Annotated in this window: 106 protein-coding genes and 4 pseudogenes (1 of these 110 only partly in view); 56 read left to right on the top strand and 54 right to left on the bottom strand. The window is 69.9% G+C overall.

Annotated features, from left to right (window positions below; genetic code table 11):
- On the bottom strand, window positions 1–224 hold the start of the coding sequence (locus BLW84_RS17275; RefSeq protein ID WP_093266536.1) for an acetyl-CoA C-acetyltransferase. 928 nt of this gene lie to the left of the window's left edge; only the first 224 of its 1,152 coding nucleotides appear in the window; its start codon is at window positions 222–224; the stop codon falls past the left edge of the window.
- Window positions 225–510: 286 nt separating this feature from the next.
- Window positions 511–1,314: an SDR family oxidoreductase gene (locus BLW84_RS17270; protein ID WP_093266534.1), complete on the bottom strand. Its 804-nt coding sequence runs from the start codon at window positions 1,312–1,314 to the stop codon at window positions 511–513.
- 114 nt (window positions 1,315–1,428) lie between these two features.
- Between BLW84_RS17270 and BLW84_RS17265 the strand changes: the two genes are divergently transcribed.
- From BLW84_RS17265 to BLW84_RS17255, 3 genes are read left to right on the top strand one after another with little or no spacing between them, the layout of a single operon-like run.
- Window positions 1,429–2,298, top strand: a complete 870-nt coding sequence (locus BLW84_RS17265) for an enoyl-CoA hydratase (protein ID WP_093266532.1) — start codon at window positions 1,429–1,431, stop codon at window positions 2,296–2,298.
- The gene (locus BLW84_RS17260) at window positions 2,295–3,464 is read left to right on the top strand and encodes an acyl-CoA dehydrogenase family protein (protein ID WP_093266531.1); all 1,170 of its coding nucleotides are present in this window, start codon (window positions 2,295–2,297) and stop codon (window positions 3,462–3,464) included. The genes BLW84_RS17265 and BLW84_RS17260 overlap by 4 nt, the downstream gene beginning before the upstream one ends.
- Window positions 3,461–4,432 carry an acyl-CoA dehydrogenase family protein gene (locus BLW84_RS17255; protein ID WP_093266529.1) on the top strand — a complete coding sequence of 324 codons (972 nt, stop codon included), beginning with the start codon at window positions 3,461–3,463 and terminating at the stop codon, window positions 4,430–4,432. Before BLW84_RS17260 ends, BLW84_RS17255 begins: the two co-directional genes overlap by 4 nt.
- 436 nt (window positions 4,433–4,868) lie before the next feature.
- Here the strand turns inward: BLW84_RS17255 and BLW84_RS17250 are convergent, their stop codons facing one another.
- The 5 genes from BLW84_RS17250 to BLW84_RS17235 form a co-directional block, all read right to left on the bottom strand.
- The gene (locus tag BLW84_RS17250; RefSeq protein ID WP_245761208.1) at window positions 4,869–6,482 is read right to left on the bottom strand and encodes a flavin-containing monooxygenase; all 1,614 of its coding nucleotides are present in this window, start codon (window positions 6,480–6,482) and stop codon (window positions 4,869–4,871) included.
- Complete coding sequence (locus BLW84_RS17245; RefSeq protein ID WP_245761207.1) at window positions 6,479–7,423, bottom strand: alpha/beta hydrolase; 945 nt, start codon at window positions 7,421–7,423, stop codon at window positions 6,479–6,481. Before BLW84_RS17245 ends, BLW84_RS17250 begins: the two co-directional genes overlap by 4 nt.
- Before the next feature lie 10 nt (window positions 7,424–7,433).
- Window positions 7,434–8,174 (bottom strand): SDR family NAD(P)-dependent oxidoreductase, encoded by a 741-nt coding sequence (locus tag BLW84_RS17240; protein WP_093266639.1) that lies wholly within the window; start codon window positions 8,172–8,174, stop codon window positions 7,434–7,436.
- Between the two features lie 177 nt (window positions 8,175–8,351).
- Window positions 8,352–8,537, bottom strand: coding sequence for a hypothetical protein (locus BLW84_RS46250; RefSeq protein ID WP_143060982.1), 186 nt, complete (start codon window positions 8,535–8,537; stop codon window positions 8,352–8,354).
- 232 nt (window positions 8,538–8,769) lie between these two features.
- A complete protein-coding gene (locus BLW84_RS17235) occupies window positions 8,770–9,408 on the bottom strand; it encodes a TetR/AcrR family transcriptional regulator (RefSeq protein ID WP_093266527.1) in 639 nt (212 codons plus the stop codon).
- 189 nt (window positions 9,409–9,597) lie between these two features.
- On the opposite strand from BLW84_RS17235, the gene BLW84_RS17230 reads away from it, so the two are divergent.
- The 9 genes from BLW84_RS17230 (at window position 9,598) to BLW84_RS17190 (ending at window position 17,970) form a co-directional block, all read left to right on the top strand.
- Entirely contained in the window at window positions 9,598–11,205 is a 1,608-nt protein-coding gene (locus BLW84_RS17230; protein WP_245761206.1) for an AMP-binding protein, read from the top strand.
- 321 nt (window positions 11,206–11,526) lie between these two features.
- Window positions 11,527–12,414: an LLM class F420-dependent oxidoreductase gene (locus tag BLW84_RS17225; RefSeq protein ID WP_093266525.1), complete on the top strand. Its 888-nt coding sequence runs from the start codon at window positions 11,527–11,529 to the stop codon at window positions 12,412–12,414.
- Window positions 12,381–12,887: a nuclear transport factor 2 family protein gene (locus tag BLW84_RS17220; protein WP_218157352.1), complete on the top strand. Its 507-nt coding sequence runs from the start codon at window positions 12,381–12,383 to the stop codon at window positions 12,885–12,887. Before BLW84_RS17225 ends, BLW84_RS17220 begins: the two co-directional genes overlap by 34 nt.
- Window positions 12,880–13,698: an SDR family NAD(P)-dependent oxidoreductase gene (locus tag BLW84_RS17215; protein ID WP_093266523.1), complete on the top strand. Its 819-nt coding sequence runs from the start codon at window positions 12,880–12,882 to the stop codon at window positions 13,696–13,698. Before BLW84_RS17220 ends, BLW84_RS17215 begins: the two co-directional genes overlap by 8 nt.
- 212 nt (window positions 13,699–13,910) lie before the next feature.
- A complete protein-coding gene (locus BLW84_RS17210) occupies window positions 13,911–14,681 on the top strand; it encodes an SDR family NAD(P)-dependent oxidoreductase (protein WP_093266521.1) in 771 nt (256 codons plus the stop codon).
- Window positions 14,682–14,709: 28 nt separating this feature from the next.
- On the top strand, window positions 14,710–15,465 hold the full coding sequence (locus tag BLW84_RS17205) for an SDR family NAD(P)-dependent oxidoreductase (RefSeq protein ID WP_093266519.1): 756 nt from the start codon (window positions 14,710–14,712) through the stop codon (window positions 15,463–15,465).
- Window positions 15,462–15,977 carry a nuclear transport factor 2 family protein gene (locus tag BLW84_RS17200; RefSeq protein ID WP_093266517.1) on the top strand — a complete coding sequence of 172 codons (516 nt, stop codon included), beginning with the start codon at window positions 15,462–15,464 and terminating at the stop codon, window positions 15,975–15,977. Before BLW84_RS17205 ends, BLW84_RS17200 begins: the two co-directional genes overlap by 4 nt.
- Window positions 15,978–16,143: 166 nt before the next feature.
- Window positions 16,144–17,277: a PucR family transcriptional regulator gene (locus tag BLW84_RS17195; protein ID WP_177226516.1), complete on the top strand. Its 1,134-nt coding sequence runs from the start codon at window positions 16,144–16,146 to the stop codon at window positions 17,275–17,277.
- A 123-nt stretch (window positions 17,278–17,400) separates the two neighbouring features.
- The gene (locus tag BLW84_RS17190) at window positions 17,401–17,970 is read left to right on the top strand and encodes a nuclear transport factor 2 family protein (protein ID WP_093266513.1); all 570 of its coding nucleotides are present in this window, start codon (window positions 17,401–17,403) and stop codon (window positions 17,968–17,970) included.
- A gap of 73 nt (window positions 17,971–18,043) precedes the next feature.
- On the opposite strand, the gene rocD is transcribed toward BLW84_RS17190, so the two are convergent.
- From rocD to BLW84_RS17165, 5 genes are all read right to left on the bottom strand, one after another.
- On the bottom strand, window positions 18,044–19,252 hold the full coding sequence (gene rocD, locus BLW84_RS17185; protein ID WP_093266511.1) for an ornithine--oxo-acid transaminase: 1,209 nt from the start codon (window positions 19,250–19,252) through the stop codon (window positions 18,044–18,046).
- Between the two features lie 29 nt (window positions 19,253–19,281).
- Window positions 19,282–20,439 (bottom strand): M20 metallopeptidase family protein, encoded by a 1,158-nt coding sequence (locus BLW84_RS17180; RefSeq protein WP_093266509.1) that lies wholly within the window; start codon window positions 20,437–20,439, stop codon window positions 19,282–19,284.
- Complete coding sequence (locus BLW84_RS17175; RefSeq protein WP_093266507.1) at window positions 20,432–20,764, bottom strand: hypothetical protein; 333 nt, start codon at window positions 20,762–20,764, stop codon at window positions 20,432–20,434. The genes BLW84_RS17180 and BLW84_RS17175 overlap by 8 nt, the downstream gene beginning before the upstream one ends.
- Window positions 20,754–22,046, bottom strand: a complete 1,293-nt coding sequence (locus BLW84_RS17170; protein WP_093266505.1) for a glutamine synthetase family protein — start codon at window positions 22,044–22,046, stop codon at window positions 20,754–20,756. The genes BLW84_RS17175 and BLW84_RS17170 overlap by 11 nt, the downstream gene beginning before the upstream one ends.
- A gap of 100 nt (window positions 22,047–22,146) precedes the next feature.
- Window positions 22,147–23,049 (bottom strand): MurR/RpiR family transcriptional regulator, encoded by a 903-nt coding sequence (locus tag BLW84_RS17165; protein WP_093266503.1) that lies wholly within the window; start codon window positions 23,047–23,049, stop codon window positions 22,147–22,149.
- A 380-nt stretch (window positions 23,050–23,429) separates the two neighbouring features.
- Between BLW84_RS17165 and BLW84_RS17160 the strand changes: the two genes are divergently transcribed.
- Entirely contained in the window at window positions 23,430–24,758 is a 1,329-nt protein-coding gene (locus BLW84_RS17160) for an ArgE/DapE family deacylase (RefSeq protein ID WP_093266501.1), read from the top strand.
- Window positions 24,759–24,930: 172 nt separating this feature from the next.
- Window positions 24,931–26,397: a purine-cytosine permease family protein gene (locus BLW84_RS17155; protein WP_177226515.1), complete on the top strand. Its 1,467-nt coding sequence runs from the start codon at window positions 24,931–24,933 to the stop codon at window positions 26,395–26,397.
- On the opposite strand, the gene BLW84_RS17150 is transcribed toward BLW84_RS17155, so the two are convergent.
- Both BLW84_RS17150 and BLW84_RS17145 read right to left on the bottom strand, forming a co-directional pair.
- The gene (locus tag BLW84_RS17150) at window positions 26,365–29,244 is read right to left on the bottom strand and encodes a molybdopterin-dependent oxidoreductase (protein WP_093266497.1); all 2,880 of its coding nucleotides are present in this window, start codon (window positions 29,242–29,244) and stop codon (window positions 26,365–26,367) included. The two genes, BLW84_RS17155 and BLW84_RS17150, sit on opposite strands and share 33 nt — an antisense overlap.
- The gene (locus tag BLW84_RS17145) at window positions 29,235–30,044 is read right to left on the bottom strand and encodes an FAD binding domain-containing protein (RefSeq protein WP_093266495.1); all 810 of its coding nucleotides are present in this window, start codon (window positions 30,042–30,044) and stop codon (window positions 29,235–29,237) included. Before BLW84_RS17145 ends, BLW84_RS17150 begins: the two co-directional genes overlap by 10 nt.
- A gap of 196 nt (window positions 30,045–30,240) precedes the next feature.
- Between BLW84_RS17145 and BLW84_RS17140 the strand changes: the two genes are divergently transcribed.
- The 3 genes from BLW84_RS17140 to BLW84_RS17130 all read left to right on the top strand — a co-directional run bounded on the left by BLW84_RS17140 (window position 30,241) and on the right by BLW84_RS17130 (window position 33,501).
- Window positions 30,241–31,749 carry a PucR family transcriptional regulator gene (locus BLW84_RS17140; protein WP_143060981.1) on the top strand — a complete coding sequence of 503 codons (1,509 nt, stop codon included), beginning with the start codon at window positions 30,241–30,243 and terminating at the stop codon, window positions 31,747–31,749.
- Window positions 31,750–31,891: 142 nt separating this feature from the next.
- Window positions 31,892–32,389, top strand: coding sequence for a molybdopterin-binding protein (locus BLW84_RS17135; protein WP_245761205.1), 498 nt, complete (start codon window positions 31,892–31,894; stop codon window positions 32,387–32,389).
- A 128-nt stretch (window positions 32,390–32,517) separates the two neighbouring features.
- Window positions 32,518–33,501: a hypothetical protein gene (locus BLW84_RS17130; RefSeq protein WP_093266491.1), complete on the top strand. Its 984-nt coding sequence runs from the start codon at window positions 32,518–32,520 to the stop codon at window positions 33,499–33,501.
- On the opposite strand, the gene BLW84_RS17125 is transcribed toward BLW84_RS17130, so the two are convergent.
- Window positions 33,456–34,025 (bottom strand): PadR family transcriptional regulator, encoded by a 570-nt coding sequence (locus BLW84_RS17125; protein WP_093266490.1) that lies wholly within the window; start codon window positions 34,023–34,025, stop codon window positions 33,456–33,458. The genes BLW84_RS17130 and BLW84_RS17125 overlap by 46 nt on opposite strands.
- 363 nt (window positions 34,026–34,388) lie before the next feature.
- Complete coding sequence (locus tag BLW84_RS17115; RefSeq protein WP_093266486.1) at window positions 34,389–35,615, bottom strand: PucR family transcriptional regulator; 1,227 nt, start codon at window positions 35,613–35,615, stop codon at window positions 34,389–34,391.
- A gap of 143 nt (window positions 35,616–35,758) precedes the next feature.
- Here BLW84_RS17115 and BLW84_RS17110 point away from each other — a divergent pair, with 143 nt between their 5' ends.
- The 7 genes from BLW84_RS17110 (at window position 35,759) to BLW84_RS17080 (ending at window position 45,253) form a co-directional block, all read left to right on the top strand.
- Window positions 35,759–37,552 (top strand): FAD-binding dehydrogenase, encoded by a 1,794-nt coding sequence (locus BLW84_RS17110; RefSeq protein WP_093266485.1) that lies wholly within the window; start codon window positions 35,759–35,761, stop codon window positions 37,550–37,552.
- Window positions 37,553–37,792: 240 nt separating this feature from the next.
- Window positions 37,793–39,043 carry a sensor histidine kinase gene (locus tag BLW84_RS17105; protein ID WP_093266484.1) on the top strand — a complete coding sequence of 417 codons (1,251 nt, stop codon included), beginning with the start codon at window positions 37,793–37,795 and terminating at the stop codon, window positions 39,041–39,043.
- A complete protein-coding gene (locus tag BLW84_RS17100; RefSeq protein ID WP_093266483.1) occupies window positions 39,040–39,714 on the top strand; it encodes a response regulator in 675 nt (224 codons plus the stop codon). The genes BLW84_RS17105 and BLW84_RS17100 overlap by 4 nt, the downstream gene beginning before the upstream one ends.
- Before the next feature lie 153 nt (window positions 39,715–39,867).
- Entirely contained in the window at window positions 39,868–41,157 is a 1,290-nt protein-coding gene (locus BLW84_RS17095) for an acyltransferase family protein (protein WP_281247413.1), read from the top strand.
- Window positions 41,158–41,450: 293 nt separating this feature from the next.
- On the top strand, window positions 41,451–43,823 hold the full coding sequence (locus BLW84_RS17090) for a heavy metal translocating P-type ATPase (RefSeq protein WP_245761204.1): 2,373 nt from the start codon (window positions 41,451–41,453) through the stop codon (window positions 43,821–43,823).
- A gap of 102 nt (window positions 43,824–43,925) precedes the next feature.
- On the top strand, window positions 43,926–44,285 hold the full coding sequence (locus BLW84_RS17085; protein WP_093266480.1) for a BlaI/MecI/CopY family transcriptional regulator: 360 nt from the start codon (window positions 43,926–43,928) through the stop codon (window positions 44,283–44,285).
- Window positions 44,282–45,253, top strand: a complete 972-nt coding sequence (locus BLW84_RS17080) for a M56 family metallopeptidase (protein ID WP_093266478.1) — start codon at window positions 44,282–44,284, stop codon at window positions 45,251–45,253. Before BLW84_RS17085 ends, BLW84_RS17080 begins: the two co-directional genes overlap by 4 nt.
- 26 nt (window positions 45,254–45,279) lie before the next feature.
- Here BLW84_RS17080 and BLW84_RS17075 read toward each other — a convergent pair whose 3' ends face one another.
- Entirely contained in the window at window positions 45,280–46,833 is a 1,554-nt protein-coding gene (locus BLW84_RS17075) for a multicopper oxidase family protein (protein WP_093266477.1), read from the bottom strand.
- Between the two features lie 182 nt (window positions 46,834–47,015).
- Here BLW84_RS17075 and BLW84_RS17070 point away from each other — a divergent pair, with 182 nt between their 5' ends.
- The 4 genes from BLW84_RS17070 to BLW84_RS17055 all read left to right on the top strand — a co-directional run bounded on the left by BLW84_RS17070 (window position 47,016) and on the right by BLW84_RS17055 (window position 50,172).
- Window positions 47,016–47,285 carry a metal-sensitive transcriptional regulator gene (locus BLW84_RS17070; protein ID WP_093266475.1) on the top strand — a complete coding sequence of 90 codons (270 nt, stop codon included), beginning with the start codon at window positions 47,016–47,018 and terminating at the stop codon, window positions 47,283–47,285.
- Between the two features lie 73 nt (window positions 47,286–47,358).
- The gene (locus BLW84_RS17065) at window positions 47,359–48,768 is read left to right on the top strand and encodes an MBL fold metallo-hydrolase (RefSeq protein WP_245761203.1); all 1,410 of its coding nucleotides are present in this window, start codon (window positions 47,359–47,361) and stop codon (window positions 48,766–48,768) included.
- Window positions 48,769–48,794: 26 nt separating this feature from the next.
- Window positions 48,795–49,385: a rhodanese-like domain-containing protein gene (locus BLW84_RS17060; protein WP_218157351.1), complete on the top strand. Its 591-nt coding sequence runs from the start codon at window positions 48,795–48,797 to the stop codon at window positions 49,383–49,385.
- Window positions 49,386–49,389: 4 nt separating this feature from the next.
- Complete coding sequence (locus BLW84_RS17055; protein WP_093266470.1) at window positions 49,390–50,172, top strand: sulfite exporter TauE/SafE family protein; 783 nt, start codon at window positions 49,390–49,392, stop codon at window positions 50,170–50,172.
- 336 nt (window positions 50,173–50,508) lie between these two features.
- Here the strand turns inward: BLW84_RS17055 and BLW84_RS17050 are convergent, their stop codons facing one another.
- Window positions 50,509–51,138 carry a class I SAM-dependent methyltransferase gene (locus BLW84_RS17050; protein WP_093266469.1) on the bottom strand — a complete coding sequence of 210 codons (630 nt, stop codon included), beginning with the start codon at window positions 51,136–51,138 and terminating at the stop codon, window positions 50,509–50,511.
- 268 nt (window positions 51,139–51,406) lie between these two features.
- Here BLW84_RS17050 and BLW84_RS17045 point away from each other — a divergent pair, with 268 nt between their 5' ends.
- The 3 genes from BLW84_RS17045 to BLW84_RS17035 all read left to right on the top strand — a co-directional run bounded on the left by BLW84_RS17045 (window position 51,407) and on the right by BLW84_RS17035 (window position 54,992).
- On the top strand, window positions 51,407–51,616 hold the full coding sequence (locus BLW84_RS17045; RefSeq protein WP_093266467.1) for a heavy-metal-associated domain-containing protein: 210 nt from the start codon (window positions 51,407–51,409) through the stop codon (window positions 51,614–51,616).
- A gap of 71 nt (window positions 51,617–51,687) precedes the next feature.
- Complete coding sequence (locus tag BLW84_RS17040; RefSeq protein WP_093266466.1) at window positions 51,688–52,638, top strand: hypothetical protein; 951 nt, start codon at window positions 51,688–51,690, stop codon at window positions 52,636–52,638.
- Window positions 52,639–52,670: 32 nt separating this feature from the next.
- A complete protein-coding gene (locus BLW84_RS17035; RefSeq protein ID WP_093266464.1) occupies window positions 52,671–54,992 on the top strand; it encodes a heavy metal translocating P-type ATPase in 2,322 nt (773 codons plus the stop codon).
- Between the two features lie 84 nt (window positions 54,993–55,076).
- On the opposite strand, the gene BLW84_RS17030 is transcribed toward BLW84_RS17035, so the two are convergent.
- Entirely contained in the window at window positions 55,077–56,264 is a 1,188-nt protein-coding gene (locus BLW84_RS17030; RefSeq protein ID WP_342743155.1) for an MFS transporter, read from the bottom strand.
- 384 nt (window positions 56,265–56,648) lie between these two features.
- On the opposite strand from BLW84_RS17030, the gene BLW84_RS17025 reads away from it, so the two are divergent.
- Window positions 56,649–58,115: a dihydrolipoyl dehydrogenase family protein gene (locus BLW84_RS17025; protein ID WP_093266462.1), complete on the top strand. Its 1,467-nt coding sequence runs from the start codon at window positions 56,649–56,651 to the stop codon at window positions 58,113–58,115.
- A 158-nt stretch (window positions 58,116–58,273) separates the two neighbouring features.
- On the opposite strand, the gene BLW84_RS17020 is transcribed toward BLW84_RS17025, so the two are convergent.
- The gene (locus BLW84_RS17020; RefSeq protein ID WP_093266461.1) at window positions 58,274–58,951 is read right to left on the bottom strand and encodes a DsbA family protein; all 678 of its coding nucleotides are present in this window, start codon (window positions 58,949–58,951) and stop codon (window positions 58,274–58,276) included.
- Window positions 58,952–59,118: 167 nt separating this feature from the next.
- On the opposite strand from BLW84_RS17020, the gene BLW84_RS17015 reads away from it, so the two are divergent.
- Entirely contained in the window at window positions 59,119–59,484 is a 366-nt protein-coding gene (locus BLW84_RS17015) for a BlaI/MecI/CopY family transcriptional regulator (protein ID WP_093266459.1), read from the top strand.
- Window positions 59,485–59,541: 57 nt separating this feature from the next.
- Here BLW84_RS17015 and BLW84_RS17010 read toward each other — a convergent pair whose 3' ends face one another.
- From BLW84_RS17010 to BLW84_RS17000, 3 genes are all read right to left on the bottom strand, one after another.
- Window positions 59,542–60,210, bottom strand: a complete 669-nt coding sequence (locus tag BLW84_RS17010) for a DUF305 domain-containing protein (RefSeq protein WP_093266630.1) — start codon at window positions 60,208–60,210, stop codon at window positions 59,542–59,544.
- 5 nt (window positions 60,211–60,215) lie between these two features.
- Window positions 60,216–60,983 (bottom strand): thioredoxin-like domain-containing protein, encoded by a 768-nt coding sequence (locus BLW84_RS17005; RefSeq protein WP_093266458.1) that lies wholly within the window; start codon window positions 60,981–60,983, stop codon window positions 60,216–60,218.
- Between the two features lie 73 nt (window positions 60,984–61,056).
- Window positions 61,057–61,986 (bottom strand): C40 family peptidase, encoded by a 930-nt coding sequence (locus tag BLW84_RS17000; RefSeq protein WP_245761202.1) that lies wholly within the window; start codon window positions 61,984–61,986, stop codon window positions 61,057–61,059.
- A gap of 531 nt (window positions 61,987–62,517) precedes the next feature.
- Between BLW84_RS17000 and BLW84_RS16995 the strand changes: the two are divergent.
- From BLW84_RS16995 to BLW84_RS16985, 4 genes and pseudogenes are all read left to right on the top strand, one after another.
- A pseudogene (locus tag BLW84_RS16995) lies at window positions 62,518–62,839 on the top strand (cytochrome ubiquinol oxidase subunit I); the annotation flags it as partial.
- Between the two features lie 284 nt (window positions 62,840–63,123).
- Window positions 63,124–63,534: a hypothetical protein gene (locus tag BLW84_RS47500; protein ID WP_177226510.1), complete on the top strand. Its 411-nt coding sequence runs from the start codon at window positions 63,124–63,126 to the stop codon at window positions 63,532–63,534.
- Window positions 63,535–63,665: 131 nt separating this feature from the next.
- A complete protein-coding gene (locus tag BLW84_RS16990; RefSeq protein WP_093266454.1) occupies window positions 63,666–64,802 on the top strand; it encodes a PLP-dependent cysteine synthase family protein in 1,137 nt (378 codons plus the stop codon).
- Complete coding sequence (locus BLW84_RS16985) at window positions 64,799–66,091, top strand: MDR family MFS transporter (RefSeq protein ID WP_245761201.1); 1,293 nt, start codon at window positions 64,799–64,801, stop codon at window positions 66,089–66,091. Before BLW84_RS16990 ends, BLW84_RS16985 begins: the two co-directional genes overlap by 4 nt.
- Before the next feature lie 95 nt (window positions 66,092–66,186).
- On the opposite strand, the gene lnt is transcribed toward BLW84_RS16985, so the two are convergent.
- Window positions 66,187–67,650 carry an apolipoprotein N-acyltransferase gene (gene lnt, locus BLW84_RS16980; RefSeq protein ID WP_245761200.1) on the bottom strand — a complete coding sequence of 488 codons (1,464 nt, stop codon included), beginning with the start codon at window positions 67,648–67,650 and terminating at the stop codon, window positions 66,187–66,189.
- A 346-nt stretch (window positions 67,651–67,996) separates the two neighbouring features.
- Here lnt and BLW84_RS16975 point away from each other — a divergent pair, with 346 nt between their 5' ends.
- The gene (locus tag BLW84_RS16975) at window positions 67,997–68,902 is read left to right on the top strand and encodes a M56 family metallopeptidase (RefSeq protein ID WP_177226512.1); all 906 of its coding nucleotides are present in this window, start codon (window positions 67,997–67,999) and stop codon (window positions 68,900–68,902) included.
- 371 nt (window positions 68,903–69,273) lie between these two features.
- On the top strand, window positions 69,274–69,897 hold the full coding sequence (locus tag BLW84_RS16970) for a methyltransferase family protein (RefSeq protein WP_093266450.1): 624 nt from the start codon (window positions 69,274–69,276) through the stop codon (window positions 69,895–69,897).
- A gap of 26 nt (window positions 69,898–69,923) precedes the next feature.
- On the opposite strand, the gene BLW84_RS16965 is transcribed toward BLW84_RS16970, so the two are convergent.
- Both BLW84_RS16965 and BLW84_RS16960 read right to left on the bottom strand, forming a co-directional pair.
- On the bottom strand, window positions 69,924–70,625 hold the full coding sequence (locus tag BLW84_RS16965) for a M23 family metallopeptidase (RefSeq protein WP_093266448.1): 702 nt from the start codon (window positions 70,623–70,625) through the stop codon (window positions 69,924–69,926).
- Between the two features lie 813 nt (window positions 70,626–71,438).
- Window positions 71,439–72,062 (bottom strand): TetR-like C-terminal domain-containing protein, encoded by a 624-nt coding sequence (locus tag BLW84_RS16960; RefSeq protein WP_093266447.1) that lies wholly within the window; start codon window positions 72,060–72,062, stop codon window positions 71,439–71,441.
- A gap of 70 nt (window positions 72,063–72,132) precedes the next feature.
- Here BLW84_RS16960 and BLW84_RS16955 point away from each other — a divergent pair, with 70 nt between their 5' ends.
- Window positions 72,133–73,467, top strand: a complete 1,335-nt coding sequence (locus BLW84_RS16955; protein WP_093266445.1) for an alpha/beta hydrolase — start codon at window positions 72,133–72,135, stop codon at window positions 73,465–73,467.
- Window positions 73,468–73,883: 416 nt separating this feature from the next.
- Here BLW84_RS16955 and BLW84_RS16950 read toward each other — a convergent pair whose 3' ends face one another.
- Entirely contained in the window at window positions 73,884–75,218 is a 1,335-nt protein-coding gene (locus tag BLW84_RS16950) for an MFS transporter (RefSeq protein ID WP_093266443.1), read from the bottom strand.
- Between the two features lie 27 nt (window positions 75,219–75,245).
- Window positions 75,246–76,565: a histidinol dehydrogenase gene (gene hisD, locus BLW84_RS16945; protein ID WP_093266442.1), complete on the bottom strand. Its 1,320-nt coding sequence runs from the start codon at window positions 76,563–76,565 to the stop codon at window positions 75,246–75,248.
- A gap of 110 nt (window positions 76,566–76,675) precedes the next feature.
- Here hisD and BLW84_RS16940 point away from each other — a divergent pair, with 110 nt between their 5' ends.
- Both BLW84_RS16940 and BLW84_RS16935 read left to right on the top strand, forming a co-directional pair.
- Complete coding sequence (locus BLW84_RS16940; protein ID WP_093266440.1) at window positions 76,676–77,677, top strand: LacI family DNA-binding transcriptional regulator; 1,002 nt, start codon at window positions 76,676–76,678, stop codon at window positions 77,675–77,677.
- A gap of 144 nt (window positions 77,678–77,821) precedes the next feature.
- Window positions 77,822–78,319, top strand: a complete 498-nt coding sequence (locus BLW84_RS16935; RefSeq protein WP_093266439.1) for a GNAT family N-acetyltransferase — start codon at window positions 77,822–77,824, stop codon at window positions 78,317–78,319.
- A gap of 379 nt (window positions 78,320–78,698) precedes the next feature.
- On the opposite strand, the pseudogene BLW84_RS16930 reads toward BLW84_RS16935, so the two are convergent.
- Window positions 78,699–79,465 (bottom strand): annotated as a pseudogene (locus BLW84_RS16930) (transposase).
- Between the two features lie 273 nt (window positions 79,466–79,738).
- Window positions 79,739–80,014, bottom strand: a complete 276-nt coding sequence (locus BLW84_RS46245) for a hypothetical protein (protein WP_143060979.1) — start codon at window positions 80,012–80,014, stop codon at window positions 79,739–79,741.
- 30 nt (window positions 80,015–80,044) lie between these two features.
- Here BLW84_RS46245 and BLW84_RS16925 point away from each other — a divergent pair, with 30 nt between their 5' ends.
- Together BLW84_RS16925 and BLW84_RS16920 are read left to right on the top strand one after the other, a co-directional pair.
- Complete coding sequence (locus tag BLW84_RS16925; RefSeq protein WP_425441723.1) at window positions 80,045–80,176, top strand: hypothetical protein; 132 nt, start codon at window positions 80,045–80,047, stop codon at window positions 80,174–80,176.
- A gap of 31 nt (window positions 80,177–80,207) precedes the next feature.
- Window positions 80,208–81,236 (top strand): alpha/beta fold hydrolase, encoded by a 1,029-nt coding sequence (locus tag BLW84_RS16920; RefSeq protein ID WP_093266437.1) that lies wholly within the window; start codon window positions 80,208–80,210, stop codon window positions 81,234–81,236.
- Between the two features lie 58 nt (window positions 81,237–81,294).
- Here BLW84_RS16920 and BLW84_RS16915 read toward each other — a convergent pair.
- Window positions 81,295–81,687: pseudogene (locus tag BLW84_RS16915) on the bottom strand (FAD-dependent monooxygenase); the annotation flags it as partial.
- An 80-nt stretch (window positions 81,688–81,767) separates the two neighbouring features.
- On the opposite strand from BLW84_RS16915, the gene hypF reads away from it, so the two are divergent.
- Window positions 81,768–84,035, top strand: a complete 2,268-nt coding sequence (hypF, locus tag BLW84_RS16910; RefSeq protein WP_093266434.1) for a carbamoyltransferase HypF — start codon at window positions 81,768–81,770, stop codon at window positions 84,033–84,035.
- On the opposite strand, the gene hypB is transcribed toward hypF, so the two are convergent.
- The 16 genes from hypB to BLW84_RS16830 form a co-directional block, all read right to left on the bottom strand.
- Entirely contained in the window at window positions 84,032–84,712 is a 681-nt protein-coding gene (gene hypB, locus BLW84_RS16905) for a hydrogenase nickel incorporation protein HypB (RefSeq protein ID WP_093266433.1), read from the bottom strand. The two genes, hypF and hypB, sit on opposite strands and share 4 nt — an antisense overlap.
- Entirely contained in the window at window positions 84,713–85,012 is a 300-nt protein-coding gene (locus tag BLW84_RS16900; protein ID WP_425441722.1) for a hydrogenase maturation nickel metallochaperone HypA/HybF, read from the bottom strand.
- Window positions 85,013–85,045: 33 nt separating this feature from the next.
- Entirely contained in the window at window positions 85,046–86,137 is a 1,092-nt protein-coding gene (gene hypE, locus BLW84_RS16895; RefSeq protein WP_281247412.1) for a hydrogenase expression/formation protein HypE, read from the bottom strand.
- On the bottom strand, window positions 86,134–87,261 hold the full coding sequence (hypD, locus tag BLW84_RS16890) for a hydrogenase formation protein HypD (RefSeq protein WP_093266430.1): 1,128 nt from the start codon (window positions 87,259–87,261) through the stop codon (window positions 86,134–86,136). The genes hypE and hypD overlap by 4 nt, the downstream gene beginning before the upstream one ends.
- An 11-nt stretch (window positions 87,262–87,272) precedes the next feature.
- Window positions 87,273–87,542, bottom strand: coding sequence for a HypC/HybG/HupF family hydrogenase formation chaperone (locus BLW84_RS16885; protein ID WP_093266428.1), 270 nt, complete (start codon window positions 87,540–87,542; stop codon window positions 87,273–87,275).
- The gene (locus tag BLW84_RS16880) at window positions 87,520–88,212 is read right to left on the bottom strand and encodes a D-sedoheptulose-7-phosphate isomerase (protein WP_093266427.1); all 693 of its coding nucleotides are present in this window, start codon (window positions 88,210–88,212) and stop codon (window positions 87,520–87,522) included. Before BLW84_RS16880 ends, BLW84_RS16885 begins: the two co-directional genes overlap by 23 nt.
- A gap of 6 nt (window positions 88,213–88,218) precedes the next feature.
- A complete protein-coding gene (locus BLW84_RS16875) occupies window positions 88,219–88,440 on the bottom strand; it encodes a hydrogenase assembly protein HupF (RefSeq protein WP_093266425.1) in 222 nt (73 codons plus the stop codon).
- Window positions 88,437–89,057, bottom strand: a complete 621-nt coding sequence (locus BLW84_RS16870; protein ID WP_093266423.1) for a D-sedoheptulose-7-phosphate isomerase — start codon at window positions 89,055–89,057, stop codon at window positions 88,437–88,439. The genes BLW84_RS16875 and BLW84_RS16870 overlap by 4 nt, the downstream gene beginning before the upstream one ends.
- Window positions 89,058–89,299: 242 nt before the next feature.
- Window positions 89,300–89,935: a hypothetical protein gene (locus BLW84_RS16865; RefSeq protein ID WP_093266421.1), complete on the bottom strand. Its 636-nt coding sequence runs from the start codon at window positions 89,933–89,935 to the stop codon at window positions 89,300–89,302.
- Between the two features lie 32 nt (window positions 89,936–89,967).
- Window positions 89,968–90,459: a hydrogenase maturation protease gene (locus BLW84_RS16860; RefSeq protein WP_093266625.1), complete on the bottom strand. Its 492-nt coding sequence runs from the start codon at window positions 90,457–90,459 to the stop codon at window positions 89,968–89,970.
- Window positions 90,460–90,760: 301 nt separating this feature from the next.
- Complete coding sequence (locus BLW84_RS16855) at window positions 90,761–90,967, bottom strand: hypothetical protein (RefSeq protein ID WP_093266420.1); 207 nt, start codon at window positions 90,965–90,967, stop codon at window positions 90,761–90,763.
- Window positions 90,960–91,559, bottom strand: a complete 600-nt coding sequence (locus BLW84_RS16850) for a DUF5947 family protein (protein ID WP_218157350.1) — start codon at window positions 91,557–91,559, stop codon at window positions 90,960–90,962. Before BLW84_RS16850 ends, BLW84_RS16855 begins: the two co-directional genes overlap by 8 nt.
- Entirely contained in the window at window positions 91,556–92,104 is a 549-nt protein-coding gene (locus BLW84_RS16845) for a NifU family protein (protein WP_093266418.1), read from the bottom strand. Before BLW84_RS16845 ends, BLW84_RS16850 begins: the two co-directional genes overlap by 4 nt.
- Window positions 92,097–93,899 (bottom strand): nickel-dependent hydrogenase large subunit, encoded by a 1,803-nt coding sequence (locus tag BLW84_RS16840; RefSeq protein WP_093266416.1) that lies wholly within the window; start codon window positions 93,897–93,899, stop codon window positions 92,097–92,099. The genes BLW84_RS16845 and BLW84_RS16840 overlap by 8 nt, the downstream gene beginning before the upstream one ends.
- Before the next feature lie 35 nt (window positions 93,900–93,934).
- Window positions 93,935–95,014, bottom strand: a complete 1,080-nt coding sequence (locus tag BLW84_RS16835; RefSeq protein ID WP_093266414.1) for an NADH-quinone oxidoreductase subunit B family protein — start codon at window positions 95,012–95,014, stop codon at window positions 93,935–93,937.
- Window positions 95,015–95,081: 67 nt separating this feature from the next.
- Entirely contained in the window at window positions 95,082–96,179 is a 1,098-nt protein-coding gene (locus BLW84_RS16830; RefSeq protein WP_143060978.1) for a hypothetical protein, read from the bottom strand.
- 915 nt (window positions 96,180–97,094) lie between these two features.
- On the opposite strand from BLW84_RS16830, the gene BLW84_RS16825 reads away from it, so the two are divergent.
- Window positions 97,095–97,436 (top strand): hypothetical protein, encoded by a 342-nt coding sequence (locus BLW84_RS16825; protein WP_143060977.1) that lies wholly within the window; start codon window positions 97,095–97,097, stop codon window positions 97,434–97,436.
- A gap of 33 nt (window positions 97,437–97,469) precedes the next feature.
- Here the strand turns inward: BLW84_RS16825 and BLW84_RS16820 are convergent, their stop codons facing one another.
- The 3 genes from BLW84_RS16820 to BLW84_RS16810 all read right to left on the bottom strand — a co-directional run bounded on the left by BLW84_RS16820 (window position 97,470) and on the right by BLW84_RS16810 (window position 100,030).
- Window positions 97,470–97,949, bottom strand: a complete 480-nt coding sequence (locus BLW84_RS16820; protein WP_093266410.1) for a hypothetical protein — start codon at window positions 97,947–97,949, stop codon at window positions 97,470–97,472.
- Window positions 97,950–98,168: 219 nt separating this feature from the next.
- Window positions 98,169–98,717, bottom strand: a complete 549-nt coding sequence (locus BLW84_RS16815; RefSeq protein WP_093266408.1) for a TetR/AcrR family transcriptional regulator — start codon at window positions 98,715–98,717, stop codon at window positions 98,169–98,171.
- Window positions 98,718–98,827: 110 nt separating this feature from the next.
- Window positions 98,828–100,030, bottom strand: coding sequence for an RNA-guided endonuclease InsQ/TnpB family protein (locus BLW84_RS16810; RefSeq protein WP_093266406.1), 1,203 nt, complete (start codon window positions 100,028–100,030; stop codon window positions 98,828–98,830).
- Window positions 100,031–100,089: 59 nt separating this feature from the next.
- Here BLW84_RS16810 and BLW84_RS50330 point away from each other — a divergent pair.
- A pseudogene (locus BLW84_RS50330) lies at window positions 100,090–100,179 on the top strand (transposase); the annotation flags it as partial.
- 192 nt (window positions 100,180–100,371) lie between these two features.
- The gene (locus BLW84_RS16800) at window positions 100,372–100,872 is read left to right on the top strand and encodes a hypothetical protein (protein ID WP_093266405.1); all 501 of its coding nucleotides are present in this window, start codon (window positions 100,372–100,374) and stop codon (window positions 100,870–100,872) included.
- Between the two features lie 29 nt (window positions 100,873–100,901).
- Here the strand turns inward: BLW84_RS16800 and BLW84_RS16795 are convergent, their stop codons facing one another.
- Both BLW84_RS16795 and BLW84_RS16790 read right to left on the bottom strand, forming a co-directional pair.
- Complete coding sequence (locus BLW84_RS16795) at window positions 100,902–101,924, bottom strand: YncE family protein (RefSeq protein ID WP_093266403.1); 1,023 nt, start codon at window positions 101,922–101,924, stop codon at window positions 100,902–100,904.
- Window positions 101,925–102,021: 97 nt separating this feature from the next.
- Window positions 102,022–102,933 (bottom strand): BMP family protein, encoded by a 912-nt coding sequence (locus BLW84_RS16790; protein WP_218157349.1) that lies wholly within the window; start codon window positions 102,931–102,933, stop codon window positions 102,022–102,024.
- Between the two features lie 323 nt (window positions 102,934–103,256).
- Here BLW84_RS16790 and BLW84_RS16785 point away from each other — a divergent pair, with 323 nt between their 5' ends.
- From BLW84_RS16785 to kynU, 6 genes are all read left to right on the top strand, one after another.
- Window positions 103,257–103,760, top strand: coding sequence for a nucleoside deaminase (locus BLW84_RS16785; RefSeq protein WP_093266401.1), 504 nt, complete (start codon window positions 103,257–103,259; stop codon window positions 103,758–103,760).
- A 37-nt stretch (window positions 103,761–103,797) separates the two neighbouring features.
- Entirely contained in the window at window positions 103,798–104,805 is a 1,008-nt protein-coding gene (locus tag BLW84_RS16780; RefSeq protein WP_093266400.1) for a helix-turn-helix transcriptional regulator, read from the top strand.
- Window positions 104,806–104,946: 141 nt separating this feature from the next.
- Window positions 104,947–106,200 carry a multidrug effflux MFS transporter gene (locus BLW84_RS16775; protein WP_093266398.1) on the top strand — a complete coding sequence of 418 codons (1,254 nt, stop codon included), beginning with the start codon at window positions 104,947–104,949 and terminating at the stop codon, window positions 106,198–106,200.
- A gap of 89 nt (window positions 106,201–106,289) precedes the next feature.
- Window positions 106,290–107,144, top strand: a complete 855-nt coding sequence (locus tag BLW84_RS16770; protein WP_093266397.1) for a tryptophan 2,3-dioxygenase — start codon at window positions 106,290–106,292, stop codon at window positions 107,142–107,144.
- 68 nt (window positions 107,145–107,212) lie between these two features.
- A complete protein-coding gene (locus BLW84_RS16765) occupies window positions 107,213–108,160 on the top strand; it encodes an amidohydrolase family protein (RefSeq protein WP_245761199.1) in 948 nt (315 codons plus the stop codon).
- Between the two features lie 27 nt (window positions 108,161–108,187).
- Complete coding sequence (gene kynU, locus BLW84_RS16760; RefSeq protein ID WP_093266395.1) at window positions 108,188–109,417, top strand: kynureninase; 1,230 nt, start codon at window positions 108,188–108,190, stop codon at window positions 109,415–109,417.
- A 15-nt stretch (window positions 109,418–109,432) separates the two neighbouring features.
- Here kynU and BLW84_RS16755 read toward each other — a convergent pair whose 3' ends face one another.
- On the bottom strand, window positions 109,433–111,058 hold the full coding sequence (locus tag BLW84_RS16755) for an AMP-binding protein (RefSeq protein ID WP_093266394.1): 1,626 nt from the start codon (window positions 111,056–111,058) through the stop codon (window positions 109,433–109,435).
- A gap of 174 nt (window positions 111,059–111,232) precedes the next feature.
- On the opposite strand from BLW84_RS16755, the gene BLW84_RS16750 reads away from it, so the two are divergent.
- Window positions 111,233–112,060 (top strand): enoyl-CoA hydratase family protein, encoded by an 828-nt coding sequence (locus BLW84_RS16750; protein WP_093266392.1) that lies wholly within the window; start codon window positions 111,233–111,235, stop codon window positions 112,058–112,060.
- Between the two features lie 292 nt (window positions 112,061–112,352).
- Here the strand turns inward: BLW84_RS16750 and BLW84_RS16745 are convergent, their stop codons facing one another.
- Window positions 112,353–112,901, bottom strand: coding sequence for a dihydrofolate reductase family protein (locus BLW84_RS16745; protein WP_093266391.1), 549 nt, complete (start codon window positions 112,899–112,901; stop codon window positions 112,353–112,355).
- A gap of 94 nt (window positions 112,902–112,995) precedes the next feature.
- Here BLW84_RS16745 and BLW84_RS16740 point away from each other — a divergent pair.
- A partial coding sequence (locus BLW84_RS16740) for a helix-turn-helix domain-containing protein (protein WP_177226511.1) occupies window positions 112,996–113,292 on the top strand: 297 nt, incomplete at its 3' end.

The following is a 113,292-nucleotide window of genomic DNA, read 5'->3' as shown; positions in this document are numbered from 1 at the left end:
CCCGCCACCAGCCACGCGGTCCGCGCGAGGTCCCCGGCCTGGGAACCGATCGTGTCGCAGCAGCCGAAGATGACGTCGTCGACCGCGCCGGGATCCACCCCGGTGCGATCCACGAGCGCGCGGATGGCGTGCGCGCCGAGGTCCGCCGAGTGCATCCCGGCGAGCGCTCCCCCGCGCCGCCCGACGGGAGTGCGGACGGCGTCGACGATGTAGGCCTCGGTCACGGAGTTCTCCTCGGATCGAAGTGTCTTGACGCCGGGTTTCGAACCCGGCCTGGTCTTGGCGGTCGCTTCAGGCTCGCCCCGAAGGGCCCGGACGGCGGTTTCGCGCGAAACCGCCACGCGCCCTCACGTGAAATGCCGGTTTCGCGCGAAACCGGCGCCCCGCGTTCCTGGCGGCCAGGCCGCGCACGTGCCCATGTCCCCCGCCGAAACGACCCCTTGGTCCTCGACGCGGCGATGCCGCTCAACGCCCGCTACCGATGCCGGAAGGGCGTTCCGCGGCGGGCGCTCACGCGTGCTGGCTGCTGGCGGACAGGACCTCGCCGGTGAGGTACGAGGCGTAGTCGCTGGCGAGGAAGACCATCACGTTGGCGATCTCCCACGGCTCGGCCGCACGGCCGAACGCCTCCCGGCCCTTGAGCTCGGCGAGCAGCTCGTCGCTGGTGACCTTCGCCAGGAACGGGTGCATCGCCAGGCTGGGCGAGACCGCGTTGACCCGGATGCCGTGCGGCGCCAGATCCATCGCGGCGCATCGGGTCAGCGCCATCACGCCGGCCTTCGCCGCCGCGTAGTGGGCCTGGCCCTCCTGCGCGCGCCAGCCCACCACCGAGGCGTTGTTGACGATGACGCCCTTCTTGCCCGCTTCGACCATGCGCTTGCCGGCCGCCCGCACGCAGCGGAAGGTACCGGTCAGCGTCACGTCGAGGACCTTGTGCCACTGCTCGTCGGTCATCTCCAGCACGGACGCCGTGCCGCCGAGGCCGGCATTGTTGATCACCACGTCCGCGCCGCCGAACGCCTCGGTCGCGTCGAACAGCGCGTCGATCTGCGCCTCGGCGGTCACGTCGCACACGACCGAGGCGACCCGGTCACCACCGAACTCCTCGCCCAGCGCCTTCTCCGCCTCGGCGAGGCGCCGCTCGTGCGTGTCGCCGATGACGACGGCCTTGGCGCCCTCTTCGAGGCACCGGTGGGCGGCGGCGGCCCCGATCCCGGCCCCCGCGGCGGCGGTGACCACGACGGTCCTGCCTTCGAGGAGGCGGTGGGCCGGCGGGCAGTCCGGCGTGGGCTGTTCCTTCTTCGACGACGTCACTGCGGCTCCCAAACCGATCGCTGTGAGCGGATGACCACGGGTCCTGGCCAAGGACCGGCGATTTCCCGTAGGGTAGCAAACCAAGCACTTGTTTGGGAAAGGACGTGAAGGAGCATGCCCAGTACCAGCGACGACTCGGTGGTCACCTACGAACGCCGAGGCGCGGTCGCCCTCGTGACCCTGAACCGGCCCGAGTACCGCAACGCGCAGAACTCGAAGATGACCTACGCGCTCGACGCCGCGTTCAGCCGTGCCGTGGACGACGACGAGGTCAAGGTGATCGTGCTGGCTGGCAACGGCAAGCACTTCTGCGCAGGGCACGACATCGGCACGCCGGAGCGCGACGCCGACCAGAGCTTCGACCGCAAGGCCGTGATCTGGTGGGACCACACCGGCCGGGAAGGCGTGGACCGCCGCTTCGCACGCGAGTCGGAGGTCTACCTCGGCATGTGCCGCCGGTGGCGGGAGATCCCGAAGCCGATGATCGCGATGGTGCACGGCGCGTGCGTGGCCGGCGGGCTGATGCTCGCCTGGTCGTGCGACTTCATCGTCGCCTCCGACGACGCGTTCTTCGCCGACCCGGTGGTGAAGATGGGCATCCCGGGCGTCGAGTACTTCGCCCACCCGTGGGTCATGAACCCGCGTGCCGCCAAGGAGTTCCTCTACACCGGCGACCGCATGCCCGCGCAGCGCGCGCACGAGCTGGGCATGGTCAACCACGTCGTGGAGCGGGCCGAGCTGGAATCCTTCACCCTCGACCTCGCCGGGCGCATCGGCGCGATGCCGGGCTTCGGGCTCGCCCTGACCAAGAAGGCGATCAACCAGGCGGAGGACCTGCAGGGCATGCGGGCCGGCATGGACTCGGTGTTCGGCCTGCACCACGCCGCGCACGCACATAACGCGGAGGTCGGCGGCGACTCCCTGGCCGGGATGGACGCGCGCAAGATGCGCGACGCGGCCGAGCGGAAAGACAAGGACGCATGAACATCGACTTCACCGAGCAGGAGCTGGCCTTCCGCGACGAAGCCCGGGCCTGGCTGCACGACAACGTCCCGGCGAAGCCGCTGCCGCCACTGGATTCCGCCGAGGGGTTCGCGGCCCGGCGCGAATGGGAGGCCACCCTCGCCGAGGCCCGCTGGTCGGTCGTCTCGTGGCCGGCGGAGTACTTCGGCCGGGATGCCTCGATGATCGAGTGGGTCCTGTTCGAGGAGGAGTACTACCGCAGCGGCGCGCCGGTGCGCGTCGCGCAGAACGGGATCTCGCTGCTCGCCCCGATCATCTTCGGGCACGGCACGCAGGAACAGCGGGACCGGTACCTGCCGTCGATGGCCAACGGCACCGAGATCTGGGCCCAGGCATGGTCGGAGCCCGAGGCCGGCAGCGACCTAGCGTCGATCCGCAGCACGGCCGCGCGCGACGAGGCACGCGGCGGCTGGGTGCTCAACGGGCAGAAGACGTGGAGCTCGCGGGCGCCCTACGCCGACCGCGGGTTCGGCCTGTTCCGCTCGGACCCGGACGCCGAGCGGCACCGCGGGCTGACCTACTTCCTGTTCCCGCTGAACGCCGACGGCATCACGATCCGGCCGATCCCCCAGCTCGACGGGCACCCCGGCTTCGCGGAGATCTTCTTCGACGACGTGTTCGTGCCCGACGCCGACGTGCTCGGCGCGCCGGGCGACGGCTGGCGGGTGGCCATGAGCACCGCAGGCAACGAGCGCGGCCTGTCGCTGCGCTCGCCGGGCCGGTTCTGCGCGGCGGCCGACCGGCTGGTGGCGCTGTGGCGCGAACGCGGCGCGGACCAGCCGCACCTGCGCGACCGCGTGGTCGACTCGTGGATCGCGGCGCAGGCCTACCGGCTCTACACGTGGGGCACGGTCACGCGGCTATCCGGCGGTGGCGACATCGGCGCGCACGGCAGCGTGAACAAGCTGTTCTGGTCCCAGCTCGACGTCGCGCTGCACGAGACCGCGCTGGATCTCCTCGGGCCGGAGTCCGAGCTGCGCGGCCCGGACGCGGCGGCCGACGGCGCGTGGCTGGACGGCTATCTGTTCTCGCTGTCGGGGCCGATCTACGCGGGGACGAACGAGATCCAGCGCAACATCGTGGCCGAGCGCTTGCTCGGCCTGCCGAAGGGAGGCCGAGCCCGATGAGGTTCGAGTTGAACGACGAACAGCTCGCCTTCTCCCGGTCGCTGGACGACTTCCTCGGCACCGCGGGGGCGCCGGACGCGGCCCGCGCGTGGGGCGAGGGCGATGCGGCGGCCGGGCGGAAGATCTGGCAGCGCCTGGCCGATCTCGGCGTGCACGCCCTGTGCGTGCCGGAGGACGCAGGCGGGCTCGGGGCGGCGCCGATCGACGTGGTCGTCGCGTTCGAGCAGCTCGGCCGCCACCTCGTGCCCGGGCCGTACGTCGAGTCCGTCGTCGTCGCGCCCGCACTGCTGCAGGCGGCCGACCCGGAATCGCTCGCGGAGCTGGCCGCCGGAAGCCGGGTGGTGACGCTCGCCGCGCCGCCCACCACGCCGTTCGCGCTCGACGCCGATGTCGCCGACCGCGTCCTGCTGGTCGAGGGCGACGAGCTGCACCTCGCGGAGGCGGGATCGCTGCGGCGTTCCGTGGACAACACCCGCAGGCTCTTCGAGGTGACCGCGAAGGACCGGCTCGCCACGCTGCCGACCGGCGTGGCCGCCGCCGCGCTCGACGCGGCCGCGCTCGCCTGCTCCGCCCAGCTGCTCGGCGCCGGTGAGCGCCTGCTCGAGGAGGCCGTGGAGTACGCCAAGAACCGGCGTCAGTTCGGCCGGGCGATCGGCGAGTTCCAGGCCCTCAAGCACGCGCTCGCCGATGTCCGCGTGGCGCTCGACTTCGCCCGGCCGTTGCTGCACGGCGCGGCGCTGTCGGTGGGGTCGGCGGATGCCGCGCGGGACGTGTCGGCGGCCAAGATCGCCGCCTCCGACGCGGCCTACCTCGCTTCCCGCACGGCGCTGCAGGTGCACGGCGCGATCGGCTACACGCTGGAGCACGATCTCGGCCTGTGGATCACGAAGGTGCGCGCTCTGATCGCGGCCTGGGGCACCACGTCGACCCACCGCGCCCGCGTCCTCGCGGCGATCACGGCGTCCTGACGCGAAAAATCGGTGCTCGCCGCGACAGCAGCGGCGAGCACCGATTCGCATTGCGGCGCGAAAACCCGTTCAGCAAGACGAAATCGTCCACTGAGACGGCATCCGCAGCCGGGTTGCGAGCCCCCACAGACCGTGCAGGCTGGAACCACCAGGAAGACGGGCCCTGCCGGCCTTCCAGACCCGCAATTTCAATGGAAATCGCGGTCGGTCGGTGTGCCGGGCCACGACACGCCGAAGACTGTCGACAACGTCCGCAGTTTCGATTGAACCGACGGTCTCCATCACTTCCACGTGCCGATCTTCCAGCACGGCCATCGAACGTTCGTCAACATCTGAGATGCGACCGACCAGAAGCGCGTTGAAAAGCCTTTCAGCGCAACGCAATACCTCGACTGGATGCTAGTGGTGCGGCGGGGCGTACCCCGCCGCACCACCATCAGCGAGCCGTGAACACGAATCCCTCGTAGCCGTCGGCCTTGATCGCCTCGCAGCGCTCGCGGTAGGCGCCCAGCCCTGCCACGTAGGGCATGAACCGGCGCGGCTTGCCCTCGATGTTCGCCCCGAGGTACCAGGAGTTGGCCCGCGGGAACAGCGTGGCGTCCGCGGCTTGCTGGACGTGATCGGTCCACTTCACCGCGGCATCGTCGCGCACTTCCACCTGGGCGGCGCCGGTCTCGTCGGCGTGCCGGACCAGCTCGGCCAGCCAGTCGACCTGCTGCTCCGCGGTCAGCACCATGTTGGACAGCACCGACGGCGCGCCGGGGCCGTTGACGGTGAACAGGTTGGGGAAGCCGGGGATCTGCACGCCGAGGTAGGTGACCGGCCCCTCGGCCCACGCGTCCTTGATCCGGTCGCCACGCGGGCCGGTGATGTCGATCCGGGTGAGCGCACCGGTCATCGCATCGAAACCGGTGGCGTAGACCAGCACGTCCAGTTCGCGGAGCCCGGCGCTGGTCTCGATGCCGGCGGCGGTGATCCGCGTGATCGGTTCCCGGCGCAGGTTGACCAGCTCGACCTTGTCCAGGTTGAACGTCTCGAAGTACCCGGAGTCGGTGCAGATCCGCTTGGTCCCGATGGGGTGGTCGGTCGGGATCAGGTCCTCGGCGGTGCGCGGGTCCGCGACGATCTGCCGGATCTTCCGCTCCGCGAACTCGCGCGCGAAGTCGTTCGCCTCGATGTCGGTGAACTGGTCGGGGAAGGTCTTGCCGTACAGCACACCGCCGTTGCGCCACCCGGCCTCCAGCGCGGCCTCGCGCTCTTCCGGGGTGCATTCCGCCGCGCGCTTCGGGTGCGCCTGGTGCGGCGAACCGCCGCCGCTCATGCGGGCCTTCGTCCGCCGCGCCGGGTATTCCTCGCGGATGCGGCGCTGGTCGGCGTCGGTGAGCTGCCGATTCAGCGCGGGCACGCTGTAGTTCGGCGTGCGCTGGAACACGGTGAGCGAGTCGGCCTCGCCGGCGAGGATCGGCACCGACTGGACCGACGACGAGCCCGTGCCGATGATGCCGACGCGCTTGCCCCGCAGCGACGGGCCGGGCTCCGGCCAGCGCGCGGTGAAGTAGGTCTCGCCGGCGAAGGTGTCGGCGCCGGGGATGTCCGGCTTGTTCAGGGCCGACAGCGAACCGGTGGCGAACAGGACGTACCGCGCGGCGTACTCGTCGCCGTCCTCGGTGCGCACCTCCCACCGCGACGCGTGCTCGTCGAAGTTCGCGGCCACGACCCGCTTGTCCAGCTCGATGTGCCGGCGCAGGTCGAACCGGTCCGCGACGTGGTGGATGTAGGAGAGGATCTCCGGCTGGGTCGCGTAGCGCTCGCTCCACACCCAGTCGCGCTGCAGGTCCTCGTCGAACGAGTACGAGTAGTCGATGCTCTCCACGTCGCAGCGGGCGCCGGGATAGCGGTTGAAGAACCACGTGCCGCCGACGTCCTCGCCTGCTTCGAGGCAGATCACGTCGAGTCCGGCTCGCCGGAACGCGTGCACGGCGTACAGACCGGCGAATCCGGCGCCGACGACCAGGACGTCGCGCACCGCGCTGTGAGCTCCGATGGTCAAGACGTTGCTCCTTGCTTCGTGGCTGCGCACAGGTCGTGCCACAGCAGATCGCGGGCCGACCGGCCGGCCTGCAGGGACATGATGGTCAGGAACCCGTGGAACAGGCCCGGATAGTGCCGGTGCGTCACCGGAACTCCGTCCCGGGCGAGCGCGGCCGCATACGCCCCTCCCTCGTCGGACAGCGGGTCCAGGCCCGCGGTGACGACGACGGCGGGCGGCAGGCCGCGCAAGGTGTCCGCGGCGGGCGGGACGACCTGGTGCCGGGGCCCGGCCACGCCGTCCGCCGGCAGGTACTGGCGCCAGTACCACTCCATGGCGGCCCTGGTGTTCCCGTAACCGGTGCCGTACTCGCGGTAGCTGCCGGTGTCGCACGACGGGTCGAGCACGGGGTAGATCAGCACTTGCCCGGCCACCGCGGGCCCGCCGTTGTCCCTGGCCATCAGGCAGGCGGCGGCGGCGAGGTTCCCGCCCGCGCTGTCGCCGGCGATCAGCAGCCGGCCCGGGTCTCCGCCGAGCGCACTGGCGTTCTCGGCGGCCCAGGTCAGCGCGGCGTAGGCGTCGAGGGCGGCGGCGGGCGCCTTGTGCTCGGGCGCGAGCCGGTAGTCCACCGAGACCACCACCGACGACGTCCGCCCCGACAGCTCGCGGCAGAACGCGTCGTGCGACTCGATGTCGCAGAACACGAACCCGCCGCCGTGGCAGAAGACGACGACCGGCAACGGTCTGTCACCTCGCTGGTGCGGGAAGTACAGGCGGACGGGCACGCCACCGCCGGGCCCGGGGATCTCGCGGTCCTCGGTGCGCGCCACATCATCCCGATTGCCCACCGGTTGCCGCCGCGCCGCGATCGCCGCCCGCGCCTCCGGTCCCGTCATCTCCTCGACCTTCGGGAATCCCGCGTCGAGCGACCGGATGACCGCCGCGACCTCTGCGTCGAACACGTTCTCCTCCTCAGATCGTCTGGCCGCCGTCGATCACGAAGTCCTGCCCGGTGCAGTAGCTGCTCGCGTCACCGGCGAGGAACGCCACGAGCGCGGACACCTCCGCGGGCGCACCGGCCCGCGGGATCGGCTGGTTCGCCACCGCGCCGCCGCCCGCCCTGGTCTCCTCCGAGATCATCGCGGTGTCGATCGCGCCGGGGCAGATGCAGTTGACCCGGATCCCGAACTCGCCGAGCTCCTTGGCCGCCGACTTGCTCGCCCCGCGCAGGCCCCACTTCGAGGCGCCGTACCCGATCCCACCGGCGAACCCCGTGAGCCCCGCGGTCGAGGCGACGTTGATGATCGAGCCGCCCCGGTCGCGCATCAGCGGGAGCACGGCCTGCATCCCGAGGATCGGGCCGACCAGGTTGACGTCCAGCGCCCGCGCGAGGTGGTCCTCCTCGAGCGCCGCCAGCGGGGCCAAGCCGTAGAACCCCGCGTTGTTGACGAGCACGTCGACCCGGCCGAACTCGGCCCGAGCGCGCCGCATCGCCTCGGCCCACGCGCTCTTGCTCCGCACGTCCAGTTCCAGGGCGAGGGTCTTCACGTCGAGCTCCGCAGCGACCGCAGCGACCGCGCCCTGGTCCAGGTCGGCGAGCACCACGTCGGCCCCGAGCCTCGCGAGCGTCCTGGCGTGCACGGCGCCCTGTCCTTGAGCGGCACCGGTGATGAAGACGACCTTGTCCCGCAAGTCCACCAGCTGCTCCGTCACATCCCACATCCCTCGTGCCAGATCACCGAGCAAGCGCTTGGTGCGGTGGACCATACACCTTTCCGGAAAGCGGAGCGAGGCTGTGCGACCAATCCACGACATCGACGACCCGGAGCGGACTCGATCCAGCGCGGCGCGAATCGCCCGGAAGCCGCAGACCCGGCAACCGGCTCCGCCTCACTTCCCCACTGCCGTCCGACCGCCGTCGACCGGCAGGCAGACGCCGGTGACGAAGGGAGAGTCCAGGAGCAGGAACTCGATGGCGCCGGCCTGCTCGTCCGGGTCGGCCAGCCGACCCAGCGGAGTGCCGGCCCGGGTCGCCCCGTGCCGTAGCCGTGGTCGACCACCTCCTGGATCAATCAACCTAGCAATTGCTTGCTTGATTAGGCAGGCGTCCAAGGCGGACGAGGGAGGAGTTCCTGCTCGACGAGCGCGTGGAATCCCCGCGCCGGGCACGACCAGATCAGGTCGGCGAGAACACTTACTTCAGCCCAGGCGCCGGTGCCACCGACACCGGGCCGTCCACCAACGCAGAACCGCGGGGCTGACTGGGAGACCGTCAGCCCCGCGGGCAACTGCAGCTACGAGTGCGGGCCTAGCTAGAGAGGAGGCCGCCGTAGAGGACGTGGAGGTACTGCTTGGCGATGGCCTCCGGCTTGTACTTGCCGCGAGGGCGGTACCAGCGCACGGACGACCACACGGTGTCGCGGATGAACCGGTAGGTGATGTTCATGTCGACGTCGGCGCGGAAGATCCCGGCCTTCTGCCCGGCGACCAGCAGCCGCAGCCAGATCTTCTCGATCTCCCGGCTGTACTCGCCGACGTACTCGAAGCCGGGCTGGCGGGCGAGCGCCACCACCTGGGTCTGGTAGAGCGCGACCGCGTGCGGGGTCGCGGAGATGGCCTCGAAGGACGCGACGATCAGCTCGTCGAGCGCCGCGCGGGGGTCGTCGCTGTCCTCCTCGATCTTGCGGAACCGCTCACGCAGGGCGGACAGGAAGTCCCGCAGGATCTCGTCGAGCATCGCCTCCTTCGAGCTGAAGTGGTGGTAGAGGCTGCCCGAGAGGATGCCCGCCTCGTCCGCGATGTCCCGGACAGTGGTCTCGGCGTACCCTCTAGTGGCGAACAGCGTCGCGGCGATGCTCAGCAGCTGGCTCCGCCGATCGGAGCCGCTGCCGCCTCCTGCCGAGGCCGCACCGCGCTTGGCCGACCCCGGCCGGGTCCTCGTCGCCATCTCGCCTTCCTTCCCGCAGACCGCGAATCCCCCACAACAACAAGCGTTTGGCCAACAGTCTGCCACAGCCGCACCCGCGCATCCGCCGCGGCACGCCGGTCCCGCGCCGCGCAAGGCCTGGTCTGCGGGCGCACCCGCCGCTAGGATCACCTAGCAAGCATTTGGTCGACTCAAAGGAGAGCGTGCACGGTGAACACCCCGATGACGATCCCGCTCCTCGTCGCGGAGGCCGCGCGGCGGAACCCCGACCAACTGGCCGTCGTCGACGGGGACATCCGGGTCACCTACGAACAGCTGGCCGAACTCGTGGCCGAGACGGCGCGCGCGTACGTGGCGCGCGGCCTGCGCCGGGGCGACCGCGCGGCCATCTGGGCGCCGAACCGGCTGGAGTTCATCCTCGCGCTCCTGGGCGCGGAGTCCATCGGAGCCATCGCAGTCCCGCTCAACACCCGCTACCGGGGCCACGAAGCGGTGACCGTCCTGGCCCGCTCCCGCGCCTCGACGCTCGTCCTCGCCAACGGCTTCCTCGACATCGACTACCTCGAGATGCTCCGCACCGCCGCCGCGGAATCCCCTGGTCAGGCCGGTGACGGCCCCGTTCCCGGGCTGCCCCACCTGCACACCGTGGTGGACCTGGGCGGGCAGCCCACCGACGGCGCGCTCAGCTGGCCGGACTTCATCTCCGGCGGCCGCTCGGTGGACGACGACCGGTTCGAGGCGATGGTCGCGGCGGTGACGCCCGACGACATCTGCGACATCATGTTCACCTCGGGCACCACGGGCATCCCCAAGGGCGTGCTCACGGCGCACCGGCAGACGATCGACGTCGCGCGGGTCTGGGCCGAGCGGGCTGAGCTGAGCCCGGCCGACCGCTACGCCATCGTCAACCCGTTCTTCCACGGCTTCGGCTACAAGGCCGGCATGATCACCGCGATCACCGCGGGGAGCACGATCTACCCGGTCGCCACCTTCCAGGCCGACGAGCTGCTCGAACTCATCCAGGCGGAGCGGATCTCGGTGCTGCCCGGCGCGCCGACCCTGTTCACGTCCCTGCTCAACCACCCCCGGCTGGCGGAGTACGACCTCTCGTCGCTGCGGTTCTCCGTCGCCGGGGCCGCGACGGTGCCGAAGTCGCTGTTCCAGCGGATGCGCGACGAGCTGGGCTTCACGTCCGCGAGCCAGGCCTACGGCCTGACCGAGGCGGTCGTGGTGACCCAGTCCCTCCCGGACGACGACCCGGCGCACATCGCGGAGACGACCGGCCCGCCCGTCGACGGGATGGAGATCCGCATCACGGACCCCGCTGGCGACGACGTGCCCGCCGGCGAAGAGGGCGAGATCCTGATCCGCGGCCGCAACGTCATGCTCGGCTACTTCGAGGACGAGAAGTCCACCGCCGAGGCCATCGACGCCGAAGGGTGGCTCCGCACCGGCGACGTGGGCCGCCTCGACGAGCACGGATGCCTGCAGGTCACCGACCGGATCAAGGACATGTTCACCGTCGGCGGGTTCAACGTCTACCCGGCCGAGGTGGAGAACGTCCTCGCCACGCACCCGCAGGTGTCGGAGTCGGCCGTCGTGGCGAAGCCCGACCAGCGGATGGGCTCGGTCGCCCTCGCGTTCGTGGTGCCGCGCGGCGGGAGCAGGCCGACGGAGGACGAGCTGATCGAGTACTGCCGGGCGCGGCTCGCGAACTTCAAGGTGCCGAGGCAGATCGTCGTCCAGGACGAGCTGCCGAAGAACGCGAGCGGCAAGATCCTCAAGACCAAGCTGCGCCCCGCGGCGAAGGAAGCGTGACGCCCCGGGTCGGCAGCCGTCACCCGCCGCCGACCCGGCTCCCGCCACGAACGCGATTTCACGAGGGATCGCGCCGCGCGATCCGTGTCTCCACCACGCCGCTCCCACAGCTGGCGCCCGACTTCGCGCGAAATCGCGCCACCCGTGCGCTCGCTGCGCGCTGGGTGAGCGCCGCGGCAGAACGGGCCGATTCTCCCCACCGTCCACATTGGGCATCGCGCCCGCGATGGGCGTGACTGCGCCGGAGCGCGCGCCATCGTAACCAGAGAAACAAGCAAACGCTAGGTTTGTATTCTCGTCTCGCTCTCGTAGGATTCCGTTATGAGATATGCCGTAATGGCTCCGGTAGCGGCCGGCGTCACCGCCCGGCCGGATTGGATGGGCGAGTTCGCCCGGCACGCCGAGGCATGCGGGTTCGAATCGATCGTCGCGGTCGAGCACGCCGTCGTCGTCAGCCGGTACTCCAGCGTCTACCCCTACGCGAGTTCCGGGAAGATGGAGCTCGCCGACGACTGCGACATCCCGGATCCGCTGGACCTGCTGATGTTCCTCGCCGCGCACACGACCCGCATCGAGCTGGCCACGGGCGTGCTCGTGCTGCCCAACCACCATCCGGTGGTGCTGGCCAAGCGGGCGGCCACCATCGACGCGCTCTCCGGCGGCCGGTTGCGCCTGTGCGTCGGCATGGGCTGGATGCGGGAGGAGATCGAGGCGTGCGGCGCCGAGTTCGAGACCCGCGGGCGGCGGGCCGACGAGCAGATCGACGTGCTGCGCAAGCTGTGGGACGACCGGTCGCCGACCGGTGTCGACCACGACGGCCGGTTCTTCTCCTTCGCCGGGGCGATGACGTACCCGAAGCCGGCCCGGCCGGGCGGGATCCCCATCCACATCGGCGGGCACAGCCGCGCTGCCGCACGGCGCGCGGGACGCCGCGGTGACGGCCTGCAGCCGCTCGGCGTCGGCGGCGCCGAACTGCAGGGGCTCATCGACCTGATGCGGCAGGAGGCCGAAGCGGCGGACCGCGATCCCGACGCGCTGGAGGTCACGCTCGGGCACCTCGTCTCGGCGATCACCACCGAGAAGGCCGAGTCGCTGGCCGCGCGGGGCGCGAACCGGATCGTGCTGCAGACCACGCCGACCACCGACCTGGCCGCGGTCAAGGACGAGCTCTCCGCGTGCGCGCAGCGGCTCGGCCTGGCCGGGCGATGACGCTCGCCGCGGCCGACCGGGTCGAGCTCGCCGACCTGGTCGCCCGCTACGCGGCCGCCGTGGACGACCGCGCGTTCGCCACCGCGGCGGTCCTGTTCGCCGAAGACGCCGTGCTGGCGATGCCGTCCCCGCCCGCCGAACTCGGTCCTGTCGACGTCCACAGCGGCCGATCGGCGATCGCCGGCGCACTGCGCGCCGTCGAGGCCTTCGAACTCACCCAGCACGCGATCGTCGGCCAGGTCTTCGACGGCGACGGGCGGTCCGCGACCGGTCGCATCGCGTGCATCGCCCACCACCTGGGCAGGCGGTCGTCGGGCGAGCCGATCAACCTCGTGTGGCACCTGCGCTATGCCGACGGCTACCGCAAGCAGGACGGCGCGTGGCTGTTCGCCCGCCGGGAGCTGTCCATCGACTGGATCGAGACCCGCACACCACGCCGCTCGCGCGTCCCCTCCTGGAGCGAAGATGACTGACCGACCACGGATCTGCGTTGTGACCGGAGGTGCGCTGGGCATCGGCGGCGCCATCAGCCGCCGGTTCGCCCGCGCCGGGGATCTCGTCGTGCTCAACGACGTGGACGGCGACGCCGCCCGCGCCGCACAACTGGAGATCGAGGCCGCCGGCGGGCGCTGCGCGGTCGTCGTCGGCGACATCACCGACGACGACGTGGTGGCCGAGACCGCCGGGGCGGCGCTGTCCGCGGGAGACGGCCGGGTCGACGTGCTGGTCAACAACGTCGGGGACTTCCGCCCGACGTCGTGGACGTTCGCGCGGTCGACGCCGGAGCAGTGGCGCCGGCTCTACGAGCTGAACCTGCACCACGTGTTCACCATGACCCACGCGCTGCTGCCGGCGATGATCGAGCAGCGTCGCGGTGCCATCGTGAACAACTCGACCGTCGAGGCCTTCCGCGGCATTCCGGGCAAGGCCGCCTACTCGGCGTTCAACGCCGGGGTCTCGGCGTTCACGAAGAGCCTGGCGGTGGAGGTCGGGCAGCACGGCGTCCGGGTGAACGCCATCGCGCCCGATCTCGCGGACACCCCGCAGACCCCCGCCGACGCGATGCTCCGCGGCCGCGACCCCGAGCTGATCCGGACCTGGGTCCCGCTCGGCCGCTTCGGCGCCGCGGACGACTACGCCGCGGCGGTGCAGTTCCTCGCCTCGGACGCGGCCTGCTACATCACCGGCCACACCCTGCCGGTCGACGGCGGCACGCTCGCCGCCTCGGGCTGGTACGGCCGCGCCGACGGCAAGGGCTGGACCAACTTCCCGAACAATCCCTAGAGAGGACATTCCCGAATGGCTCCGCCCGGCTCGTCCCGGAGGCACCCGGCGCCCGACAGGCGGCGGCGGTTTCGCGCGAAACCGCCAACACGCCTCACGGGGAACGCCGCTTTCGCGCGAAACCGGCGCCCTGCCCCCAGACGACCACGTCCCGCACATGCCCGCGCATCAATCTGAAACAACCCCTAGGCACGACATCGGAAAGGTCGATCGTGACGGATTTCCAGGACAGGCGCGGCGTCGCGGTGGTGACCGGCGGGACCGGGGGGCTCGGTTCCGCGATCTGCCGGATGCTCGCCGAGCGCGGCGCCGGCGTCGCCCTGACCTACCGCAGCGACCAGCGGGCCGCCGAGAGCCTGGTCGCGGAGCTCGTCGAGGGCGGCGGAGTGGCCGCAGCGGACCGGCTCGACCTCACCGACGCCTCGCAGAGCAAGCTCTACCTGGACAGCGTCGTCGAACGCTTCGGCGCGATCCACACGCTCGTCCACGCGGCAGGCCCGCTGATCCCGCAGGTCCACCTCTCCAAGGTCGAACCGGCCGACTTCGCCAAGCACCTCGCCGCCGAGGCCGAGGCGTTCTTCAACGTCGTGCACGCCGCGCTGCCCGCGCTGCGCGCCAGCAAGGGCTCGATCGTCGCGATCACCACCGCGGCCACCCACCGCTACCCGGTCCGCGACGGGCTGTCCGCGGGCCCCAAGGGCGCCGTCGAGGCGACGGCCCGGGCGCTCGCCGCCGAGGAGGGCCGGTTCGGGATCCGCGTGAACTGCGTCGGCCCCGGCATGCTGACCGACGGCATGGCCGCCGACCTGATGGCCAGCGGCGACCTCGACGAGCGGGCGCTGGAGGTCACCAAGCGGAACATCCCGCTGCGCGCCTTCGGCAGCGCACAGGACATCGCGGAAGCCGCGTGCTTCCTCGCGTCGGACCGCGCGAAGTTCATCACCGGGCAGAAGCTCGACGTGGACGGCGGATACGGCGTCTGACCACCGACTACCCCTTCGAGGAGCATCCGTGCCGAATACCGCTCAGCCCACCATCGACCTCGGTTTCACCCATGGAGACGTCCTGCTGGTCAGCGGCGCCGGGAGCGGGATCGGCGAGGCCATCGCCCTGCACGCCGCGGAGCTGGGGCTCGCCGTCGCCGCCTGGGACCTCAACGAGAGCGCCGTCGCCGACACCGTCGACCGGATCACCGCGACCGGCGGCAAGGCCATCGCGGTCACCGCCGACGTCTCGGCACCGGCCGAGGTCGAGCGGGGCTTCGCCGAGAGCCGTCGCCTCGGCGAGATCCGCTACCTGGTGAACAACGCCGGGCCGTCCTCCGCCGGGAACCTCGACTTCGACGAGGGCGTCCGGATCGCGGTCGGCAGCGTCCGGCTGATGACCGAGACCTGGCTCGCCGGCGGGGTTCCCACGGGAGCCGCACTGGTGAACGTCTCGTCGCTGGCCGGCAACCTCATCGGCACGGACTCGCCCTGGTACTGCGCCGCCAAGGCCGGGATCGCCGGCTACACCAGGCATCTCGCCACCTACCGGAACACCGAGGTGCGCAGCAACGCGGTCGCCCCGGGCATGACCGACACCCCGCGCCTGCAGGGCTTCGTGCAGAGCGAGGTCGGGCAGCGGTCGTTGGAGAAGAACCCGTTGAAGCGGATGGCGACCGGTGACGACATCGCGTGGGCCACGTTGTTCCTGCTCTGCCCGCTCGCCTCCTACATCAACGGCGTCCTGCTGCCGGTGGACGGCGGCTGGACGGTGACCCAGTGACCGATCCGCTGGCCGAGCTGCTGGACGAGCGGCGGATCCGCGAGGTCGTGCTGCGCTACTGCCGCGGGGTCGACCGGCTCGACTTCGACCTGGTGCGCTCGGCCTACCACCCCGGCGGCATCGACCACCACACCGGCTTCGACGGCACGGTCGACGAATACGTCGAGTGGGTGCGTCCCCTGCTCAGCGGCTTCACCGGCACCATGCACATCGTCGGCAACCACCTCTGCGAGCTGCGCGGCGACCAGGCGGTCGCCGAGACCTACGGGACCGCCGTCCACTGGGGATCGCCGGAATCCGATCCGCGGCGAAACTTCATCAGCGGCTTCCGCTACGTCGATCACATGGCCGAGCGCGACGGGCGATGGGCGATCGTCGAACGGTTCGCGGTGCGCGAGTGGACGCACTCGACGGTGGGCGCGCAACTCGCCCCGGAAGGCACCGGGCCGCGCGGGAGCCGGGACGCGGACGATCCGTACTACGTGCTGGCCCGGCGCATCCAGGAGCGCTGACATCCCGTCCTGATCGACGGCCACTGCGGCTTCGGCAAGCCCTGGTGTCATTTCCGCGCCGCTACCATCACCGTCATGCCCAGGCGATGGCCCGGATTGGGGAGGCACCGGTACCCGACGTGACGACTGGTGGATGGCGGGCGCCGTGAAGGATGAGCAGTTGCGCATGTCGGAGCTGGCGTCCGATGCGCTGTCGGTGTTCCGGGTCATCTCGTACTTCGACGCCCTCAGCGAGTCCGCTGCCAACGCCGACGCCATCGTGCGGTCCGCGGCGCTGCTCGCGGAGTGCCCGGTCGGCGCGCAGTGGGCGTCGGGCCCGGTCATCAGGTACGGGGCGTTGGGCGACCTGCTCGACGAGAGCCGCCTCGCGACGCCGACCGCTGCGGATCCGGCTGTCTGGCTCGAACGCACCGCCGCTGCCGAGCACCCGCTCGACTCGCTCCTCCTCGACCGGCTTCGGCACGCCTTGCGCGTGGCGGCGCAGCGATCGGCGGTGCCGGCCGGTCCGCGGTTGGGTCATCCGGCGCTGCTGGAAGTGGTGCTTTCCGACAAGGAACGGCGCGAGGACCGCGTTCGAGCGGTGGGATTGCTCGGCTTGGACGCGACCCGGCAGGTGCGCGCGATGGCGGTCTCCACGGCATCGAGCAAGGCCGCGGTGGAACTGGTCGCGCGCAGCTGCCCGGGTCGCATCGTCCACTCGGTCGCGGTCGGGAACTTGACCGCGATGCTCCTGCAGGACGACTGCGACGACCGCCGGCTGGCCGATGATCTGCACGCCGCGATCGTCGCCGAGCATCCGATGGCGCTCGGCTGCGCCGATGGCGACCGCGGCCCGTGGGTGGGGATCGGCGAGCGCATGAGCGTGTACGCGGCGCCGGCGTCGTGGAAGCAGGCGCGCCGGGCGCTGCGCTTCGCATCGTCCACTGGATACGGGCGGCGGGCCGTGTCCTACGGGCGGCTGGGTTCGCTGGAACTGCTGGCCGAGCTCCCCCTGAAACGTCTGCTCAACGATCCGGATGCGGCGCGGATCAACGCGATCGCCACGTCCCCGACCGGCGAGCAGGAGGTGGCCACGCTGGAGGCCTACTGCGTGTTCGGGTCGCTCCGGCGCACCGCCGAGGAAATGCATGTGCACCACAGCACCGTCGCCGCCAGGCTCGCGCATCTCGAAGCGCAGATGGGCTGGGACCTGGCGGACCCGATGGACCGGTTCAAGGCGACGCTGGTGCTCATGGTCCGCAGGGTGACGCTGTCGTCGACGGAGCTGGCCGCGTCGGAGGTGTTCGGCGAGACGTTCTGAGCCGCGTCCCCCGACACGCGTCGGGCGGGCCGGGGGAATCTGCCGACGCGCATCGGATGATCCCCCGGTGGGTCTCGGGCCACCATCTGGCTTGACATCCGTTCCCGCGGAAAGGAACTCCCCGTGGCCGTCGTCGACCCCAACCGCACCTGGGAAATGCTCGAGAACCGCCTTGCCGTCACGACCGGCGAACGGCACCGCGTCGTCCTCGGCATCGTGCTCGAACACATGAAGGCGGAGGCCGAACCGAACCTCGACCGCCTGATGGCGACGTTGAGCCCCACGCCCAACTACCACTTCTGGAACGGCGGCGAGGACGTCGGCCCGGAAGGCTACGACGGGGTGCGGACGTACTACGTGAACTTCCTCGAGACCCGGACCAACGTTCTCGAGTTCACCCTGGACCGGCTGGTCGTCGACGACCACTGCGTGGTCACCGAGGGGTACCTGAAGCAGATCTACCCCGGTTCGTACGCCGCCCGGAGCGGGATCCCGGTGGACGACGAGTCGGCCGACTACCTCGTCGTGCACCGGCAGCTGATCTTGTGGCCGGTGGACGAGAACGGCCTCGTCCAAGGCGAGGACTCCTACAGCTCCGGGCCGGTCAGCGTCACCAAGCTGTCGTTCGACGAGCTGCCGCAGGAGTACATCGATCTCGTGCACCCGTCCAGCGACCGGGCCACGCGCTCCTGAGAGCTCCGGCGCCATTCGCGCGAGGCCGGGGCGGTCCGCCTCGGCCTCGCGGTTCAACGCCGCCGCGCCGGTACTAGGCTCCGTTCACCACGGCGCGGAACTGGTCGAGCATCCAGGCGAGGTCTCGTTCCTCGATGGTCAGCGGGGGCGAGAGGCGGACCGTGGAGCCGTGGGTGTCCTTCGCCAGGACGCCTCGTGCCGCCAGCTTCTCGCAGGCTTCGCGACCCGTCATCAAGCCGGGATCGATGTCGACGCCCGCCCAGAGTCCGCGGACCCGCGCCTCGCTGACACCGCTGCCGACCAGTTCCTGGAGCTCCGCGTTCAGGCGCTCGCCGAGGGCGCGGGCCCGGTCCTGGTACTCCCCCGTTTCGAGGAGGCCGACGACGGCGTGGCCCACGGCGGCCGCGAGCGGGTTGCCACCGAACGTCGAGCCGTGGTTGCCCGGCTGGATGACGTCGAGCACGTCGTGGTCGGCCACCACGGCGGAGACCGGGACGATGCCACCGCCGAGCGCCTTGCCGAGCACGTACATGTCCGGCACGACCTCCTCGTGGTCGCACGCGAACGTGGCACCGGTGCGACCGAGCCCGGACTGGATCTCGTCGGCGACGAACAGGACGTTGGACCTCGTGCACAGCTCCCTGACCTGGCGCAGGTAGCCGGCGGGCGGCAGCTTCACGCCGGCCTCGCCCTGGATCGGCTCGATCAGCACCGCGGCGGTGTGCTCGTCGATCGCGGCTTCGAGGGCCGCGAGGTCACCGTGCGGGACGGCGCGGAAGCCGGGGGTGAACGGGCCGAAACCGTCCCGCGCGCCCGAATCGTTGGAGAAGCCGACGATCGTGGTGGTCCGCCCGTGGAAGTTGTCCTGGGCGACGACGATGCCGGCCTGGTCCGCGGGAATGCCCTTGACCGCGTACCCCCACTTGCGGGCCACCTTGAGCGCGGTTTCCACGGCTTCGGCCCCGGTGTTCATCGGGAGGACGAGATCCTTGCCCGCCAGCGCGGCGAGATCCCGGCAGAACGGGCCGAGCCGGTCGTTGTTGAACGCCCGGCTGGTCAGGGTCAGCCGCTCCAGCTGCTCGCGCGCGGCGCCGAGGAGCGCCGGGTGTCCGTGGCCGAAGTTGAGCGCGGAGTACCCGGCCAGGCAGTCGAGGTAGCGGTTGCCCTCGACATCGGTCATCCACGCTCCGCTCGCCTCGGCGATGACGACCGGCAGCGGGTTGTAGTTGCGTGCGACGGCGGATTCGTCGTGGGCCGGGGCCGTCGTTTCCGGGGCAACCATGGGAAAAGTCCTTTCTCGGGGGTCTTCGGTCAGTCGGTGAGCCGCTCGACGGCGCCGAGGTAGCCGGCGAGCATCGCGCGCGCGACGCGGGCGAGGTCCTCGTCGCCGGGCAGGAAGCCGCTGCTGTGCAGAGGTTTGTCGGTGTCGGTTCCGACGAACAACATCAGGGAGGGGATCAGCTCGCCGTAGTAGGAGAAGTCGTCCGCGCCGACGGAACGCAGCGTGCTGGAGATCTGAACCCCTTGGTACGCAAGGTGATGCGCTGTCCGGCTCGCCAGTTCCGGGTCGTTCTCCAGCACCGGCTCGCCTCGGGTGAAGACGACCTTCGCCTCGCAGCCGTGGGCACGAGCGACGCTCTCCGCTGTGTCGGCGACCCGGTTGTGGAGCAATTCCCGCGTCGGCTTCGACAACGTGCGAATCGTGCCGGTAGCGCGGGCGAGGCCCGGGACGACGTTGGCGGCGTTGCCCGCCTGGAGCGAGGAAACACCGACGACCGCGGGGATCATCGGATCGACAGCTCTGCTCACCACGCTCTGCAGCGCGACCACGATCTGCGACAGCGCGAGCACCGGGTCGCGCGTGAGGTGCGGGTAGGCCGCGTGGCCGGACTCGCCGGTCACCACGATCTCGAACTCGTCGGAGGAAGCGTTGACCCCGCCCGGAACGCAGGCCACCACGCCAGGCGCCAGCACCGGCTGCACGTGGGCACCGATCATGGCGCGGCAGTCCTGCGCCACCAGCACGCCGCTGTCGACGATGTCCAGCGCGCCGGACGGATAGGTCTCCTCCCGCGGCTGGAGCACCACCAGCAGCGGGGCGGGTCCTCCGACCCGATCCACCGCACGGGCGAGCGCCGTCACCGCGGCCAGGTGGACGTCGTGACCGCAGGCGTGCATCACGCCCGGCTTCGCCGAGGCCCACGCGACGCCGGTCGTCTCCTCCGTCGCGAGCGCGTCCAGTTCGCCGCGCACGCCGACGGCCGGTCCGGCACCTCCGATGCGCAGGACCGCGCCGGTCTGCGCGGTCGACACGGCCGAGTCGCCGCCCGGCAGCGCCGCCAGCACCGCGTCCCGGGTGGTGGTCTCCGCGCCGGAGAGATCGGGGTTCCGGTGGAGTCCGCGCCGCAACTCACCGGCGGCCTGGAGCTCCTCGGCGAGCGCGGCCCGAAGTCGATCGTGTTCAGTCATCGCTCAATCCGTAGACCCGCGCGGCGTTGCCGCGGCCGACCGTGGTGGCCTCCCGGGCGGCGTCCTCCATCGACCATTCGCCCCGGGCGGCCCAGTACCCCTCGGCGCTCGCCTGTTCCGCCAGGCCGAGCAGGGACGCGCAGTGCCGGCGCACCGCGAAGCCGATCTGCGAGTCGAACTGCGTCATCCACGGCGGCACCGGCCGGTCCGACTCGGTGATGAGCGCTTCGAACTCGGCACGGGTCACGTGGCCCCGCAGCGGACCGTGGACGTGGTGGTCGATCAGGGGAATGCCGGCCAGGCGGGCCTGCAGCTCAGTGCACATCGGCGACCCTCCGGCAGACGTCGGCGGGGTCGAGTCCTTCGACGGCGGCGAGTTCGGCGCGCTTGACGTCGAGGTGCGTGCGCAGCAGCTCCGGCGCGAACCAGTCGCGCACGGCGGTGTCCTTTTCCAGCTCCTCAAGCGCTTCGGACAGATCGGCGGGCAGCCCGGGGATTTCGTCGAACTGCTGCTCCGCCATGTCCTCCGGCCACACCTTCGGCGGTTGGTCGTCGCCGGCGAGGCCCGCCAGACCCGCCCTGATCAGGGAGCCGAGCACGAGCCACGGGTTCGCCGTCGCGTCGGCGGCCCGGTATTCGAGATTCAGCTGCCGCGCGGGGTTCCCGCCACCGACCGTGCTGGTGGGGCAGATCCGCAGCAGCGCTTCCCGGTTGCGCTCGGCCAGGAAGATGCCGCCGACGCTCCAGCGGTGCGGCTGCAACCGCAGGAACGACGACGGGCTGGGCGCGGTGAGCGCGGTGAGCGCCCGGGCATGGGCGAGGATGCCGCCCGCGAAACGCGCACCGACTTCGGCGAGCCGCCCGGGACGCTGCTCGTCGAACAGCACCGGCCGACCGGTAGCGGCGTCCACAAGGGACAGATGAACGTGGACGCCGTTCCCGCTTCCGTCCGGGTTCTGCAGCGGCGCGAACGTGACGCGGCGGCCGTGCCGGCGAGCCAGGTCGCGGACGAGTTCCTTCAGCAGCACGGCCCGATCCGCGGCCGCCAGCGCCGAGGTGGGCGCGAGCGTGATCTCGAACTGGTTCTCGCCGTACTCCGGCAGCCAGGTCTCCGGCTCCAGACCGGCTTGGGCGAGGAGCTGGACGAGCCCGGATCCGAACGGCTCCGCGCTGCGGTAGCGCGCGAACGAGAACGGCGCCGTGCCCTCGGTGCCGTCCAGCATGAACTCGTGCTCGAACGAGGCGACGACCTCCAGCCCGAAGCGCTCGCGCAGGTCGGCGAGGGCTTCGCGGGCGAAGGTGCGGGGATCGCAGTCCCACGGCTGCCCGTCGGGCAGGGTCTGGTCGGCGAGGAGGATGCGGACCTGCGGGTGACCGTCGCGCTCCGGGAGCACCACCTCGGTGCGGGCGTCCGGCATCAGCCGCAGATCCCCGGTCGAGCCGAACGCGTTGTCCTCCGCGATCCCACCGAAGCAGGTCAGGGCCAGGTTGGCGGGCACCCAGCCGACACCGCGGCGCAGGACGGCGTCGAGCTCACCGGCCGGCACACCCCGGCCCCGGGTCAACCCCGCCAGATCGCAGGTCGCGACGAAGACAGTCGAATCCATGGATGCGCCTCACCGATCTCGGGTAACAACTCCCGAGAACGTAACGCGCATTAGAAACTCAGTCAACGTGCTTCAGTTTGTAACAAACTATCCAATGCCGCTACTCGGCATCGTCCCGCCTGGACAGCGCTTCGATCTCGCCCAACCGACCCCGGACGGCGCCACCGCGCCGCTCGGCCACGGCGGCGACCACGGCCTCCACCACGGCCATCGCGGGGACCAAGGAGTCGAACGGACTCGGCGCCTCGACCCTGGCCGGGAGCACGACCTCGGCCGCCTGCGCCGCCGGCGACATCCACGGATCGGTGAACAGGACGACGTGCGCACCGCGCGCGGCGGCCTCCCGCGCGAAACCCACCAGGTCCGGGTCGTACCTGCGGTAGTCGAACAGGACCAGCACGTCGCGCTGCCCGAAATCCAGCAGCGTGGTGGCCTGCGCGAGCTCGTCGGGCGGAATCACCCGCACCGCGGGACGGAGCATCGCCAGGTGGCTCGCCAGGTACTCCGCCAGCACCCGGCTGAACCGGCCGCCGCGCAGGTGGATCGGCCTGCCCGGATCACCGAGCAGCTCCGCGGCCCGTTCGAACTCCGCCTCCGGCAGCGTGTCGAACGACCAGGACAGCACGTCGATGTAGTGCCGGGCCACCGCCGGGGCGTTCCGCCTGCGCTCCGCGGCACCCTCGACCTCGGCGATCTGCCGCAGCGGCGAGCTGAGCCGCTGGTCGACCTCGTGGATCAGGGCCTTCTGGAACGCCGGGTAGCTTTCGAAGCCCAGCCGTCCGATGAAGCGCAGCACCGTCGGTGCGCTGACGTGCGCCCGCTTGGCGAACTGCGCGACGGTTTCCAGACCGGCCGCGGGATACGCCGCGAGCAACGCGCGCGCGACTTTGAGCTCGCTGCGACTCAGCCCGGCCAGCTCGGCGCGGACGCGTTCCGCCACGGTCGCCGCGAAATCCGCGCCCTCCCGGCCGTTCGCCCCAGCTTGATCATCTTGTCCAGCCACCCGCGACCCTTCCCTTCGAACACCGTCCCGCCGCCGATCATTGTCCCGTCGCGCAGCGCGGCCGGGATCGAGACACCGGAAATCTTGAATCCATAAGATATTCTACCCTTGACAGCCAGTTTGTAATATGCGTTACTTTCCGGCATCCAAGACCAGGCGACCAGGGACGCGCCTCTCCTCGAGTCCGGCAGTTCCGTCGCCCGATTCCCAGCACGTCCCGGAAGCCGTTTCAGCACAACGGATCCAGCCGACCAGACCTGCCTCCAGCGCGCCGTCGCACCGGTCGCGCATGCCACCACCGCGCGGAAGAACGCGGGTTGGTGATCGCCCCGACATGCCCGGAACACACCGAACTTTGTCCGCATGGACGGAAGAGGAACATGGATACAGCCAGCGCCGTGCAGATGGTGACCGCGCAGATCGAACGGGACCGCGACTTCCCCGTCGAGCTGACCCGGGAGCTCGTGCGGATCCCCACCGTGAACCCGAAGTTCGAGTCCGCCGCAGGGCTCAACCGCGAGACGGACGCCCAACGACTGGTGGCCGCGCACCTCGCGGCAGCCGGCCTGACCACCGAGCAGCACGAGGTCTTCCCCGACCGCCCCAACGTGCGCGCCTACCGCGACGGTTCCGGCGATCGCAGCCTCGTCCTCAACGGGCACATCGACGTCGTCCCCGTCGGCGACCGCGGCACCTGGTCCGTCGATCCGTTCGGGGCCGAGATCCACGGCGGCCGGCTCTACGGGCGAGGCGGCTACGACATGAAAGCCGGGATCGCGGCCGCGATCGCGGCGGCGAAGGCGATCCACGATTGCGGGATCGAGCTGGCCGGCCGGTTCGAGGTGCACAGCGTCGTGGACGAGGAGGCCGGCGGCTTCGGCACCAAGGGGCTCCTCGCCCGCGCCGACGCGCCATCCGCGGTCATCGTCGGTGAGCCGACCGAGGAACAGGTCATGCTGTGCCAGGGCGGACTGGAGTGGGTGCGGGTCACCCTCCGAGGCCGCAACGCGCACACCGGGTGGCGGTACAACGACCTCTACCCGCAACGCGACTCCGCGGACCGCACCCGCCCCGGTGTCAACGCCGCCGAGCTGGCGGCGCGCCTGATCACGGCCGTCGGTCAGCTCGAGCGAGACTGGGGCTGCCGCAAACCGGCACATCCCCTGCTCCCGCCCGGGGTCAACACCATCAGCCCGAGCGTCGTCCAGGTCGGCGCGGGCCTCGGCGCGGACGGCCTGCCGGCCACGATGACGAATCCGGCCATCACCCCGGACGTCGCGGTGATCGACTTCGACCTGAAGTACCTGCCCACCGAGACGTCGGCGCAGATCCGAGCCGAGTTCGAGGACTTCGTCGCGCACTGGGCGGCCCAGGACTCGTGGCTGCGCGAGCACCCACCGGTCGTGCAGTGGGAACTCGGCGACCTCCACTTCCCGGCGTTCGACACGTCGCCGGACTTCCCCGTCGTCGACAGCATCCGGCGGCAACGTGCCGCGCTGGGCAAGACGACCGAGATCACCGGATTCGTCGCGGTGTGCGACGGCGCGTTCTACCGCCCGGCGGGCGCGACGCCGCTGATCTACGGCGCGCAGGGCGCCGACGCGCATGGCCCCGACGAATGGGTCGACGTCAACTCGATCGTCGACACGGCAAAGGTCTTCGCCGCCGCGGCCATCGAGTACTGCGGACTGCGAGCGGCACCCCGGTAGCACTTCGGGACAAGCCACCAAATATCCACTTCGGACAGATCAGGTCACGGGCACCCGTCACGCCCTCGTCAACCCGGGCGCACACCGACGGGAAGCCCGGAGCGCCCCAAGGGATCTGCCGCGCGACAGCCACGGCGTCCGCGCGCCCCCGAAACGAGATGCGAGTCGACTCATGAGCAATCCGCAGGACAACGACGCCCCGGCGCCGCGCTACCGACAGCCGAAGGGCGTCGAGCAGTACGGCATCGAGGCGATCCCCGACGACAAGAAGACCGTCCGGTGGTGGGACGTGTCGTTCATGATCATCAACTTCCTGATCAACCCGGGCATGATCCTGGTCGCCGGCGGCGCGGTGGCCGCCGGCCTGTCCTTCTGGGCCGCCGTCGCCACGGTGCTCGCCGGGATCATCATCGCCTTCGGCGCCTACTCGATCATGGCCACCGTCGGCGTCGACTACGGCCTGCCGGGCCAGGTCGGCACCCGGATCACCTTCGGACTGCGCGGTGCGCAGTGGATCCCGTCCGCGCTGCACGTGATCAGCTCCGTCTACTGGTTCGCGTTCCAGACGGTCGCCGGCGCCCTCGGGATCATCGCGGTGCTCCGCGCGCTGACCGGGCACACGCTGAACTTCGCCCTCGTCAGCGTGATCTTCGCGATCGTGCAGGCCGCCGTCGCGCTCGTCGGCTACGACTCGGTGAAGGTGCTGGCCCGGATCGCCTTCCCGACCAAGATCATCCTGACGGTCGTCTTCATCACCGTGCTGATGACGCACAACGACCCGAACTACGCGCCGGGCGCGGTGCTCGGCCTGGACCTGCACATCCCCTGGCAGTGGTCGGTCATCGCGTTGTGGCTCAACAGCGTCGTGTCCGCCTGGCTGTCGATGATCACCAACGCCAGCGACTTCTGCCGCTACTCCCGCAGCCGGGGCGACATGTGGATGGGCACCATGGCCGCCGCCGTGCTCGGAGCGCTGATCACCGCGTTCGTCGGCTGCTACGCCGCGGTGGCGTCCGGCGGCAACGACAACGCCTTCGACGTCATCGCCCGCATCACCGACAACCCGCTGCTGCTCGGCCTCGTGCTGCTCTACATCGTGCTGGACAACTGGACGATCAACGTCCTCAACCTCTACACCGCCGGCCTCGCCCTGGTGAACATGGTTCGGCGGCTCGGGCGGTTCTGGGCGACGGTCGGCCTTTCGCTGATCGGCATCGCGCTGTCGCTGCTGCCCGAACTGGTCAACGGGTTCACCGGTTTCATGACGGTGATGGGCAACCTGTTCGCCCCGGTCGCCGGCGTGCTGATCGCCGACTACCTGTTCTGCAAGCGCAGGAGGATCGAAGTCGCCGAGCTGTTCGCGAAGAACGGCCGCTACTGGTACTGGTCCGGCTTCAACTGGCTGACCGTGGGCTGGACGATCGCCGGGTTCCTGCTGTACTTGGTGCTGCCGGACGCCGCGGTGCCCTCGGTGACCTGCCTGGTGACCGTCGGAGCCGGCTACCTGCTCACCGCCTCGCTGCTCGCCAAGCGGTCGCCGCGCTTGCGCACCGCCAACGCGCCCGTCACCACCCGGCACGACCTCGATCAACCCACCGCTCCGTTCTCATCGGAGATCCGCACCGGCGCCGAGTCGTGAGCGCCCCGTGAGCCGCCGCCGGTCGATCACGCTGGCGGATGCGCACCAGCTCGGCATCTCGTCCGGGTTGTTCAGCATCCGCCAGACGCGGTCGCGCGAGAACGGCGTCTCGTAGGGGCGGGTGCCGACCGCTCGGCGGATGGCGTTGCCGAGGGCCGCCGGGACGGGGTTGAACGGGCTTTCGCTCATCGACTTCGCCCCGAACGGCCCGAGGTCGTCGAAGGTCTTGGCGAAGTGCACCTCGGTCTCCGGGACGTCGGCCATCTGCGGGATCCGGTAGGTGCGCAGCACCGGGGTCAGCAGGTCCCCTTCCTCGACCATGACCTCTTCGTACAGCGACGCGCCGATGGCCTGGGCGACGCCGCCCTCCACCTGGCCCCGGCACTGCTCCGGATTCATCACGGTGCCGGCGTCCGCGGCCTGCACGGACTGCAGGATCCGCACCGCGCCGGTGCGGATGTCGACCGCGACGCGGAACGCCTGCACGTTCCAGGCCAGCGACCGGAATTCGCCGAGCTCCTCCCCTCGCGCGAACGCGCCGGCACCGTCCCGGTTGGCCGCCGGGCAGGCGCGGATGACTTCGGGGAAGCCGACGACCCGCCCCGGCGCCCGGACGCCGTCGGCGAACAACGAGCAGTCCGCCGGATCGGTGCCGGTGATCTCCGCGGCGGCGCGGAGCAGGAGCGTGCGCAGTGCGACCGCGGCCGCGTGCAACGCCTTTCCCGCCACGGTGGTGCCCGCCGACGCGAACGCCCCGGTGTCGTAGGCGGCTCCGTCGGTGTCGGAGTTGGTCAGCCGCACGCGGTCCAGGTCGGTCGACATGGTCGTCGCGACGATCTGGGTGTGGACGGTGGTGGTCCCGTTGCCGAACTCGCTGGTACCGACGCCGGCCGTGTAGGTGCCGTCCGGGAGAACCGACAGCGTCGTCTTCGAGATGTGGCCGCGAGGCGCCATCGTCGCGATCATCGCCACGGCCATGCCCTCACCGGTCCGCCAGTGCTCGCCTTCCGGGGCGGGCACGCCGTTGCCGCGGGCGAGGGCGCTCTGGGCGATGTCCAGGCACTGGTCGAGGCCGTAGCTGCCGTAGACGAGCCCGTCGTCGGCGGGATGTGCTTCCACGAGCGGATCACCGTTGCGGACCGCGTTGATGCGCCGCAACTCGAAGGGATCGATGCCGAGGGTCAGCGCGAGTTCGTCCATTGCGGACTCGACCCCGAGGATCACCTGGCCGAGGCCGTATCCGCGGAAGGCTCCGGACGGGACGTTGTTGGTGTACACCGACTCCGCGTCGACCCGCTTCACCGGGGCGTTGTACAGGCTGATCGACTCGGCGCAGCCGTGGAAGAGCACGCCTGGCGCGTGGTTTCCGTAGGCGCCCGTGTCGGCGAGCACGTCCAGCTTGATCGCGGTGAGCCTGCCGCTGCGCTCGGCGCCGAGGGTGACCTCGACCCGGAACGGGTGGCGAACCGAGGTGCGCAGGAACTCCTCGGGCCGGCTCATCTCGTACATCGCGGGCCTGCCGGTGCGCAGCACCACGAGCGCGACGAGGTCCTCGGCGAACATCTCCTGCTTGCCGCCGAAACCGCCGCCGACCCGCTTGGTGAACACCCGCACCTCCTCCTCCGGCAGATCGAGCAGCCGGCACAGGGTGCGGCGGGTCAGGAACGGGACCTGGGAGCTGGTGCGGATCACCAGCCGGCCGTCGTCGTCGAGCCAGCCGAGGCTGCCGTGGGTCTCCAGCTGCGCGTGCGAGACCCGTTGGGTCCGCCATTCGCCGCGGACCGTGACGTCGGATTCCGCGAGCGCCCGGTCCACGTCGCCGCCGACGCCGTCGTGCAGGGAGGCGACCAGGTTGCGGGTCACGTCCCCGGGCAGCTCGTCGTCGGGCTGATCGCTGTCGGCGAGCTCCGGGTGCAGCACCGGGGCACCCGGCGAGCGGGCGAGTTCGGGATCGAAGACCGCCGGCAGGACTTCGTAGGTCACCTCGATCAGGCGGCACGCCTCCTCGGCGATGGCTGCCGACGTCGCGGCGACCACCGCGACCCGCTGTCCCTTGAAGCGCACGACGTCGTCGAGGATGCGCGTGTCGTGCGGGTCGTCGGTGCGATGTTCGTGCTGCGCCGTCGAATAACGCATCTTCGGCACGGAGCGGTGGTCCAGGACGAGTTCGACACCGGGCAGCCGCTCAGCTCGCGAGGTGTCGATGCCGATGATCCGGGCATGCGCGTGCGGCGACCCGAGCACGCGGATGTGCAGCGCTCCGGGCAGTTCCACGTCGAAGGTGTACGGCTCGGTGCCGGTAACGACCCGGCGCGCGGCGGGAGGATTCGCCGAGGTCCCGACAATCCCCTTCGCCCCTTCGGCCTTCGCCCGGCCGCAAGCGGTCCGCGCGCCTGCGCAGCTCGGCTGGTCGCCGTCGGCAACGCCCTGCGCGATGGCCTGCCGGATCGAGCGGTACCCGGTGCAGCGGCACAGGCTGCCCTTCATCAGCCGGGGCAGGTCGTCGAGCTGATCGGCGGCGAGGGTGGACGAGGTCACGATCATGCCCGCGGTGCAGAAACCGCACTGGAACCCGAAGTTGTCGACGAAGGCCTGTTGCATCGGATGCAGGTCATCCACCGTGCCCAGGCCGGAAACCGTGGTGACCGAGCGACCTTCCGCCCGTTGCGCCGGGTAGATGCAGGAGTGCACGGGCGTTCCGTCGACCAGCACGGCGCACGCACCGCAATCGCCCGCGTCGCAGCCCTTCTTCACCTCGAAGTGCGCTTGGTCGCGCAGGAAGGTGCGCAGGCACTGGCCGGCCCGCGGATCAGCGTCGCGAGGTTCGCCGTTGATGGTCAGGTCCACAGCAGCAACTCCTGTCGGATCTCTTCGCACAGCACGGCGCTGACGGCTCGGCGCCAGTCGGCGGTGCCCAATGGATCGGTGTAGTAGTCGTCCGCCGCCCGCACGTCCTCGCGCAGCCGGGCGGAGGTGGGGAGCGCGTCGTAGCGCAGCACTCGCGGGCGCAGGGTGGAAGCCGTCACCGTGAACACCGCCGCGCCGGACTCGTCGAGCCGACCGGTGAGCACCGCGGCGCTGCGACCGAGCTCGGCCAAGGCGATCTTGCGGAACCCGGTGCGGGCGCGGAGCGCGTGCGCCGGGATGTCGACGCAGCGCAGCACGTCGCCCTCCGCGAGGACGTTGGTGCCGTTCCCGGTGCTGATCTCGGCGACCGGGAGCACGTACTCGCCGCCGTCTGCGGTCCAGATCAACGCGGTGGCGTCCAAGGCGGCACCCAGCGACACCATCGCGGCCGCCGCGTAGGAACGGCAGATGTTCCCCCCGACCGTCGCCACGTTCCAGATCTTGAAAGAAGCGAGCAGCGCGCCGGCGGCCTGGAAGAAGATCGGGTGCGCCGCCCAACCTGCGCGCGGGGAGATCCGGGACAGCTCGGCGATCGTGCAGGTCGCTCCGATGCGCAGCCCCTCGGGAGTGTGCTCGATCGACTTCCAGCCCATGGTGGACAAATCGACCAGACCGGTCCTCTGCACCTGTGGCTCGGAGAACAGCCAGGTGCCGCCGGCGAGGAACGTCTCGCCCGGCGCCAGGAGGAGGTCCTCGCGAGTGCGCGCCCGACGCAACGTCTCGATCGTGTTCAAGTCCATCGCTCACCTCACCCACCTGCTCGCGCCGCCGGCACCGGCGGCGTGGGATGCGAGTACACCCATTCGCGGAGCTCGACCACCACGGTCGTCGCACACGAAGTTGCTCCACCTCGACTCGGACGATCATCCGAACCTGTCGGTAGGATCCCCCTCCACCGGCGATGGCCGGGACGTCGATCTGGTAGTGGTGGCGCTCATGTTGGTGAAGCAGGTGCTGGGGTTCGCCGACCTCGGAGTGGCGCCGCTGTGGGGACCGGCCCATGCCCTGGAGCGCACCGTCACCGGTGTCACCACGGCGGACATGGAGAACCCGGCGAACTACCTGTCCCCCGGGGAAATCGTCCTCACCGGCCTCATCTGGTGGCACCCGAACCGCGCCGAGACCGCGGAGGCCTTCGTCTCCGAAGCCCGAGCGGCCGGCACCGTGGCCCTGATAGCCGGCGAAGGCTTGCACGGCCAGGTCCCCGACGAACTCGTCGAGGCGTGCCGGGCCCACGACCTCCCGCTGTTCTCGGTGCCGCGGAGCACCACCTTCCGCACCATCGTCGACCGCATCTACTCCTTGCTGTGGACCGACTTGCGCGAGCCGTCCGACTCCGCGGCGCTCCCCTCGGCGGTCGAGAACGAACTCCTCGAACGCATCGCGTCCGCAGTCCCGCTCGGCGACGTCCTCAGCACGGCGGTCGAGCGCCTCGGCTTGCCCGACCTCGAACTCGTGTCCGCCGCCGACCGAACGATCGCGAGCAGCAACCCCCACATCGCGGACCGGCCACGACGCGTGCGGATACCCGTAGGCCGCCCCGGCGGGAGGTCACCGTTCGACGGGTGGTGGCTGTGCACGAGGCAACCGGCCGACGCCGCACAGCGACCGGCGCTCGGCCGACTCGCCGACCTGCTGTCCGCGAGCGTGGAGCAACGCGAGAAGCGACGTGCCACGCACGCCGCAGCAGCCTCCGCCCTGCTCGCCGATCTCGACAGGGGCGATACCGCGGCGATGCCCGACTTGATCCGGAAATGCGGGCTTCCGGCCGACGTCGAGCTGACGCCGCTGGTGGTGAGAATGCCTGGGGCGCCGGGCATCTGGGCTGTCGACGCGGCGAACGAACTCCTCGCGACGTGCGCAGCGGAGTTCGTGGTGTGCGAGGCGGGAACCGCGGAGTCCGTCGGCATCGCCGCCGCGCCCCCGGAGCAGCTCGCCCGACAGATCTCCGCGTACCTGCCGACCGTGCAGGGACTCGTCGACGACGACCGGACGATCGCGGTCGGCCTCGGCCCGAGCGTTGAGCCTCGCGAGCTCATCCCCGCGCTGACCAGCGCGCGCTATGCCGCGGGCGCCGCCGGAACGCGGCCGGCCTCGACGAAGCCGCGAGTGTGCGCGACATCGGAGATGACGACCCTGAGCACGGTGCTGGAAGGGCTGCCCGCACCCGTGGCGCAAGCCTTCCGGTCGGCCACGATCGGCCCGATCACCAGGTACGACGCGGCGAAGGGCACCCGGCTGCTGGAGACCCTGAAGACCTTCCTGGACAGCGGTGCGTCGTGGACCCGCACCGCGACCGCCATGCACCTGCACGTCAACACCGTCCACTACCGGATCGAACGGGTCGAAGCGCTCACCGGTCGCCGGGTGGCGAATCTGCACGACCGGATCGACCTCCAGGCCGCCCTCATCCTGCACCTGCAGTCGAACACGCAGCTGCCGTGATCGCGGTCCGCACCTGCGGGTCGATGAACCTTGATTTCCCGCAGAAGCGGCGGTATGGCGGTTGCTGAACCGCATCTGCGTAGCCGTAAATGGATTCCAATGGGCGATTTTGCGGACCCCGCGGCCTCTCTAACGTGAGGCCATGGAGCAATCGCCGTTCCTGCCGCAGCAGTCGGATCTCCACCTCGTCCAGGTCCCGCCACCGGGACGACCGCTGCGATCCGATCAACTGCTGGTCACCGGCGACATCGTCCACGACTGGGTCATCGTGACCGCGGACCTCCACGCCCACGCCCGCGAGCCCGTCAACGTCCGGTACGTGACCCGGCACGCCCAGGAGGTGCACCACGTCCAGGGCGTCCCGCTGCACCAGCTGCTGGCCCGGGTTTCCCTGCGCAGGGACGGCCGCCGCAAGAAGGATCACCTCAGCTTCGTCGTCCTCGCCCGCTCGGAGGACGACTACCAGGTCGTGCTGTCCTGGGCGGAAATCGCCCCCGACCTCGGCGCCTGCGCGGCACTGCTGGCCACCCGCTACAACGGGCGGCTGCTCACCCGCCCCACCCTGGTCGTGCCCCACGACGGCCAGGCCAACCGCTACGTGCGCGGCGTCTGCCGCCTCCAGCTCGTCCGGGTCGGTTGACGGACGTCTTCGGCCGCAACCGCCCGGCCCCGGGTTGCGGAGATCAGCGCTTTACGGTGATCTGATGCTGCTCTAGTCTCAGTGTGACTAGAGCCGATGGCCGGTGCCCGGCGCGGGAGGTGGGGTGGGTGACGCCCGCACATCACGCGCCGATCGGATCCGTTGCCCGCGAAGGCGATCTGGTGCAGTGCCACCTGTGCGGGCGCTGGTTCCGATCGGTCGTCGCGCACCTGCGCTCGCACGGCTGGGACCACCTGTCCTACCGGCAGGCGTTCGGCCTGGAACGCGGCGAATCGCTGGAAGGCAACGAAACTCGGCGGCGGCGAGCACGCGCGATGCGAGCGCGCAGGGCCCTTGACCCGAACATCCGCGCCGGCTCCCGGCTGGGGCAGGTGTGGGTGCGCTCCGGCGCCCTGACCCGCGCCGCCGCGCAGGCCGCTCGCGGCCGCAAGCATCCCGCGCAGCGACGGCTCAAGACGCTGCGGGCGCTGAGCGCGATCTCGCCGGCGGCGCGCGCCGAGGGCACCCGGCGCCACCGCCTCGAACAACTGCGGCGGACCGCTGCCGAAACCGCGGCACGGCTGGGGTTCGGCGATATCGGTGCGCTGGTCCGGGATCGCACCGCCACCGGCATGAGCCTGGCCGGGATCAGCCGGGAAGCCGGACTGCACAAGGACTGGCTGTCCCGCCACCTGGCCACCGTCGATCCGGACGCCGCGCGCGCGATCACCGCCGGCATGGCGCAACGGCGCCACGACAGGCGCTGGCTACCCGTGATCCGCGGGCTCGGCTTCGCGGACGTGCGCGGCTACCTCGCCGACCGCCACCTGGCGCGGCACCACTCCGTGCGGGCCATCGCCGCCGAAGTCGGGTTCAGCCGCAGTGCCGTGGAGACCGCGCTGGCCCGCCACGGCGTGGCCAAAGCTCCCCACGCGACATCGCGGCAACGCTGCGCCGCGCGCGCCGCGGCCGTGGCGGATCGGTTCGGCTTTCCCGATGTCGAGGCATATCTGGCCGATCGACGCGCAGCGGGTCTGAGCTGGCGGACGATCGCCGCCGAATGCGATCAACCACCGTCCTGGCTCCGGCGCCGCGCCGGACGATCCGCATGACGCCGGCCGCCGGACGCCTCGGCGAGGAGGTCATCGACGAACCGCAACGCCCCGCTGGCGCTGGTGTGCCGCCAGGCCAGCAGCACCGCGTCGAAGCCCTCCTGCCGCTCGCGTTCGGCCGCCACCGCCGACACGATCGGCTCCAGCGCCGCCCGCTGGTCGCGCAGCAGATCCCGCGGGTCGAGGCCGCGGCGGTCGAGCAACGCCAGCTTCACCAGCAGATCCGAACGCAGCTGCCGGACGTGCTCGCTGGGCTGCCGCAACCACTCGTCGACCACCGCGCGACCGCTGCCGGTCAGCGCGTAGACCGTCCGTTGTGGACCCGCGCCGGACTCCACCGCCAGCGGCTCGATCAGACCGGCGGGCTCCAACCGGCTCAGCGCGCGGTAGATCACCGGACGCGGGATCCGCCAGATCCGCCCCAGGGGACCGTCCACCGCGGTGAGCGCAGCGATGGCGAAGCCGTGCCGCGGCTCCTCCCGCAGCAGCGCCAGCACCGTCCACTCCGGCAACGCCCACCTCACAGCGCCAGGGTAGGGCCTCGATGCACCCGGCGAGCCGACCGGCCCACGATGCCCATCGCCGCCGGAGAATCCCGCATCCAGCAGGCCGTGGGCGACCTGAACCGCAAGCTGCTGATCAACGGCGAATGGGCCGACTCGGTGTCGAACCGGACCTTCGACGGCTGCAACCCGGCCACCGAGGAGAAGTTTGGCCTCGGTCGCCCGCACCTGGAACGTCTTCGACCCCGCGCTCCCCTTCGGCGGCTACGAGGAATGCGGCTGGGCCGCGAAATGGGCCACGCGGTCGTCAACAACTACCTGGAGAACAAGAGATCCACGCGCCGTCCGGGACGCCGCCCGCATCCCGCCGATCTCCAACGGGAGTCAGTGCAGGGTGCGGGCGATGAGGGCGGCTCGCAGGTGCGCCGCGTCCGTCGCGTCCGCCGGGTTGAGGCCCGTGAGTTCGGCGACCTTGCGCATGCGGTAGTCGACGGTGTTCGGGTGGACGTGCAGTCGGCTGGCGGTGCGGCGCCGGTTCAGGCCGGTGCCGAGGTGGGTGCACAGCGTCTCCAGCAGGTCGGGTTCGTCCTCGATCGCGCGGAGCTTTCCCGCCAGCACGTCTCGGGCCGGGCCGGGGCGGGTGAGCTGGTAGTCCAGCGCGAGTTCGTCGAGCGTGTAGACACCCGGTGGGCGCCCGGCCACCGCGAGCCGGCGCAACTCGTGGGCGGTCCGCGCGGCCTCGGGGATGCCGGGGACGGACGCCGATACCGCCCCCACCGTCACGTCGGCGCCCGCCGCCGCGCCCGCGGCCAGGACCAGATCGTGGACGCGCCGGTCCGGATCCGCCGCGTCGCCGCGGGCCAGCAGCACCACTCCGCCGTGCCCGTTGAGCCGGGACAGCAGCGGGTGCGGCGACCGGCGTTCCAGTTCCGCGCAGAACCGGCGGAGCTTCCGCCACCGCGCTACGTCCGCGTTGGTGCCCGGAGCGGACTCGTCCGGATGCGCGGCGATCTCCACGTCGAGCACCGCGTAGCTGTCGGCCAGCCGAATCCCCAGCCGGGCCGCCGCGTCGAGCGAGTCGCCTCCGGTCAGCAACGCCGCCAGCAGATCCTGCTTCGCGGCATGCGCATCGGCCAGGAAGGTGTCCCGCTCCTGGAAGTACACGGACGAGGCCACCGAGGTGATCTCGCGCAGGTAGCGGAGCACGAGGTCCACCACCCCGGCCAGGGCTCGCACGTCCTCGGGCCTGGCCTGCGCGCTGAAGTGCTCCCACGCCACCCGGACACCCACGTTGTGCGCGTTGAGCACCGCCTCGATCGGAACGCCCTCCTCGGCCCGGTGCAGGATGTCCTCGCGCAGATCGGCCAGCGACTTCGGGTCGGGGGCGCCGCCGTCGCGCAACATCCTCCCGACCATCGCCATGCCCCGCTCGATGATCCGGGTGATGTCCCCGCGCAGCTCCTCCTCCGGGAGTTCGGCATACGCGGGCAGCTCGGCGATCAGCCGCGCGAGCACGGCGGGCACCAGCGCTGGCGCGGCGGCGGCGAGCGCCTGGTGGAGCGGTTCGCCGCGCCAGCGGAGCTCGAGCGGGACCGCGTTGGATTCGATCACAACGATGACCTCCCAAGACTGGAGAACTCACCACCACCACTCCCCTCGTGCGGGGTCCAGCATGGTGACCAGAACCTTACCCATAGGTAACTTGCGGTCGGCCGCACATCGTCAGGGAAGATCGAACGGCGACAGGGGACGCTATGAACTCTCGCGGGAACGGCCGGATCAGCCGGCGCTCCGTGCTCATCACCGGTGGTGCGGCCGCAGTGAGCGCGGCCTTGCCCACAGCTGCCGCAGCCGCCGCACCGCGCACCGCCTCCGGCGCCGATGCCGACGCGATCGTCGTGGGCGGCGGTCTGGCGGGGCTGGTCGCCACTGCGGAGCTGACGGCCGCGGGCCGCAAAGTCCTGCTCCTGGACCAGGAACCCGAGGCCAGTCTCGGCGGGCAGGCGTTCTGGTCGCTGGGCGGGCTGTTCTTCGTCGACTCCGAGGAGCAGCGGCTGGCGGGGATCCGCGACTCGCTGGAACTGGCCCGCGCGGACTGGTTCGGCAACGCCGGTTTCGACCGCGGCACCGAGGATCCGCTGGGCGAGGACTACTGGGCGGCCCGTTGGGCAGAGGCATACCTGGAATTCGCCGCGACGGAGAAGCGGTCCTGGCTGCACGGGCTGGGCGTGCGGTGGGTGCCCATCGTCGGCTGGGCCGAGCGGGGCGGCCAGCTCGCGGACGGGCCGGGCAACTCGGTCCCCCGCTTCCACCTCACGCTCGGCACCGGCCCCGGCGTCATGGAGCCGTTCGAGAAGAAGGTGCGCGAGGCCGCCGCGCGGGGCCTGGTCTCCTTCCGGTTCCGCCACCAGGTGGACGAGCTCACGATCACCAACGGCGCCGTCGACGGCGTGCGCGGCGGTGTGCTGGAACCCAGCGACGCGCCGCGCGGCACGCCGAGTTCCCGCACCAGAATCGGCGATTTCGAACTGCACGCGCCGGTGGTGATCGTCACCTCCGGCGGGATCGGCGGCAACCAGGACCTCGTCCGGCAGAACTGGCCGGACCGGCTGGGCGCGCCGCCGAAGCGCATGGTGACCGGCGTCCCGGCCCACGTGGACGGCCGGATGCTGGCCATCAGCGAACGGGCCGGCGCCCGGCTGGTCAACCGCGACCGGATGTGGCACTACACGGAGGGACTGGCCAACCACAGCCCGATCTGGCCCGATCACGGCATCCGGGTGCTCGCCGCGCCGTCCTCGCTGTGGTTCGACGCGCGCGGCCGCCGGTTCCCGAATCCCGGCATCCCGAGCTACGACACCCTCGGGACGCTCAAGCTGATCAAGGACACCGGCTACGACTACTCGTGGTTCGTGCTGAACCAGCGGATCATCGACAAGGAGTTCGTCCTCTCCGGTTCCGAGCAGAACCCGGAACTGACCAGGAAGGACCTGGCGGCCTACTTGGCGAGCAGGCTGCTGAACTCGACTCCGCCGCCGGTCAAGGCGTTCCTGGACCGGGGCGAGGACTTCGTCGTCGCGCGCACCCTGCCGGAGCTGGTGACCGGGATGAACCGGCTGGCCGGCGCGGACCTCGTGGACGCCGGCGACCTGGAGCGCCAGATCGTCATGCGGGACCGCCAGGTCGACAACAACTTCACCAAGGACGAGCAGATCATGGGGATCCGCAACTCGCTGGCCTACTCCGGCGATCTCCTCGCGCGCACCACTCTCCTGCACAAGATCCTGGACCCGGCCGCCGGCCCGCTGATCGCGATCAGGATGAACATCCTGACGCGCAAGACGCTCGGCGGCCTCCAGACCGACCTGTCGGGCCGGGTCCTGGACGCGCGGGCCGTCCCCATCCCCGGGCTGTACGCCGCGGGCGAGGTAGCGGGCTTCGGCGGCGGTGGAGTCCACGGCTACCGCGCGCTGGAGGGGACTTTCCTCGGCGGCTGCCTGTTCTCCGGCCGCCAGGCGGGCCGGGCCGCAGCCGGGGCGACGGCCTGACCCGGCGGGGTCCGCGGCTCCGGAGCCGCGGACCCCGGCGACAGGCCGCTCTTGCGCAACATGCGCAGCGGCCTGCGCCTTCGACGGGAAACCCGTCGCAGCAACAGAACCATCCCCGCGCACGCGCGAGGAGAAAGCCCTGATCAGGCGTGTGCGTCCGCAACCGCCTGGCCAGGCGACGTTGCGCAGCGGGTACGCTCGTCGAAGATCTCTACGAGCTGTGGAGTTGAACCTCCCCCGATGGCGAAGTCCAAGCGCAGGCGCGACCCGGATCAGCAGCCGCGCCCCCAGGTGAAGCCCGTTGTCTTGGTTTCGGCCGTGCTCGCACTTCTCGCGGTGGCGCTGGCAGCCGTGGCGATCCCCATCAACACCGTGGCGCTCGGGATGCCGTTGGCGTTGGCGTTCCTGCTCAGCATCGCCCAAGCCGGATCGATCGGCCTCGCGCTCTTCTACCCGCGGTCGGCGACCATCATCTCCTGTTCAGCCGTGTTCCTGCTCGCGATGGCGGCCCGCAGCGACGATCCCGCGGCCATCTGGCCGGTCTCGGTGACGACGCTGATCGGCCACGGGCTGCTGCTCGTCGTGCTCGGCGTGCACCAAGCATGGCCGGTCGGCCTGCGATGCTGGTTCGGTGGCGTCGCGGCAGCTGTCGCGGCTGCCGTGCTCGCGCCGCAGAGCGTCCCGGCGAATGCCGTGGCGGCAAACCTCATCGTGTTCGGCGCGGTCACCGGTGGCGTGTTCGGCGGCGCGCTGGTGGTGCGGCAGTGGCAGCAGATCTCCTCGCAGCTCGTGCAGGAACGCAGGCTCAGCGCCGACGAACACGCCAAGCGCGTGATCGCCGAGGAGAAGACGCGGATCGCCCGCGAGCTGCACGACGTGATCGCGCACAGCATGTCGCTGATCAACGTGCAAGCGACCACGGCGCAGTACCGGCACCCGAACCTCGACCCGCGGCTCATCGCGGAGTTCGATGAGATGGCGGCGGCGTCCCGGCAGGCGCTGGGCGAGATGCGCAGCGTGCTGGGCGTGCTGCGCAACGACCAGACCGGCGGCGAGCTGGTTCCGCAGCCGGGTTTGGCCCGTATTCCGGAGCTGATCGACAGCGCCGGCCGCGCGGGCGTGGACGTTTCCGCGCACGGCACGGAGTTGCTGGAAGACGGAACGGGCAGCGAGATCGCGGGCATCGCGGCGTTCCGCATCGTGCAGGAAGCGTTGAGCAACGTGACCAGGCACGCTCCCGGCGCGCGCACCGAGGTGCGTTTCGCCCGCTCCGGCGGTGAGCTGACGATCACCGTGCGCAACAGCGCCCCGGACCGGGCGGTGACCCCGGTGCAGGGCGGTGGGCACGGTCTCGTCGGCATGCAGGAGCGGGCCGCGATCGTCGACGGCAACGTCCACTTCAGACATCTGGATGACGGCGGCTACGAGGTACGAGCGGTTCTCCCGCTGCACCCAACGGAAAACGATGCGCAGGAGCGGGAAATCCCATGACCATCAAGGTGATCGTCGTCGATGATCAGGCAATGGTGCGCGCCGGGTTCGCCGCCCTGCTCGACGCCCAGCCCGACATGGAGGTGGTCGGCGAGGCGGAGAACGGCGCGCGCGCAATCGAGATCAGCCACGCCCGCCACCCGGACGTCGTCGTGATGGACGTGCGGATGCCGGTGCTCAACGGGATCGACACGACGCGGCAGCTGATGCACCCGCCCGCGAGCGTCGAGCACGTGCCCCGCGTGCTGATGCTGACGACCTTCGACATCGACGACTACGTGTACGAGGCGATCCGGGCCGGGGCCAGCGGCTTCCTGCTCAAGGACGCGCTGCCCGCCGACCTGGTTTCGGCGGTGCGCGTGGTCGCCGGCGGCGAGGCGCTGCTGGCACCGACGGTCACGCGCCGGATGATCGAGCACTTCGCCCGGTCCGCCCCGCCGCGCCAGAAGACCGCACCGCGGCTGGCAGCGCTCACCGAACGGGAGCGCGAGGTGCTGCTCCTCGTCGCGCAAGGGCTTTCGAACAACGAGATCGCCGGCGCGCTGTTCATCACCGAGCAGACCGTGAAGAGCCACGTCAGCCGCATCATCGGCAAGCTGGGGGTCCGCGACCGGGTGCAGGCCGTCATCGCCGCCTACGAATGCGGTCTGGTCTCCGCCACCGGCACCTGATCGGCCCCGTACCGGGGAGGTAGCGGGCGCCCCACCCCCTACCGCGGTAGGGGTCCCGAATGCGCTCCCGAGACGGACGCGATCGGGACCCCTGAATTCATACGCTTTTTCCGGTCCGGAATTCGTCCGGACTTTTTCACGGGAGAAGCGACAGTGGTCATTCCGCGCACATCCATTGCACCGGCACCGGCACCGCCCGTCGGTCCGGGACCGTCCCGCGACCGAGTTCTCGACCTGGTCAGATCCGCCTGCCTGGTGGTGGTCGTCGTCCTGCACGCCATGATGGCGGGCATCGAGGTCGGCGCGTCGGGCATTCAGATCACGAATGCCCTGGAGAACCAGCGGTGGTTCACCCCGGTCTCCTGGATCATCCAGGTAATGCCCTTGTTCTTCGTCGTCGGCGGATTCGCGGGCATCACGCAGTGGCGCCGAATGCGCGACGCCGGTGCGACGCCGGCCGATTTCGCCCGGGCCCGCCTCACCCGGCTCGCCCGGCCCGCACTGGTCGCCTTCGCGGCGATCGCGGGCGCGCTGGCGGTGGCGAGCGCGGCCGGGGTCTCGCCGGACCTGCTCGCGCAGGTCGGGTTCCGGATGAGCCAGCCGATGTGGTTCATCGGCGTCTACCTGGGAACGTCCGCACTGGTTCCGCTGATGTGCCGGCTGCACGAGCGAGCGCCGCGGGCGACGCTGGCGTTGCTCGTCTCGTTCGCGCTCGGCGTCGACGTGCTGTCGATCGCCAACGCTTCGCCGGCGATCGGGTTCGTCAACCTCGCGTTCGTCTGGCTGGCCATCCAGCAGATCGGGTTCTGGTACGCCGACGGCTGGTTCCGGTTCCGGTCCAACAACCAGCTGCTGGGCGTGGCGTTCGGCGCGTTCGCGTTGCTGCTGGCCAACACGACCGCCGGCCCCTACCCGGCCGACATGCTGGCCAACCTCAACCCGCCGACCATCAACCTGGTGCTGCTCGGCGTCGTCCAGGTGTGCCTGTTGTCGCTCGTCACCGCCCGCCTCGCGGTCCTCATGGGCCGGCCGGGCCTGCGCGCCGCCGTCGACGTGATCGGCAGGCATTCGCTGACCATCTACCTCTGGCACATGCCCGCCGTGGTGCTGCTCGCCGCCGTGCTGCTGATCCTGGGATTCCCCTGGCCGGAGCCGCTCGGCGTCGCGTGGTGGCTGACCCGGGGCGCGTGGCTGGCCGGGATCGCGCTGGTCCTCATCCCGCTCGCCGGCCGGCTGGGCCGATTCGAGCGCGGGACCACCGGGCCGCCTCGTCGCACGCCCAGACTCGCCGGGGCCGGTGTGGTCATCGCCATCGCGGCCATCGTCACGGTGCTGGTCGCGGGATTCACCACCGTTTCGGCGACGATCGCTGCGCTCCTGCTCCTGCTGGCGCTACGCCTGCAGCACTCCTCGAGGCGTTCGCTGGTCACCGGGAACGCGTGAGCGCATGCCCGACCGACGCCGACAACGTCCATTGTGGACTCTGTCAGCCGGACGAGTCGGCACTGTCCAATCGCGGCACGGGATCTCCCGGAGACATGAAAGCCGCGAGAGCGTCGCCCTCGAACAGCGGAACCGGCCCGAACCCGGAACCCGATCGGTCTTTTCAGCGCAGTGCCGCGTCAGGCGTTCAGGCGTTTTCGCGGGGCAGAACTTCCCAGCCCTGCCGGGCTTCTCCACCCGCGTGGACACGACGGCGAACGCGGCCGACACTGGCCCACGGGAGGGGGATTGCGGTGACACATCTGCAGGGACACAAGGAGTCCAGCACCGCCGTGCTGGACGTGCGCGGGCTGTTGTGGGCCTCTGAGCAGAACGTCGTCGCCGCCCTGCTGGGGCGGCGGCCCGAGGTCCGCAGCGTCGAGGTCAACCCGGTGGCCCAGACGGCGACGGTCGTCTTCGACCCGTCCCGCACGAATGTGCGCGACCTGCGCCGTTGGGTGCAGGACTGCGGCTACCACTGCGCCGGCCAATCCGTGCCGTCGCACCTCTGCGACCCGCTGCAGGAACCGGACCCGCCCGGTCAGGATGCACCCGCGGGAACCGCCGTCCTGGTCGCCGAAGCCCCCGCGGAGGCGCGCTCGCCGCACGAAGCGATCGAACACGAGGGCATGTCGATGGCGGAGATGGCCGCCGACATGCGCAACCGGTTCCTGGTGGCGCTGCTGTTCTCGATCCCGATCGTGATCTGGTCGCCGATCGGGACCGAGGTCTTCGGGCTGCACCTGCCCGCGCCGTTCGGGCTGCGGCCGGACGTGTGGGCGTTGCTGCTGAGCCTGCCGGTGATCTTCTACTCCTGCTGGATCTTCTTCGACGGCGCCGTCCGGGCGCTGCGGGCCCGGACCTTGGACATGATGGTGCTGGTCGCGGTCGCCGTGGGGGCGGGCTGGCTGTACTCGCTGGTGATCACGCTCACCGGCGGCGGCGAGGTCTTCTACGAGGCGGCCACCGTGCTCGCCGCGTTCGTGCTGCTCGGGCACTGGTTCGAGATGCGGGCCCGGGGCGGGGCAAACGACGCGATCCGGACCCTGCTCGACCTCGCCCCGCCCAGGGCCGTGGTCCTGCGGGACGGGGCGCCCGTTGAAGTGCCGACCGCCGAGATCGAGGTGCACGACCTGCTGCTGGTCCGCCCGGGCACCAAGATCGCCGTCGACGGCGTGGTCGTCGACGGCGACAGCGAGGTCGACGAGTCGATGGTCACCGGAGAAAGCCTGCCCGTGCACAAGTCCGCCGGTGCCGAGGTCATCGGGGCGACGATCAACATCAACGGCACCCTGCGGGTGCGGGCCACCAAGGTCGGCGCCGACACCGCTCTGGCGCAGATCGTGAAGCTGGTCCAGGAGGCGCAGAACTCCAAGGCGCCGGGGCAGAAACTGGCCGACCGGGCGGCGTTCTGGCTGGTGTTCGTCGCCCTGCTCGGCGGCGCTGCAACCTTGGCCGCGTGGCTGCTCGTGGGAAGCGCGTTCGGCGTCGCGATCCTGTTCGCCATCACCGTCGTGGTCATCACCTGCCCCGACGCGCTCGGTCTGGCCACCCCGACCGCGATCATGGTCGGCACCGGCCTCGGCGCGGAGCGCGGCGTCCTGTTCAAGAACGCGGTCGCCCTCGAAACCTCGGCCCGCATCGAGGTCGTGGTGCTGGACAAGACCGGCACCTTGACCAGGGGCGAGCCCGAGGTCACCGACGTGATCACCGACGGCATCGCCCAGGACGAACTGCTGCGCCTGGTCGCCGCGGTGGAACGCGAATCCGAGCATCCGCTCGCCGACGCCATCGTCTGCCACGCGGAACAACGGGGCCTGGATCGCTTGCACGCCGAGGGTTTCGAGAACGTCCCCGGCCACGGCGCCATCGCCCGGGTGGCGAACCGGCGCGTGGTGGTCGGCAACCAGCGCCTCGCCCGGCGCGAGGACGTCGACCTGGGGATGCTGGCCGAACGCCGCGAAGAACTGGCCGGTTCCGGTCGCACCGTCGTCATCGCCGCCGTCGACGGGCGCGCCGCCGGGCTGATCGGCATCGCCGACGCGCCTCGCGAAACCTCGGCGGCCGCCGTCGCCGAGCTCCACGCCCTGGGAGCCGAAGTCGTCATGCTCACCGGGGACAACCTGGCGACCGCGCAGCGGATCGCGGGCCGGTTGAGCATCGACACCGTCATCGCCGACGTGCTCCCGAGCGACAAAGCGGCCAAGATCGCCGAGCTGCAGCGCACCGGCCGCAGGGTGGCCATGGTCGGCGACGGGGTGAACGACGCGCCCGCGCTGGCCCAGGCCGACCTCGGGATCGCCATCGGCGCGGGGACCGATGTGGCCATCGAGACCGCCGAAGTCGTCCTGATGCGGTCCGATCCCCTCGACGTCCCGACCGCGCTGCGCATCGGCCGGGGCACCCTGCGGAAGATGCGCCAGAACCTCGGCTGGGCGATCGGCTACAACGCGATCGCGCTGCCCATCGCCGCAGGAGTCTTCGAACCCGCGTTCGGGCTCGTGCTCCGCCCCGAGATCGCCGCCCTGTCGATGTCGGGCTCCAGCATCATCGTCGCCGTCAACGCCCTTGCGCTCAAAGGACTGCGCCTGCAGGTCCGCAGATCTGCCGAACCCCGCGAGGAGTAGCAGCGCACGCACGTCGAACGAACACCCGGCCGATCGCGGGGAGCGTTCACCGTGCGCACGGGGCGAGCCCGTATCCTCGGCCGCAGGAGCGGGAGGTTCGGCATGCAGGGTCTGGGAGAGCTCGAAGGCGCCGTGATGGACGTGCTGTGGCAGTCCACGGAGCCGATGACCGTTCGCGAAGTCCTCGCGGAGCTCAACAACACGCGCGATCTCGCCTACACGACGGTCATGACCGTGCTCGACAACCTCCACAAGAAGGGATGGGTCGAGCGGGAGCTGCACAACCGCGCATACCTCTACGTCCCGGCCGAAGCCCGCGAAGCGGCAGCCGCCCGGGCGATGCGCGAGCTGCTCGAATCCAGCGGTGACCCGGAGGCCGTCCTGCTGCACTTCGCCCAGTCCGCGTCCGAAGACGAGACGGCCGTTCTGCGGCGGGGCCTGCGGCGGCGGTCCCGCCGGTGATCCTCGCGTTCGCCCTGCTCCTGGGCGTGGGCATCGTCGCCGGCTACTCCCCCGGCCTGCTGGACCGGATGATGGCGCGGCGAATCGATCCGCAGGTCGTGCTGGCGACCTGGGTGGCGCTGGTGGCGACGACGTTCCTCACGGTCGTGGCCGCCCTGGTCGTGGTCCTGCTGCCCGCCCACGGGCCCACGTCCCTGCTCATGCAGCTGGTCCACCACTGCGTGACCGCCGTGCAGCACGGCGCGGTCCCGCGGTTCCACGCGGTGACGGCGCTGCTGCTCCTGTTCGGTCTCACCAGTCTTCTGCTGCTCGTCAGCGTCCGGCTGATGCGCCACGTTCGGCGGCAACGCCGGGCGCACCGGCGGCAGCTCGAACTGCTGCGAGTCGCCGCGCGGCCCGAGGCCGGCCCCTTCCCCACCATGTGGCTGCCGCACCCGAAACCGCTGGCCTACAGCGTCGCTGGAACGCCGGCGTTCGTAGTCGCCACCGACGGCGTCCGGGAAGAGCTCTGCGCGGGAGACGCCGCCGCGGTCATCGAACACGAGCGCGCCCACCTCCACGGGCGCCACCACATGCTGGTCGGCCTGGCCGAAGCCCTCGCTCGTTCGGCACCGTGGATTCCGCTGCTGCGCCACTCCCCCGCTCTGGTGCGCACGGCCGTCGAGCTGGCCGCCGACCGCGCTGCGGCACGTCTGCACGGTGCCGGCTCCGTGCACTCGGCCCTGCTGATCATGTCGGGTTGCCACGGCGGTCCGGCCACTCCCCAGCACGCCCTGGGCATGGCCGACAGCGCCGTCGCCCTCCGCTTGCACCACCTCGAATTCCTGGGGCCCTGCGCACCACGAGTCAGGCGCGCACTGGCCTCCGGCGTGGCGGGGCTGACCGCTGCGCTCCTCCCGGCGCTCGCGGGTCTGGGCATCCTCGCCAGCCTCGCGATGATCACCTGCCCCATCCTGTTCGAGATGTGAGCCGCTTCGGCGGAGCCCGCGTTTTCTCAGGCCTGGTAGGAAATCGTCGTCATCATGCCGGCTTCGCCGTGGTAGACGTTGTGGCAGTGGATCATCCACTGGCCGGGGTTGTCCGCCTGGAAGTCCACCTCCAACGTCTCCATCGGGAGCACGATCGAGGTGTCCTTCCGCGGCCCGGCACCCCGCCCGGCCACCACTTGGAAGGTGTGCCCGTGCAGGTGCATCGGGTGGAACATCATCGTCCTGTTCACGAAGCGCAGCCGGACCCGCTCGCCTTGCCCGACCGGAAGTGGTCGGCGCTCTTCGAAGGTCTTGCCGTTGATGGTCCACCGGTACGGGACCGACATGTCCATCCCGAGCTCCAGCGTGTGCGTGCGGTCCGGTCCTCGCGCCGGTAGCCGGACCGGCTCCGCAGCGGCGAGAGCCCCTGCGGTGAGGAGCCGACCGTCCAGCTCCGCCGGACGCGCATCGGGTGCCGGGGGCGCCCCGGATCCCGTGCGGACCAGTGCTAACCCCTGCCCCTGCTTGCCTTCCGCGGACGCCACGAGCGGAAAGACACCATCGCCCGCGGTGACCACGGCGTCGTAGCGCTCGCCCATGCCGATCAGCAGGGAGTCGGTCTCCACCGGCTGCACCGGGAACCCGTCGGTGTGGGTGATCACCATCCGGTGGCCGCCGAGCGCCACGCGGAACGCGGTGTCCGACGCCGCGTTGATGATGCGCAACCGCAGCCGCTGACCGGGCCAAGCCTCGATCGTGTTCGGCGCGGTCGGCACCCGCCCGTTGATCAGGTAGTGCGGGTAGTCCACATCGCCGGTGTCCGACCCCAGCGGGCCCGCGCTTCCGTCGCCCATGCCCGGCATCCCGCCGTGGTCCATGCCGCCCATCTGCATGCCCTCGCTCTTCAGCTCGGCGAGCTTCGTGTCGGGGTCTCCGGCAACGCCGTCCAGCCAGTCGTCGAGGACGACGACCGCCTCGGCGTCGTACCGCCCGGGCTCGTCGGGGTCCTCGACGATCAGCGGCGCGTAGAGCCCGCGGTCGAGCTGCACGCCGACGTGCGGGTGGAAGAAGTAGGTGCCCGGATCCGGCAAGGTGAACTCGTAGTCGAACTTCGCACCGGACTTCACGGCCTCCTGGGTCACGCCCGGCACGCCGTCCATGTCGTTGCGCATCGCAATGCCGTGCCAGTGGACGGAGGTGTCCTGCGGGAGCTCGTTGGCCAGGCTCGCCCGGAGCACTTCGCCGCGGCGGAGCCGAATCTCCCGGCCGGGGAGCCGATCGTCGAAGGCCCAGGTGGTCACCTGGGGCCCGCCGAGATCCACAGTGGTCGGTCGCGCGCGCAGGTCGACGTTCACGATCCGCGCATTCGCGGCGCGACGCGCGCGCTCGGATTCCAGCACCTGCGGCCCCGTCGGCGAGACCGGTGCCGGGGCAGCGGGGCTTGAGCAGGCCTGCGCCGCGCCGACGGCGGCAAGCCCGGCCCCCAGCCCCAGAAAACCCCGCCTGCTCAAGGCACGGCGGCGAAGCACGCCGTCGGACGAATCCCCACCAACACCACCACCATCATCATCGATGCGCATTGCGACCTTCCGGAACCACGAGCAGGTATCTACTAAGTTAGATAGTACATACCGATTCGCAGGAGCCGGCCAGATCAAGATCCGGACGCCGAGCGGCCGGAGCCGGCGGCGACCGTGCATCCCGTCACACCCTCTTGAATCAGGTACCCCCAGGGGTATGGTAAGCGCGGGAGGAGAGAGACATGCAGATGAAACCCGAACTCCTGGGCGATGCCCTGGTCCGCCTTCGGCGCGCGCAGGGCCAGCTGGCCGGCGTCATCGAGGCGATCGAAGAAGGCGACGACTGCGCGGCGGTGCTGACCCAGCTGGCCGCCGTTTCCCGTGCCCTGGACCGCGCCGGCTTCAAGATCGTGGCCAGCGGCATGCGGTACTGCCAGCAGGCGCGGGACAATGGGGACGAGCCCCCGATGACCGAGCAGGAGCTCGAACGGCTCTTCCTCGCCCTCGCCTGACCCCCGACGCGACCTCGCCCAGCGCACAGGCGCACCCGAACAATACCCCCCGGGGTATCGGAGGTGAATCGAAGTGACTGCAGTGCCCTCACGGCTCGCGGGACTCCGCGTCGAGGTCGTCGAGACCTCGTCGCTGGGAGACCGCAGCTACCTGGCCACCGACGGGCGGCGCGCGGTGGTGATCGACCCCCAGCGCGACGTGGACCGCATCATCGCCCTCGCCGGCCGGCTGGGCACGCGGATCGTGCTGGTCCTGGAAACCCACGTCCACAACGACTACGTCTCCGGCGGCCTGGAGCTCGCCCGGCTGACGGGAGCCGAGTACGGCATCGCCGCGGCCGACGACGCGCCGTTCACCCACCGCCCGCTGCGCGACGGCGACCTGCTCGACGTCGCCGACGGCTTCCGGGTGGGCGTCGTGGCCACGCCCGGGCACACCTTCCACCACCTCTCGTACGTGCTGGAGGGCGACGGCGCACCGGTCGGCGTGTTCACCGGCGGATCCCTGCTCTACGGCACGACCGGGCGCACCGATCTGCTCGGCGAGCAGCACAGCGAAGAACTGGCGCGGCACCAGCACAGGTCGGCCCGGAAGCTCGCCGACCTGCTGCCGGAGGGCACCCAGATCTGGCCCACGCACGGCTTCGGCAGCTTCTGCTCGGCGACCCAGGCCAGCGGCGACTCGTCGACGATCGGCGAGCAGCGTTCGGCCAACCCGGCGTTGTCGCTGGCCGAGCAGGACTTCGTCGACACCACCTTGGCCGGCTTGGACGCCTACCCCGCCTACTACGCGCACATGGGGGCCCGAAACATCGCCGGTCCCGAGCCGCTGGACCTGCGCGCACCCGCCAGGGCGACGCCCGCGGACCTCGCCGAACGCTTGCGGCGCGGTGAATGGGTCATCGACCTGCGGTCCCGCAAGGCCTACGTCGACACGCACCTGGCGGGCACGATCAGCCTCGGCCTGGACGGGCCGATGGCCACCTGGCTGGGCTGGATGATCGACTGGGGCGCACCGATCACGCTGGTCGGCGAGTCGAGCGAGCAGGTCGCCGACGCGCAGCGGGAGCTCGCCCGCATCGGCATCGACCACTTCGCCGCCGCCGCGACCGGGCAGCCCGCGGAGCTGGCCGCCGACGAGTCCCAGCTGGTGAGCACCCCGACCGCCACGTTCGCCGAACTGGCCACCGCGTTGGCCGGCGCACCCGGCGAGCTTCCGAGCGCCGAGGTCGTGCTGGACGTCCGGACCAACAACGAATGGCGCGCTTCGCACGTCGAAGGCGCCGTGCACATCCCGCTCTACGAGCTGGCGGACCGGCTGCCGGAGATCCCGGCCGGATCGGTGTGGGTGCATTGCGGCAGCGGGTACCGGGCAACCGCCGCGGCGTCGCTGCTGGAATCCGCCGGGCGCACCGCCGTCGTCGTCGACGACGCGTTCGCCGCCGCGGGCCCGGCCGGGGTTCCGCTGGCCACCGCGGCATGAGTACACATCTCAGCAGAAGGAGGACCATGACCGGCCCATTATCGTCCACTGTGGACGTTTCTCGTACTCGCGCGCTGCTCGAAAGCGAGCCCCGGACCCGGCTGATCGACGTGCGCACGCCCGGTGAGTTCGCCGCCACGCACATCCCCGGCTCCTACAACGTGCCGCTCGACCTGCTGCGGGAGCGGAAGGCCGAGCTGGCCGCCAAGCACGACGACCCGGTGGTGCTGGTGTGCGGCTCCGGCGTCCGGGCCGAGGACGCCAGCACCCTGCTCGCCGCCGCCGGACTGGGTCGGCTGACCGTCCTCGCGGGCGGCATCAACGCGTGGGACCAGCAGGGCGCGCCGGTCGTGCGCGGAACCGGCAAGTGGGCGATGGAACGCCAGGTGCGGCTGGTCGCCGGATCGCTGGTGCTGACCGGCGTCCTGGCCAGCGTCGTCGCACCGAAGATGAAGTGGCTGGCCGGATTGATTGGTGGCGGACTCACGTTCTCCGCGCTGAGCAACACCTGCGCGATGGCGCGGGCGCTCTCGCTGCTGCCGTATAACCGGACTCCGGCGCAGGACGCGCCGACGCTGCTCGCGGCGCTGACCGCGGACGACGCGCCGGCCCGCTGAAGCGATGCTGCTGGCCGCGGTTTTCGGCGCCGTGATCGGCCTTTCGGTAGGCATGCTCGGCGCCGGTGGTTCCATCCTGGCGGTCCCGGCGCTCGTCTACGGCGTCGGGCAGCCGCTGAGCACCGCGATCCCGACCGCGTTGGTGGTGGTGGCCGCGTCGTCCATCGGCGGGCTGTCGTCCCGGGCCCGGCTGCGTGCGGTGCAGTGGCCGGTGGCGCTGGTGTTCGGCGCCGCCGGCCTGCCGGGGACCTTCGCCGGCACTGCGCTCGGCCGGGAGTTCCCGCAGCGCTGGCTGCTGCTGGCCTTCGCGGCGCTCATGGTCGTCGTGGCCGTGCGCATGTTCACCGGCAACGACGAGCACACCGGCGCATGCCGGATGCCGGACGGCGGTATCGATCATCGCCGCTGCCTGCCGAGGTCGGCAGCGGCCGGAGCCGGCGTCGGCGTGCTCACCGGGCTGTTCGGGGTCGGCGGCGGCTTCGTCGTCGTCCCGGCGCTGTCCATGCTGCTCGGCCTGGCCGCGCCGCAGGCCGTGGCCACCTCCCTGGTGGTGGTGCTGATCAACGCGAGCAGCGGGCTGTTCGCGCACCTCGGCACTGCGGGCGGCCTCGATGTGGGCGTGCTGATCGCGTTCGCCGGTACGGCGATGCTCGTGTCAGTGGCCGCGGGCAGGTTCGCGGCTCGCCTCCCGGCAATCGCCGTCCGCCGCGCGTTCGCCTGCGTCGTGCTGGCCGTAGCACTGGGCGTGGGCATCTCGTCCGCACTCGGTCTGTCCACTGTGGGCTGACTGGCGGGGAGGCCCGGGCCGCCATGGAGCGGCGACGCGAGGAACAATTTCCGCGCGCCAGTCACGAATGGTGACTTGCCGAGCATTCCAAATGCACGGCAAGTCACCGAGTGGCTGCACCGGACTCTTCCCGAAACCGCGAGTTCCCCGGCGAGCCGGGCTCGGTAGGCCGCGAGTCGACTCATGCGGTTGCCCACCAGCGCGCCGATGAGGTGGCCCTGCCGGTGGTAGGTGATGTCGAGCCGCCCGGCTTCCGGCTCGCGGCTTTGTTTACGCTACCCCCCTAGCGTATATTCAAGATCCCGCGCTGTGCTCCCCAGCGCGGGAGCGCACTGGTCAGACCGTCGGCTTGCGGGCGACAAGTCTCTCGACGATCCCCAGCTTGAAACGATCGTGCTGCTCGATGCCGAACCCGGCGGCCCGCACGTGCTTGATGGGGCGACGCCGGAAGTTCTCGCCACCCAACGGGATCGTGACGACTTCCAGCAGCCGCTGCACGACCCGAACCGGCCACGACGTGCTCACCACGTGGTCGGCCAGGAGCAACCGCCCACCCGGCCGCAGAACGCGCTTCATCTCGCCGACCGCCACCCGATCGTCTGGAATCGCGCACAGGGAAAAGGTGCAGACCACGGTGTCGAACGAGGCGTCCAGGAACTCAAGCCGCTGGGCATCGCCGATGCTCAGCGCAACCTGGCGGCCCGCCTCTTCCGCACGACGGCGCGCGTGGTCGAGCATGCCCGGACTCAGATCGACCCCGGTGAGGCGCACGTCGTCGGAGTACGAGGCGAGGTTCAGCCCGGTACCGATGGCGACTTCGAGGACCTCGCCTTCGGCTTGCCCGCACAGCCACTGCCTCGTGTCACCGAAGAACTTCCGGTCCATGAAACCCATCTGGCGGTCGTATCCGCCGGAGTGCCGATCCCAATAGCGCCGCAGCCGGTCGAGGTTCGCCCTGTCCGACATCACAGACTCCGTCCCCTGTCACACGCGAGCACTGCACCGACACGGCCAAGCTACTACGAACTCGCCCCTCCCGAACATCATCTACTACGAACCTTAGTAGACGCCGCGCGGAGCTCACCGGCCGGATCAACCGGCGAGCAACCCGTCCGACCAGGCAGCCTCCACAAGCTTGACTCGCATACCCTCAGGGGGTATAAATCTGGATGTCGCCGATACCCCCTAGGGGTAGAAGCGGCGAACCGGACGACATGACACCGAGGAGCTCCTGATGGCCGAGTCCACCTACACCGTCGTCGGCATGACCTGCGGGCACTGCGTGCAGGCGGTGACCGAGGAGGTCGGCAAGATCGGCGGCGTCTCCGGCGTGGCCGTCGACCTGCCCACCGGCACCGTCACCGTGACCAGCGCCGACGCGGTCAGCGTCGCCGATGTGCGGGCCGCCGTCGAAGAGGCCGGCTACGAACTGGCCCCCAGCTGACCGCCACTCCCGATCGGGCCGGGAATCCGCCCGGGCTCCCGGCCCGGCCAGCAGCACAGTGAGGAATCGTCATGAACACAGCAGGCAAGCTCTCCGCCTACGGTGCGGTGCTCGCCCTGGTCGCCGGTGGCGCCTGGGCGGCCGGTACCGCCGTCGGTCCCTTCGCCACCACGTCCGCCGCGAGCGGTCACGGCGACATGCCCGGCGGTGAGGTCGCCGGACACGGGGACGCCCACGGCGGCACCGTCGCGGAGACCGACCTGCCCGACGGACTGGCGTCGTCCAGGGGCGGCTACACCCTCGCGCCCACCGACACGACGCAGGCCACCGGCACCACCGAGCCCTTCTCCTTCCGCATCCTCGGCCCGGACGGCAACGCGGTCACCGGGTTCGACGTCGAGCACGACAAGCGGATGCACCTCATCGTGGTGCGCCGTGACACCGCGGGATTCCAGCACCTGCACCCGGAGATGACGGCGGACGGCACCTGGACCGTTCCGCTGAACCTGCCCGAGGCCGGCAGCTACCGGGTCTTCGCCGACTTCACCGCGACCGGCGCCGAGGCGGCCACCCTGGGCACCGACATCGCCGCCGGCGGGGCCTTCGCACCGCGCGACTTCGCTCCTTCCCGAGTCGCGGAGGTCGACGGCTACCGGGTCCGGCTGGACGGCGAACTCGTTCCCGGCCAGGCCTCCCCCGTCCGGCTCGCGGTCACCAAGGACGGCCGACCCGTCACCGACCTGCAGCCCTACCTCTCCGCCTACGGACACCTGGTGGCGCTGCGCGAAGGCGACCTGGCCTACCTGCACGTGCACCCCGACGGAGCGCCCGGCGACGGCAGGACGGCACCCGGCCCGGAGATCGACTTCGTCGCGGAAGTCCCCACCTCCGGTACCTACCGGCTGTTCCTGGACTTCCAGCACGACGGCGTCGTGCGCACCGCGGAGTTCACCGTGGACACCGCGGGCGACGCCACCCCGGAAACCCGGCGCGGTGACGGCCACGCCGGTCACGCCGGCTGACCGAAGAGCTTGAGCAGCAAGGAGAAATCGGCATGACCGCCATGGAACGAACCCCGCACACCACCAGCGAACTCGAACTCTCGATCTCCGGCATGACGTGCGCCTCTTGCGCGGCGCGCATCGAGCGCAAGCTGAACAAGCTCGACGGCGTCTCGGCGACCGTCAACTACGCCACCGAAAAGGCGAAGGTCAGCGCCCCGGAAGGCATCGACCCGCAACAGCTCATCGCGGAGGTCGAGGCCGCGGGATACGGCGCGACCCTGCCCAGGACCGAACAGGACGGCGGCCCGGCGGCCGAGCAGGACGACGAGGAAGCCGACTCGACCCGAACCCTGCGGCAGCGGCTGATCACATCGGTCGTGCTGTCCGTGCCCGTGATCGCGCTGGCGATGGTCCCGGCCCTGCAGTTCACCTACTGGCAGTGGATCTCGCTGACGCTGGCCGCACCGGTGCTGGTGTGGGGCGCCTGGCCGTTCCACAAGGCGGCGTGGACGAACCTGCGCCACGGCGCGGCCACGATGGACACCCTGGTGTCCATGGGCACCATCGCGGCGTTCCTGTGGTCCCTGTACGCGCTGCTGTTCGGCACCGCGGGCACGCCCGGCATGACGCACCCCTTCGAGCTGACCATCCAGCGCACCGATGGCGCGGGCTCGATCTACCTGGAGGTCGCGGCAGGGGTGACGACGTTCATCCTGGCCGGGCGCTACTTCGAAGCCCGGTCGAAGCGACGTGCGGGTGCGGCGTTGCGGGCGTTGCTGGAGCTCGGCGCGAAGGACGTCGCGGTGCTCCGCGACGGCCGCGAGGTCCGCATCCCCACCGCCGAACTCGCCGCCGGAGACCGGTTCGTCGTCCGGCCGGGCGAGAAGATCGCCACCGACGGCGTGATCGAAGAGGGCAACTCGGCGGTCGACGCCAGCATGCTCACCGGCGAATCCGTCCCGGTCGAGGTCGGTCCCGGCGACAACGTCGTCGGTGCCACCGTCAACGCCGGCGGCCGGCTGGTGGTGCGGGCGACCCGGGTCGGTTCGGACACCCAGCTCGCCCAGATGGCCAAGCTGGTCGAGGACGCGCAGACCGGCAAGGCCGCCGTGCAGCGGCTCGCGGACCGGATCTCGGCCGTGTTCGTGCCGATCGTGATCGCGCTGTCGGTGGGCACGCTGGCGTTCTGGCTGGGCTCGGGCGCTGGACTGGCGGCAGCGTTCACCGCCGCCGTCGCGGTGCTGATCATCGCCTGCCCGTGCGCCCTGGGCCTGGCCACCCCGACCGCGCTGCTGGTCGGCACGGGTCGCGGCGCGCAGCTCGGCATCCTGATCAAGGGCCCGGAAGTGCTGGAGTCCACCCGGCGCATCGACACGGTCGTCCTGGACAAGACCGGCACCGTCACCACCGGCCAGATGGAACTCGTCGACGTCCACCTCGCCGCCGGCACCGACCGCGACGAGGTCCTGCGGATCGCCGGGGCGCTGGAGAACGCCTCCGAACACCCCATCGCCCGCGCCATCGCACGCGGCGCGGAGCAGGCGGTGGGCGAGCTGCCCGCGGTGGAGGGCTTCACCAACGTGGCAGGCCTGGGCGTGCAGGGCATCGTCGACGGACGCGCCGTGCTGGTCGGCCGCTCGGCGCTGCTGGCGGAGTGGAGCCAGCCGCTGACCGCGGAGCTCGCCGCGGCGAAGGCCGCCGCGGAAGCAGAAGGCCGCACCGCGGTGGCGGTCGCCTGGGACGGGCAGGCTCGGGCGGTGCTGGTCGTCGCCGACACCGTCAAGCCCACCTCGGCGCAGGCCATCGCGCAGCTGCGGGAGCTCGGCCTCACCCCGGTGCTGCTCACCGGCGACAACGAGGCCGTCGCGAAGTCCGTGGCCAAGCAGGTCGGCATCGACGAGGTCATCGCCGAGGTGCTGCCGAAGGACAAGGTCGACGTGGTCACGCGCCTGCAGGGCGAGGGCAAGGTCGTGGCGATGGTCGGCGACGGCGTCAACGACGCCGCCGCGCTCGCCCAGGCCGACCTCGGCCTGGCCATGGGCACCGGCACCGACGTCGCCATCGAGGCCAGCGACCTGACCCTGGTCCGCGGCGACCTCCGCGCCGCCGTCGACGCCATCCGGCTGTCCCGCCGCACCCTGCGCACCATCAGGGGCAACCTGTTCTGGGCCTTCGCCTACAACGTCGCGGCCCTCCCGCTGGCCGCGGCGGGACTGCTCAACCCGATGATCGCCGGGGCGGCAATGGCGTTCAGCTCGGTGTTCGTGGTCAGCAACAGCCTGCGGCTGCGCGGCTTCCGCAGCACCGCGGGAGACCCGGGCGAACCCGCCCTGGTCATCGACCGACGGGAACCGGTGACCGCGCACAACTGACCGCCCGAACCGAACGGGCCGCCACGCAGGACGTGGTGGCCCGTTCGGCTTTTCGCCGTTGATGAGACCTGCACCCGCAGGGCTTCAGCTCGGCGCGTGTGCCATTCGGCGGCCGTTGAGCAGGGCGAGCAGCGCGCCTGCCGCCAGCAAGATCGCGAGGGCCGCGTAGCCGTAGGCGAGGGTGGCGAACGTCGCCACGCCGGCCACGAGGAGAGGGCCGCCGGCGTCGCCGAGCTCGCGGCCGAGTTCGGCGGAGCCCATGGTCTGGCCCATGCGCTCCTCGGGAGTCGAGGCGGCCAGGGCGGCGAAGCCGAGCGGGGTGATCAGCCCGGTGCCGGCGCCGATGAGGGCGGCGGCGGCCAGCACGCCGATCAGGCCGGGCAGCACCGCAGCGGCGAGGCCGACCGCGGTGGCGAGCAGTCCGGCGATCAACCCGGTGCGCGTGGTCAGGCGTCCGTCGTCCAAGGCGCGGCCTGCCTTGGGCTGGACCACGGCGGCCGTTGCGGCCAGGACGGAGACGGCGGCGCCCGTCGCGATGGTGCCGAGCCCGGCCGCAGCGCCGGAGACGGGCAGGAAACCGACGCCGACGGAGAGCGCGGCGGTCGCAGCGGCCAGGGCGGCGGTGGGAGCGAGGAAGGAACGGTCCGCCAGGCGCCGCGCGAGGTCGGCAACCGTCTGCCGCTTGCGGGGCAGCGGGGGCACGGCAGGCACCACGAACGCTGCCCACAGCGCGACGGCCGCCGCGCACAGAGCCATCACAAAGAAGAGCAGCCGCAGGCCGCCACCCCAGACGAGGACGCCACCGAGCAGCGGGCCGAGTGTGTAACCGATGGACTTGTAGAAGCCGTAGCTGCCGAACGCGCGGCCTCGCTTGGCGGCCGGGTTGAGGCGGGCGACCATGGCGGAGGCGGAGGGCGAGAACGCGGAGGCAGCGGCGCCCTGGCCGAGGCGGGCGGCCCACAACCAGCCGGGACTGTCCGCGATCACGTACAGCGCGGAGGCCGCGGCGAACGCGATCAGGCCGCCGAGGAGGACCGGCTTGCCGCCGACCCGGTCGGCCAGCGAGCCGAAGACCGGCTTGAGCACCACCTCGGCGCCGTCGTAGAGGGCGAGCAGCCCGCCCAGGACGATCAGGGAAGTGACGGCGTCCGCGGAGAATCCGCCCAGGTTCGCGGCGATGCCGTGCGCGCCGAAGGCGGTGGTGAAGCCGGCCGCGTAAAGCGGCCACATCACCCGGCTCAGGGCGGCCGGGGAAATGGGCTGGTGGGTCACGATGCGTCCTCGTCGGTCGAGTGCGGCGCAGCGAAGACCGGCGGCCGTGCACTACTCGAAGCACTCGGCGGAGTGTTCGTCACGCGGATAAACGTATCACGTGTTACATGCGTCATCGTGACGCCTGCGAGCACACGTGGGCGCCACCTCGCTCAGCGGAAGAGATCACCGCGAGCCCGCCGGTCCGGCTGCGGCAGTCCCGGCCGCCAGCCAGACGATCACGAAGTTGTGCCTTGCCACACCGCACCCGGCGAGACGGACACGTCAAAGCCGTTGGCGTTGCCCTACGCGGAGCCTGCGATAGCGTCCTGCGAAGGCTGCGCTCGCGAGGCGTCGCACGCCGAGGCACGTCTCGCCCGCCACTATCGGAAGAAGGAATCACGCATGAGCAGCACCGCCGCCACTCACCAAGCCGACACGTCGGCGAAGGCGGATTCCACCGAGTACGACGTCGTGGTGCTCGGCGCCGGGCCCGTGGGCGAGAACGTCGCCGACCGCACCCGAGCGGCCGGCCTCTCCACCGCGATCATCGAGAGCGAGCTGATCGGCGGCGAATGCTCGTACTGGGCCTGCATGCCCAGCAAGGCACTGCTGCGCCCGGTCATCGCCCGAGCCGACGCCCGCCGGGTGCCCGGACTGCGCCAACTGGTCAGCGGCGATCTCGATGCCGCCGCGGTCCTCGCCCACCGGGACTACTACACCTCCCACTGGAAGGACGACGGCCAGGTCGGGTGGCTGGAGAACATCGGCGCCGACATCTACCGCGGCCAAGGCCGCTTCTCCGGACCCCGCACGGTGACCGTGACCGGCCCGGACGGCGAGCAGCACACCCTCATCGCCCGGCACGCCGTCGCCGTCTGCACCGGCAGCCGCGCCCAGCTGCCCGACCTGCCCGGGCTCGCCGACGTACGCCCCTGGACCAGCCGCGAAGCCACCAGCTCCCCAACCGTTCCCGGCCGCCTGATCGTGGTCGGCGGCGGCGTGGTCGCCACCGAGATGGCCACGGCCTGGCAAGCACTCGGCTCGCAGGTCACCGTCCTGGTGCGCGGCAAGGGCCTGCTGCCCCGCATGGAATCCTTCGCCGGCGAGCTCGTCGCCGAGGCACTTTCCGAGGCAGGCGTGGAGATTCGCACCGGCACCTCCATCGCCTCCGTGGTGCGCGAGAACGGCACGGTCGTCGCGACCACCGACGCCGGAGACCGCGTCGAGGCCGACGAGATCCTCTTCGCCACCGGACGCGCTCCGCGCACCGACGACATCGGCCTGGAAACGGTAGGCGTGGAGCCGGGATCCTGGCTGTCCGTGGACGACAGCCTCCTCGTCACCGGCACCGACTGGCTTTACGCCGTCGGCGACGTCAACCACCGCGCGCTGCTCACCCACCAGGGCAAGTACCAGGCCCGGATCGCGGGCGCCGCCATCGCCGCCCGAGCCCAGGGCACGCCCCTGATCGAACCGGCCCCCTGGGGCGCGCACGCCGCGACCGCCGACCACGCCGCCGTCCCGCAGGTCGTCTTCACCGACCCGGAGGCCGCGGCCGTCGGCCTCACGTTCACCGAGGCCCAGCAGGCCGGGCACCGCGTCCGCGCCGTCGACGTCGAGTTCTCCTCGGTCGCCGGCGCGGGCCTGTACGCCGACGGCTACCACGGCCGCGCTCGCATGGTCGTCGACCTCGACGGCGAAATCCTCCTCGGCGTCACCTTCGTCGGGCCCGGCGTCGGCGAACTCATCCACTCGGCCACCATCGCCGTCGCCGGCCAGGTCCCGGTCGGCCGCCTCTGGCACGCCGTGCCGTCGTACCCGACGATCAGCGAGGTGTGGCTTCGGTTCCTGGAGGCCTACCAGGGCTGACGGCCCCCACCCGCCAAGAGCCCGACGCCGGTGGCGGTTTCGCGCGAAACCGCCATCCCGCCCACGCGAAACGCCGGTTTCGCGCGAAACCGCCATCCCGCATCCTTGGCAGCCGTGTCCCACTCGTGACCGCGCACCAATCCGGAACGCCCCTGCGGTCAGCGCGGGGCGGCGAGCTCCAGCTCGATGGCGGTTCTGAGCGCCTCGTACGTCGGCATCCTCGGCAACTGGATCCCGTTGACGTAGAAGGTAGGGGTGCCCTGGACGCCGATGCTGAGGCCGTCCTGGAAGTCGGCTTGGACGCGTTCGGCCGTCGCCGGGGAGTCGAGCTCGGCTTCGAACGCCGCGACGTCGAGGCCGAGCTCGCGCGCGAATCCGACGAACGTCGGGCGGTGGTCCACCTGCTGGTCGCCCCATTGCGCCTGCGTCTCGTACATCTTCCGGTACATCGCCTCGAGCTTCCCCTGCCGGCCCGCGGCTTCGACCGATCGCGCGGCGAGATCGGCGTTGCGGTGGCTGGGAATCGGGAAGTAGCGCATGACGAAGGTGACTCGGCCCGAGTACTCCTGGCGAAGCGTCTCCACCGCAGGGTACGCGGCCCGGCACGCCTCGCATTCGAGGTCGAGGAACTCGACGACGGTCACCCGATCGCCGGGTCCGGCGGTCAGCTTGTGGCTGTTCGGACGAACCAGGATCTCCGCAGGCACCGGAGTCGACGACGCCTGCTCGGCGACCTGCCCCGACGGATTGCTCGGGCGCATGACGATCAGCAGCATCGTCACCACGACCGCGGACGCCGCCACGACCACCGCCGTGAGTTTCATGTTCGCCGTCACGTGCTCACATCCATCCCACAAGTCCTCGACACGACGAAAGTCGACTCCAGGAAGGTGATTCCGTCCCGGCTATCTACTAGATAGAATAGTAGTCCAGTTTTGGACTGGTGGTGCACCGGGTCGAGGCGCCGGAGTCGTATCCTCGGCTGCGAACGATCGGAGGGGACATGCGCGGTCTGGGCGAGCTCGAAGACTCCGTGATGGACGTGCCGTGGCGATCCGATGAACCGATGTCGGTCCTCGCGGTGCTGGCGGAGATCAACGAGACGCGGGAACTCGCCTACCCGACCGTGATGACGGTCCTCGACAACCTCTTTCGCAAAGGTTGGGTCGACCGGGAACTCCGCAGCAGGGCCTACCTCTACACGCCGCTCGAGAATCGGGACGAGGCGGCGGCGCGCCTGCTGCGGGAAATGCTCGAGCCCAGCGCCGATCTGGGAGCGGTTCTCCTGCACTTCACCCAGTCCGCCTCCGACGAGCAGTCGGAAGACTGCGCCGGGGGGTTGCGACGGAGACCTCGCCCCAAGAAGTGAACGAAACCCGTTGGGACGAGGCGGTGTTCGCCGGAGCACGTTGCCCGAGTTCGCCGGTCAGCTGGGCGCCGGGAGCGGTTGCGCACCGCGCTCGGCGAGCAGCTGCTTCATGACTTCGATCTCCGCGCCTTGCGCGTTCAGCATCTGCTGAGCGAGGTTGCGCACCTGGGGCAGCTCCGCGCGCTCCGCCGCCTCGCTCATCATGGGCGCCCCGCCCTGGTGGTGCCGCACCATGAGCTGGAGGAAGAACGTGTCTAACTCGGCTCCCGCCAGACCGCGCAGCTTCGCCAGTTCCTCCGCCGAAGCCATCCCCGGCATCGCCGCGGTCGCCTGGGATCCCTGCCCGTGCCGGTCGTGCGACGGCATCTGACGCATCCAGGTCATGTACCCGCCGAGCGGCGATTCGGGCTGGTTCCACAGGCCGAGCCAGCCCTTCATGCGTCCGGCCTGCTCCAGTTGCGATGTCTCGATGTCGAAGGCCAATTGCCTGATCGTCGGATCCACGCTGCGTTCGCGCGCGATGTTCGCCATCTGGACGCCCTGGAGGTGGTGCGCGCTCATGTCCTGCGCGAAGCCCACGTCCACCGATTCGGCGGCCTTCGCCTCCCCGCGATCCGGTGTCGCGACGAACAGCGCCCCCGCGGCGATCAGCAGCCCGACCGCCAGCAGAACCCCGGCGGCGAGGACGAGCTTCAGCGGGCGGGATATGCCGTGTTCCCCGGTCATCGCGCTCACATCCAGTTCCCTTGCCCCGCACCGGTCCCGTTCCCGGCCGCCATGGGCACGGCGTCGGCGCCCGGCGGATTCGGGTCGAAGGGCGGCGGCGCGTCGGGGTCGAACTGGCCGGCGCCGAGGGCGTCGCAGGACGCCCCGACCTCGGGGTGGGTGTACTGGTTGGTGCGGGTGGCCCGGATGAACTGGTCGACGCGCGGGTCGTCGGCGCGCTCGACCTTGAGCTGACGCCCCCACGACTGCAGCGAGATCGGCTTGTCCAGTCCCGGGTACGGCGACATCGTCAGGTACTGCTGCCCTTGGACCTTCTCCCGGAGGGCGGCAACACCCGCGCCATCAACGCCTTCCGGGTTGTAGGTGATCCACACCGCACCGTGTTCGAGGGAGTGGATGAAGTTCTCCGTCCGGACCGGGCTTTCGTAGACCACGCCGTTGCACGACGCCCAGGCCCCGTCGTGCGGACCTCCGTAAGGCGGGCTGGCGTCGTAGTTGACGCGCTGAGCCGGCGTCACGTGCTTCCCCGCCTCGTAATCCTGGGCCACGACACCGGGAATCTTCCGCGCCGGGTCCCGGTTCGTCTCCGACGGCGTCCACTCGGCGACGGCGGCCTCGCGCTCCGCCTTGGCCGAGTGCTGCACGTAGACGTACCCGAAGATGGAGCCGGCGAAGACGACGACAACCGCCACCGCCGCGACCATGACCCAGGAGACGGAATTGCGCCGCACCGCGGCGACGCTGTTCTTCCCGGGCTGCTTCCCACTCATCATTCTCGACCGCCTCGAGTCCGTCATTTACCAGCTTCGACAGTGGTTTTCGGCCACCTGGGAACGGGGCTGCAGCTCACCCGACGATGCGCCGAGCGCCGATGTAGTGGCCGTCGCCCTTGGCCGACCGCACGTCCACCAGCTGGCCTTCGGTGGGGGCGTCGATCATCTTCCCGCCGCCGACGTACATGCCGACGTGGTGAATCTTCGAGGGACTGCCGCTGCCGTCGTCGAAGAAGATCAGGTCTCCCGGCTGCAGCTGGTCCTTCGAGACCGGCCGCCCCACACCCCACTGGGCCCGGCTGTTGCCCGGAATGGTGATCCCGGCCTGCTTGTACGCCCAGTAGGTCAGGCCGGAGCAGTCGAACGTGCCGGGCCCCTTGGAGCCCCAGACGTACTCGGAACCTCGTTTCGACAGGGCCGCCTGCAGGGCGGTGTTCGCCGCACCGGGCGGCCCGAGGTAGCTGCCGGAGTCGACCGGTCCCTTCAGGCCGGCCTTCTCCTCGGAGCTCAGCTCGTTCATCGCCTCGCGCAGGTCGCCGACCTGCTTGTCCAGGTCTCGCTTCCGGTTTCGCACGTCCTCCAGGAGCCTGGCCGCCGCATCGGCGGCCTCCTGCGCTCGCAGCTCGGCCGACTCGGCAGTGCCACGAGCCTCAGCGGCGCTAGCGGAGGCGCGAGCGTAGCTGCTCAGGACTTCGCCGTTGTCCGCGGCCATCACCTCGAGGGCGGTGGCGCGGTCGAGGAACGCGTCGGGATTCTCGCTGGCGAGCAAGGCCGAGAGCCCGTTGAGCCGCGAACCGCGATATGCCGCGCCCGCGAGCTCGTCGACCCGGCCCTGCAAGCGCGTTTCATCCGCCCGGCTCTGCTGCTCGACGCTCCTGGCCGCGGCCACTTGCGCCTTCGCGGCGTCGAGTTCGGCCCGCTTCCTGTCGAGTTCGTCCTGAGCGACGAGGACGTCCTCGTTCGCCTTGCTCGCGTCTTCGCTCAGCTGCTTGTAACGCCTCATCTCGGCGGAACCGCTTCCCGGATCCGACGGCTGCGCAACCGCGGGCAAGGCCACCGACACTGCCGCCACGGCCACCGCGGAGGCCGAGACCGCACTCCGCATCGAACGCTTCAACTGGCGCAAAGCCACGCTGGACCGCTCTCCTTCGTCTCTACGAGCTCTCGCCGGCGGTCGGTCGGACACATGGCCTCAGCCGCCCGGAGAGCCTGCACTGGTGTCGTCGATGTGGGCTCCCCGCGACCCGGGAGCGAAACCTACTCGACGACCGAACACTTGTCTACTACTCACGCTAGTACCTAATCTACTAGCTCACCTAGTAGACGATCTATAGTGGCCCTGCAGGAGCTCCGGTGTGCGACGCCCCGGATACCGGAGGCACTGCTCGGCCGCTCACGCGGTGGGGTTCACGCTCAGGAGGCATGATTGACGACAGTTGCGCCGCAGCCGGTCGCTACGCGGCCCCGCCCGAAACGCACGACGGTCGAGGGGTCGTTCCTGGCGAGAGCGTTCCGCACCACGGACCACAAGCAGATCGGCGCCTTCATCCTGGGCGCCTCGATGCTGCCGTTCCTCTACAACGCGTTCGAGAGCTACCGCTACGGCGAGGTCGTCACGGTCGACGACCCGTCGGGCTACGGCAACTCCCTGTAATGGGCGACCTCCTGCCCACCGCCGCGGCACAACTTCACCGAGCTACCCCGCATCCGCTCCGAGCGCCCGACCTTCGAGCTGCACTACCCGCACATCGCCGAACGCATGCGGCTGGAGGCCCCATCTCAGCCTCACCGGCAAAACCCTCGCCCACGGCGACGACAAAGCCATACGAGGAGCGGAACGGTCGGAGCAGGCATAGGAATCCGCTCGCCCGGACCCCACCTGCAAACGAGACCTCGGCCTCACCTCGGAGGCCGAGTTCTCGCTCACATTTCCCGGACTTTCCTCGACCGACGACGGGGCGCCCGAGGCCGATCCACCGACCACGAGCTTCCACCTAATCATCTCCGAGTATCCACTATAGACATATTCCGGCAGTCACCCGATCGCGTTGCCACGCAAGAAAGAACACGTCATCGGCATGCCATCGCCAAGACCAACCCCGCCGAGCAGCGCCCGACAGCACGCGCTACAGTTGTCACTGTGCGAACCCAACCGTTCACGGTCCGCCACATCGGCGACGCTTGGTTGTGCATCGTGCTTTTCGCGTTGACGGCGTTCCTCGCCACGCACGTGGTGGTCGGACTCGCCCCAGCGCACCCGGCCGGCATCCACGCGGGCGCCAACGCTTCGAGCCTCCCGAGCCAGGACTGCGACCAGTCCCCGGGCGACGACGGCACCGAGAAGCATGGCCCGGCCGACTTGCATTGCGGGCTTTCCGCGCGGGACATCTCGCCGGTCCCGGCTCTCGTCGCAGCGACGACGGACCCGGTGGCGTGGCCGTCCTTCCTCCGCAGTGATCGCGGGTGGGTTTCGCTCACGAGTTCCTCGCACCCGGCACTGCCGCCGAGCGGGCGTCAGATCCTCGCTTCCTCGTGCACCTCGCGAACATGATCAGCGCTCGCCTTCCACGCTGATCACGTTCACCGTGCCTTTTCTCAGCGCGACCGGGGATCCTCCGGTCACGCCGGTCCGGCACGCCTTCCTGCCCTGCGCATGTACGCGCAGCGATCCGAGGGACACGAATGGATACCCTGCTCCCACCCGCGCGAACCGATGTCGCTCTCGCCCAACTGGCGAGGAATTCCGCTGCTCCCGGCACATCGAACACCATCGACACGACGGTCGGGAACACTCCTGTGCTGTGGATCGACCGGCCGTTCAACCGAGCGGGCTGCGGTTTCTGGGCGAAACTGGAATGCCACAACCCGGGCGGCATGAAAGACCGGCCCGCACTGCACATGGTCGAACGGGCCCGCCAGCGCGGTGAGCTGGCGCCCGGCGGCGCGATCGTCGAGTCGACCAGCGGCACCCTGGGCCTGGGCCTGGCGTTGGCCGGCATCAGGTACGAGCATCCGGTCACCCTGGTGACCGATCCGGGCATGGAGCCGATCATGCACCGGATGCTGCGGGCCTACGGGGCCCGCGTCGACGTGGTGGACGAACCGCACCCCACCGGTGGCTGGCAGCAGGCGCGCCGCGATCGCGTTGCCGAGCTCCTCGCGGAGAATCCCGGCTCGTTCTGCCCAGATCAGTACAACAACCCCGACAACGTGGACGGATACGCGTCGCTGGCGCTGGAACTGGTGACCCAGCTCCGCAGGCTCGACGTCCTGGTGTGCTCCGTCGGAACCGGTGGTCATTCGGCGGGCGTCAGCCGGGTGTTGCGGACGTTCTTCCCCGAGCTGCGCGTCGTGGGCGTCGACACCATCGGCTCGACGATCTTCGGACAACCTGCGCGCCAGCGCCTCATGCGCGGCCTCGGTTCGAGCATCTACCCGCGGAACATCGACTACGACTCGTTCGACGAGGTGCACTGGGTCGGCCCGACCGAAGCCGTGTGGTCGGCCCGAAAGCTCGCGGCCGCCACCTACGCCAGCGGCGGCTGGAGCGTCGGCGCGGTGGCGCTCGTCGCCGGCTGGGTCGCCCGCGCGGCGGGACCGGACACCCGCATCGCGGCGGTCTTCCCGGATGGACCACAGCGATACTTCGACACCGTGTACAGCGACGAATACTGCGCTCGGCACGGTCTTCTCGGGACGACTCCGCCCGAAGATCCGGACTTGATCGAGCACCCGGGACAACGCGAAGTGACCCGGTGGACGCGGTGCGAGCACGTCTCGAACCCGACCGGAGGCGCACCCGTCGGAGGTGGGCGTTGATCCGGACGGTCCGCCAGTTCCGGTCCTTCAGCCGGCCGGTCCAGCTGCTCGTCATCAACCAGTTCACCATCAACCTCGGCTTCTACATGCTCATCCCCTACCTGGCCGCGCACCTGTCCGACGGGCTGGGCCTGGCGACCTGGCTGGTGGGGCTCATCCTCGGGGTCCGCAACTTCTCGCAGCAGGGCATGTTCCTGATCGGCGGCACCCTCGCCGACCGCCTGGGCTACAAGCCGCTCATCATCGCCGGCTGCCTGCTGCGGACGGCGGGATTCGCGCTGCTGGGCGTCGTGGACTCGGTCCCGGCGCTGGTACTCGCTTCCGCTGCGACCGGCTTCGCCGGAGCCTTGTTCAACCCGGCCGTGCGCGCTTACCTCTCGCACGATGCCGGTGACCGACGAGTCGAGGCGTTCGCGCTGTTCAACGTCTTCTACCAGGCAGGCATCCTGTTGGGGCCGCTGGTGGGGATGGTGCTGACCGGCGTGGCGTTCCAGCTCACCTGCTTCGTCTCCGCAGCGGTCTTCGCGGCCCTGACGATCCTGCAAGCCCGTGCCCTGCCACAGCGCAAGGCGCAGCGAACGGACTCGGCTGCGGATACCAAGCAATCGGTCCTCACGGACTGGCGAACGGCATTCTCCAACGGGTCGTTCGTCATGTTCTCCGTCGCGATGATCGGCAGCTACGTGCTGTCGTTCCAGGTCTACCTGGCCTTGCCCCTGGAGGCGCGGCGGCTGGCGGGGGAAGGCCTGCCCGGGACGGCAACCGTGGCAGCGCTCTTCGCGGTGTCGGGAATCCTGGCGATCGCCGGGCAAGTGCGGATCACCGCGTGGTGCAAGCGGCGCTGGGAACCCGGCCGGTGCCTCATGGTCGGCCTGCTGTTGATGAGCGCGGCGTTCCTCCCGCCTCTGATCACCGCAGGCTCGCCTAGCGCGGCGGAAAGCCTTTCCCCGGCGGAAATCCTTGTACGCGCGATCCCGCTACTGCTGTCGGCGGCGCTCCTCGCGCTCGGCCAGGTGATCGTGTTCCCCTTCGAGATGGAGACGATCGTGACGCTGGCGGGCAACCGGCTCGTCGCGACCTACTACGGGCTCTACAACACGGTCTGCGGCGTGGGCATCATGGCCGGCAATCTCCTGACCGGCAGTGCGCTGGACATCGCCCGATCCTCCGGGTTCGCGATGCTGCCCTGGCTGGGCATGGCGGTCATCGGCCTGTGTTGCGCCGCCGGAATCAGCACTCTCGAACGGACCAGCCGCCTGAGCGCGGTCCCGCAACCCGCGCAGAGCTGACCGGGCAACACCGGTCGCTGCTGGTCGACCGGTGATCCGGGGAGGCCGCTGGAGACGTCTCGGCTCCGGCGGCCTCCCGCTCTACGCGGTCGACATCACGGTCGGCGTCGAGAGCCGAACAGCACCGCAGCGCCACCCAGTGCCACCAGCACCCACTCCGGCGCGCTGCCCAACCGCGTTGCAAGCGTGGTCCCGGAGCGAATCGGGGCCTGCACCACGAGGCGCTCAGCGGTGAACTGCCGTGTCGTCCGGGTGACCGAGCCGTCGGGCAGGACGAGTGCGCTCACGCCGGTGGTGGCCGCGACGACGACTGCCCGGCCGTGTTCGACGGCGCGCAGGCTCGACATCGCCAGCTGCTGGTAGGTCATCGCGGTCCGCCCGAACCACGCGTTGTTCGTGGGCACCGCCAGCAGCTGCGCGCCTCCGCGGACCGCGTCTCCGAGCACGTGGTCATAGGCCACCTCGTAACACGTGGCCAAGCCCAGCCGCGCCGCGGACATCTCGAAGACCCCCGCTCGGTCACCCGGCTCCATATCCCGCGGGAAGTTCTCGACGAAGGGCGTCACCGCACCGGCGATCGTCCGAAGCGGGATGAACTCCGAGAAGGGGACCAGCTGCTGCTTGGCGTATTCGTCGGTGGGGCCGACTCCCGGTTCCCACCTGATCATCCGGTTGCTGGGGACGCCGGTTTCGTCGGATGCCGAGCCGCCGACGACCAGCGGCACCCCGAGCTCGTCGGCGATCCGGTCGAGCTGCGCATCCTCGCGAACGGAGTCGAAGGTGTTCGACGACTCCGGCAAGATCACCAGGTCCGGTTTCGGAAGTCGCCGCGCGCGGACGTCCTCGACGAGCCGTTCGGCTTCGGCTATGTGATCGGCCCGCATCTGAGCGGCTTTGCCCATGAGCCCGAGGCCGCTGTCCGGCGCATTGCCCTGGACAATCGCCACGTTGATGGTTCGATCCGCACTCCCCGTGCTCACCAGCGGAATGGAAGCTGCTCCCGCCGCAACGGGGAGCACGGTCATGACGGCCAGGCCGCGCCACGCAGGAGACCGCCACCGCAGGTGCAGCAGGAGCGCAGCGAGCCCGAAACCGACTAGCGCTACGGCGAATGCCACCAACGCGGCACCGCCGAACGCGGCCAGCGGCAGGAAGGCGCCTCCGGTTTGCGTGAAACCGATTCTCCCCCAAGGAAATCCCCCGAACGGCACGCGCGAGCGCAGCGCTTCCGAGCCCACCACCAAGGCGGCCATCCACACCGGCGAGCCCGGCAGCGCGCTCACCCGGGCGATGCCTGCTCCGGCCAGGCCGAAGAACAGCGATTCGACCGCGACCACGCCGATCCAGGGCCACACCCCGAACTCGGCGCCGAGGAAGTCGTAGAGCCACTTCAGCAGCGGCAGCAGGTAGGCGCTGCCGAACAGCATGCCCAGCGCGAAGCCGCACCGCGCACGTCGCCCGCAAATCCCCAGAGCCAGCAATGTGAACGACAGCGGCGCCAGCCACCACAGCGCCCGTGGCGGCGACGCTGCGTAGAGCAATGCGCCACCGGCAGCCACGCAAACCGCCCGGCTCCACAAAGACGTCAGAACCGACGGTTGCGCCAGATGCCCAGTGGTCGGACGAAGCAGCGGACCAGCAGTTGGCGGGAGCTCATCGGCCCGGCCTCTCGACCTTCCGCTGAATGTCACCTGGATCTCCACGTCGTCGGCAAGCCGCCCGACTCACCTGGAACCTTTTACTACGCACCTTAGTACACCTGCCCGGACGCACTGGTCGAACTGCACGCCGCGCGTTCCGCCTCTGCGAACCCGCTATCGTGGCGACCGGGACCACGCGACGGGTATCCGTCGCGCCGATTCGAACGCGGGCAGGCGCCAGATGACACCACCGGCCGTCGGACTGATGGGCGGAGCTGTCCTGATCGCGACCACCGCGCCGGTCCTGCTCCGCAGGTGCCAGGGCATGGTCTCCGCCCCCACCGTCGGCCTGGTCGCATGGCTGGGTGCCGCCGTCGCCGCGCTCGGGATGATGGTCGCCGCCGGCCCGCTCGCCCTTCTCGACGCGCACCTTTGGCTCGCCGCCCACGCGAAACCGTTCAGCGGGTTCCTCGCCGGGTGCATAGGCATGCTGCATCGCCCCGGCGCCGCGGCGTTCGCCGCCTCGCTTCTCGCGAGCGCGATCGTCGTGCACGTCTTCCTCGTGCTGGTCCGCACCCGGTCCAAGCGGCGGAACCAGGCACGCGCGTACTCGCGAACCCTCGAACGACTCGGCCGCTACGACGCAGGACTCGGCGCGCTGGTCGTTCCCTACTCGAAGCCCGTGTGCTTCTGCTTGTCCGGCGACGCCCCGCTGATCGTGATCAGTTCGGGGGCGCTGCGGACTCTCACCGCACGGCAGCTCGATGCCGTCCTCAGTCACGAGCGCGCGCATCTCAAAGGCCGCCACCACACCTTGACCGCCGTGGCGCAGGGGCTCTCCCGCGCCCTTCCACTTCCGCTATTCCGAGCGCTACCAGAGCAGATCGAGCTGCTCGTCGAGCGGCTGGCCGACGAGCGCGCGGGCAACCGGTGCGGACGGGATCAGGTCGCCTCAGCACTGCTGCGGATGGTGGAACACACCGTGCCAGGTACGGCACTGGCCGCCACAGGCGGAAGCGTGCAAACCCGCGTGTCCTACCTGCTCGACCCGGCCGGTTGCCCACGCCTGCGGCTGCAGACGCTGGCATCGTGGCTCGTCGCGGCAGCGGTCACCGCGCTCGGACCGGCGACCATCCTCACGCTCGCGTGCGGCCTGAGCCTCGCTCCCTGATCCGACCGGCCCCAACCGCTTTCGCGAGTCGACCGTCGCGGGTTCTCTCGACAACTCCCGCCGGACGCGGCCCATCAGCTCGATCACGTCCTTGATCGCAAGCCTCAACCCCTACCTGCTTCACGGCAGGTGCATCGGCTGAACCAGCACGCCCTGCGCGACCGGTTGACGGGATCACCGCAATACGCCACTCTTATAGATACATAGCGATGTTTGCATATGTGCTTTTGAGGACGGAGGAGACATGCCATGAGCCGGGACTCGTCCTGGATAGGGCTCAGCAGCTGCTCCGCGAAAACCGCGCCATCGAACCCGCTGACCACCGCGACTGCGCGGCAGCAGAGTGGTGCACGAGAAATGGAGAACTCCGCATGCCCGCCCTGGCTTTGGCCCTCTACCTCGCCGGAATCACGGTGACGTTCGGAATACGCACGTGGATGCACGTGCGGCGCACCGGCGACAGCGGCGTTCGCCGCCCCGCCGCACCCTTCGGTTCCGCGCCCTGGTGGAGCTCTGTCCTGTTCGGAACCGCCCTCCTGCTCGGCGTTGTCGCACCAGCGCTGGCCATCGCGGGCATGTCGACGTCGTCAACGACGTTGGACCAGCCGGGGATCTCGGCTGGCGGCTTCCTGATCGCCATCATCGGGTTCACCGGAATCGTCGCCGCTCAGACGGCGATGGGAAGCTCGTGGCGCATCGGGGTGGACGACGCGGAACGCACGCGCCTCGTCACCACCGGCGTGTTCGGGTTCGTCCGCAATCCGATCTTCACGGCGATGATCGCCGCCTTCGCGGGCCTGACGTTGATGGTCCCCACCTGGCCGCAGTTCCTCGGCCTCGTTGCACTGGTGACCGCCGTCGAGATCCAGGTCCGGGCGTTCGAAGAGCCCTACCTGGCCCGCACGCACGGATCCGATTACGCGGCGTACGCCTCGCGAGCGGGCCGCTTCCTGCCCAGCATCGGCCGCATCAAGGCCACCGGGCACACAGGTTGATCACCGGACGGGGCGCGCGGCTCTCGTCAAGGCCGCGCGCCGTTGCGCTGCAGCCACGTCAACGGGTTGACCTTGCGGCTGTCCGCGTCCCACACCTCGAAGTGCAGGTGCGGCCCCGTCGACTGGCCCCGATTGCCCACCTCGGCGATGACCTCGCCGGCTTCCACGCGTTCGCCGGCGCGCACCAGCGCCCGGTTGATGTGCCCGTAAACGGTGATGGTCCCGTCGTCGTGCTGCAGCCGGACCCACAGCCCGAACCCGCTGGCGGGTCCCGCCTCGATGACCGTGCCGCGCTTCACCGCGCGAATCGGGGTCCCGATCCTGTTCGCGATGTCCAGGCCGTAGTGCGTCGTTCCCCAACGAGCGCCGGGCTTCGACGTCACCCGGCCTTCCACCGGCCACACCACTCGATTGCGCTGGGCCTCCCGCTCCTTCGCTTCGCGCTCGCGGGCAGCATCGGCCTCCGCCGCCGCCCGGTCCTCGCTCACGCGAACGCTCTTGTTGAGGTCGGCCAATTCGTTTCGGTCGGCCGGCTCCTGCGCGGGAAGCAGCCTCGCCGACGAGGGATCACTGCCCTGTTGCTCGCTGTCCGAGATAGCGTGGCTGATCGACGCGATCGGGGTGATGACGTCGTCCACACCGGTGTCGGAGTGCCCGGCCGCTTGAGCCTCGTGCGCCGTCGACGCGCTCGCCGCCGCCAGTGCCCCGCCGAACACGCCCAGAAACACGGCGTACGCCCGAATTCTTCTGCCCGGCCGGGACGACGGCCCCGCATCAACAGCGGGCTCAGCGGCCGCTGGCTCGTCCTGATCTTGCCAGCCCGATCGGGGGCTGCCGGCAAGCGCGCTGCGCACGGGGGTATTGCGACTCGACCGCTGGTTCACGTACTGCCTTCCGACCGATACCGGCGAGGTGGGCGTGCGACCGCCGACGGCCGGCGAAACCGCGTCGCCGATGCCTCCGCATGCCCAGCACAACCACCCTCGCCCTGGTGACGGCGCGCCCGGCGCCCGCCACACAACTCCTTCACCGTGACCCTCTGTCGAACTGATCGACCATCTCGACAGCCGCAGGTCACTCGGCCGGTCCCCGAACCGTCACCGTCAGCAACCTGCGCCAGGTCGCGGCAAGATTACGACATCACCACCGCCCTGTCTACTAGAGGATTTAGTACTACCGATCATAGCTCCACAGTGGACGAACCATCTGCGCCGACGCCCCGGAAGAGGCTGCTGCCCGTGAACTCATGGGAGCACCGACGCTGCGCAGACGGCTGAACGTGTCACCGGCCGTCGTCTTCGTAGTAGTTGGTTTGCTGCCGTTGACACTCGAGGACGATGTCCACCGTTTACCCACCACTTACACGATCGCGGGCGGGACGATCAGCTACCAGTCGATGAGCGCGAGACGGCAGAATCAGCCGCCAGCCGAAACCGACCGGGTCAACCATGCACCGGCGGCGAGCGTTGCACCGCGCCAAGGCGCAACAGGTGGCACATGAGTCGGTTCTGCTCGGCGCGGTTCGCCGAGTCGTCAGTGCGTCACCGTGCCTGGGTGATTTCGGCGCGATGGAGGGCGCGGTCCGCCGTCGGGGTCGTCCAGCCGCGCAGTGTCGCGGGGATTGCCGATCGGAATGCGCTCTCGGCTTTGGCGGTGTCGAGCGCTCCTGCCAGTTCGAGGGTCACAAGTCCGTGCAGGGTCACCCAGAACGAGAGCGCGATAGCTGTTGCGTCGCCAGTGAGCATGGACGCCGCCAAGGCGCGATCTATGGCGTGCAGGAGCGGCCGGACGGGGTCGCCGGTTCCGACCGCGCCTGACGGGTCGAAGGTCTGCACGCCACCGAACAACACCATGTAGAGGTGGGTGTGCTCGCGGCCCCAGCGCCGGTATGTGGCGGCAAGAGCGTAGAGGTCGGCGAGGGGGTCGTCGGAGGTCGGCACTGCCGCCAGGTCGTGGAACAGCCCTGCGACCGCTCTGTTGCGCACCTCGTCGATCAGTGCGTCTTTGCTGCCGAACAGCGTGTACACCGCCGCCGTCGCGGTTCCGGCGGCGGCAGCCAGGGCGCGGACAGTGATCGACTCGCGTGGACGGGTTGCGAACAGCTTGGTGGCTGACTCGACAAGACGCTCCCTCACGGTGTCGTCGTTCGTTCTCGGCCTACCCACGGTGACCAGTCTAGCTCGCGTGCTAACGTCGTTTTGAAACTTAGTTTGGAAACTCTCGCAGGGACCCGTGATGACAAAACTCCTCATCCGTCTTGCCCGCTTTACCGGTCGCCTGGGACTGGCCTTGGGCGCCGTCGTGGGACTGGTCGGCCTGTTCCTGGCGCTGCTCGTCCTGACAGATGGTGCGGGCTCGGGGCTCGTGGCCTGGCTGACGACCGTCGGAGTCGGGGCCGCCGTCGCGATATGGCGGGGCCGCCGCCGCGCGGGGCCGCGCAAACTCGTGCCGCTCCTACCGGTGGTCATCGCGGTAGCACTGACAGCGGCGGTCTGCATCCCGAGCGTGCCAACCGACCGGCGATTCCCAACCGCCCTGCCGTTCGTGGCGACGCAGCAGTGGAGTCTGGCCACGGGAAGCCGGGTCGCGGTTTACCACTACCCGCCCGCCCCGGGCAGTCCCCGCCGCGCAACGCCCCTCGTGTACCTCCACGGCGGACCCATCCGCAGCATCTCGGTGCTCGATCACCGTTTCCTGCAACTCTTGGCGCGGCAGGGCTACGACGTCTACGCCTACGAGCAGGCCGGCGGTGGACGAAGCGAGCTGCTTCCCATGGATCAGTACAACATCTCCAGATCGGTCCGCGACCTCGGAGCATTCATCGACCGCCTGGACAAGGGCCGGGTCGACGTCCTCGGGTTCTCCGCAGGAGGGGGCGTGCTCACCCGGGCCCTGGCCGAGCCGGACGTCGCCGCCCGCGTGCACAAAGCGATCATCGCCGAGCCTGGCCCGATGGACGGCCCTACAGCGCAGATCACCGGGCAACAAGGACGGCCGACCGCGCGCGGCATCGCTCCGGCCCCGAGCGGCCCACGCTCCACGAATGTCCCCAGGTATGCCGTCGCGTTCGGCCTCATGCGACTTGGGCTCCTCTCGCCCGATACCGGGCTGATCGGGCAGGCCGAAGGCGACAACGCCTTCAAAGCCGCCGACCTCGGCAGCGACACCGCATCCGCCTACTGCGCACAGGACGCTGACCGCATCCCCACCGAGGACACGGCCGAGAACTTCTCCTTCAGCTCCGCCCCGAGCCTGCAGATCCAGCAGACGATCAAGGACTCATCCTCGATCGCTGCGCAACTGGGGCGCTCCGACATCCCCGCGATGCTGATGATCGCCGAGTGCTCTTCGCAGATTCGTCAATGGGCGACCAACATTCTGGCCAACGATCCCGCCATCGAGCGAACCCAGTACATGCCCGGCGTCGGACACCACATGTGGAACGGCCTCGACGACAACGACGAACGAGCCTACGCCGTCGTCAACGCATTCCTTCAAGACGAGCTGGCACCCTTGCCGAACTACCCGACCCGCGGTGAAATCCCCGCATTCCTCCACGACCAAAGCTGACTGTCCAGTCCAACACGGGACGTCGATCGCCGGCTGTCCTCGACATCAGCCGGCTGCCCGAACTTCGAACAGGTCCGCCAGGCCGACATCTCACCGAAGCCGCGCCCTGGCTTGCCCGCGGCGTGATCCGCGTGAAGCTCCAGAGAGCAAAACGGTCTGCCCAGCCAAGGAGTCCCAGTTGGACTCCTGGCGAGATGATCAGAACAGGAAAGCCCTTCTGCGTCAACCGATTTCGGACGTTGGCAAGCGCGTAGTCGGCGTGTGGATCCGAGCGCGGTGGCCAGGCCTGCTCGGCAGGCTCGAAGGATCTGCCGCGTTGCCGCAGTGCCAGAATCTGCGGCAACGCGTGCAGACCGACTGAGCCCGCTAACTCGTCAGCCGCGAAGCCTCGGCCTCACTGCAGCGGCTCCAAGCGTTCACGCACCGACCCGCCGCTCCGGTGCGTTCCGCGGTGCGGCGAGGCTGCGGCGGAAGGTTTCCGGGGCGACGAACATCGAGGCCGCCGCGATGAGCGCCCCGGCGGCGACCAGCGCCGCCACGCTCCACGAGGCTCCGTCGGACCACAGGATCAGCGACGTCGCCAGCAGCGGGGTGAAGCCGCCCAGCAGCACGCTGCCCATCTGGTAGCCGATCGACACCCCGCTGTACCGCACGCGCGGCTCGAACAGTTCGGTGTAGAACGCCGCGATGGGCGCGAAAACCGCCCCGTGCGGCACCGCGAGCGCGATGGCCAGGGCCAGCGCGATGAGCGCCGGCGACCTGGTGTCGATCAGCCAGAAGAACGGCCACGCGTAGGCGGCCATGAACAGCGCGCCGCCGATGAACACCGGTCGGCGGCCGACGCGATCCGACAGCGCACCCCACAGCGGCAGCGCGGCGATGTTCAACGCGGCCGCGAGCATCACCCCGGTCAGCCCGGCCTGGCGCGGCAGGTCGAGCTGCTGGGTGATGTAGGTGAGGATGAAGACGGTGAACACGTAGTAGTTCCCGCCCTCGGCGAAGCGGACCCCGATCGCGATCAGGATCTGCTTCGGGTGCGTGCGCAGCACCTCGACCAGCGGCCGGCGCGACGCTCCGCCGGATTCGGTGGCCGCCACGAAGGATTCCGACTCGGTGATCCGGAACCGGATGTACAGGCCGACCAGGGCCAGCACGATGCTCACCAGGAACGGGATCCGCCACCCCCAGCTGATCAGCTGCGGTTCCGGCAGCAGCGAGACGAGGCTGAACACCCCGGTGCCCAGCAGCAGTCCGGCCGACACCCCGGTTTGCGGCCAAGCGCCGTAGCGGCCGCGCTTGCCGTCCGGTGCGTGTTCGACGGCCATCAGCACCGCCCCGCCCCACTCGCCGCCGACCGCGAAGCCCTGGACCAGCCGCAGCAGCACCAGCAGCGCGGGGGCCGCGATGCCGATCTGCTGGTAGGTGGGCAGCAGACCGATGAGCGTGGTGGCCCCGCCCATCAACGTCAGGGTCATCACCAGGGTCGCCTTGCGGCCGAGCCGGTCACCGTAGTGGCCGGCCACGAATCCGCCCACCGGGCGGGCGATGAAGCCCGCGGCGAAGGTCCCGAACGCGGCCAGCGTGCCCGCGGCCGGGCTGATGTTGCTGAAGAACAGCTTGTTGAAGATCAGCGCCGCAGCGGTGCCGTAGATGGTGAAGTCGTACCACTCGATGACGCTGCCGATGGTGCTGGACGTCAGCGTTCTCGACGCCGACGGGACCCCGGCACGCGCCGTTGCGTTGGAGGACATACGCGGTGCGCCTTTCGGTGCGACTGGTCAGGACCGGGCGAAGGCGTCGGGCGCCCAGGGCAGCTGCGCGCCGCCGTACTTGGCGGCCCGGACATCGCCGGATCGGGCGTGGCCCTCGAACAGCTCGACGCGGGCCGCGCGCCCGCACACCTCGCCGAGCTTCGCGCTGGAGGCCTGGTCGGTGACTTCCTGGTAGGTCACGGTCTTGAGGTACTTGCCGACCCAGAGCCCACCGGTGTAGCGGGCGGCGCCGCGGGTGGGCAGCACGTGGTTGGTGCCGATGACCTTGTCCCCGTAGGACACGCAGGTCCCCTCGCCCAGGAACAGCGCGCCGTAGTTGCGCATCTTCGCCAGCGCCTCGCGGGGCTGCGCCGTCAGGATCTGGACGTGCTCGCTGGCGTAGGTGTCGGCGAGTTCATAAGCCTCGTCGAGGTTTTCGACGACGTGCACCTCGCCGTGATCGCGCCAGGCGGGCGCGGCGTTGTCGCGGGTGGGCATCTCCGGCAGCAGGCCGTCGATGTGCTCCATGACCGACCGGCCCAGCGCCTCCGAGGTGGTGATCAGCACCGCGGGCGAGTCCGGGCCGTGCTCGGCCTGGCTCAGCAGGTCGACCGCCACCACGAAGGGATCGGCGGTCTCGTCGGCCACGATCAGGACCTCGGTGGGGCCGGCGAACAGGTCGATGCCGATCTCCCCGAACAGCTGCCGCTTGGCCTCCGCGACGAAGGCGTTGCCGGGACCGGCCAGCATGTCCACCGGCGCGATGGTCTCGGTGCCCAGCGCCATGCTCACCACCGCCTGCACGCCGCCGAGCAGGTAGATCTCGTCGGCTCCGGCCAGGTGCATGGCAGCCACGGTCGCGTCCGGCACTTCGCCGCGGATCGGCGGCGTGCAGGCCACCACGCGCGGCACCCCGGCGGTCTTGGCCGTCAGGATCGTCATGTGCGCCGAGGCCAGCAGCGGGTAGCGGCCGCCGGGCACGTACGCACCGGCCGCGGCGACCGGGATGTGCTTCTGCCCCAGGTGGACGCCGGGCAGCGTCTCCACCTCGAACTCCTGCATCGACGCCAGCTGCCGCTCGGCGAAGGCCCGAACCTGCCGCTGGACGAACTCGATGTCCTCGATGACCTGCTGCGGAACCCGCGAAACGATCTCCTCGATCTGCTCCGCCGACAGCCGGAACGACTCGGGCTGCCAGTTGTCGAACTTCACCGAGTACTCGCGAACCGCCTGGTCACCGCGGGCGCGGATGTCGGCGACGATCGTCGCGACCTTCTCCTGCACGTCGGGCAACGAGGTCGTGGTCGCCGCCGAGCTGGTGGCCGGGGCCTTGAGCGCGAAAGCCATGGTGCCGTGATCCCTTCGCATGTTTACGTACACATCGCACTCTAGACCGGTAGCATGTTTACGTAAACCTGCAGTTCGAACTCCCTCGATCCAGCCCTTGGAGGTGCTCGGTGGTCACCAGCCGGGACGTAGCGCAGTTGGCCGGCGTTTCGCAGATGACGGTGTCCCGGGTCCTGCAGGGCAGCGACAAGGTCGCGCCGGAAACCCGGGAACGCGTCCTGACCGCGATGAAGGAAGCCGGCTACCGGCCCCACGCCGCGGCGCGGACCATGCGCACCCGGCGCACCTCGACTGTCGGCGTCGTGGTCGCCGACATCACCAACCCCTTCTACCCGCAGCTGCTGGAAGCGGTCGGCCAAGCGCTGGACGCGGCCGGCCAGCGGATGGTGCTGTGGAACGCGCCCGCCCCCGGCGGGGAGAGCGCCCTGCGAGCGCTGGACGAAGGCACGGTCGACGGCCTGATCTTCACCACCGTCACCGAAGGGTCCGAGCAGCTCGCCGACGCGCTCCGGCGGGGAGAGCCGATCGCGCTGCTGCACCGCGGGCTGGATTCGCTGGACTGCGACCAGGTCACCACCGACAACATCGCCGGCGGCCGGGCGGTCGCCGACTACCTGGTCGCCACCGGGCACACCCGGATCGGCTTCCTGCGCGGCCCCGAGCTGCCGAGCACGGCCCGGCACCGGGAGCGCGGATTCCGCGACCGCCTGGCCGAACTCGGTCGGCCGCTGGCCGAAGAACTCACCGCCCAGGGCGGATTCGCCCACGACGTCGCCAGGTCGGCGATGCGCGAACTGCTCGCCCGGGAGAACCCGCCCACCGCGGTCTTCTGCGCCAACGACCTGACCGCGCTCGGCGCGGTCGACGGCGCCGTGTCCCTGGACCGACGCATCCCCGAGGACGTGTGGGTGATCGGATACGACGACATCGCGATGACCTCGTGGGACTCCTACGACATCACCACAGTCCGGCAACCCATCGCGGAAATGGCACGAACCGCCGTGCGTCTCCTGCTAGAGCGGGTCGACGACCGCTCGTTGCCCCCCAGGAAGAAGGAGTTCCCCAGCGAACTCATCATCCGCGGCTCCACCGCGCATACCGCACCGCAGTGACCGCGCAACCCGCCTCCCGGCCGCAGCCGTCGCAGGGTCACGGGATCGGCGGCTGCGGCGCGTGGGACACGTGGCGATGCAGTGCTCGGCGGTGTTGCGCCATCTGGGTCATCCAACGCCGACCGGCGGGTAGCCTCGGCCCTTATGAGTTGGCTGCCCGACGCCTTCGTCCACCCCGTCCACGTGCCCGTGCCCGGCACCGCGCTCCACCTGCGACCGATCCGGGAGGCGGACTGCGCGCTCGACTACCCCGCCGTGATGGGCTCCCAGGAGCGCTTGTGGGAGATCTTCGGTCCGGCCTGGTCTTGGCCCAGCGAGACCATGACCTACGAGGCGAACCGGGCCGACTTGCTGCGGCACGAGAAGGAGATAGCCGCGCACCAGTCGTTCAACTACGCGCTGCTGGACGAGGCGGAGACGGCGCTCCTCGGCTGCGTCTACATCGACCCGCCCGAGCGCGCCGGCGCCGACGGCGAGGTCGCCTGGTGGGTGGTGGACGACCTCGTCGGCGGCGACGTGGAGCGCGCGTTCGACGCGCTGGTTCCGCAGTGGATCGCCGTCGACTGGCCGTTCCAGCGGCCCCGCTACCTGGGCCGCGACATCACCTGGCAGGACTGGCTCGCGCTGCCGCGCGCCACATGAGACGTCCAAGGCGATGATCGCCTGGTCGTTGCGCGCCATTGCCGGAGGTCCGGTCGTCGCTCCCTGACCGGTCGCCGCATCGCGGCGGCCGGCGGTGCGACATCCTTCGCGTTTCCTGCCAACGGTTTCCGACCGTCTCTGAAACGAAATGAGTCGCCACCCCGCGCACGCAGCGCTCCAGGCCGCTCCGGCCTGGCCCACGGGTAATCGCCGGATTCAAATTCGCCGACGACGTGCCGGTACCCCGACCTGGATCGTGACAAATTCTGGCACTTCTGCCGTCTCCGTGGGTACCTCGGCCGTCCGAGGGCTGGGAGTTTCCCAATTTTAGGCAAAGTCGCGATCTCCGAGGATTCCGATTTTGCCTAAAATTGGGGCTCTACTGACGTGTCCGTGGGTGTCGTGCTCGTCCGGGCAGGGTGGGCGGGTGTCCGCCGAGGGCGAGCATGGCCAGGCCGATGAGGGCGTGGGCGGAGTGGAATCCGAACGCGATGCGGGTGAGCAGACGAATTTTGGTGTTGGTGGACTCGGTAGGCCCTTGGGACAGGCCGTGTTCGAGTGCGGCGTCGAGTGCGGCGGTGGCGGTGTCATGCCCGGAGGCGGCCCACACCAGACGTCCGGTGTCGTGATCGACCACGACCGTCAGATAGCAGTGGTGCCGCGTGTAGGGATCTCGTCGATCCCGATCCGCCGCAGCCCGGCGAAGCGATCGATGCCGGCCTCGGTGTCAGCCCACACCCTCGCCACGATCGCCCCGACCGTCCGCCAGGCGATGCGCATCAGCTCACACACCGCCGATTTCGAGCACCGCACCGCCAGCCACGCCACCGCCTCGCCGAAGGCATAGGTGTCCCGCACCGTGGCGTGCCCACGGCAGCGCCACCACGGTCGGGCCGTGCTCCCGGCAGGTCACCCGCGACGCTTCGGCCTCCAACCGGACCTGGATCGTGCCCCAGTCCAAGGCTCGCCACCGGCGGCGGCCCTCGCCCCGGTCATACCACGGCGACCATCGCCCGCAGCGTCCGCACGCATGTGCGTCCGCGCTTGCGCGGACGCACATGCACCACCCTCGTCGAACTCCACATCCTCGATCACCGTGCGCCTGTCGAGCCCCAACAAAGCACGCCATAAACCAGCCTCCGGCACACCGTTGCCCGTTCCTTCGGTTCCTGACCTCCACAAGTCAGAAACCTAGACACAGCAACGGCGCGCCTCGTATCCGGAACCAAAGCAACAGCCCAAACCACCCACCGATGCGCCAGAAGAGCCAAAATTCTCAGAATTTACGGCGCCGGAATTCAGGGGCGCCCGCAGGCGCGCCGGAGTCCAAGCCAGTACGAACACGTCTGCTCAACTGGATCGAGCGGAGATTCCGTTGTCGGTCAACGGTTCTCGGTGAGCCTGCTCGCGACTCGACCTCTACGGGGCAGGTTCGTCGATCTCGGCTTCTGCACGGCGAGGCTCGCCGCCGGGTGACGCCGCAGCGCGAAGTCGCGTCTCCGCCTCATCGAGCACATCGTCGGTTTCGCGATCCACAAGAGCCTCCTTGCCGGAACGGCAAGATTCCGTGCCAGATCGCTGCGCGGCCGGTGAGACTGGGCGCACACCGACGGAAAAATCCCGATGACCGCCGCTGAACGCGGTCAGGTCATCGACCACTTCCTGCTCCTCCACCGCACCCCACTCGGCGGTCACCGTCGCCGCCCACGAAGGAAGGAGACCGCCGTGCCCACCACCATGCGCCGCGACACCCCACCACCCAGAACCGGAAGCAGCGAAACCGAGGTCCCGCGCGGATTCCTCGACTACCGCCGCGTCTCGATCATCGCGAAGATCGCCAGCACACCCGGGCGTTGACCCCACCACTTTCTCCGCAGGACAGGAACACATGATCACCGAAACCCGGCCGCTGACGCGCAGGTTCCACCGACCCGCGCGCACGGCGGCGACCCTCGCGCTCACCCTTCTGCTCACGATCGGCGGCGCGGCCTGCTCCGCGCCGACCGCGGATTCCGTTGCGCCGTACGCCGTCGCCACCCAGGACGACCCGGCGTTCCAGGGCACCTTCCGGCACGAGTTCGCCGACGTCGACGGTGTCCGCATGCACTACGTGACCGGCGGCAGCGGCACGCCAGTGGTGCTGATCCACGGCTGGCCCCAGACCTGGTACGGCTGGTGGCAGATCATGCCGGCCCTCGCCGAACACCACACCGTCTACGCGATCGACCTACCCGGGCTGGGCGACAGCACCGGCACCCCGACCGCCTACGACAAAGCCACCCTGGCGCGGTACGTGCACGGGCTGATCGCCGACAAGCTCCAGGTCCGGGACGCCGCCGTCATCGGGCACGATTTCGGTGCCGCGGTGGCGTTCCAGTACGCCAGCCAGTTCCCCGGCGACACCACCCGCCTCGGATACCTCGACCTGCCACTGCCCGGGCCCGCGATCGACGCGTCCACGTACCGCACGCTGAGCTGGCACATCGCGTTCCACTCCCAGCGACGGATCCCCGAGGCGATCGTGGGCGACGACGTCCGCGAGTACCTGGCATCGTTCTATCCCCAGGTCTCATTCGAGGGCACGGCTTTCGGCGGCACCTCGGATCGGTCTCCGTTCACCGACGGCGAGATCAACGAGTACGCACGGACCTACAGCCGGCCCGAGGCCCTGTCGGGCGGCTTCGAGCTCTACCGCGCCCTCGAAAAGGACGTGCGCGACACCGTGTCAGCCGCACCGGTACGCATCCCGACCCTGCTCATGACCGCCCAAGGGCAAGTCGACGCGATCCGAGCCACGGTGGATCCGCGCATGACCAACATCGTTCGCGCGGTGGACGTGCCGCGCGCCGGACACTGGCTCGCCGAGGAAAACCCCCAGTTCGTCACCGAGGAGCTGGTTCGTTTCCTCGACGGATGACCGCACCACCACCCAGTTGATCCGAAAACCAAGAAATTCCGGCACTTTTCGCCAATCCTCAGTGGAGGGTCGATGGCAGGAGGTCGAGGTCCAGCCGAGGCGGGTTCGGTCCGTATGCGTTGGCGCGAGCGTTGCGCCCGCGCACGCCCGGTAGCGCCGTGACGAGCTTCAGCAGCGTCGGGGACCCGATCGGTCGGCCGCGTTCGCGGGCGCGGCCGACCTGCCGTTCGATCGCGACCTGCTTGGCTTGCACCCGCTCGATCGCGGTTTCGCGGTCGGCCTGCACCGCGGCCAGGTCCGCGGTGGTCGCGGTCCCGCGCCGCTGGGCCGGGACCAGCCGGTTGGCCGCGGCGACCGCATCCTGGACGGCCATCAGGATGCCGTTGCCGCCCACGGGGGAGATCACGTGCACCGCGTCGCCGATCAGCAGCAGCCCGGGCCGGTGCCAGGTGTCGACAGCGACAGGCTCCGAGAATCGTGCTCGTCGTGGCCGCGGATGCGTTGCGTGTTCGTTCGTTCGAGACTGGGTCGATGGGCGAACTGGTCCGGAAGCGTGTTCGGGTCGAGGGGATCGTGCAAGGCGTGGGCTTTCGGCCCTTCGTCTACTCGCTGGCGACCGGTCTCGGGCTGGCCGGGCACGTCGGCAACGACGTGCACGGCGTGTTCGTCGAGGTGGAGGGGCCGGCGTCCGACATCCGGCGGTTCCTCGACAGGCTCCGGGAGCAGGCTCCGCCGTTGGCGGTGGTGGCCCGGATCTCCGTCGCCGATGTCGCCGCCGTGGCCGAAACCGGGTTCCGGGTCGTCGACAGCGACTCGACCGGATCGCGGGCGGCCCTCGTCTCCAGCGATAGCGCCACCTGCGCCGACTGTCTGGGCGAGATCACCGATCCGGACGACCGGCGGTCCGCTTACCCGTTCACCAACTGCACCAACTGCGGGCCGCGGTTCACCATCGTTCGGGACGTTCCGTACGACCGTCCGAACACGACGATGGCGGGATTCGCCCTGTGCTCCCGGTGCGAGGCGGAGTACCGCGATCCGGCGAACCGCCGGTTCCACGCCCAGCCGGTGTGCTGCCCCGACTGCGGGCCGCGGCTGCGGCTGACCGACAGCGGCGGCGTGGCCCTTCGGGGCGAACCCCTCGCCGAAGCGGTGGCGAGCCTGGCGCGCGGCGAAGTGCTGGCCGTGAAGGGACTGGGCGGGTACCACTTGGCCGTGGACGCGACCAACAGCGATGCGGCGGCCACCCTGCGCAAGCGTAAGCACCGGGAGGACAAACCCTTCGCGGTCATGGTGGCCTCGGTCGAGCAGGCCCGGTCGCTGTGCGCGATCGACGACGCGGAGCAAGCCGCGCTCACGTCCAGGCGACGCCCCATCGTGCTGCTCGACCGGCTGCGCGGTGCCCCGGTCGCGCCGAGCGTCGCGCCCGGCAACCACCGGCTGGGCCTCATGCTTCCCTACACCCCGCTGCATCACCTGCTCCTGCGCCGCTTTCCCCGGCCGATCGTGCTCACCAGCGGCAACGTCTCCGACGAGCCGATCGCCTACCTCGATGACGACGCGCTCGCGCGGCTGGGCGGCATCGCCGATGCGTTCCTGACCCACGACCGGCCCATCCACATCCGCACCGATGACTCCGTCGTGCGGGTGGTGGGCGGCCGCACGATGCCGATCCGGCGGTCCCGCGGCCACGTGCCGGAACCGGTGACGCTGCCGTGGCCGTTCCCGCAGCCGGTGCTGGCCTGCGGTGCCGAGCTGAAGAACACCTTCGCCGTCGCCAAGGACGAGCACGTCTTCGTCTCCCACCACATCGGCGACCTGGAGAACTACGAGACGCTGCGGTCCTTCACCGGCGGGATCAAGCACTTCCGCCGGCTCTTCGACGTCGAACCGCGGGTCGTGGCCCACGACCTGCACCCCGAGTACCTGTCGACGAAGTACGCGGCGGAGCTGGACGGCACCGAGCTGATCGGGGTGCAGCACCACCACGCGCACATTGCATCCTGCCTGGCAGACAACGGCGAATCCGGCCCCGTGCTCGGAGTTGCGTTCGACGGGACCGGGTACGGCAGCGACGGGTCGATCTGGGGCGGGGAGTTCCTGGTCGCCGACCTGACCGGCTTCCGGCGGCAGGGCCACCTGGAACCGGTCCCGCTGCCCGGCGGAACGACCGCCATCAAGCAGCCGTGGCGGACCGCAGTCGCCTACCTGGCCGAGAGCGGGAACCTGTCCCCGGATCTCGATGTGCTGCAGCGCAACGCGAACTGGGCCGAGGTCGCCGCGCTGTCGCGATGGGATCGCCACGCGCCGCCGACTTCCAGCGCCGGACGGCTCTTCGATGCCGTGGCGGCGATCCTCGGTGTGCGGGACCTGATCAACTACGAGGGCCAGGCCGCCATCGAGCTCGAACAACTCGCCGACACCGCCGAGGCCGGCGAATACCCGGTGTCGATCAGCGGCGGTCCGGTGTTGCGGGTTCGCGGGGCGGACCTGGTTCGTTCGGTCGTCGCCGATCTCCGTGCCGCAACGCCATTGCCGGTGATCGCCGCGCGGTTCCACAACGGGTTGGCGGCGGCCGTGGTGAACGTCTGCGGCCGGCTGCGGGATTCCACCGGGATCGGCACCGTGGCCCTTTCCGGCGGCGTCTTCCAGAACGTCCTGCTGTTGCAGCGTGTCACGATGTTGTTGGACCGCAACGGGTTCCGCACGTTGCTGCATTCGCAGGTTCCGTCCAACGACGGCGGGATCAGCCTGGGGCAGGCCGCCGTTGCCGGAGCGCTGTGCCGCGCGCGGCGCTAGGCGAGCACCTGCTTGTCCAGCCAGGCGTACCAGGCGTCGAGGCCTTCCCCGGTCGAGACCGACAGGGGCTGCACCCGGGCGCCGGGATTGGCGGTGGACGCGGCGTCGGTGAAGCGGGCCACGTCGAAGTCGACGTGGGGCAGCAGGTCGATCTTGTTGAGCAGCACCAGATCCGCCGAACGGAACATGTGCGGGTACTTCAGGGGCTTGTCCTCCCCCTCCGTCACCGACGCGAGGACCACCCTGACGCGCTCACCGAGGTCGAACAGCGCCGGGCACACCAGGTTCCCGACGTTCTCGACGAACACCACCGAACGGTCCGGCGGCTGCAGGACGCGCAGGGCGTCGGACAGCATGGCCGCGTCCAGGTGGCATCCCGTTCCGGTGTTGATCTGCACCACCGGGCATCCGCTCTCCCGCAATCGTGCCGCGTCGAGGCCGGTTTCCTGATCGCCTTCGACGACCGCCAGCGGGGCGCCGTCGAATTCCCGCGCGGTGCGGGCCAGCAGGCTGGTCTTGCCGGAACCGGGCGAGCTCATCAGGTTGATCAAGGCGATCCCCCTGGACTGCGCGCGCTCCCGGTTCTCGGCGGCGAGCCCGTCGTTCTTGGCCAGCACCTGCCGCTCCAGGACCACCGTCCGCGAGTCCTCGTCGTCACAACCGCACGTACCGCACATCTACCCCACCTCCACGGCCTTGATCCGAAGTTCTTGTCCAGCTAGGACCGCGATGTCGACGCCGCCGCACGGGCAGCGCGCGAGCAGCTCGTCCATCTCGATTTCCCGTCCGCACGAGCGGCATTCACCGCGCCCGGCCGGTTCCACGATGTCCAGGGAGGCCGTCGACAGCCGGGTGCCGTCCGCGACGAGCTCGAAGCAGAACCGGATCGAATCCGGCACCACGCCGGAAAGCCGCCCGATCTCCAGGTGCACGCGCTCGATGACGGGCTCGTCCACCGCCTCCAGGACGGCGTCCACGATGCTCTGAGTGATGCCGAGCTCGTGCAAGGCTCAGCAGATCCGCGGTAGTGGGTCGCCGACCAGCAGATCGACGATCCGGGTGCCGCCGAAGGTCGTGTTCAACAGCACCAGCCCGGGTGGATCGTCACCGACGCGCCCGATCAAGGCGGCCTGCTCCCCCAGCGGATGCGCGCGCATCGCCTCCAGCGCCGTCTCGGCCTGCCCGCCCGGGACTACCGCGACGATACGGCCCTCGCAGGCCACGTAGAGCGGGTCGATGCCCAGCAGCTCAGAGGCGCCCCGGACCTCGGTGCGCACCGGAATCGCCGCTTCGTCGACGACGACGGCCACCTGCGCGGCCTGGGCCATCTCGTTGAGGATCGTCGCGACACCACCGCGCGTGGCGTCGCGCAGCGCCCGGACCTCCGGCACGGCGGTGAGCAGGCCCGCGACGAGCTCGTGCACCGGCGCGGTATCGGAGACCACGTCGGAGTCGATGTCCAGCTCGCCGCGGGCGAGCATCACCGTCACGCCGTGATCACCGATCGGCCCGGAGACCAGCACCGCATCGCCCGGACGCACCGTGCGGACGCCGAGCCGGTGATCGGTGTGCAGGACGCCGACGCCCGAGGTGTTGATGTAGCAGCCGTCTGCCTTGCCCTTCTCCACGACCTTGGTGTCGCCGGTGACCACCTCGACGCCGGCCGCCCGCGCCGCGTTCGCCATCGACTCGACGATGCGGATCAGGTCGGCGACCGGGAAACCCTCCTCGATCACGAAGCCGGCCGATAGGTACCGCGGAGTCGCACCGGAGACCGCGAGGTCGTTGACCGTGCCGTTGATCGCGAGGTCACCGATGTTCCCGCCGGGGAAGAACAGCGGTGACACCACGTACGAGTCGGTGGTGAACGCCAGCCGTCCCCCGTCGACCACGAGTTCCGCGCCGTCTTCCAGCTGCTCCAGCACTTCGTTGCGGAACGCCTCCAGGAACACGGCCTCGACGAGCGTCTGCGTCGCCTTCCCGCCGGATCCGTGCGCGAGCGTGATCCGCTCCTCCTTCACCTTCGGCTTGCGGCGGCGGGCCTTCTCGATCCGGTCGAGCACCTGCTGCTCGGCCAGTTCGCCCCGGCTCCCAGCGCTCACGTCCGGCTCGCCTCCTTGACCCGTGCCCGGCTGAACCGCCCGAAGTTGTAGTACGCGGCGCACGCGCCCTCGGGCGAGACCATGCAGGTGCCGATCGGTGTTTCCGGCGTGCAAGCGGTGCCGAACACCTTGCACTCCCACGGCTTGAGGACGCCTTTGAGCACCTCGCCGCACTGGCATGCCTTGGGATCGGCCACTCGCACGCCCGGCAGCTCGAAACGCCGCTCGGCGTCGAACCGCGCGTAGGCGTCGCGGAGCCGCAGCGCCGAGTGCGAGATGAAGCCGAGGCCGCGCCACTCGAAGTACGGGCGCAGCTCCATCGTCCTGGCGATCGCTTCCAAGGCGGTCGTGTTGCCCTGCCACGGCACCACGCGCTTGTACTGGTTCTCTACCTCGCAACGGCCCTCGGCCAGCTGCTTGAGCAGCAGGTAGATCGACTGCATGATGTCCAGCGGCTCGAAGCCCGAGACCACCACCGGCTTGCCGTAGTCCTCGGCGATGAATTCGTACGGCCGGCAGCCGATCACCGTCGACACGTGCCCCGGGCCGAGGAACCCGTCCAGCCGCAGGTCCGGGGAGTCCAGGATCGCCTTGATCGCCGGGATGATCGTCACGTGGTTGCCGAAGACGGAGAAGTTCTCCAGGCCCTCCTGCTCGGCCCGCAGCAGGGTCATCGCCGTCGACGGGGCGGTGGTCTCGAACCCGATGGCCATGAACACCACGTGCCGGTCGGGGTCCTGCCGGGCGAGCTTCAACGAGTCCAGCGGCGAGTACACCATCCGGATGTTGGTGTCCTCGGCGTTGGAGTCGAAGAAGTTCCCGTTGCCGCCGGGCACGCGCATCATGTCGCCGAAGGACGTCATGAGCACGCCAGGTTGGCGCGCGATGTGGATGGCGTCGTCGACCCGGCCCATCGGGATCACGCACACCGGACACCCGGGGCCGTGCACCAGCGACACGTTCTCCGGCAGGTAGTCCTCGATGCCGTGCTTGTAGATGGTGTGCGTGTGTCCGCCGCAGACCTCCATGAACTTGTACTGCCGTCCCGGCTCGCACAACGCGGCGATCTCGGCGGCCAGCGCTCTCGCCTTGTCCGCGTCCCGGTACTCGTCGACGAATCGCATCGGTCCCCCACTCACTCGATGCGCGAATCCTGCAGCGCGTCGATCTCGTCGGTGTAGGTCTGCCCCAGGCCCTCCAGGAACTCCAGCACGGCCCGAGCCTCCTCCTCGTCTATTGTGGACAATGCGAAGCCGACGTGGATCAGGATCCACTGCCCCGGTTCCGGCGGTTCTTCGAGGAGCCCGATGTTGATGTTGCGGCGGACTCCGCTCACCTCGACCTTGGCGAGGTCCGGCCGGTCCGGGAGGATCGCCAGGACCTCACCGGGGATCGCCAGGCACATCGGCGGCTCCTCCCGATTCGTCCAACGCCAGCAGGGTCATCTCCCACAGTGCGTGGTAGAGCGTGGTCTGCGCCTCCTGGATGCGGTGCACCGAGGCGGACGGCACCACGAAGAGGTGGTCGATGTGCTCGGATTCGGCCATCCGGCCGCCCTTGTCGCCGGCGATGCCCACGGTGAGCAACCCGCGCCGCGCGGCCTCTTCGAACGCCCGCAGCAGGTTCGCGGAGTTTCCGCTGGTGGACAGGCCTACCGCGATGTCGTGGCGGCGGCCGAAGGCGCCGATCTGGCGGGCGAACACCACGTCGAACCCGATGTCGTTGGACAGCGCCGTGACCACCGCGATGTCGCTGGTCAACCCGATCGCCGGGAGGGCGCGCCCCGCGCCGCCCGGGCTCAGGAACAGGCTGGCGAGGTCTTGGGCGTCGGTGGAGCTGCCGCCGTTGCCGAAGGTGAGCAACCGGCCGCCGCGGGCGAAGCGGTCCGCCATCGCCGTTGCGCACGCGATGATCTCACCGCGGTAGCGGTCCAGGACCGCGCCGCGGAGGTGCACGATCTCCCGCGCCTTGTCCTGCGTGGACTTCTGGACTTCGTCGAGCACCGCATCGACGTCGCCCTCCGCCCTCGACAGGAACGGGTACAGCGACCCCACGGCATCAGTACCGGTATCCACGAGCGGTCACTCCTTCACGATCCCGATCGACTCGCCGGCGTGGACCAGCACCGTGTCCCCGGGACGGGCCGACACCAGCGCGACGCTGACCACTTCCTCACCCGATTCGGTGGCCACGGCCGCTAGCCCGTCGTCCAGCAGCCGCAGCACCTCGACCGCGATGACCTCGTCCGAGCAGGTCACGCACGTATCGCCAGTGCAGTTCTCCGCGGGTTCCCGGGCCGTCATGCGATCGCCTCCCGCCGCAGCGCGCCCGGGTGCTCGAAGAACACGTGCACCAGTTCCCAGAGGATGTGGTAGGTCGTCACGTGCACTTCCTTGACCACTCGCGGGTCTCGCGCGTCGGCGATCAGCACGTGGTCGAGCCCGGATCGGGCGATGCGTCCGCCGTCGCCACCCAGCAGGCCGACGGTCAGCAGTCCCTGCCGGCGTGCCTCGGCCAGGCCGCGCAGCACGTTCCCGCAGCCGCCGTCGGTGGAGATGCCCAGCGCGATGTCGCCGGGATCGGCGAGGTGGCGGATCTGGTGGGCGAAGATCTCGTCCAGGCCCGCTCCGGTGGCGACGCCGGTCACCGTTGCCACGTCCGCGGTCAACGAGATGGCCGGCAGTGCCCGCTTGCCCACGATCACGGGGTGCACGAATTCGACGGCCACGTGCTGGGCGTCCGTGCTCGGCCCGCCGTTGCCGAACACGATGAGCTTGCCGCCCTCGTGGAACCGGGTCGCCATGGCATGGCACGCGCGTGCGACCTGTTCGGCGTCCCCCACCAGCGTCTGCAGCGGTGGCACCCGTCGTTCGAAGATCTCATCGACGGCACGTCCGGCGGCCTCCTCGGACCACGGCATCAGGTCACATCCTCACTCGCGATCATGCGGCGCCCCACGCCGAGAACCGTCCCGGAATCGGCTTGCGCGGCGGAGCGAGTTCAACTCCCGCGCCGCGAGCAACCGCGCCTGAGACGCTAAAGGCGCTGCTCCGCCGGGACAACTCGATCTGCTTTGCCCTCAACGACATTCGAGTCGCTTTCACATGTCGTGCGGACCGCACTCCCGCGGCGGGCATCGCCGGACCGCGTGAAATGCGGCTCTCATCCCTCGTCGGAGCTCGACTCCCGGATCGGGCGACCGGCGAGCACATCGTCCACAACGGACAGGACCACACCGGCGATGCGCTTTGCTCCGTCCGGTTCACCGCGTTCCGCGTCGCCGCAGCCGACCACGATGACCTGCCCGCACCGGTGACCCGGCGGCAGCGGCGCGGTCAACGGCAGATCCGCGAGCCCGATGCAGCGGACCTCCCCGACCGGCCCGGCGCGCAGCACGACCGCGACGTCGAACTCCTCGAGCGCCCGCGCCAGATCCTGCCCGCGAGCACCGAAATCGGCGACGCGCACCCCGGGCGGGAAGTCGCACCCACGCAGGTGTTCGACGACCCGGCGCACCTCGCATTCGCCCGGCTCGAAGGCGTCGTCACCGAGGCCAGCGACGAGAACCCGGTGCTCGCTCGCACCGGAAACCGGTTCGAGCTCCTCCGGATCGAAGAAGAACCGGTGGCCGAGTTGGCTCATGCGGCCGAGGTCCGCCGCGGTGTCGCCGACCAGCGACACGAGCACGTAGACCCGGCCGTCCGCCCCGCGCTCGACGCCGTCCACTTCGGCGAGCCGCCCCGCCAGCGCGATGTCCACGATGTCGGCGCGCCGGGAAGGCCGCAGCCTGACCCGCATCCCGGCAGCCGGAAGTGGTTCCGCGCCGGGGCTCACGACGTCCCCCGCACGGTGTCCGGGCTTGCCAGCTCGGCGACGAGCTCGCGAACGACGGCCGCGGCCGCATCGACCGACTCCGCCACCGGTTCGGTGAGCCCCCACCGGTAGGAGCAGTCCGCGGGCTCGCAGCCGACGACCAGAGCCCTGCGCAGCGGCACGCCGAAACCCACGCAGCTGGCGAGCACCGAATCAGGGTTCATGCCGTGGCCGTCCAAGTCGACCGCGGGTTCGATCGCCGCCAGGTCGGGTTCGAGCACCGAGACGGTTCCCGGCTCCTCGCCACGCGCCACCGCGTCGACCAGGACGAGCACGTCGTAGCCGTTCATCAGCTCGTACGCCAGGTGCACGCCCCGGATGCCGAAATCCGCGACCGTCGCGCTCGCCGGCGGGTCTTCCGCCAACCGGCCGGCGACCGCGACGCCGAACCCGTCGTCGCCCAGGAAGACATTTCCCACGCCTGCCACCAGGATCCGCGAACCTGTCATGCTCGCCCGCCCGGGAGAGCGTTCTTCGCGCAGCACGGCATCCGACACCACGCGTGCCTTACCCCTGCCCATGCGTCATTCCGTCCGCCGAGGACACTGTCTCACTGCCGCCTTTGATCCCGATTACCGCTAGGCCGCTTCTTTCCGGTGCGCATCTCCGCGGAAGCTGATGGCCATCCGCCACATCCTGATCTCCCTTACCAGCCCGGGGATTTCCCTCAGCAACAGCGCTATCAATCCCACGCAGATCAGAACTGCCTGCAGGATAAGAATTTTCCTCGCCATTCGTCCTCCCTCCCGATCAACCCGGCGAGACGTTCGGCATGATCTCGAGAATCGCGTTGTGGTGCTTCCACTCGATCCCGGTCGAACGGCGGGCGTCGGCCGTGCCATCGGCGTGGTGCCCCGCTTGCCGCCGGGACGGGCCCCGGTTCCCTTGGTGCAGCCCCGGGATGTGACCGGGAGTATCGACCTTCACATCTTCCCGGCCGACCTTGATCTCACCCATCGCAACTCCTCCCGTCTTCCGCCAGTGCCGCGAAGAACTGCTCGATCGCCGGCCACACGGTTGAACCGCCGGACAGCCCGCTCCACTCCCGGCGAACCACGGCGATCAGCCGGAAGCAGTCCTCGACGGGCACGATCCAGTGCTCCCGCTGCCCGCGTGCGGTGTTCACCAGCAGCGCTTCGACCTCCCGGGCCATCGTCCCGAGCTGTGCATGCCGGTCCACGACCTCCTGCCAGATGTGCGGATCGACCTCCCACTCCGCGGCTCCCGCCGGGCTGGGGTAGTGCGCGACCACCGCGCCGTCCGACTGGATCGTGAAGAAGGCCAAGCCGACCGGGACGCCCAGGTCTGCCGTGGGAACCGGCTCCAGGCGCTGGCGCCGTTGCGGCACGAGCCGGAGGTGATCGCCGCCGGCGGCATCCCGGTCGAACAGCACCGCACACGCCCGGCAGGCGCACATGAGCTCACGTCGCCCCAGGTCCAGCACGTGGCGGTGTTCGTCAGGAACCGGCGCGCCGCAGACATCGCAGGGTTGTCCTTCCGCACGCCGGCGGACTTGCCGAGCCAAGCGCTCCAAGGCCGCGGACCTCACGCCTGCCTCCGCTCGCTGTCCCGAGCGCGGCTCAGCACGGCGTCCACCGAGATCATCGATGGCGAGGCAGGCTGCGCCACGTCGACCTCCGCCACCTCGGGCACCAGGGCCAACACCGTTTCGGTGATCGCCTGCGCCACGTCGGCGGACTTCGACGAACAGGTCCCGCTCACTCCGGTCAGCCGCACCCGCGCGACGCTCCCCGCCACCTCGGTCAGCTCCACCCGGCCGCCCCGCGACTCGACGTGCGGGCGGACGTCGTCGATGGCCTGCCGCACGCGGTCGGCCACCGAATCCGGATGGATCTCGTGCAGGACCATCAGGTGCTTCAGCAACTCGTCCTGGGCGAACGTTCGGGCGAGCGGCCCGGCGAGGTCCACGACCCTGCCCAACGCCTCGCCGTAGACCTCGATCAGGATCTGCACCGATTCCACCGCCGCGTCGGCGGTCGGCCCCGGTGCCCGCTCGACGGTTTCGAGCAGGTCGTCGACGCGGGCGAGCCGCTTCTGGACCGCCGCGTCGTCGAGGCTGCTCCGGTCAGCCATGCGCTCCTCCGAACGTGGGCGAATGCATCTTCCTGAGCTCTCGGCCGCCTCCCAGGTACATGTGCACGCCGCAGGGCAAGCACGGGTCGAAGCTGCGCACCGTGCGCATGATGTCGATGCCCTTGAAGTCGTCCGCCCCGTTCTCCTCGAAGATCGGCGTTCCGCCCACCGCGTCCTCGTACGGGCCGGGCACGCCGAAGCTGTCGCGCGGGCTGGCGTTCCACGGGGTCGGCGGGTACGGGTGGTAGTTCGCGATCTTCTTGTCCTTGATCACCAGGTGGTGCGAGAGCACGCCGCGGACCGCCTCGTGGAACCCGCATCCGATGGCCTCGTCGGGCACCTCGAAATCCGTGAAGGTCCGGCTGTCGCCGGTTCGCACCTGCTCCATGGCCTGCTCGGTGAAGTGCAGCGCCATGGCCGCGGCGTAGGCGACGAAGTACACCCGCGCCCGATCCCGCTCGATCGCGTTCGACAGCGGCTTTCCCGCCTTGTCGTGCGGAATGCGCCATTCGAGCGTCGTCTCGGGCAGCTTGTCGCTGCGCGGCAGGGAGATCTGCACGCTCGACCCGGTCGCCCGGACGTAGGGGGTCTCGACGAGACCGTTCAACGCGGTGGACCACAACCGCGCCAGCGGCCCTCCGCCGGTGTCCAGCGCCAGGTGGTTCTGCCCGTCGAACCACCGCGGGCTCATCACCCAGCTGTAGTTCCCGTCGAAGTCGCGCTTCTGCGGTACGGGCACGGTCGTCTGGTTCCACGGGTGGCGGATGTCCACCGGGTTCCCCAGGGGATCGCGGGTCACGAACGGTTCCTCGTTCACCCAGTCCTCGTAGAACGAGCTCCCGAGCAGGATCCGGATGCCCAGGTTGATGTCGACGAGGTCGTTCGTGACGAGTTCCCCGTCCACGATGACGCCGGGCGTCACGTACATCGCCTTGCCCCAGTCGCTCATCGTCTCGTAGCGGTAGTCGCAGACGTCGGGGTTCTGCCACGCGCCCCAGCAGCCCAGCAGCACCCGGCGCCTGCCGACCTCCTCGTACCCCGGCAGCGCCTCGTAGAAGAAGTCGAAGACGTCGTCGTTGAGCGCGACGGACTGCTTCACGAAGTCCATGACCCGCACCAACCGGGACAGGTAGTCGGTGAAGGTCGTCGGCTCGGGCATCGTCCCCACCCCGCCCGGGTACATCGTGGACGGGTGCACGTGCCTGCCTTCCATCAGGCAGAACATCTCCCGGGTCACCCGGCTGATCTTCAGGGCCTCCTTGTAGATCTCACCTTCGAAGGGGTTGAACCCCCGCATGATGTCGGCGATGGTGCGGTAGCCGTGCACGTCCCGGTTCTTGGCCTCGGCGGACTCCGCGCGCCGCAGCAGCGCCGGGTTGGTCTCCTTGACGATCGCCTCGCAGAAGTCCACGAAGACCATGTTGTCCTGGAAGATCGTGTGGTCGAACATGTACTCGGCCGCTTCACCGAGGTTGACGATCGTTTCCGCCAGCGGCGGCGGTTTGATCCCGTAGGCCATCTGCTGCGCGTAGTTGGAGCACGCCGTGTGGTTGTCCCCGCAGATGCCGCAGATCCGGCTGGTGATGAATCCGGCATCACGCGGGTCCTTGCCCTTCATGAACACCGAGTAGCCGCGGAACAACGATGACGTGCTGTGGCATTCGGCGACCTCGCCGTTGGCGAAGTCGATCTTGGTGTACACGCCGAGGTTTCCGATGATCCGGGTGATCGGATCCCAGTTCATCTCGACGAGCTTGCCCTGCTTCGGTCCAGCGCTGGTTCCGCGATCGGCCATGGTCCGGTTCTCCTGCCTTCCTCGTCAGCCACTGCCTACGGACGCCAACGGGGGTCGTACCCACTCGTCAGCACCGGCTGCTTGTGATGCCACTTCGGTTCCTTGTTCGCGACCCTGTTGGTGATGCCGCGCATCCGCCGGATGAACGACCCGTAGGGCTTGGCGAGGATGCTGGACAGGCTCGCCCCCGTCGGTTCGTCCATGAACGGCATGAACATGTCCGGGAATCCCGGCATGGTGCAGCCGATGCAGATGCCGCCCACGTTCGGGCAACCGCCGACCCCGGATATCCAGCCGCGCTTGGGCACGTTGCAGTTGACCACCGGGCCCCAGCAGCCGACCTTCACCTGGCACTTCGGCGAGTTGTAGTCCTTGGCGAAGTCGGCCTGCTCGTAGTAGCCCGCCCGGTCGCAGCCCTCGTGCACGGTCCTGCCGAACAGCCACTGCGGCCGCAGCTTCTCGTCCAGCGGCGGCGCCGGCGCAGTGCCCGCGGCGTGGTACAGCAACCACGTCAAGGTCTCCATGAAGTTCTCCGGTTGCACCGGACAGCCCGGGATGTTGACGATCGGGAGGCCGCCGCGGGACTTGAACTCCCAGCCCAGGTAGTCGGCGAGCCCCATGCACCCGGTGGGGTTGCCGGCCATCGCGTGGATTCCGCCGTAGGTCGCGCAGGTGCCGGCCGCGACCACTGCCCACGCCTTCGGCGCGAGGTGGTCGAGCCACCAGTTCAGCGGCAGCGGCGCACCGGTCTCCGGATCGTTGCCGAACGACGTCCAGTACCCGTCGCCCTCGATGACGTTCTGGTTCGGGATGGAACCCTCGATCACCAGGATGAACGGCTTCAGCTCACCGCGCGCCGCGGCGCGGAACGGCTGGAGGAACTCCTCCCCGCCGGGCGTGGGCGAGAGAACCTTGTTGTGCAGGTTTATCTTCGGCAGTCCCGGAATGAGGCCGAGCACCACGTCCTCGATCGAGGGTTGTCCCGACGCCGTCACCGACACGGTGTCGCCGTCGCAGCTCATCCCCTCGGAGATCCACAGGATGTCGATCTCATCGAATCCACTTCGTCGCGCGGCGCGCTGCTCCGGCATCTCCAGCTCGTCGTCGGCAGTCATGTCGCGGTCCTCCCCTGCAACGGATCTCGTGTCCGGTGGTCGTGTGCGATCAGGTCCTGCTGCAGCATCAGGAGCCTTCCCCCCTTGCCCCGGTGGTGTCGCGCAGCGAGCGCATCGTGCCGTGCAGCCGCGCCAGGACCTCGGACGGCATGCCGTCCACCCGGTCGAGGATCTCGGCGGCACGAGGATCGGTGGCCCGCGCTTCGCTCTTCTCCGCATCGGTCAGCGCGAGCGTCAGCAGAGACAACATCTCGTCGATCTCGGTCGCGTCGTGCAGATCACCCGGGCTTTCCGGGGCGACCTCGGGGTGATCGGGCAGGAGGATGGGCGAGGACAGCACCAGATCCGCGTCATCGCCGATGAGGACGGGGAACGCGTGGATGTTGCGACTGGCTGCCACCGCCGCCGAAACCTCGCCGGGCGGGTCCATCATGGAGCAGAACTCCAGTCCGCGTCCGCTGATCAGCACGTGCGTAGCCACCAGCGAATGCCGGAGCGCAGCCGGACGAGACGCATCTTCATCCACGCCGCGATCGAGATTCTCGACTCGCACCCGCAGGCGGTAGGTCCCGTCTCCCACCCGCTCGGCGGACGCGGACAGCGACGCGGCGACGGTCTCCGAGCGCCGCAGGATCCGGCCGCTGTCGCCAAGCGGTTCGATTTCCGTGGCGGCGGGAAGCCGGATTTCGCGGGCACATCCACCATCGAGGAGCTCTGGCAGCCTCGCGTGCAGATCGAACTGCTGGGGCGCGGCTTCCTCCGTCGACAGGTGCCGCGTGCCGTCGGCGTCCAACGAATCCACCGGGACGAACCCGCCGTCGACAGCGCGTTCGGCGGTTCGCAGCACGACCCGCAAGAAGCGGAGCCGGATGTCGGCCTCGGCCTCTTCCTGCCCGCCCCGAACGTGGAACAGGCATTCCGTCTGCTGCTGCCACGATTCCACCGAGCCCGCCACCACCGGCGGCACCGGCCCATCCGCCTCGACCCACCGCCGCGGCGCGACGATGCCGAACTGCCATCGCACGCGGTTCTTCCCCGAAGAACGCCGATACGGGTAGAGCAGGTACCCCTCGTAGAGCACCGCGTCGGCAACCGCTTGAGCCCGCGCGAACTCCGTGCCGGGCACGACGGGCCCGGGTTGGCTGTCCTTCGGTGCGACGCTCATCGGTTTCTGCCCCCAGCTTGGCTGCTGCCGTGCAGAAGGAGGATCGTGCGCTTCCCGCTGATCAACGGTCGCCCCACGGCAGTCCTGGTATTGATCCGGTTGTCACCCCGTGCCCGCAGGCCTGATGACCGGCCCGGAAAGGCATCGACGCGGAGGTGCTGCGCGATTCCGTCCAAGCTACGGCGGCGCCCGCAACGCCCACAAGTCGATCTGCCCGCACCCGGGGCCGGCCACCTTGCCGTGCCGCACGACGTCGATCGGCACCAATTCCGCACAGGGTGGATTCGCGGTGCTCAACACTGCGTGCTGACGTTGCTGCCGCATGAGCGGATTCGTTCCGCAGAAGTCCTTGGCGGTCAGCGAATCAGAGTTGCAGGCCGCAGGAGAGCACGAACGAGGGCCGACGAGAGTCCGCTGTGGACGCTGGCGGTGCTTGCCACCCGGTAGTGCCAGCGGACCGAGCCGATCGCGAGCGATCCACCGCGACATTCGACCCGTCTACGGTGCGGGGCTGACCCGGTCCGAACGGAACAGGCCAGCCCCGACCGGCGTCACCGCGAAGCCAACCGCCTTGGACGGGCGGTTGGCGCCTCTTGACTACCCCGCACACCGAGCGCCGAAACCATCCGCAGCGGGCGTCTCCGGAGTCGCTCGCTGTTCCTGCGAGACCGAACCTGACCGGCTCGCGGCCTCGGCGAGTTCCATCAGCCCCGGGTCGAGGATCGGACCGAACTCCTCAGGGCAGGGAACACGACAGGCTGTCGCCGCCCACCGAGCGCCCTCGGCCCGGGCGCACTACTCAGGCCGAATGCGGGCGCGTCATGAGTAGTTCACCCCGTACCCGGCGCAGGTGTCGGACGTCACAGTGGATAGCACGACCGAAACAGAAATCCACCGACGAATCGGGGTGTGACCATGTCCCAGCTCATCCTGCAATCCCACAATGAGTCACTGACTTCCTGCTCCCTGGACGAACTCGATCGCCGCGCCAAGCTCGCGGAGCTCTGCATGAACCACGCGCTCGAACAGCAGTGCTGGGACCTCGTACAGCGGCACCGCCACGAAGCGCTCGTCGTCCAGGAGGAGATCCACCGGCGCCTGAACGCCCTCGAGGACTTCCCCGGCCACATCGGAACACGCCTCGCTGAGTGGACCGACGACACGGCCGACTCCTGGTCGGACCAGGACGACGCAACCTGGGACTGGGCCGACACCACGAACGAGAGCCCCGACCGCCCCGGTCCCTGGCATGGCTGACGCCGGAGGGGCGTCCGACTCGGCGGTTTCGCGCTACTCGAAGTCCGCCCCTCCAGGTCCTCCATCCCATTCCCAGCGGGCATCGAAATCCGCGCAGGAGATCGCAAGCGTGCCGCCTATGAACACGATCTCGTGCCTGCACCCGTGCTTCGCCGGGAGGATCTCGTCGAGAAGTACAGGTCCCAGATCGTTGATGCTTGCCCCCGGTGCAGCCAGACGAAGGTCCGACACCTGCGCGTACCTGATCACGAGCCCTGAGTCGTGCTTCCACTCGTTCGCCCCGAAGCGGACCTCGAAGCCCGCGTCGCCGTCACCGGCCAAGGACGCGCCGACCAGCTCAAGATCCTTGACGCACCTCGGACTGCCGAAGTCGTAGTGGCCTGGATCCGTCGCGAAGGCGCCGGCCCCCTTCGGCAGGTCGTCGACGAGCTTCGGCAGCTCCGCGACGTAGCCGCGGGGATCGAGCCAAAACCCGCCCGCCGCCGGATTCCACTCGACCTTGACGAACTTCATTCAGCAACCTCCCGCGCGGCGCAACAGCATCCACTTACCACCAGTGCCCTTGGGGTCGTTTCTCCATGCACTACGCATGGATTCGATCGCCTCGAATCGGCGAACTACTGGATTGTCAGCCAGCCCTTGAACTTCTGAGAGCAGGCGGGCGTGCGCGTCAACGGAACCTCGGCGGAGGAGTGGATCAGGACTTCCTCGACGCGCCGTCGTTCATGGCGATCAGGCGAGCAGGTGGGCGGATGCGAGGTCGAGGACCTCTGTTCGGGTTCGGGGGCCGTGGTCCGCCGCCAGCAGGTGCTTGGCTATCGCCAGGGAGAAGGCGATCATGCAGCGGGCTTCGACGTCGTCCTCATCGGCGCAGAACTTCCGGAACTGCTCGCGGGCGTAGTCCATGCGGCGGTTGTCGACTCGGCGGAGGCGCTCGGCCACCGCCGGGTCGTATCGGGCCCAGTCCCGGACCGCCAGGTCGATCGGGACCAGTTCGTCGGAGAACGTGAGCATGCCCGCCCGGCGGACCTTGTCCCTCGCGTCTCCGCACTCGGTTTCCACCTGGTCGATCACCTCGTCGATGCTGCGTTGTTCCCAGGTGTTCAGCATCGCTTCGAGGAACGCGTCGCGGTCCTTGAAGTGCCAGTAGAAGCTTCCCCTGGTGGCACCGAGCTCCTTCGCCAGCGGCTCGATCCGGACCGCGTCCGGGCCGCCGCTCGCGAGGGCCTTCAGGCCCGCTTCGATCCACCTGCTCGGCGGGGTGCGGGTCGGTGCCGCCATTGACCTGCTCCTGTTCGGTCGCGCGTGCGCGGTCAATTGACTACTCCCCGTCGTGAAGGGCGGAGATTCTTGATCTCGGCGCCCGACACGGCATGGTGGGGATTTCTGGCTCAAGCTGCCTCCCGGCTCTGCGAGCCGGGAGGTCTTCCGCTCTCATCACCAGCCGGGTACAGCCCAGCCCGGACGAGCATCACATGCGCCGAGTTCTTATCCCTCGGAGACGCGTGGCCGCATGCGGTGCAGGTGTAGGTACGTTCGGACAGCGGCAAGGCGTGCTTGGTTCTCGCTCCGCACTTGGCGCAGTCTTTGGTCGTGTTCTTCGGGTCCACCAACACGACCTGTCGGCCGTGCTTGCGGCCCATCATGACCAGTTCGTTCTTCGTGGCCGTAATCGCCGCATCGGCGGCTTTGCGAGCCATCGTGGTTTTGGCCAGGAACTTCGGGCGGAAGTCCGCAACGGCGATCGCATCATGGTCGGTGACCACGCGCTTAGCCCACGTGCGGGCGGTATCTTGGCGTTGCCGGGCGATCTTCTTGTGCGCCTTGGCCGCTTGGCGTTGTGCCTTGCGGTAGCCCTTGGTCTGGGCCTTCCCGCGCGGTGCGCGGCGTCGGGCCATCATGCGCTGATACCGGGCAAGTTTCGCCGCCGCGTTCTTACCATGCTGGGCGTGGGGGAGGTCGTGATCGTCGGATGTGGTGGTGGCGGTTTCCTTGACTCCCCAGTCGATACCGATCACACGGCCTGTTTCCGGGAACGGCTGGACCTGGGTTCCGACCACGAAGCTCGCGTACCAGTGGCCCAGCGCATCGCGGTACACCCGCACCGAGGAAGGCGCGGCGGGAAGCTCTCGGGACCACACCACAGCAGCCACGATGCCGCCCGCCAGGTGCAGGCGAGAATCCTTGACGCGGAACCCGCGCAGCGTGTAATTCAGGCTCGGCGCAGCAAGGGCTTTCTTCTTGAACCTGGGCATGCCGGCGCGCTGCCGCATCGGCAGACGCGCCTTGATGTCCTTCAACGCCTTGGCCCGGGATTTCGCGAAGTCACGGATGATCTGCTGCTGCGGCACCGACGCACCGCCCCCTAGCCACTCATGCTCGCCGCGCCAGCCGGTCAGAAGCTTGTCCAGGTGCGCGGGTCCGCATTTCTCGCCCGCACGGTGCGCAGTACGGGATTGCTCCACGCACTGGTTCCACACCCAACGGCACCGATCCCACTCGGCCAGCAGTGCGCGGCCAGCGGCGCGGGAGAGACGCAAACGATAGGTGTACCGAGCATGCCCGGCATCCCTCATCTCGTCGCTCGCTCGCATGAACGATCATTGTAGGTGTTGGTTTATGGAGATCACCAAGCCCTTCCGCACTGGTCGGGTCTGGGTCCTACTTCGCCGGATCCGTCGGGGGCGCGTCAATCTCCGTCGTACGCCAGTACATCGAGCAGCAAGCCCGACCCACCGTCTGAGCGGCCACCTCAGGTGCAGAACTGACGCGCTTCCTCCCCGCCCTCAAGGACGGGGCATCCCCGCCACGTTCCTCCGGTGAAGCATCGCCGGCGTGCCGGGTTGACGTTGCCTTCCCGGCACCACTAGCGTCATCCATACAGTACTGAATGGATGGTGGAAGCGGTCCACCAACTTCCCGTGGAGGAGCAGCCATGGTTGAGTCCACAACGCAGACTTCGGCCGCAGCGCGCGAGATCGAGGTACCACCGGGAGCACTCGCTCTGTGCACGCTGGCCCGGATCGACTACCAGAACGCCGTCATCGCCGAGTTCGACGGCGTGGCCGACCGGACCGCCGAGCAGTGGGCTCGCGCGATTCTCGAAGACCAACCGCCAGCGATGCGCGAGGCCATGACGAACAGGTTCGGCGCGCTCGGCGTGCGGCTCGGCCCGATCCCGTCCGACGACCACGTGCTCGGTTGGCAGGTGCGGCAGCGCACCCCGGACCAGGTGCTGCTCGGGGCCGGATCCACCATCGGGCTGCTTCCCGAGATAGTCGTTCAGCGCGCGGATGGCGCCCTGGTGTTCGCCTACTTCAACCAGCGCGAGACGGACGAGGCGCGGGCGCGCTGGGCCGCCGCCGAGCACATGCACGTGCCGGCGATGCTCAAGCTCCTCCAAGGCGCCGTGGACCGGTTCCGCTCGGATCGCTAGCCCTGCGGCGGAGCACCCGCCGGTGAACGTCAGGCGGCGGGCAGCAGCACCGAGGAGTCCGGTTCGCGCCCGGTGCCGAAGCCGCCGGCGATCGATCTGGTTTCCAGGTCCACGATGCCGACCTGATCGACGTCTCCGAGCTGCGAGACGTAAGCCAATGGCGCTGTCGGGTGGAACGACACCGCCGATGGCGCGCCCGGCAGCCCCAGGGACCAGAGTCGCCGCAGGTCCGGGGTGAACGCGGTGAGGCTGTTGTCCGCGATGTCGGTCACCAGCACGACACCGTCGGGGCGTGCGTACACGCGCAGCGGATCACCTGGCACGGACACCGTCGTGCGCACCGTCATCCGCTGCGCGTCCAACGCGACCAACCTCCGGCTGCGCCGGGCGCCGACGTAAAGGGTGCGTTCGTCGTGGCTGAGGCAGATTCCCTCGGGACGCTCGCCCGGTGTCATCACGACGGGCCGCGCGACCGGGTCGTACGGCCGGACCAGGCTGGCCGTGTGCGAGAGCAGCCCTGTCACGTAGGCGCGTTCGCCGTCCCGGCTGATCGCGAACAGGTGCGTCTTGATGCCATCGGTCGGCACCGCCCGCGTCGGTTCCTGGTCCACGGACGGGTCGTCGAAGCCCAGCAACGTCGCCTTCGCCTCGCTCAGCGCGTACAGGCGATCCCGCGCGTCCACGCCCACACCGTGAATCCGGTTGAACGGCCGGAGATCCACCGTTCGGATCAGCTCGCGCGCGGCCAGATCCAGCACGAAGACCGCAGCGCCGCCTTCCCCGGTGTCGGAGGACGTCCGGACGCCGTAGTGACCGACGTAGGCCCATCGCCGCCCGGAATCCGCCGCGAGTTCGTGCGGGTATTGCGGCAGCGCGATGGAATCCTGGCGCCGCCCGGTCGATGTTTCGTAGAAGCTCACCGCATGGCCGCTCTTCTCGACCACGGCGAGCACATCGACTCCGGGCGGCGCCGCCCGAATCGCGGACGGAGCCACCGCGGCCACCGCCGCGGCGTTCCCGATTCCCTTGATCACCGCACGCCGGGTCACCATGCGCCGATCTTCACATCCGCGCGGGACTCCGGAACGGAAGCCGCCGGAAAATCACCGGGACGCCCGATGCGCGCGGGTGCGATCGGCCGAATCCGGCTTACGGATTCGGGAACTCCGGTCCGGCGTAGGTCGTTTTCACCTCCACCTCGCCGTCGACGATCTGCCGGCGGAGCCGGTCCAGTTCGGCGCGCACGTGGTCGGGGACGTCGGGAGCGAGGGTGAGGCGCACGGCTTCGGGGGATTCCAGGCCGATCCGGACGTTCTCGCCGCCGTGCAGCTTGCCGTGGGCGAAGTCGTCGATGGCGCGGAAGACCGCTTCGCCCGAGTCGGCGACGGCGGAGCCGGCGAAGACCGCGGGGTCGTCGGCGGCGAAGTCGCGGACGTTGCCGAACTGACGGCCCTTCCCGGTAGTCCTGATGGCCTCGGCGACGCCGGGGCGCCCGGCGTTGAGCATGGTGAAGATGTAGTCCGCGCCCGCGTCGAGTTCCGCGATGGCGATGCGGCGGGCCAGGGCGATGTCGTCCTGGTCCCCGGAGAAGTTGGTCAGCACCCTCGCGACGGGATTGGTGTGCGCGACGCCGTCGACGAAGGCCGCGCGGCCCTTCAGCCCGGGAACCGGGCGGATCCCCGACATGTGGCCGACCACGCCGGACTTCGTGAGCAGCCCGGCGGCGGCACCGGCGAGCCAGGCCGACTGCTCCTGCAGGACTTCGTAACTCGCCAGGTTGGGGCCGGTGACGTCGGACTGCGTGACCACGAACTTCGTCTGCGGGAACTCCGCGGCCACCACCGTCGCGGCGGCGTTGTTCTGCCCGCCCTGCGCCACGACCAGGTCGACGCCGCCGCGGGCCAGGTCCCGCATCGCCGCTTCCAGCTCCGGCTGCTTCGGCGCCACCCGGTCGATGACCGTGATCTGGGCGCCGAACTGCTGCTCCGCCCGCTTCGCGCCGTTGTAGCCCGCCTCCATGAACCCGCCGTCGTGGGTCGGCCCGGCTAGCAGCAGCCCCACGCGCACTCCGGCGGGGGCACTGGCCGGTTCTGGAGCGTTTCCGGCGGGGGCGCCACACGCTCCCGCCGCGAAGATCCCCGCCACAGCCACTGCACTCACGATCACCTTGGGAACGACACGCATGCTCATCCGCCTCTTCTAGATCACGAACGAGCAGGACGGTATACCAACGAGCGCGATTCGAGGGAGACCGAACAAAGGGTCTCAACCTGCGAGATTGACCTCGTCAAAGTCGAAACACGCGCGAAACGAATGTCCGTTCCACCATTGGCGACCACGTTCCCTCGAAATATTGGTATACCAAAATGTGATAAGGTGGACCGATGCATGAAGCGGAGGGAACTCAGATCATCACAGCGGACGACCACGCGCATCTTCGGCGCTGCGTCGAGCTCGCGCGCGAGGCGTTGGAGGACGGGGACGAGCCGTTCGGTTCCGTGCTCGTCGACGCCCGGGGCGCGGTCCGCTTCGAGGACCGGAACCAGGTCAAGGACGGCGACGCCACCCGGCACCCGGAGTTCGAGATCGCGCGCTGGGCGGCCGCGCACCTCTCCCCCGCCGAGCGCCGCGAGAGCACCGTCTACACCTCCGGCGAGCACTGCCCGATGTGCAGCGCCGCCCACGCCTGGGTCGGCCTCGGGCGCATCATCTACGCGACGAGCACCGAGCAGCTGACCGCATGGCACCGCGAATGGGGCATCGGGGCAGGCGAGGTCGCCGCGCTGCCGATCAACGCGATCGCACCGAACGTCCCGGTGGCCGGGCCGGATCCGGAGCTGGCCGACGAGGTTCGCAACCTGCACGCACGCCTGCACGGCATCGGCTGACAGCCGCCCCGGTAAGGGTGGGCTAACCTTCGGGTTCGTGGCTCGGGTTCACCTGATCTCCGGCGCGGCCGGTTCCACCGCCTTGGACGGGACGTGTGCGGCGTACTACGCGTCGATCGCTCAGACCGACGAGAGCCGCGATGGCACCGTTCGGCACCGGCTTCGCCCGGAGGTCGGTGACGGCACGATCGAGGTGACGTCGTTGCGGAGCGGGTTCCACATCGTCCGCTACGACGTCGCGTTCACCGGCGGGCACCAGGTCGGGTACGCGTTCCCCGGCGACCACTTCGAGCTGGAGCACTGCGTCGACGGGAGCATGCGCGTCAGCGAAACCGACGCCGGCGTCGGCGAACTGCACACCGGCTCGGTGGCGTTGAGCCCCCGGTGCGCCACCGGGGGCTCCGTCGCACATCGCGACGGCGAGCGATACCGGGCCGTGTCGATCGCCGGGACCTGGAGCGGATTGGAGTCCTACCTCGGCGGCACGGACGCCCTGCCGGCCACCGGACCCGAAGAAGTCGCGCGCGAGCGGTATCTGGGCCGGTCCGCCGCGTTGCGCCTGGTGGCCGGCCCACTCGAGGAGATCTTCGTGCACCAGCGCTCGTCTCCTGGGCGGCTGCTGTTCCTGGAATCGCGGGTCGTGGCGGCGCTGGCGGCACTGATCGACGGGCTCGCGCTCACCCCGCCGCCCGCAGACGTCCGGGAGCTCGCCCTGGACGACCACGAGGTGGCCGCGCTGCGCCGCGTTCCCGACCTGCTCTGGCAGCGGCGCCACGCGCCGCCGACGCTGGCCGATCTGGCCCGCGCGTCGTCGATGTCGGTCCGGCGCCTCACGACCGGATTCCGCGCGCTGTACGGGACATCGGTGCTGGCGTACCACCGACGGCGCTGCCTCGACCGGGCCGCCGCTTTGCTCGTCGAGACCGACTGGCCCGTGGCCCGGATCGGGCACGAGGTCGGCTACTCCTCGCCCACCAACTTCGGCTACGCCTTCCGGCGCGACCGGGGTGTCACCCCCGCGCGGTTCCGGCAAGCGCATTCCTGACGCTTGGGGAGAGCATCGCCCTCCACATTCGCGGGCACCTCGCTCCACACCACGGCGTCGCCCCGACTCCAACGATGTGACGAGTAGCGGCCACACCGGCCGTCACGCTTCCCCGAAACAGACACCCTCCGTTGGAGACCGATGAACGCCGGCATCGATGTCACTTCCGCGCGGACGGGAGCCGGGCGGCTCGTCATCGTCCTCGGTGGACTCTCGGCGGTATCGCCGTTCGCCACCGACATGTACGCGCCCGGCTTCCCCCAGATCGTCACCTCGTTCGCGACCTCAGGAACGGCCGTCCAACTCTCCCTGACGGCGTGCCTCGTCGGGCTCGCCGTCGGCCAGGTCGTGCTCGGCCCGGTCAGCGACTCGACCGGACGGCGACGCCTACTCCTGGCCGGCTGCGGCCTGTTCACCGCGTTGTCCCTGGTCTGCGCGTTCGCCCCGACCATCGCCGTGTTCGACGTCGCCCGGCTGTTGCAAGGGGCCGCAGGCAGCGCCGGGCTCGTCATCGGGCGGGCCGTCATCAGCGACCGGTTCACCGGCCCCAGCGCGGCCCGCAAGCTCTCGACGCTGAGCACGATCGCGATGACCGCGCCGGTGCTGGCGCCGGTTGCCGGCGGCCTCGTCCTCGGCGTCGGCTCGTGGCGCCTGGTGTTCGTGGCGCTGGCCGCGGCCGGGCTGGTGCTGGTGACCGCGGTCTGGGTGTGGGTTCCCGAGTCGCTGCCCGCCGAGCGGCGCCGCACCGGCGGACTGCGGGCCGCGTTCATCGCCATGGGCGGATTGCTCCGGCGGCGCGAGCTCGTCGGCCACCTCCTCGTCATGGGTTGTGGACTGGCCGCCATGTTCGCCTACATCACCGGCTCGCCCTTCGTCTTCCAGAGCGTCTACGGCTTGTCCCCCACCGGTTACGGCCTCGTCTTCGCCACGAACGCCGTCGGCACCACAGTGGCCGGTGTGGCGTTCGGACGGCTCGCCGGGCGCATGCGGCTCAACTCGCTGCTCGTCATCGGCGTGGCCGTCACGGTCACCGCCGCGATCACGCTGGTCGCGCTGCTGGCCTCCGGCATCAGCACGTTCCCGTCCACCTGGGCCTGCCTGTTCGGCCTGACCTCCGGGTTCGGCGTGCTGCTGCCCGCGTCGACGACCATCATCCTCGCGGTCGGCGCCGATGCCCCCGGAGCCGCTTCCGGCCTGCTCGGCGGCATCCAATTCGTGCTCGCCGCCGCGGCCGCACCCCTGCCCGGCGCCCTGGGCAGCACGACCGCCATGTCGACGGCCGTCGTGGTGCTGGGTTTCGTCCTCCTCTCCGCGTTGGCACTGATCACACTCGCCCGGCCGCGGCAGGGCCATGAAGAACCATCCACAATGGACCAAACATCCCCCGCCGCCTGAACGACCATTGCCTGTTTGTGACGTTCGTATAGGATGCGACATGAACCGGCGGCGGCTCCGCCCGCTCGGGCGGGGCGTGAGGAGAACCGATGGTCGATGCGACGAACACCCGTCCCATCGAGGACGAGGTGGTCAGGGATTTCCGCACCGCCATGTCCTACGGCCAGTACCTGAACCTCGAGCAGCTGCTCGGCGCCCAACAGCCCGTCAGCGAACCCGAGCACCACGACGAGCTGCTGTTCATCATCCAGCACCAGGCGGCGGAGCTGTGGCTCAAGCTCGTGCTGCACGAGCTGCGGACGGCGTGCGAGCACCTCGCGGGCGACCGGCTGCAGCCCGCGCTCAAGGGGCTGGCCCGGGTCAAGCACATCCAGCACACCCTCACCGAGCAGTGGTCGGTGCTGGCGACCCTGACCCCGACGGAGTTCGTGCAGTTCCGCGGATTCCTCGGCAGGTCATCGGGATTCCAGTCCTACCAGTACCGCGCCGTGGAGTTCGTCCTCGGCAACAAGAACGCCGAGATGCTGGAGGTGTTCCGGCACGACGAGCGCGCCCACGCACTGCTGTCCGGGCTGCTCGGACGACCCAGCATCTACGACGAGTTCCTCCGCCACCTCTCCCGGTGCGGGTACCCGGTCCCCGCGCCGCTGCTGACGCGCGACGTCAGCCGCGCGCACACCTACGCGCCCGAGCTCGTGCCCGTCTTCCGGCAGATCTACGAGTCGGCCGAGGAGAACTGGGCAGCCTACGAGGCCTGCGAGGAACTCGTGGACCTGGAGGAGAACTTCCAGTTCTGGCGATTCCGGCACCTCAAGACCGTGGAGCGCACGATCGGGTTCAAACGGGGCACCGGCGGGTCCAGCGGGGTGCCCTTCCTCCGCGACGCACTGGACCTGACCTTCTTCCCCGAGCTGTACGCGGTGCGCACCGAGATCACCCGGTAGCCCGCGATGCCCGGCGAAGAGGAGTGGGTGATCGCCGATTCCGCCTGGTGGGGCCGGTGGTTCGACCGGTGCGCGCGTGGCGCCCCGCGGTCGGTGGCGGACCGTTGCCGCCCTCGTCGGTGCCGCCAGGCGCACGGGTCCGGCAGGTCGGGGGCACGCTGCTTCCCGGGCTGCGCGACGCCCACGTGCACTCGGGCCTGGTGGACCTCCGCGCCGTCCGCGCCGGCGGTATCTCGCAGGTCGACGACCTGGGCAGCGTTCCGGCCTCGGTCGCCGAGCTGCTGGCCGCCGACGATCCGGAGTTGCCGCAGGTCCGGGCCGTCGGGGCGTTCCTGACCGCGCCGGGCGGGTATCCCAGCGACCGGTCCTGGGCGCCGCCCGGTAGTTTCCGGGAGGTGCGTTCGGTGGTCGACGCCCAAGCCGCCGTGGGCGAGCAGCACCGGTCCGGCGCTCGGGCCATCAAGGTCGTCCTGCATCCCGGCGCGGGGCCCACGCTCCCCGCCCGCGTGCTGGCGGAGATCGTCTCCACGGCGCACGGCATGGGGCTGCCCGTCGTCGCCCACGCCGAGGGCGACAACACCGTCCGCGGCGCCTACGAAGCAGGCGTCGACGGGCTCGCGCACACGCCGTGGACCGAACGCATCGAGGACCGGCTGCTGACCGACGTGGCGCAGCGGATGAGCTGGATCAGCACCCTCGACATCCACGGCTACGGGTCCGACACGGCCGAGCTGCGCACCGCGGTCGACAACCTGCGCCGGTTCTGCCACCTCGGCGGAACCATCCGCTACGGAACCGATCTCGGCAACGGGCCGCTACCGTTGGGCATCAACGCGCGCGAGGTCGCCGCGCTGCAAACCGCCGGCCTCGCGCCCGACGACGTGCTGACCGCGATGACCGATCTCGATAGCCCCGCGCCGCCTTGCTGGGTGCCAGGCGGCCTCGATCGGCGGCCGTCCCGGTTCGCCGGTTCCCTGTGCACGGCCCGGGTTCTCGACCCGTCCCCCACGTCCTGACTCGACCACCAGCAGAGGAAGAACGCCATGCCCGACCGCACCGACCTCCTGGCGAAGGCGCACGCGTTGGACGAAGCCGATCCGCTGCGCGGCTTCCGGGACCGGTTCCTGACGCCCGACGGCGCGGACGTCGTCGCCTACCTCGACGGCAACTCCCTGGGGCGACCCGCCGGCGCGCTTCCCGAGCACATGGACCGGTTCATCCACCAGCAGTGGGGCCAGCGCCTGATCCGGGGCTGGACCGACGAGTGGCTCGACTGGCCGGTCACCGTCGGCGACCGCCTCGGCCGGGCCGCGCTCGGCGCCGAGCCCGGGCAGGTCGTCGTGGCCGACTCCACCACCGTCATGCTCTACAAGCTCGCCCGCGCCGCTGTCGCCGCCCGGCCCGGCCGCCGCGAAATCGTCCTCGACACCGACAACTTCCCCACCGACCGCTACGTCCTGGAAGGCATCGCCGCCGAACGCGACCTGGTCCTCAAGTGGATCGAGACCGACCCGGCGGCGGGCATCACCGACGAACAGGTCGCCGCGGCGGTGGGCCCGGACACCGCGCTGGTCGTGTTCAGCCACGTCGCATACCGCTCCGGCTACCTGGCCGACGCCGAGGCGATCACCCGCACCGCGCACCGGGCGGGCGCGTTGGTGCTGTGGGACCTCTGCCATTCGGCCGGCTCGGTGCCCGTCGAGCTCGACGAGTGGGGCGCCGACTTCGCCGTCGGCTGCACCTACAAGTACCTCAACGGCGGGCCCGGATCTCCCGCCTTCGGCTACGTCAACCGCCGCCATCACGGGTCCGCTCAGCAGCCGATCTGGGGCTGGATGGGACATCGCGAGCCGTTCGAGATGGGCCCGGGTTATCACCCCGCCGACGGCATCCGCGGGGTGCTCAGCGGCACGCCCCCGATCCTGGCGATGCTCCCCCTGCTCGCCGGCCTGGACATGCTCGAAGAAGCGGGCATCGAGGCAGTCCGCGCGAAATCGTTGCTGCTGACCGAGTTCGCCCTCGAACTGGCGGAGTCGTGGCTGTTCGACCGGGGCGTGCAGCTGGCGTCACCGCGCGAATCCGAGCGCCGCGGTGGGCACATCACCGTGCGCCGGGCCGACTTCCGGGAGATCACCGACAAGCTCTGGGACCGCGGCGTCATCCCGGACTTCCGCGCGCCCGACGGGATCCGCATCGGCCTCGCCCCGCTGAGCACCAGCTTCGTCGAGGTCCACAATGGTCTTGCCGCGCTGCGCGAACTCGTCGTCGCCTGACGGCCGCCCGGGCGGTCAGGCCCGGGCGCGCTCGCGGAGGACGAAGCGCTGGAGCTTGCCGTTGCTGGTGCGGGGCAGGGCTTCCAGGAACTCGATCGCCCTCGGGTACTTGTAAGGCGCGATGCGCTGCTTGACGAAGTCCTGCAGCTCGGCGGCCTTGTCCGCGTCGCCCACCAGTCCGTCGCGCAGCACCACGTAGGCCTTGACGATCGCGCCGCGCTGCTCGTCGGGCGACGCCACCACCCCGGTCTCGACCACGTCGGGGTGGCCCAGCAGCGCCTCCTCCACTTCGGGGCCCGCGATGTTGTAGCCCGCGGAGATGATCATGTCGTCGTTGCGCGCCTGATACCAGAAGTACCCGTCGCCGTCGCGGACGTAGGTGTCGCCGGTGATGTTCCAGCCGTGCTGGACGTACTGCTGCTGCCGGGAGTCGTTGAGGTAGCGGCAGCCGGTCGGCCCGCGCACCGCGAGGCGCCCCACCGAACCGTCGGGCACGGGTTCGCCGTCGTCGTCGAGGACCGCCGCCTCGAACCCGGGCACCGCCTTGCCGGTGGCGCCCGGCCGGATGTCGTCGTCGGCGGCCGAGATGAAGATGTGCAGCAGCTCGGTGCCGCCGATGCCGTTGATGATCTTGAGGCCGGTCCGCGCGTGGAACGCCTCCCACACCTCCTTGGGCAGGTGTTCCCCGGCCGACACGCAGCGCCGCAGCGTCGCCAGGTCCGCGCCCCGGTCCGCCGACAGCAGTGCTTTGTAGGCCGTCGGCGCGGTGAACAGCACCGTGACGTCGTGCTCGGCGATCGCCTTGGCCAGCTCGTCCGGACCGGCCTTCTCCAGCAGCAGCGACGACGCCCCGACGCGCATCGGGAACACGACCAGGCCGCCCAGCCCGAAGGTGAACCCCAGCGGCGGGGTTCCGGTGAACACGTCGTCGGCATCGGGCTTGAGCACGTGTTCGGCGAAGGTGTCCGCATTGGCCAGCACGTCGCGGTGGAAGTGCATGGTGGCCTTGGGTTTTCCGGTCGTGCCGGAGGTTGGCGCGAGCAGCGCGACGTCGTCGGCGGCCGTCCGCACCGCGGTGAACTCACCGGTCTTCGCCGCGCAGCGGCGGTCCAGGCTTCCGTCCGCGTCGACGCCGTACGTCGCGATGACGACGCCGGGGGTCGCGTCGCGGAGCTCGGCGGCGAAGCGGTGATCGCAGAGCGCCAGGGCGGGGCGGGTGAGCTCGATCAGCTGGCCGATCTCGCCGGAGCGCAGCAGCGGCATCGTGGTCACCGCGACGCAGCCGGCTTTGAGGACGCCGAACCAGCTCGCCACCAGCCACGGGTTGTTGGGGCCGCGCAGCAGCACCCGGTTGCCCGGCTGCAGGCCGAAGTCCGCTGCGAGCACTTGCGCCACCTGGTCGGCGCGCCGCTGGAGTTCGCCGTAGGTCCAGCGCTCGGTCGGCGTGACCAGGCACGGCCGGTCCGGGCCCCACTTCGCCACCGCGTCGTCCAGCAGCACTTCGGCGCAGTTGAGGCGATCCGGGTACGCCAGCCCGGGCAGGTCGAACCGGAACTGCGGCCACTGCTCGCGCGGCGGCAGGTTGTCCCGGCAGAACGTGTCGACGTGCCCGGACAGCGATAACTGCGACGAGGGCTGCATCGGCAGCGCTCCCTCCAACGACGACAGGGGCCACGCGATTGCCCCAAGTATTCACTTGATGTGACGACAGTCAATATCTCGCCATACTGCCCGTCAAGCATGTCGCATTGATGACGGCAGTCAAATTTCAGTGATACGCTCCCGGCATCCGGCACGCCCAGGGAGGACGCCCCCATGAGCCCGTTCCGCGGATCGGTCCCCATCACCGCCGAGTGGGAGCACTTCGGCTTCGAGCACGCCGACGGCGTCGCCACCGTCACCTTCGACCGGCCGGACAAGCTCAACGCGCTGACCTTCGAGGCCTACGCGGACCTGCGCGACCTGCTGACCGAGCTCCCGCAGCGCGGCGACACGCGAGCGCTCGTGCTGCGCGGCGAAGGGCGGGCGTTCTGCTCCGGCGGCGACGTCAACGAGATCATCGGCGAAACGCTGAAGATGGATGCCGGCCGGCTGCTGGAGTTCACCAAGATGACCGGCGCGGTGATCAAGGCGATGCGGGAGTGCCCGATCCCGATCATCGTGGCGCTGCACGGCATGGCGGCCGGCGCGGGCTCCGTCATCGCCCTGGCGGCGGACTTCCGCATCGCGTCGCGCTCGGCGAAGTTCGCGTTCCTGTTCACCAAGGTCGGTCTCTCCGGCGCCGACATGGGCTCGGCCTACCTGCTGCCCCGCCTGGTCGGCCTCGGCCGCGCCACCCAACTGCTGATGCTCGGCGACACCATCGACGCGGCGAAGGCGGAACGGTACGGCCTGGTGAGCGAACTCGTCGAGGACGACGAGCTGGACGACGCGGTGGCCGCGCTCGCCCGACGCCTGGCCACCGGCCCGTTCCAGGGCTACGCCCAGACCAAGGAACTGCTCACCCGAGAACTGGACATGAGCCTCTCCGGAGCCCTGGAACTGGAAGCGGTAACCCAAGCCCTGCTGATGAAAACGGCGGACTACGCGGAGTTCCACGCCGCCTTCAACGCCAAGCGTCCCCCGAACTGGCAAGGCCGCTGACGACCCCGGCCACGTGCGGAGGACACTTCTGACGGATACATCGGGCAGCGAGCATTCGAACAGCAGCCAGGAGACCCGACCACGTCGCCGTCGGCAAGCTCATCGACGTCGTCCACCGCCGCTTTGGCCGTCACCAGCCGGCACGCAAGATCCGGGCAGGTGATTGTGCATCGCTGTCAGCGACGATTGATCAGATCAAGAATGGCAGTGCGATCAGATTCAACGACGACCTCCGCAGGATCACCGAGAACCGCGGCTAAGCTCCATGATTCGGGGCTAGCAAGCCCGATGGCTACCTTCTCGGCTCGTACCGCATCGCCACTGCTCCCGAGCCCAACTCCAGTCGGCTCACGAGCTTCAAGTCGACATGCTTCGACAGCCCCGCGAACAACGTCGGCCCGTGGCCCGCGAGCCTGGGATGCACCACGAACTCGTACTCATCGATCAATCCCAGCTCCGTCAACGCCAGTGGGAGCTTCACGCCTCCTACGAACAGTCCCTTGCCCGACTCCCGCTTGAGCTGCTGAACGGCCTCGGCCAGATCCGTGCGCACGAGTTCCGCGTTCCAATCGACCTGCTCCAGGGTGCTCGACACGACGTACTTCTTTGCCGCATTGATCGTCTCGGCGAAGGGATCCATCCGATCAGGTCTCGCTCCCGCCGACGCCGGCGGCCGCCACGCTGCCTCCATCATTTCGTAAGTCACCCGGCCAAGGAGAAGGGCATCGGCCCTTTCGAGGTTCCCGGCGTGGTGACGATGCAAGTCTTCGTCCGCGGGGATTGCACGATGATCGCAGCACCCGTCCAATGTGACGTTGATGGAGTACCGAAGCGGTCGCATCTCGCGAGAGTACTGCCGATGGGGTACACGGGGCGATACGTCACTTATTGATGGGTAACTCAAATGTGGCGTGGTCGTTGGTTATGGTGTGAAGGTGACGGTGGTTGATGTCAAGCGGCTTTCGCCTGCCTCGCAAGAGGATTTGCGGCGGCGGGTGGTCGCGGCGGTCGAGTCCGGGCGGACGCAGGCGGAGGTCGCGGAGACCTTCGGTGTGGGGCTGCGGTCGGTGTCGCGTTGGGTGAATGCGTTTCACCGTGCGGGAAACCGGGCCTTGGACGCGCGGAAACGTGGCCGGCGTCCCGAGGAGCAGAAGGCGCTGACCGCACGGCAGCAGGCCCGGGTGAAGCGGGCGGTGGTAGGCAAGTTTCCCGATCAGCTGGCGCTGCCGGGG

Source organism: Saccharopolyspora shandongensis, from assembly GCF_900106995.1.
In the GTDB taxonomy this organism is placed as follows: Bacteria; Actinomycetota; Actinomycetes; order Mycobacteriales; family Pseudonocardiaceae; genus Saccharopolyspora; species Saccharopolyspora shandongensis.
Note: the sequence above shows the minus strand (reverse complement) of the source record. Positions and strands in the feature narration are given on the sequence as shown.

What these genes read in the sequence shown, in the direction of transcription:
- BLW84_RS16830 (WP_143060978.1), bottom strand. Translation starts at nt 96,179, where the DNA reads ATGAGCGTCGCACCGAAGGACAGCCAACCCGGGCCCGTCGTGCCCGGC.
- BLW84_RS16775 (WP_093266398.1), top strand. Translation starts at nt 104,947, where the DNA reads ATGAACGCCGGCATCGATGTCACTTCCGCGCGGACGGGAGCCGGGCGG.
- BLW84_RS16855 (WP_093266420.1), bottom strand. Translation starts at nt 90,967, where the DNA reads ATGGGTGAGATCAAGGTCGGCCGGGAAGATGTGAAGGTCGATACTCCC.
- BLW84_RS17040 (WP_093266466.1), top strand. Translation starts at nt 51,688, where the DNA reads ATGAACACAGCAGGCAAGCTCTCCGCCTACGGTGCGGTGCTCGCCCTG.
- BLW84_RS16955 (WP_093266445.1), top strand. Translation starts at nt 72,133, where the DNA reads ATGACAAAACTCCTCATCCGTCTTGCCCGCTTTACCGGTCGCCTGGGA.
- BLW84_RS16975 (WP_177226512.1), top strand. Translation starts at nt 67,997, where the DNA reads ATGGGCGGAGCTGTCCTGATCGCGACCACCGCGCCGGTCCTGCTCCGC.
- BLW84_RS17160 (WP_093266501.1), top strand. Translation starts at nt 23,430, where the DNA reads ATGGATACAGCCAGCGCCGTGCAGATGGTGACCGCGCAGATCGAACGG.
- BLW84_RS16815 (WP_093266408.1), bottom strand. Translation starts at nt 98,717, where the DNA reads ATGGCGGCACCGACCCGCACCCCGCCGAGCAGGTGGATCGAAGCGGGC.
- BLW84_RS17265 (WP_093266532.1), top strand. Translation starts at nt 1,429, where the DNA reads ATGCCCAGTACCAGCGACGACTCGGTGGTCACCTACGAACGCCGAGGC.
- BLW84_RS16840 (WP_093266416.1), bottom strand. Translation starts at nt 93,899, where the DNA reads ATGGCCGATCGCGGAACCAGCGCTGGACCGAAGCAGGGCAAGCTCGTC.
- BLW84_RS17075 (WP_093266477.1), bottom strand. Translation starts at nt 46,833, where the DNA reads ATGCGCATCGATGATGATGGTGGTGGTGTTGGTGGGGATTCGTCCGAC.
- BLW84_RS17215 (WP_093266523.1), top strand. Translation starts at nt 12,880, where the DNA reads ATGACTGACCGACCACGGATCTGCGTTGTGACCGGAGGTGCGCTGGGC.
- BLW84_RS16865 (WP_093266421.1), bottom strand. Translation starts at nt 89,935, where the DNA reads ATGCGGGTCAGGCTGCGGCCTTCCCGGCGCGCCGACATCGTGGACATC.
- BLW84_RS17235 (WP_093266527.1), bottom strand. Translation starts at nt 9,408, where the DNA reads ATGGCGACGAGGACCCGGCCGGGGTCGGCCAAGCGCGGTGCGGCCTCG.
- BLW84_RS16950 (WP_093266443.1), bottom strand. Translation starts at nt 75,218, where the DNA reads ATGTCCTCCAACGCAACGGCGCGTGCCGGGGTCCCGTCGGCGTCGAGA.
- hypD (WP_093266430.1), bottom strand. Translation starts at nt 87,261, where the DNA reads ATGCGATTCGTCGACGAGTACCGGGACGCGGACAAGGCGAGAGCGCTG.
- BLW84_RS16875 (WP_093266425.1), bottom strand. Translation starts at nt 88,440, where the DNA reads ATGACGGCCCGGGAACCCGCGGAGAACTGCACTGGCGATACGTGCGTG.
- BLW84_RS17180 (WP_093266509.1), bottom strand. Translation starts at nt 20,439, where the DNA reads ATGACTGAACACGATCGACTTCGGGCCGCGCTCGCCGAGGAGCTCCAG.
- BLW84_RS17145 (WP_093266495.1), bottom strand. Translation starts at nt 30,044, where the DNA reads ATGGACTTGAACACGATCGAGACGTTGCGTCGGGCGCGCACTCGCGAG.
- BLW84_RS17195 (WP_177226516.1), top strand. Translation starts at nt 16,144, where the DNA reads ATGTCGGAGCTGGCGTCCGATGCGCTGTCGGTGTTCCGGGTCATCTCG.
- BLW84_RS17140 (WP_143060981.1), top strand. Translation starts at nt 30,241, where the DNA reads ATGTTGGTGAAGCAGGTGCTGGGGTTCGCCGACCTCGGAGTGGCGCCG.
- BLW84_RS16795 (WP_093266403.1), bottom strand. Translation starts at nt 101,924, where the DNA reads ATGGTGACCCGGCGTGCGGTGATCAAGGGAATCGGGAACGCCGCGGCG.
- BLW84_RS16920 (WP_093266437.1), top strand. Translation starts at nt 80,208, where the DNA reads ATGATCACCGAAACCCGGCCGCTGACGCGCAGGTTCCACCGACCCGCG.
- BLW84_RS16750 (WP_093266392.1), top strand. Translation starts at nt 111,233, where the DNA reads ATGAGCCCGTTCCGCGGATCGGTCCCCATCACCGCCGAGTGGGAGCAC.
- BLW84_RS17015 (WP_093266459.1), top strand. Translation starts at nt 59,119, where the DNA reads ATGCGCGGTCTGGGCGAGCTCGAAGACTCCGTGATGGACGTGCCGTGG.
- BLW84_RS17025 (WP_093266462.1), top strand. Translation starts at nt 56,649, where the DNA reads ATGAGCAGCACCGCCGCCACTCACCAAGCCGACACGTCGGCGAAGGCG.
- hypF (WP_093266434.1), top strand. Translation starts at nt 81,768, where the DNA reads ATGGGCGAACTGGTCCGGAAGCGTGTTCGGGTCGAGGGGATCGTGCAA.
- BLW84_RS16820 (WP_093266410.1), bottom strand. Translation starts at nt 97,949, where the DNA reads ATGAAGTTCGTCAAGGTCGAGTGGAATCCGGCGGCGGGCGGGTTTTGG.
- hisD (WP_093266442.1), bottom strand. Translation starts at nt 76,565, where the DNA reads ATGGCTTTCGCGCTCAAGGCCCCGGCCACCAGCTCGGCGGCGACCACG.
- BLW84_RS17070 (WP_093266475.1), top strand. Translation starts at nt 47,016, where the DNA reads ATGCAGATGAAACCCGAACTCCTGGGCGATGCCCTGGTCCGCCTTCGG.
- BLW84_RS17135 (WP_245761205.1), top strand. Translation starts at nt 31,892, where the DNA reads ATGGAGCAATCGCCGTTCCTGCCGCAGCAGTCGGATCTCCACCTCGTC.
- BLW84_RS17170 (WP_093266505.1), bottom strand. Translation starts at nt 22,046, where the DNA reads ATGGATTCGACTGTCTTCGTCGCGACCTGCGATCTGGCGGGGTTGACC.
- BLW84_RS17035 (WP_093266464.1), top strand. Translation starts at nt 52,671, where the DNA reads ATGACCGCCATGGAACGAACCCCGCACACCACCAGCGAACTCGAACTC.
- BLW84_RS17175 (WP_093266507.1), bottom strand. Translation starts at nt 20,764, where the DNA reads ATGTGCACTGAGCTGCAGGCCCGCCTGGCCGGCATTCCCCTGATCGAC.
- BLW84_RS17110 (WP_093266485.1), top strand. Translation starts at nt 35,759, where the DNA reads ATGAACTCTCGCGGGAACGGCCGGATCAGCCGGCGCTCCGTGCTCATC.
- BLW84_RS16885 (WP_093266428.1), bottom strand. Translation starts at nt 87,542, where the DNA reads ATGTGCCTGGCGATCCCCGGTGAGGTCCTGGCGATCCTCCCGGACCGG.
- BLW84_RS17255 (WP_093266529.1), top strand. Translation starts at nt 3,461, where the DNA reads ATGAGGTTCGAGTTGAACGACGAACAGCTCGCCTTCTCCCGGTCGCTG.
- BLW84_RS16860 (WP_093266625.1), bottom strand. Translation starts at nt 90,459, where the DNA reads ATGACAGGTTCGCGGATCCTGGTGGCAGGCGTGGGAAATGTCTTCCTG.
- BLW84_RS16935 (WP_093266439.1), top strand. Translation starts at nt 77,822, where the DNA reads ATGAGTTGGCTGCCCGACGCCTTCGTCCACCCCGTCCACGTGCCCGTG.
- BLW84_RS16770 (WP_093266397.1), top strand. Translation starts at nt 106,290, where the DNA reads ATGGTCGATGCGACGAACACCCGTCCCATCGAGGACGAGGTGGTCAGG.
- BLW84_RS16800 (WP_093266405.1), top strand. Translation starts at nt 100,372, where the DNA reads ATGGTTGAGTCCACAACGCAGACTTCGGCCGCAGCGCGCGAGATCGAG.
- rocD (WP_093266511.1), bottom strand. Translation starts at nt 19,252, where the DNA reads ATGGTTGCCCCGGAAACGACGGCCCCGGCCCACGACGAATCCGCCGTC.
- BLW84_RS17225 (WP_093266525.1), top strand. Translation starts at nt 11,527, where the DNA reads ATGAGATATGCCGTAATGGCTCCGGTAGCGGCCGGCGTCACCGCCCGG.
- BLW84_RS17260 (WP_093266531.1), top strand. Translation starts at nt 2,295, where the DNA reads ATGAACATCGACTTCACCGAGCAGGAGCTGGCCTTCCGCGACGAAGCC.
- BLW84_RS17100 (WP_093266483.1), top strand. Translation starts at nt 39,040, where the DNA reads ATGACCATCAAGGTGATCGTCGTCGATGATCAGGCAATGGTGCGCGCC.
- BLW84_RS17045 (WP_093266467.1), top strand. Translation starts at nt 51,407, where the DNA reads ATGGCCGAGTCCACCTACACCGTCGTCGGCATGACCTGCGGGCACTGC.
- BLW84_RS17010 (WP_093266630.1), bottom strand. Translation starts at nt 60,210, where the DNA reads ATGACCGGGGAACACGGCATATCCCGCCCGCTGAAGCTCGTCCTCGCC.
- BLW84_RS16870 (WP_093266423.1), bottom strand. Translation starts at nt 89,057, where the DNA reads ATGCCGTGGTCCGAGGAGGCCGCCGGACGTGCCGTCGATGAGATCTTC.
- BLW84_RS17050 (WP_093266469.1), bottom strand. Translation starts at nt 51,138, where the DNA reads ATGTCGGACAGGGCGAACCTCGACCGGCTGCGGCGCTATTGGGATCGG.
- BLW84_RS16970 (WP_093266450.1), top strand. Translation starts at nt 69,274, where the DNA reads ATGCCCGCCCTGGCTTTGGCCCTCTACCTCGCCGGAATCACGGTGACG.
- BLW84_RS16810 (WP_093266406.1), bottom strand. Translation starts at nt 100,030, where the DNA reads ATGCGAGCGAGCGACGAGATGAGGGATGCCGGGCATGCTCGGTACACC.
- hypB (WP_093266433.1), bottom strand. Translation starts at nt 84,712, where the DNA reads ATGTGCGGTACGTGCGGTTGTGACGACGAGGACTCGCGGACGGTGGTC.
- BLW84_RS16990 (WP_093266454.1), top strand. Translation starts at nt 63,666, where the DNA reads ATGGATACCCTGCTCCCACCCGCGCGAACCGATGTCGCTCTCGCCCAA.
- BLW84_RS16745 (WP_093266391.1), bottom strand. Translation starts at nt 112,901, where the DNA reads ATGCGACCGCTTCGGTACTCCATCAACGTCACATTGGACGGGTGCTGC.
- BLW84_RS17060 (WP_218157351.1), top strand. Translation starts at nt 48,795, where the DNA reads ATGACCGGCCCATTATCGTCCACTGTGGACGTTTCTCGTACTCGCGCG.
- BLW84_RS16825 (WP_143060977.1), top strand. Translation starts at nt 97,095, where the DNA reads ATGTCCCAGCTCATCCTGCAATCCCACAATGAGTCACTGACTTCCTGC.
- kynU (WP_093266395.1), top strand. Translation starts at nt 108,188, where the DNA reads ATGCCCGACCGCACCGACCTCCTGGCGAAGGCGCACGCGTTGGACGAA.
- BLW84_RS16755 (WP_093266394.1), bottom strand. Translation starts at nt 111,058, where the DNA reads ATGCAGCCCTCGTCGCAGTTATCGCTGTCCGGGCACGTCGACACGTTC.
- BLW84_RS17105 (WP_093266484.1), top strand. Translation starts at nt 37,793, where the DNA reads ATGGCGAAGTCCAAGCGCAGGCGCGACCCGGATCAGCAGCCGCGCCCC.
- BLW84_RS17085 (WP_093266480.1), top strand. Translation starts at nt 43,926, where the DNA reads ATGCAGGGTCTGGGAGAGCTCGAAGGCGCCGTGATGGACGTGCTGTGG.
- BLW84_RS16785 (WP_093266401.1), top strand. Translation starts at nt 103,257, where the DNA reads ATGCATGAAGCGGAGGGAACTCAGATCATCACAGCGGACGACCACGCG.
- BLW84_RS16835 (WP_093266414.1), bottom strand. Translation starts at nt 95,014, where the DNA reads ATGACTGCCGACGACGAGCTGGAGATGCCGGAGCAGCGCGCCGCGCGA.
- BLW84_RS17155 (WP_177226515.1), top strand. Translation starts at nt 24,931, where the DNA reads ATGAGCAATCCGCAGGACAACGACGCCCCGGCGCCGCGCTACCGACAG.
- BLW84_RS17005 (WP_093266458.1), bottom strand. Translation starts at nt 60,983, where the DNA reads ATGATGAGTGGGAAGCAGCCCGGGAAGAACAGCGTCGCCGCGGTGCGG.
- BLW84_RS16845 (WP_093266418.1), bottom strand. Translation starts at nt 92,104, where the DNA reads ATGGCTGACCGGAGCAGCCTCGACGACGCGGCGGTCCAGAAGCGGCTC.
- BLW84_RS17000 (WP_245761202.1), bottom strand. Translation starts at nt 61,986, where the DNA reads ATGAGGCGTTACAAGCAGCTGAGCGAAGACGCGAGCAAGGCGAACGAG.
- BLW84_RS17055 (WP_093266470.1), top strand. Translation starts at nt 49,390, where the DNA reads ATGCTGCTGGCCGCGGTTTTCGGCGCCGTGATCGGCCTTTCGGTAGGC.